The following is a 115343-nucleotide window of genomic DNA, read 5'->3' on the forward strand; positions in this document are numbered from 1 at the left end:
CCCCCAAGCAGATTATCTGTGCGGCGATGCGCAAGCTGCTGCACTTCGTTTACGGTGTGCTCAAGTCGGGCCAACCCTACGACCCGAAACTTGCGCTTGCCCGGTGAGGTTCAAGACGGTATCTACAGAGGGGGTTGGTTGCTTAACCTTGTCTGGCGGCTTTAAAACATTTCAAATCATTGAAATCCTTGCGCACCCCATCGATCTTTTTCAGCAATCGCTGCCGTTGCTCCGGCGTGCTCTCAGCCATCAAGTCCACGAACAGCGACCGCGCCTGGGCTTCGGTGTTGGCGTAGGCTTGGCGATAGGCGGGAGTCCACAACATCTCTCGATTGACCAGCAGCGTCTCGATGCGCTGTGGGAACTGCGGGCTTTGGCGCTGCGCAACCGCCGCACTGAATTGCTTTTGCCAATGGACGCGGTTGGCGATCCATTGCGTGTTCTGATCGCCCAAGGCAGTCGACCAGGCAACGACCCGTTGCTGCTGGGTCGGGCTGAGCGGGCCGAGCCAGTCGTTCAAGCGTTTTTCCATGCGCTCGCCACGCTCCTTGATTTGCTGGGCAAGGGACGGTTTGAGGTATTGCTCCTCGCGTTTGCGCTGGTCCTTGGCGAAGGCGTCATTCATTTCCGCGACTTGCTTGTCATTCAGCCCCTGCAACAACTCGATGGCCGACGGGGTGATTTCCCTGGCGGTCTGGGCGATGGCCTGTTTGGCTTCCCGAGTGCGGGCTTGCAGCGCAACATCGGTGACCTGGTTGCGCTCGACCATGTCCTGCAAGCGGTCCAGCCAGTCGAGGTAGCCCGGCAGTTGCGTGGTGCAGTGCCAGCTCAGGTGCTCTCGGAGGCGTTCGTTGAACCAGTCCTTCTGCTCGCCGTTCATGTTCAGGTAATCGCCGAGCGTCCACGGGATGATCACGTCGAGATTGCGATAGGCCAGGCCCATGCGGCTGCACGCGCCGAGGGCAAGACTGAGGGTGATAACAACGGTAAGACACGTAAGCCAGCGCGACATGGGCAAGTCCTTGCGAAAGCGTGGGTTCTCATGTGGACGCGGGATGAGCTCGCCAGTTCAGCCAGTCAGTAGAAGGCATGTTGAGCCTTCAGGGTGACCAGGCCATCGCACTGGCTGTTGTGCCCGGAATAGGCGGAGCAGTCGCTGCCACTGAGGCTGGAGTCGCTGTAGATCAGGTCCAGGTCGATGCCCATGAATGGCCGGGAGAGCTTCACTGACCAATCGGTGAAACTGCCGACATATCCACCCTCGACGGACACCGGCGCGTTGAGTTGGTGCGTGGTGTATTTCATGCTGACCCCGATGCCGAAGGGCTGATTGCCGCTCAGGTCGGCGAAGAGCGTGCTGTTGCGTTTGTCCGGATCGTTGCTGAACGCCGCGCCGAACCGACTGCCCAGCAGGGTCAGGCCACCGAACAGCTCCTGGCTGTCGAGCGTCTCCACGGTCGGGTAGCTGTAATGGATCATGCCTACTTCGTAGCCGAGGCTGTGGTCGAAGGGTTGTTTAAAACCCATGTAGGAATCGACTTCAAGGTTGTTGCCCGGACTCAAGCCCGCGCTCGGGGACCATTGGCCCACGTAAAATCCGCTATCGTGGCTCAGGTCGAGACCGCCGTGGAACGAGCCGGTGCTGGAAGGTTTGACCAGGCCCTGGGCCATGCTGCGACTGGGGCTGGTGCCCAGCTTGAGATCGAAATCGCCCAGCTCACGCTGGAAGATTTGCGCATTGGCGACCGAACACGCCAGCAGGCTGGCGAGCAGGAAAAGAGAGGGTTTGAGCATGCGTCACTCCATGAACAGCGAGGAGCAGGAGAAAAACCTGCTGAAACGCTTGATCTAGACGTGTGCAAGGATACCGGCGAATGCTCGGCATTGATGGCCGTTCGTCGATTTTTGATGGATGGGTGTTGGGCGGGATGTTGCAGGAGGGTTCCAGTCCAAGCGCTTCAAAGCTCAAAGCGCTTAGGGACCAGTTATCGCGGAGAAATCTTGTAAAGTTACTTTTTGCCCAAGGTGATCTGCTTGGACGGGCCGAACGTCTGGCCGCTGACGCCTTTGGCAATTTGCTGGATCTCGCCGCCGGACTTGAGGAACGCAGCAATCTGGTTATTGATCGATTCGCTGGTTTCAACGGCTGGAGCTGGCTTTGCTTTGCTGTTGGATGCTTTTACACGCATGGCGGCCATTAACCTGTAGAAATTAACTTGGCCAGGCATAGTACAGGAAATACTTGACAATTGCTTGGTAAATATCCTCCCAAAATACAGATCGCAGGCGAGTGAGGGATCGCAAGTTAATATTTGGAAAAAGCCCCTAAGCTACTGTTTTAACTAAAAAGAACAGTGAGCAATCAGCGGTTTTTGCCTGGCTGACAGGCGCGAGCAGCGTCCGCGTGGCCTGACGAGTGGCCAGGCATGCGGGATAAAAATCAGGAAAATTAAGGGCTTCAGAGGATTTTCCTGCGCCATCGGGCTGGCCGCCAAACGCGACCCGCAAAACCGGGTAGAATGCCGCCCACGCAATGAGGGTATTGGACATGGCTTTAGTCGGGCGTTACAACAGTTTGCAAGTGGTTAAACACACTAACTTCGGTTTATATCTGGACGGTGGCGCGGATGGCGAAATCCTCCTGCCCAATCGTTATATTCCCAAAGATATTCCCAGCGAAGATGAAGACTGGCTCAACGTTTTTATTTATCTGGACAGCGATGACAAACTCATCGCAACTACCGAAAAACCGAAAGTGCAGGTCGGTGAATTCGCCAGTTTGAAAGTCGTTGAAGTCAACAGCATCGGGGTTTTCCTGGATTGGGGCTTGCCGAAGGATCTGTTGCTGCCGTACTCCGAAGAAAAGCGTCAGATGACCGCTGGCGAGTATGTGGTGGTGCACGTCTACCTCGACAAACACACCCGCCGCATCACGGCGACGGCGCGTCTGGACCGCTACCTGGACAAGACCCCGGCCACCTACACCCCGGGCCAGGAAGTTGACCTGCTGGTTGCCGAAGCTACCGACATGGGGTTCAAGGCGATCATCAACAACAAGCACTGGGGCCTGATCCACAAGAACGAAATCTTCAAGTTCATGCGCGCCGGTAAAGAAGAAAAGGGCTTTATCAAAGAAGTCCGGGCCGATGGCAAGATCAGCCTCAGCCTGCAACCGGTCGGTGAAGAAGCTGCCACCAGCCTCAACTCGAAGATCCTCGCCAGGTTGCGCGACAACAACGGCACATTGCCGGTGAGCGACAAGAGCGATCCGACGGTGATCACCAGCATGTTTGGCGTCAGCAAGGGCAACTTCAAAAAGGCGATTGGTGCGTTGTACAAGAACGGCCAGATCGTCATTCATGCAGACCGCATTGAGCTGAGCTGAGCTGGTACACCGCCCCCTGTAGGAGCGAGCTTGCTCGCGATGGACTTCAAGTCGCCGCGTTTAACCAGAAAACCCGCGTCATCGTTGACGACCATCGCGAGCAAGCTCGCTCCTACAGGGGGGGCGAGTATGCAGGACGGCGCGGCACCTCCAGGTGATCGTCGGCCCCCGCAATGACTTTCAGAAAATGACGCAACCAGGAATCCCAAGGTCTCTGGCAGGCGGCATTTTCTGGCCATCTGGTTAATAATCGGCAGCACAATTTTTCGCCCCGGCGCTTTCCCGGCAAAAAAACCGGGGCTTTGCTTTTACTGTCGAGTCACTGCCATGGATTGTGTTGTCGAGGTGTTCCGGTGAGCGCCACCCGGCGTAGCGCCGACGGGTTTGCCCTGCAAGTGATGATGGGGCTGTGCCTGATCTGGGGCGTCCAGCAAGTGATGATCAAATGGGCGGCACCCGACATTGCCCCGGTCATGCAAGCGGCAGGGCGGTCGGGCATTTCCGCATTGCTGGTAGGATTGTTGCTGTGCTGGAAGGGTGGCTGGGATCAGGTCGGCAGTACCTGGCGCGGCGGTTTGCTGGCCGGATCATTGTTCGGTCTGGAGTTTTTCTTCATTTCCGAAGGCCTGCAACTGACCACGGCGGCACACATGTCGGTGTTCCTCTACACCGCGCCGATCTTTACCGCGTTGGGTGTCAACTGGCTATTGCCGAGCGAACGTTTAAGACCTGTCCAGTGGCTGGGCATTTTTCTGGCGTTCGTCGGGATTGCCGTCGCATTTGCCGGTGGCGTGTCTTGGGATAATCTCGATCGGCGCATGCTGCTGGGCGATGCATTGGGCGTGCTGGCCGGCGCGTCATGGGGCGCGACGACCGTGGTGGTGCGCGCTTCGCGCCTGTCGGAAGCGCCGGTGACCCTGACCCTGTTTTATCAACTGATCGTCGGTTTCGTCGGCCTGCTGCTGATCGCAATCCTCAGCGGCCAGGTCAGCCACGTCAGCTTGACCACTGTAGCGGTGGCCAGCGTGCTGTTCCAGGGACTGGTCGTGTCGTTCTTCAGTTACCTGACCTGGTTCTGGCTGCTGCGCCGTTATCTGGCAGCGAACCTGGCGGTATTTTCCTTCATGACACCATTGTTTGGCGTCACGTTCGGCGTAGTGCTGCTGGGTGAAGAGTTGAGTCTCAACTTCGTCGTCGGCGCGGTGCTGGTGCTGTTGGGCATCACCTTTGTCAGTGCCGAACAGTGGGTGCGCCGCCGTCTACGCCAAGCCTTGGGGCAGCACTGAGGGTATCGGGCAGCAAAGCCCCCGGGCCCACCGAATGCGTGGTTCAAGTGGCGACAGACGGTCTATCCGGGGCCCCGGCTCGCGTTCAGCTGACGGCTTGAACTAACGGTCAGGTATTTGGATCAATTCAGTAACAGATCATTGCGACTTTTGGCGAGCATTGTGCAGGACTTCGGACTATTATCAGTGCGAAGGGGCTACAGAATTTTCAGCCGCTCGGCACTACCCTGAAGGGGGCACCATGAAAGAGAAAATCCAAAACTGGCTGCATGACCTGGGTGTCGCACTCGGTTTGATCGAACCGCCTCTGCAACCTGTACCTATTCGTACTGACGACGAACAGCGCCGACGCCAGCAGCGTCGCCGGTAATGCGTCAAGGTCTGAAAAGCTCGCAGCCTTCAGCAGCTCCTGCAGGGGAATAGTGCAAAGGTTGCGATTGCGAGTGTTCCTGTAGGCGCTACCGAAGGGTCGGGCCGCGTTCGGACGAACTTGGCGATCTACAGGTTCCATCAATAGGGCGGTATTCAATGCCGCCCGATCTCCAGCAAAAACCGGCTCAAGTCATTCACCGTCCTGGCAGTCTTGAGCATGTGATCTTCTTCGGCGGTAAACGCCGTCAAACCCAGCTCATCTTCCAAATGGAAGATCAGTTCTTCGATATCCTCCCTATCCAGTCCCAACTGCGCCAGGCTGGTGTTGTCGTTGAAGTCATCCTGACCCTCCAGCAGACGACTGATCAAGCGATGCACGGCGGCACGAACGGCGGCTTTTTTCATGGTTGTCTTCGAGGGCGTTATCGTTGTTGTCCCTGCGCTTGAGTACAGCAGGCTTCAGCTGTGCGAGCGCTGCCACTCGTCAATCATCCTGCGTAAATGTTCCCCGGAAAAGCTGCCGAAATGCCCGCCGTGCACCGTGCGGATCGACAACGCACGCAAGCGTTGCAGACTGTGGGCGTAGTCGTCGAGGTTGGAATGGTAAGCGTCCTCGATCAGCGGACCGTCGTAGATGATGTCGCCACTGAACAGTGTCTCGGTCGCCGCCTCGTATAGGCTGATGCCGCCCGGTGAGTGCCCCGGTGTGTGCAGCACCTGCAGGACCCGATCGCCCAGGTCCAGCACGTCGCCTTCTTCAATCATTCCCGTGGCCGGTGCGGCCTTGACCCGGTATTCGGCGTAGCACAGCGGGCAGTCGGGATGAGCCTCGAACATGTCATCCCCGACGAACGCCGTGCTCAGTGTATTTTCACCATCGGGAGCAGCGAGGATCTGCGCTTCAGCCGGGTGCACCAGGCGTTCGGGGAATTCGTGATGGCCGGCGATGTGGTCGAAATGGCAATGGCTCGCGACGACTACCAACGGCCGCTCGGTGATCCACGGCAATTGCTCGCGCAAGCTCACCAGCCCGGACCCGCTGTCCAGCAGCAGGTCCTTGTCGCGGCCCTGGATGTGCCAGAGGTTGCAGCGATAGAAGGGGCGGATGTACGGCTCGTGAATCAGGCGGATGCCGTCACTGAGCGGCTTCACCTCGAACCACTGATCACGGCTGACGATCTTCATAAGCTGATTCCTTCAGACGAAAAAAAACGAGTGTGGCAACCGACGCCACACTCGTCGAAGAAAAAAGTTAATCCATTCTTTTCAGCTTAGATGGCGCTCGCTGCCGAAGCCGATACCGATGCCGGGCGGCGGGACAGCAAGCTGACCACGACGAAACTCACCAGGCCGACGCCGAGGCTGTAGTAGATCGGGGTGTTGGCGTCCATGCCGTCCTTGATCATGAACACCAGCGCGGTGGCAAAACCCAGGCCCATGCTGGCGATGGCGCCGGCGGTGGTGGCGCGTTTCCAGAAAATCGCACCGATCAGCGGGATCAGCATGCCGCCCACCAACAGGTTGTAGGCCAGGGTCAGGGCGCTGATCACGTCATTGACCACCAGGGCGATACCCAACACGACGAGACCGGTGAGCAGGGTGAACAGACGGTTGATACCCAGGCTCGACTGTTTGCCACCGCGCAGTTTCGGCAGCAGGTCTTCGGTCAGGGTGGTGGACGCAGCCAGCAGGCCGGCGCTGGCGGTGGACATCATGGCAGCCAGTGCAGCAGCGATCACCAGTCCACGGATACCGTCTGGCAGCGACAGTTTGACGATGGCGGCGAAGGCGTTGTTGACGTTGTCCAGGTCCGGAATCAGCACATGAGCGGCCATGCCGATCAGGGCGCAGGCCAGGCCGTAGAAGATGCAGTAGATACCGGCGAACGTACCGGCATACTGCGCGATTTTGGCGGTCCGGACGGTGAACACCCGCTGCCAGATGTCCTGGCCGATCAGGATCCCGAAGAAGTAGATCATGAAGTAGGTGATGATGGTGTCCCAGCCGATGGTGCTGAAGTTGAAGGCTGCTTCCGGCAGTTTCAACACCAACTCATCCCAGCCGCCGACACGGTACAGGCAGATCGGCAGCAGGATGAACATCAGGCCGACGGTCTTGATCACGAACTGGACGATGTCGGTGAGGGTCAGGGACCACATGCCGCCGATGGCCGAGTAGACCACCACCACACCACCGCCGAGCAATACCGAGACCCAGAATGGCAGGCCGAACAACACTTGCAGCACGGTGCCGATCGCCAGGATCGAGGTCACGCCGATCATCAGCGCGTACGCCAGCATGATCGCCGCGCTCGCCGAGCGGGCCATCGGGTTGTAGCGTTTTTCCAGGACCTGGGTAACGGTATAGATTTTCAGTTTCAGCAGCGGTTTGGCGAGGAACAGGTTCAGCGCCACGATCCCGCAACCCAGTGCGGCGCAGAGCCAGAAACCGGAAATGCCATGGACGTAGCCCAGGCGCACGGTGCCGACGGTGGACGCGCCACCCAGGACGGTTGCGGCCATGGTGCCCATGTAAAGGGTCGGGCCGAGGTTACGACCGGCGACCAAGTAGTCTTCGTTGGTCTTGGCCTTGCGCATGCCAAAGTAGCCGAGCACCAGCATCGCGGCGGCGTAAATGAGAACGACGAATAAATCCAAAGCCATGATGGCGTGTCTCCGATTGTCTTTTTTATTGTGAGGCGAAAATCAATCCCTTGTGGGAGCGGCGGTGCGACGATTCGACTTGCTCGCGAATCAGGCGCTGCGGTCTTTCAGAAACACCGCGTTATCGTTCTTCGCGAACAAGCCCGCTCCCATACAGGTAATGTGTCGATCAGGCGGCTTGTACCTGATCGCGTTGGTTCATGACCGATCCTCAGCGGTGGGTCACGCCCGGCAGTACGCAGAGCATTTCGTACAGCAGATTGGCGGCCAGCAGCGAGGTATTGCCGGTGGTGTCGTAGGCGGGCGAGACTTCTACCAGATCGCAGCCGATCAGGTCGAGGCCTTGGCAGCCGCGCACGATCTCAATCGCCTGAATGGTCGTCAGACCGCCGATTTCCGGGGTGCCGGTACCTGGTGCCCAGGCCGGGTCGATGCCGTCGATGTCGAAACTCAGGTACACCGGACCGCCGCCGACTTTCTCGCGGACTTCGGCCATCAAGGGGGCCAGGGATTTGTGCCAGCACTCTTCGGCCTGAACCACGCGGAAGCCTTGTTTACGGCTCCAGTTGAAGTCTTCGGAGGTATAGCCCTGGGCGCGCAGACCGATCTGTACCACGCGATCGCAGTCGATCAGGCCTTCTTCGGCAGCACGACGGAAGGTGGTGCCGTGGGCGATTTTCTCGCCGAACATGTGATCGTTGACATCGGCGTGGGCGTCGATGTGCACCAGGCCGACCTTGCCGTGCTTCTTGTGGATGGCACGCAGGATCGGCAGGGTGATGGTGTGGTCGCCGCCCAGGGTCAGCGGGATCACGTTGTGTTCGAGGATGGCGTCGTAGGACTCTTCGATGATCCGTACGGCGTCCAGCAGGTTGAACGTGTTGATCGCCACGTCACCGATGTCGGCCACCGACAGCGAGTCGAACGGGGCAGCACCGGTGGCCATGTTGTACGGGCGGATCATCACCGATTCGGCACGGATTTCACGTGGCCCGAAGCGGGTGCCGGGACGCAGGGAGGTGCCAATGTCCAGCGGCACGCCAACGAAGGCGGCGTCGAGGCCGACAGCGGTAGGCACATGGGGGAGTCGCATCATGGTGGCGATGCCGCCGAAGCGCGGCATTTCGTTGCCGCCCAGTGGTTGGTGAAGAATCTTGTCCACGGGTAAGGCCTCATCGTCGTTGTTTTATTTATGCAGGTAAGCCGCTCGGGGAGAGGCGGGCACCGCTGTGGGCCGATTCTGCGAAATGTAGTGGCCGGGAAGAATCGCTACGGGCAAATACTTAGTTCAGAATTTTCTAAACTAATGGCGATGGCGGAGATAGACTCTTAAGCGTGATCGTTCCCACGCTCTGCGTGGGAATGCATCCACGGACGCTCCGCGTCCAGCTGTTTCCTTCATGTGACGCAGAGCGTCACGGGCGGCATTCCCACGCAGAGCGTGGGAACGATCTATCCTGCAACCGGAGCCCCCCATGGCCAACGCTTTACCCGACCTGAAACTGTTGCGCATCTTCGTCAGCGTGGTCCGCCATCAAGGATTCGCCAACGCGCAGCAGGAGCTCAACCTCTCGACCTCGGCCATCAGCACTTACATGAGCCAGCTCGAAGCCGCCCTGGGCCTGGTGCTGTGCCATCGCGGTCGCGGCGGTTTCAGCCTGACCAGCAAGGGCGAGTTGTTCCATCAGGAAACGTTGCGTCTGCTCGGCGAACTCGAAGGTTTCGAGCAATACGCCGCCGCCCTCAAGGGCGAACTGCGCGGTACGCTGAACCTTGGGGTGATCGATTCCACCGTCAGCGACAAGGCCTTGCCCTTTGCCGAAGCCATCGGCGCCTACACCCAGGAGCACCCGGCCGTGCATTTGCACTTGTCGGTCATGAGCCCCTACGAATTGCAGCTCGGCGTGCAGGACAATCGCCTCGACCTGGCCATCGGCGCGTTCTCCACGCGCATGAGCGGGCTGGTCTACATGCCGCTGTACCGTGAGCAGCACTGGTTGTATTGCAGCAGTCGACATCCGCTGTTCGCCGAACGGCGTATCCCCGAGCAGGTCATCACCCAGCAGCGCATGGTCGGCCGAGGTTACTGGAGCCAAGCGGAACTGGCGCGCCATGGTTTCAAGCACAGCGCTGCGACGGTGGAAAGTATGGAGGCGCAGCTGATTCTGGTGCTGTCTGGCGCTTATATCGGTTACCTGCCGGAACACTACGCCCAGGCCTGGGCCGACAAGGGCGACTTGCGCGTGCTGCTGCCAGCGACCTTCGGTTATCAGGCGCCGTTTTCCATGATCGTGCGCCGTGGGCGCAGTCGCGAGCCGCTGATCCAGACTTTTCGCGACTTGCTCAAAGCGCAACTGAATCAGGCTTGAGAAGATGTCCAGAATCCAATGCCCGCGCTGCCTGCGCCCACACAGTCATTGCCTGTGCCCGCTGATCCCGAGCCTCGATAGCCGCACTCGGGTGTTGCTGCTTCAGCATCCGAGCGAAGTGAACCATGCGCTGAACACTGCGCGCCTGGCGGCGTTGGGCTTGAACAATGCCGAGCTGATCGTGGGCGAGGTGTTCGAGGATTTGCCGGCGTTGGTGAATCAACCGGGCTATCGGGCACGGCTGTTGTTTCCTGCCGATGATGCGCAGCCGTTGCAGGCATACACCGAAGCCGAGGAGCCGCTGCTGCTGGTGGTTCCGGATGGCACCTGGCGCAAGGCGCGCAAGATGCTGCACCTCAATCCGTTGCTGGCGGCGCTGCCCAGAGTAACCCTGGCGGAGGGTGGCGTGTCCCGGTATCGGCTGCGCAAGGCACCGGGGCCGGGGGCGTTGTCGACGGTGGAGGCGATAGTGCAGGCGTTGCAGACGCTGGAAGCGCCCATCAGTTTTGAACCGTTGTTAAAGCCGTTCGAAGCATTGATCGAGGGGCAGATTGCGGCGATGGGGGAGGAGACCTACCAAAAGAATCACATGCCGAAATGACCGTTGGTTTTGAGGGCCTCTTCGGGGGCAAGCCCGCGAAGAGGCCCGCACAATCACCTAAAATCCCGGCCAGAAACTACCGCTCCCGCATCGCCTCGGTCCGCGCCTTCAGCACCGGCTTCAGCAGATAATCCAGCACACTCTTCTGCCCGGTAATGATATCCACCGTCGCCACCATCCCCGGAATGATCAGCAGCGGCTTCACATCCCCGCCCAAATGATTTTTATCGGTCCTTACCTGAATCAGATAAAAACTGTTGCCTTTGTCATCGGTAATCGTGTCCGCCCCGATCAACTCCAGCTTCGCGCTCAACCCCCCATAAATCGTGTAGTCGTAGGCACTGAACTTGACCATGGCTTTCTGCCCCGGATGCAGGAACGCCACGTCCTGGGGCCGTACCTTGGCTTCGATCAGCAGGTTATCTTCCAGCGGCACGATTTCCACCATGTCGCTGCCCGGCTGAACCACGCCGCCGATGGTGTTGACCTTCAGCATCTTGATAATCCCATGCACCGGCGACACCACCGTGGTACGGGTCACGCGGTCGTCGATGGCGATGCTCGACGCGGTGATTTTCGACAGGTCGGTGCGCTTCTCGTTCAGCTCCTTGGCCGCGTCCGAGCGGAAGGATTGCTCCGACTCATCGATCTTGCTCTTGATCTCGTTGATCGCCGACTCGGCCCGGGGAATCGCCAGGGTCGTGGCGTTCAGCGAGCCGCGAATCTCTACCGCGCTGCGTTTGAGCCGCAGGATCTCCACAGGCGAAACCGCCCCGGTGCCCACCAGCGGTGCGGACATGTTCATCTCTTGTTGCAGCAGTGCCAGGCTGGAACTGTATTGCCCCTGTTTCGAGCGGAACTCCGCCAGTTCCTGGGTTTTCTGCCGAAGTTGTTCCGACAGGGTGCGTTGTTCGCTGGCCAGCCGCCGTAGCCGTTGTTCGTGTAGCGAACGCTCGTCCTCGGCCACTTGCGGCGCCTTGGCGATGACCTCCGGCGACAGTTTGAACGGCCGTCCTTCCGCTTCCGCCGAAAGCCGTTCGACCTGCGCGGTCAGCGCATAGCGATCGGCCTCGCTTTCGCCCTTGTTCGACAGGAAACGCGTGTCATCCAGGCGCAGCAAAGTATCGCCCTTGTTCACCATTTGCCCTTCGCGGACGAAGATTTCGGTGACGATGCCACCCTCCAGGTTCTGGATCACCTGAATCTTGCTCGACGGAATCGCCTTGCCTTCGCCCATGGTGACTTCCTGCAACACGGCGAACTTGGCCCAGACCAGGGCGGTGATAATCAGCGCGGCGGTCAGCCACACCGTAATCCGCGACCAGCGCGGGGAATCCTGCAACGCAGCGCTGGCGGTTTCCGGCATGAACTCGCTTTCGGCGCTTTTGCTGAAACTGCCGAAGTAGCCGCGCGACTCCGAATCGGAGGGCGACGCGTCGGAGGATGAACGGGCCATGGCAAGCTCCTAGACAGCCGCAGAGCCGACGCGGCCCTTGCGCAGTGCATCGATCACCGCCTCTTTCGGACCGTCGGCGACGATCCGCCCGTTGTCCAGCACCACCAGCCGATCCACCAGGCTGAGCATCGAGGTGCGGTGGGTGACCAGCAGCAGGGTCTTGCCCTGGACCCAGCCGTGGAGTTTTTGCCGCAGGACGTCTTCGCTGCTGTTGTCCATGGCGCTGGTGGGCTCGTCGAGCAGCATGATCGGCGGGTCGAGCAACAAGGCGCGCGCCAGCAATACCGCCTGGCGCTGGCCGCCGGACAGCAGTTGCCCACGTTCGCCTACAGGCCGGTCGAACCCTTGCGGATGTTGGCGCGCCAGCTCGGTGACGCCGGTGAGTTCCGCCACTTCGAGCATCCGCGCATCGCTGATGTAGCGTGCGCCCAGGGTCAGGTTGTCGCGCAGGCTGCCGGCCAGCAGGGGCAGGTCATGGGCGACATAACCGATCTGTTGGCGCAGGTCGGCGACGTCCAGCTGCCGCAGGTCCAGGCCGTCCAGCAGCAGTTGGCCTTCTGCAGGTGCGTAGAACCCCATCACCAGCCGCGCCAGGGTGCTTTTGCCCGAACCGCTGCGACCGATGATGCCGATCCGCTCCCCGGGTTTCACGCTGAAGCTGACATTGGCCAGCGCCGGCGCGCCCTGGCCGGTGTAGTGGAAGGTCACACCGATGACATCCAGCGCTCCCTGCAGTTGCGTGCGTTCCAGCGGTCGTTGTCTGGCGTCGCGTTCCTGGGGCAGGGACATCAGCGCGTCGGTGCTTTTCATGGTCAGTTGCGCTTGCTGGTAGCGGGTGATCAACCCGGCGATCTGGCCCAGCGGCGCCAGCACCCGGCTGCCGAGCATGTAGGTCGCCACCAGCGCACCGACGCTGAGGTTGCCGGCGATGATGCTGTAGACCCCGGCGACAATGGTCGCCATGCCGGAAAACTGCTGGATGAACAAGGTGCCGTTGGTGGCCAGGGCCGAAAGATTGCGCGCATGGCTGTCGAGGCGGGTGAGGGCGCCGTGGGTGCTTTCCCACTGGTGCTGGCGTTCGCTTTCGGCGCTGCAGGCCTTGAGCGTTTCCAGGCCGCCGAGGGTTTCGATCAGCAGGGCCTGGCGTTCGGCCCCCAGGGTCAGGCTTTTTTGCACGGTGTCGCGCAGGCGGGCCTGAATCACTATGGCGAACATGATCGTGACCGGAAACGCACACAGTGGAATCACCACCAGCCAGCCGCCGAGCAGACCGATCACCACCAGCATCAGTACGGCGAAGGGCAGGTCGATCAGGCTGGTCAGGGTCACGGCGGTGAGGAATTCCCGCAGGCCCTGGAAGTCATGGATGCTTTGGGCGAAACCGCCGATGGTCGCCGGCCGCGCTTTCATGGCCATGCCGGTAATGCGCTCGAACAGCGTGGCCGACAGGATCACGTCGGTTTTCTTGCCGGCGGTGTCCAGCAAGTGTGCGCGCACCACCCGCAGCACCAGTTCGAAACCGGTGCCGATCAGCAGGCCGATGGACAGCACCCACAAGGTCGATGTCGCCTGGTTCGGCACCACGCGGTCATAGGTCTGCATCACGAACAGCGGCACCATCAACCCCAGCAGGTTGATCAGGAAGCTCGCGAGGATCGCATCGCCGTACAGCCATTTCGACAGCTTCAACGTATCGCGAAACCAGGCTTCGACGCGTGGCACCAGGGGCGAGCGCAAGTCTTCGAGTTCATGGCGCGGTCGGGCGAACAAGGCCTGGCCGCTGTAGTGCTCGGCCAGCTCTTCGCGGCTGACCCATTGCTCACCGCCGTCGGCTTCGCTCGGCAGAATCAGCGACCGGCCGTCATCGCCCCAGCGCCGTAGAATCGCGGTGCGGCCGTTGTTGAGGATCAGCATCACGGGGAGGTTGAGGGCGGAAATATCCGCCAGTTCACGGCGCAGCACCCGCGCCTGCAAACTGGCCCGGGCTGCTGCGCGCGGCAGCAGGTCCAGGCTCAGGCGCTGGTGCGCCAAAGGCAGCCCGGCACTCAGGCTGGCGCGACTGACCGTCGCGCCGTGGAGTTTGCAGAGGATCAACAGACCGTCCAGAAGCGGGTCATCGAAGCTCAGCCGCGGATCGACACCGATGTTGCCCGATTCCATGCTGGTCACAGTGACGCTCCCGTTGCGCTATCTCAGTTCAGGCAGGCGAGCTTCGTTTTTCACTTCGGCCTGGGCGATCGCATCGGCGGGCAGCACCACACGCTGTTTGCTCAGCAACTGGCCCATGTTCGCCAGCACGCGGTACATCGAGTACTCCTCGACGTAGCGCACTTCGGTGTAGCGCCGGTTGGCGTTGTACAGCTCGTTTTCACTGTCGAGCACATCGAGCAAGGTCCGTTGGCCGAGGCCGAACTGGTCCTGATACGCAGCCCGAACCCGGGTGGTGGTCTCGGCGTATTCGCGGGCGGTCGGGGTTTGTTTCTTCGCGTTGACCATGGCGTTCCACGCCAGGTGGATGTTCTCGTTGAGCTGGCGCAGGGCGTTGTTGCGGATGTCCATCGCCTGATTGATCCGGTGCGCGTTGCCGGCCAGGCGGGCCTTGTCGCTGCCGCCGCGGAACAGGTTGTAGTTCATCACGATCCCGACGCGCCATTCGTTGTCGTGACCTTCCTCGCCTTGCACGTTGTTGTTCGCGCCCACCGCGGCTTCGGCATCGAAGCGCGGGTAGAACGGCGACTTGGAGACTTCGTACTGGCTCTCGGCCGATTGCACATCGGCCTGGGCCGATTTCAGGTACGGGTTGTTATCCACCATGCTCTGCTGGGCGTCCGACAGGCTGGCGGGCAATTCACCGCGAATCGACGGCAGCGTTTCCAGCTCATCGGGCATGCGCCCCACGACGGCGAAGAAGTTCGATTCGGCATCGGCCAGATCGACCTCGGCGGTGTCGAGGTTGTTCTCCGCCAGCGCCCGGCGGGCCGTGGACTGATCGGCGTCGGCGTTGCTGCCGATACCGCGCTGGGTGCGCAGGCCGATCTGGTCGTTGACCCGCAGGTGGGCTTGCAGGTTGTTCTTGGCCAGGGTCACCAGTTCGCGGCGCTTGAGCACTTCGAGGTAGACCTCGATGGTGCGCAGGGCCAGGTCCTGGGCGGTGCCCTGAGCGTAATAGGCCCGGGAGTTGACTACGCCTTTGGTGCGCTCGACTTCATTGGCGGTATTGAAACCGTCGAAGAGCATCTGGCGCAGACGCAGTTCCGACTGGGTATAGGTGAGGATTTCCTTGTGATGATTGCCGAACGCCCGGGTGTTGGTGTTATCGCTGTAGCCGCGCCCGTAGGCGGCGTTCAGATCAACCGATGGATAAAAGCCCCCTCTGGCGACTTTCACGTCTTCATCGGCCGAAAGGCGACTGTCCACCCGGGACGCCAGCTCCGGGTGAGTCGCAATGGTGCTCTGGATCGCTTCGGTCAATGACATCGCCTGCGCCTGGCTTGTACAAACCATGGCCAGAAGAATCGCGCTGCAAAGAGGGGTCAAAACGCGCATGGAGCATCTCCCTGAAGTCCTTGATGGTGCTTATCAATCGCCAATTATTTGACGATTTTTCTAGTCAAACCGTTTCATGCTTGTAACAACAGAGCTAAGAACATTCTGGCGCCAACCTGAGAAGTATTTCTCATAAGGCTTATGCCAAAAAAAACTTATGCACTCTGAAAAATCCAGCACATTGTTCTCTACGAAAGCCCTTGATTCAGGAGCTTTAGGGAGCTTCTCAGGGCTTGAGGAAAGTTCATTCCATTTATCGACATAGGGCGGGAAAGTGCTGGAGGGGAGGGAAACGTGACGGTTTTAGGGTGACGGTTTTTTGTCACTCTGCTGCTTCACCACCGTTACGCATCACTCGCAGGCAACCTGTTGCGCAAGTGGACCCCGATGCCGTTGATTGCACAGGGTTTATCCCGACCGCACAGGTAGCTCGCGAGTGGCACGCATGGCGAGTCTGTCGCCAGGGCAGCGGCTTACTTCAGGTAAGCCCTGCCCAGTGACGATCCGACCTGCGACCTGCTTGAGCCATGAGCACGTTCTTCGCAACCACAGAGTTCCGACAATGGTTGGCAGCGGAGGAAATGCACATGGCTAAGCTCATCGGTATCGTCAGTCAGGTCATCGGCCAGGTGTTTGCGGTCTCGAGCGACGGCTTCCGACGCGCCCTGATCGAGGGCGATCGGCTGTTCGCCGGCGAGCTACTGTTCACCGGTACCGAGGGGGCGGTGGCGGTGCATCTGCAGAATGGCCGGGAACTGACGCTCGGCCGTGGCAGCAGTTTGCAAATGGACGCCCAGCTACTCGCTCACCAGGTGCCCCATATGGACACCACGGAGGTGATGACGCCGAGTCAGGCGCAACTGACCGACGTCGAGCAATTGCTGAAAGCGATCGCGGCGGGGGCCGACCCGACGCAGACCGGCGAAGCCACGGCGGCCGGCCCCGGTAATGGTGATGCCGGCAAAGCGTTGGGCGGCGGCCACAGTTTTGTGATGCTGCAAGAAGTGGCGGGCCGGGTCGATCCCACGCTTGGTTTCGCCACGGCGGGCTTCAATCGCATCGTGGAGTTGCCCCGTGAGCATGTGGTCGATGGTCCGGGCAATGTCGACGGCGGGGCGGTCGGTGCAGGCGGTACAGGTGTGGTTCCGGTGGTGCCGGTGCCGGTGATTCCGGTGATTCCGGTGGTTCCGGACGTTGTGGATAATCCGGTTATCATCAAAGGCCTGGACATCGAGTGTGGCGAGCTGACGGTCTATGAGAAAAACCTCTGCGACGGCTCTTGTCCCGATGCGGACGCCCTGACCCAAAGCGGCAGCTTCTGCGTCACCGCGCTGGACGGTCTGTATACCCTCACCGTGGGCGGTATCGCCGTCATGATCGGCGGGGTCGCCGCCGGCTTCCCGCAATCGATCGTGACTGCCTTGGGCAACACCCTGACCATCACCGGCTACGACCCGGCCACCGGCGTCGTCAGCTACAGCTACACCCTGCTGGATAACGAAACCCATCCGAACGCCACCGGTGCCAACAGCATCAGCGAAGACTTCAATGTGGTCGCCACCGACACGGATGGCAGCTCCGCCTCGGGGCAGATCAACGTCAACATCGTCGACGACCTGCCCCAGGCCGTGGACGACAGCCATGCCCGCACGGCCTCGGAAGCCCGGCTGAACCTCCACGGCAACGTGCTGAACAACGACGAGCAAGGCGCCGACCATGTGCCGACCGGTCACGGCAGCGGCCCGATTACCCCAGGCACGTTCAACGGTACCTACGGCACCCTGGTGCTCAATGCCGACGGCACCTACACCTACACCCTCAATCCCCGCGATGCCGACTTCAAGGCCCTGCACGGTGGCGGCGACGGCACGGAAACCTTTACCTATACCCTCACCGATGCCGATGGCGACACCAGCACCGCCAACCTGGTGCTGAACGTCCACAACAACAATGACCCGGTCATCATCAAGGGCCTGGACATCGATTGCGGGGAGCTGACGGTCTATGAGCAAAACCTCTGCGACGGCTCCTGTCCCGATGAATCGGCCCTGACCCAGAGCGGCACCTTCACCGTCATCGCATTGGACGGTCTGCAAACCCTGACCGTGGGCGGTATCGCCGTGGTGACCGGCGGCGTGGCCGCAGGGTTTCCACAATCGATCGTGACTGGCTTGGGCAACACCCTGACCATCACCGGTTACAACCCGGCCACCGGCGTGGTCCATTACAGCTACACCCTGGTGGATAACGAAACCCACCCGAATGCCCGCGGCGCCAACAGCATCACCGAGAACTTCAATGTGGTGGCTACCGATAGCGACGGCAGCAGGGCGTGGGGCCAGATCAACGTCAACATCGTCGATGACGTGCCCAAAGCCGTCGCCGCCGAACATTCGGTCGTCGCCGCGGACGTCGACACCAACCTGCTGCTGGTGATCGACGTGTCCGGCAGCATGGCCGACGCTTCCGGCGTCAATGGCCTGTCGCGGCTGGCGCTGGCCAAGCAGGCGATCTGCGCCTTGCTCGACAAGTACGACGACCTGGGCGACGTGAAAGTGCAGATTGTCACCTTCAGCAGCAACGCCTCGGACAAGACCTCGGTGTGGGTGGATGTGGCGACGGCCAAGTCGATCATCGCGGGCCTGAGGGCGGGCGGGGACACCAACTACGACGCGGCCGTGGCCGTGGCGAAAACCGCGTTCGACACCGAAGGCAAACTGACGGGGGCGCAGAACATCGGTTACTTCTTCTCCGACGGCAAACCCAACGAAGGGTCTATCGGCAGGTCGGATGAAGCGGCCTGGAAAGCTTTCCTTGAAGACAATGACATCAAGAACTACGCGATCGGCCTGGGCAAGGGCGTCAGCAATGACAGCCTCGATCCACTGGCCTATGACGGCAGTACCGGCACCAACACCAATGCCGTGATCGTCAAAGACCTCGGTCAACTCAACTCGGTACTGTCGGGCACTGTGGTCGGCGTACCGGTCACCGGCTCGCTGCTGGGCGAAGGCGGATCATTCGGCGCCGATGGCGGTTTCATCAAATCCATCACGGTGGATGGCACGACGTACACCTATAACCCCAAAGGCAACGGCCACCAGGGTTCGCTGAACTTCAGCGGTGGCGCCAATCACGGCACCTTCAACACCGCCAACAACACCCTGAGCATCGTCACCGACAACAAAGGCACGCTGCTGGTGAACCTCGACACCGGCGAGTACAGCTACACCTCGCAGAAAACCACGGCGGTGGTGCTCACCGAAAACATCGGCTTCACCCTCAGCGACAACGACGGCGACCTGGCCAGCTCGACGCTGGTGGTCAAGGTCATTCCAAACGGGGCACCGGTGGCGGTCGACGACCACGTCATTACCAACGTGCTGTCGGGCAGCGTCGTGCTGCCGGGTGAATTACTGCTGGCCAACGATACCGATCCCGATGGTGATCCGCTGACGGCAGCACCGACCACCTTCAATACCGGTTGGATTGCCAAGGGTGCGGATTTCAGCGGCACCGGGGCGATCAACTTCACCGGCGGCCAGAATTGCGCGCCGAACCAGACGTTGGCGAACGTACGCAGCGCCTTTACCGCGAATGCGGCCACCATGACCGCGGTGCTCGTCGTCAGCGGTTACCTGGGCAAAGTCACCCACGCCAATGCCAACGATGAGGACCGCATCACCGTCGACCTCAAACAGGGTGAAACCCTGAACCTGGACCACAACCTGGCGGCCGGCCAAATCGCCATGGAGTACTCCGTCAACGGTGGCGCCTTCATTGCCATCGCCGATGGCCAGACCATTACCGCCACTTCGGATGCCACTTACCGGATCCACATCACCAATATTCCCGACGGCCCGGGACACGGTGGCAACGGTTCGGAACACTACACGTTGACCATGACCGTCAATTACTCCGGCGCCCATGACGTCACCCCGGATTACCACGGCACCTACACCGCCAGTGACAGCCATGGCGCCAGCGACAGCGCGGCCGTGACCATCAGTTATCAGGAGGGCCACACGCTTGTCGGCACCGCGGGCGATGACGTGTTGGTGGCGGGCGCCGGTGACAACCTGATCAATGCCGGCGACGGCAATGATGTGCTGACCGTCCGCAGCGGCAACAACACCTTGCATGGCGAGGCCGGCAATGACCGGTTGTTCGGCGGATCGGGCAACGACATCCTCAACGGCGGGGATGGCGATGACTTCCTGGTCGGCGGCTTGGGCAACAACACCCTCACCGGCGGCGCCGGCGCGGACACCTTCCAGTGGCTCAAGGGCAACAGCGGCCACGACGTGGTCACCGACTTCACGCCAGGCACCGACAAGCTTGATCTGTCGCAACTGCTGCAAGGGGAAAACGGCACCGCGGCCTCGCTGGATGACTACCTGCACTTCAAAATCAGCGGTAGCGGCGACTCGCTGGTCACCCGCATCGACGTCAGCGCCATGGCCGGCGCCACGCCGAACCAGACCATCGACCTGGCAGGGGTCGACCTGGCCAGCCATTACGGCGTCACGCCAGGGGCGGGCGGGGTGGTTGCGGGGGGGCACGATACGGCGACCATTATCAACGGGATGTTGAACGATCATTCGTTGAAGGTGGATACGGTCTGATCTGAAACGAAAAAACCGCCATCTCCGGTTAAAGGGGTGGCGGTTTTTTGTTGTCTGGTGGGAGGTGGGTTGGCCTCACATCGGCTCCGGCGGCCCGATCAACCGTCCCATTACACCAAACACCCCCAACGCCCTGATCACTTCCAGCTCGCCCTTGCTCTCGACCATTTCCGCAATCAGCGGCAAATCGATGCTGTTCGTCGCCCGATAAATCGCCTCGATGAACAGCCGCTTGTCTTGCTGCTCATCGATGCCCCGAATGTAGGCCCCATCGATCTTCAGGTAAGCCAGCCCCAGTTGCGTGAGGTTGCCGATCTGGCTGAAGCTGCCACCAAAATGCTGCAGGCCGATGCGGTAGCCGGTGTTGAGCAAACCATGGCTCAGACGCTGCAATTGCTCTGGAGGAGGCAGTTGGCGTTCGTCGATTTCCAGGGTCAGCAGCGGGGCGAGTTCAGGCAGTGACTCGAGCATTTCCAGGATCTTGTGCAGGTGCGCCTGATCGCGCAGGGTACTGCCGGACAGGCTCAACGCCAGGGGCCAACGGTTGACCAGCAGGTAGTCGAGGGTGGCTTCGAGCATGGCCAGGTCGAACCGCGCCGACCAGCCGAGACGTTCGATCCACGGCAGGAAATGGCCGGCGGCAATCGCCTCGCCCCGGGGATCAAGCAGGCGCGCGAGGACTTTGTGATGCAGCACTTCACTGGTGTCGGCGCATTGCACTACCGGTTGAAAATACAGCTGCATCTTGCCTTCGGTCAGGGCATCGTCGATCCAGGTTCGCCAGTCGTGATCAGTCTGGTTTGGCCCAATGTCGCTGTGGCTCAGCAGTCTCCACGGCCGCTCGGGGTGGTGCCGGGCTTCAGTCAGCGCCTGATCCAGCCGCAGCAGCACGTCCCTGGCCGATTCGCCGGGCTGGAAGGCGACCATTCCCAAATGCGCCACCGGCGTGCAATCGCTGGCACCGGTCAGGCGCAGGTTTTCCAGGGTCGCGCTGATTTCGGCAGCCAGGCGGCCGGCATCCTGACTGTCCAGGCCCGGTGCCAGCAGGCTGAATTCGCCACCGCGATTACGCGCCGCCAGCCAGGTACGGCGCTCGGGTACCTGAGTCAGATGCGTCAGCAATTCACCGACGGTGCTGATCAAGGCGTCAGTGCGCTGGCCACCGAGGCGCTGGTTGAGGCCGACCAGATCGTTGATCCGCAGCATCAGCAAATGGCCGTCGCTGCTCTGCTCGCCGACCAGCAAATGGTCGGCCAACTGTTCATCCAGCAAGCGCCGGTTGGCCAGGCCGGTCAGACTGTCCTGATAGGACTGCGCCCGCAGTTTTTCACTGCGGGTGGCCTCTTCGGTGAACAGCGCCTTGAGTTTCTCGACCATCTGGTTCATGGCCAGCACCACGCGTTTCAGTTCAGGTGTACGCGGCAGTCTCGGCAGGCTGAGGAACTCGCGTTTACTGATGGCTTCGGCCTGTCTGACCATGGCCTCGAGCGGGCGAAATTGCCGCCGCAACAACCAGCCACCGAACACGGCGCTGAGCAATCCGCACACCAACAGCCAGATCAGGCTGCCCAGTGTGCTGTCCCAGAGCCTGCCCAGGGCGAACTGCGGATTGCTCAGCACTTCAACGCGCGCCACCTGTTCCCAGCCGCGCATGATCAGGGCGTCGCCGCCCTGTGGATGCAGCTTGACCAGACTGACAAACCAGCCGGGAACGTCCTCGGCCAAGGCCGCTGCGCTGCGTTCGACCAGCACCTGCTCATTCTCGATGTCGATGATCCGGATGCTGCTGAAATAGCCGCTGTCGAAAATCGAACTGACCATCAACTGGGTCATCGCCGGGTCGTTGATTTGCGCGGTCAGCGATAACCCCAGCGCCGTGGCGGTGTCCTGGGCGTGGGAGCGCAACTGGCCGAGCATGTGTTCCCGGGAGCTTTCCAGGCTGACAAAAAAACTGCCGCTGAACGCCACCAGCAGGAACAGGCAAATGGCGAGAAACAATTGTTTGCGCAGTGACATGAACACGCTCCTTGCTGTGGCGACTAGCCGCCGCCCATGGCGAACCCTTCGGCTTGCATCTTTTTCAGCACATCTTGCCAGCGCGACAGGCTTTTCGGGTCGCGGCTGGGTTTGCCGCCGCTGGCTCCCGGCAAGTACAGGCCTTCGGCATTGAAAGCGTATACCGGCAACAGGTCCTGGCGTTGGGAGGCGGGGCGGATTTCGCCAATCAGGTTGTCCAGGACCAGTGGATCGGCCGTGGGGCTGCTGTAGAAGGTCAGCACCATGTGCGCTTGATTCCGGCTCAGGGCTTTGACATAGGTTATACGCAGTTTTTCGCTGGGAATGCCCAGGTGACGCAGGCTGAAATACTTCGCCAGGGCATAGTCCTCGCAGTCGGCGGCACCCTTGATCAGGGATTCGACGGGCGAGGCCCAGTAATCGGCCTGGTGCCAGATGCGCGTATCGTTCTGAAAGCTCAGTTGCTGGTTGAAAAAGTGATTGACCGCGTTCAGTTGCTCGCGCACGGGTGCGTCGCGTTCGCCGTGCAGCATCTGGCTCCAGGCCTCGATCCGCCCCTGAGCCGGGCCGAGTGGCCCGTAGCGTTTTTCGGCGGTTTGCAGGATCAGCGCAAAATCGCGATCGGCCCGGATGCTGCCCGGTCCGGCCAACAGAAAACTGCCCAGCAGCAACCATCCGCCGAGCCGAAGCCGGAACCTTGACCATCCTGGACTACGCCGGCGACGAGGCATGTCGGGCTGCTCGTGTGCAGATGGGAGAAGTCTAGGTGGTGTTTTCGGCGCAGGCGGGCAGATCGTCGGTGTGGAGCGCAAAGATCGCTTGAGGCTCAAGACTTGTGCAAGGTTTTCTGCCGGAGGATATACACCGTCACCAGCACCGCACTGGTCAGCATGAACGCGCGAGCCCAAGGCAGGGGCACCAGGTAGCAGGAGAGCAGGATGCTCGCCCACATCAATCCGATGGCATATACCTTGCCCTTGAGCGGGATGCCATTGCCGTCGAGGTAGTTGCGAATCCAGGGCCCAAGCCGCGGGTGCTCCACCAGCCAATGGTAGAAGCGCGGGGAACTGCGGGCGAAACAGGCCGCCGCCAGCAGCAGGAAGGGCGTGGTGGGCAATACCGGCAGGAAAATCCCGATCACCCCCAGCGCTACGCTCAGCCAGCCGATGGCCAGCAGCACGTAACGCAACATCAAGGAGCGGTTGCCTATGGGGTTGTCCATAGGCAGAACCTTAGTGGTGACGTGGCTTGAGGATCGCCGGTTTTTCGTCTGGCGCCTGGCACAGCAGGTACAGCGCGGTCAGGGCTTCCGGGATCTGCACGATCATGTCGTCCATCAGGTTGGCGTCTTTGGCGATGTCTTCGAACTCAGGCTGTTCGTCGAACAGACCCGAACCGACCATGATCGGCAGCAGCATTTCGCTGACTTCGTCTTCGGCGGTTTCGAACCAGGCCGCTTCGCGCAGGAACACGCCTTCCATGAAACCGATGCACCAGCCGCGCAGGTCGGAATCATCCGGCTCTTCGCCCAGGTCCAGGTCGCAGGGCAGCTCGAACTCTTCATCGGACGCCAGTTGGCGAGCGATGTGAGCCTTGAGGGCCAGCAGGGTGGTTTCGATCGCTTCACGCTCGGTGTCGTCGGCGTAATGCGGCTCTTCGGCGAAGAGCGCGTCGATCCATTCACGGTCGGGAACGCTTTCGGAACAGATCGACAGCGCAGTGAGGTAGCCGTGGGCGGCCACGTAGTCCAGCGCCTCGTCATGCAGTTCGTCGGCGTCGAGGAAGACTTGCAGGCGGGTTAGTTGCTCAGCGAAGGACATTAAAGGGCTACCTTGGGGAATTAAACAGATGCGGGAATTCTAGGCCTTCTTGAGCAGTCAGGCCAGCCGCGCGGCATATTTGCCCCCCGACACACTGCTCCTGCAGGGTGGAAAACGCCGAACCCTGTGTACCGATGGGTTGTGGAACGCCGAACCCTGTAGGAGCTGGCTTGCCAGCGAAGGCGTTTTCATGAGCACTGCAAGACTCGAGGCCGCCTTCGCTGGCAAGCCAGCTCCTACAGGAGATCGGCATTGGCTTGCGTGTGTCTTCTCAGCGGCACCCTGTGGCGGACGGGCGTCGGGTATACTCGCGCGTTTTGTGATGCCCTGCTGGCGCCACGGCTGAGATGTGAAGCGTCATGCAATGCGCACTTACTATTCGTCAGTGCAGCCTGCGTGGTTCTGAACCAGTCTTGCAGGGATGTTTTTGGTGATTTCTGGAGTTTTTATGCTCGAACAGGCTCAACGCGTCCTCAAGGACATCTTCGGCTACGACAGTTTCCGTGGCCGCCAGGGTGCAATCATTGAGCGCGTGGCCAGCGGCGGCGACGCCCTGGTGCTGATGCCTACCGGCGGCGGCAAGTCCCTGTGCTTCCAGGTGCCGGCACTGCTGCGCGAAGGCCTGGCGGTGGTGGTCTCGCCGCTGATCGCACTGATGGACGATCAGGTCGCGACCCTTGAAGAACTGGGTGTCGCCGCGGCTGCACTCAATTCCACACTGAGCGCCGAGCAGCAACGGGACCTGGCTGCCCGGATCAAGCGCGGTGAAGTGAAGATGCTGTATCTGGCACCCGAGCGCCTGGTTCAGCCGCGCATGCTGGCGTTCCTGCAAAGCCTTGAAATCGCCCTGTTCGCCATCGATGAAGCGCATTGCGTGTCCCAGTGGGGCCACGACTTCCGCCGTGAATACCTGCAACTGGGCCAGCTGGCGGAGCTGTTTCCGCATGTCCCGCGCATCGCCCTGACCGCGACCGCCGACAAGCGCACCCGGGAAGAAATCGTCGATCGCCTGCATCTGCAGGACGCCGAGCGTTTCCTCTCGAGTTTCGATCGCCCGAACATTTTCTACCGTATCGTGCCCAAGGAGCAGCCGCGCAAGCAATTGCTCGCGTTCCTGGCCGAACGGCGCAGCGATGCCGGCATCGTCTATTGCCTGTCGCGCAAGAAGGTCGACGAAGTCGCGGTGTTCCTCAGCGAACAAGGGTTCCCGGCGCTGCCCTATCACGCCGGCCTGCCCAACGATACCCGGGCCCACCACCAGAAACGCTTCCTCAACGAGGAAGGCCTGATCATGGTCGCCACCGTGGCATTCGGCATGGGCATCGATAAACCCAACGTGCGCTTCGTCGCTCACCTCGATTTGCCCAAATCCCTTGAAGCGTATTACCAGGAAACCGGTCGCGGCGGCCGTGACGGACTGCCGGCGGATGCCTGGATGGCCTACGGCCTGCAAGACGTGGTGATGCTCAAGCAGATGTTGCAGAACTCCGAGGGCGACGAACGCCACAAACGTCTTGAGCAGCACAAGCTCGACGCGATGCTCTCGCTCTGCGAAGAAACCCGCTGCCGCCGCCAGACGCTGCTGGCTTATTTCGACGAAGACATGCCCGAACCCTGCGGCCATTGCGACAACTGCGTCGACGGCGTGCAGACCTGGGACGCCACCGAGCCGGCCCGCCAGGCGCTCTCGGCGATCTACCGCACCGGCCAGCGCTATGGCGTCGGGCACCTGGTGGACGTACTGCTGGGCAAGGACAACGAAAAGATCCGCAGCATCGGTCATCAGCACCTGTCGGTCTACGGTGTCGGCAAGGCGATGGCCGAAGGTGAATGGCGCTCCCTGTTCCGCCAGCTGGTTGCCCGCGGCCTGGCCGACATCGACCTCGAAGGCTACGGCGGCTTGCGCCTGAGTGACAGCTGCCGGCCATTGCTCAAGGGTGAAGTGACCCTGGAACTGCGCCGCGACCTCAAGCCGCAAACCACTGCCAAAAGCAGCAAGAGCCAGGCGAGCCAGCTGGTTCGCGGCGAAGAACGCGAACAGTGGGAAGCCTTGCGCGCCCTGCGTCGCAAACTCGCCGAAGAGCATGGTGTGCCGCCGTACGTCATCTTCCCCGATTCGACGCTGCTGGAAATGCTGCGCAGCCAGCCCACGTCGCTGGCGGAGATGGCCACGGTCAGTGGCGTCGGCGCACGCAAACTGGAGCGTTATGGCCAGTCCTTCCTAGAAGTGCTTGGCGGCCAGGTCGAGGCGCCGAAAGTGGTGGCCGACGTGCGCCATGAGCTGATCACCCTGGCGCGGGCCGGCATGACTCCGCTGCAGATTGCCGGTCAACTGCAATGCTCGGAAAAGAATGTCTACACCATGCTCGCCGAAGCGATTGGCAAGCAACAGTTGTCGCTGGAGCAGGCGCTGGATCTGCCAGAAGACTTGATGGGTGAAGTCCAGGACGCGTTCCTTGACGGCGAAGGTGAATTGCCACCCGTGTCGGAGATTGCCGCGCTGTTCGCCGGGCGAGTGCCGGAAGGTGTCTTGTACTGCGTTCGTGCCGCTCTGCAGTCGGAATTTGAAATCTGAATGACTTGGTATACAGATGTAACGATTCACTAAATGGCAACCCTTGCCTATAGCCAAAGGTCATGCTTAGCTGACTAATTATTAGTATTTCTCTATTTCAGCCTAATCATGAGTGTTTTATGCCGTTCACCGATCAACACCGTTTTGGCATGCAACTGGCGCAGATGTCCCGCGGCTGGCGTGCCGAACTGGACCGCCGCCTGGCCGGCCTCGGACTGTCCCAGGCACGCTGGCTGGTACTGCTGCACCTGGCACGTTTCGACGATGCACCCACCCAGCGCGAACTGGCGCAAAGCGTCGGCGTAGAAGGGCCGACCCTGGCCCGGTTGCTCGACAGCCTGGAAAGCCAGGGGCTGGTGCAACGTCAATCGGTGCTGGAAGACCGTCGGGCAAAGAAAATCGTCCTCTGTGCCCCGGCCCGGCCCCTGATCGAACAAATTGAAACAATTGCCACCCAGTTGCGTCACGAGCTGTTCGAAGGCGTTGATGAAGCGGATCTGAAAATCTGCATGCGGGTCCACGGACACATACTGGCCAACCTGGAAAAGTCTTGAGGCATCACCGCGTGCCGGACTTTTGAGATACCCCGTTGGGCAGACTATAAAGAACTAGTCGGCAATATCGTGTTCGTACCGGATGTGCGAACACGTACAAGGTTGGTTCCGGTTATCCAAGGGATGCTCATGCTCGAGAGTTTGCACGTGGTATTGCGGTGTTGCGCCAGGCTGCTGCTGGTCGGTGGTGCTGTTTCCTGGTCGGCATTGGCGCCCGCGCTGGGCTTGGGCGAAATCACCCTGCATTCGGCGCTGAATCAGCCGCTGCGTGCCGACATCGCCCTGATGGACGCCGCGGACCTTGCGGAGGGCGAGTTGTCGGTCGGCCTGGCGACGGCAGAAGAATTCAATCGTGCCGGCGTGGATCGGGTGTTCTTCCTCAACGATCTGAGGTTCACGCCGATCCTGCGTGGCGACCGCCGGCTGATCCGGGTGAGCTCCAACAAGCCGGTCAATGAGCCCTTCCTCAATTTCCTTGTGCAGCTCAATCAGCCCAACGGACGCGTGCTGCGCGAATACACGGTATTGATCGACCCGCCGGGCTCGCCGGGGATTGTGCCGGTGGCTGACGAACCGGTTGCCAGCACGTCATCGTCCGCCTTCCCCAGCGTCGAGCCGGCCGTTGCAGTGCCACCTGCGGTGAAGAGCAAAAAGCCAACCACCCCGCCCGTCGAGCAACCTGCTGCTGCGCCTGTCACTGATCCTGTTGCCGAGCAACTGGCCATCAGCGTCCTGAAGAACCAGGCGTTGCAAACCACGATCGATGAGCTGAATGCAAAATTGCAGGCTCAGAACGAGCACATTGCCGGCCAGAAAAAACAGGTCACCGAGTTGCAGACTCAACTGGCGCAAGTCACACAGGCCTCGGTGGCGCCAGTTGCACCAGACGTCGCGGCGCCAGCGCCGGTTGTTGTTGAAAAAATCGAGATGACTCACTGGCCGCTCATCTACGGAGTGCTGTTGCTGGTGGCCCTGACGTTGCTCGGATTGTTCGTTCGCCGTCGGCGACAGCAGGTTCAGGCCGTCCCTGAGCCGTTAGCCGTTGTGCCGTCGCAGCATGAGCCGGTGCTGAACCGGGAAGCGCAAGCGCCTGCTCCGGCCTCCGGCCAGGGCGAAGAGTCGTCGGCGGGCGATGTGCTCGAAGGGGTCGGCATTTATCTGGCCTATGGCCGTTTTTCCGAAGCGGCCGGCTTGTTGCGAGAGGCGTTGTTCAAGGAACCGAATCGCACCGATCTGGCCGTGCAGCTGCTGGAAGTTCTGGGCAGGCAGGGTGACGTGTCCGCCTATGAAGCCCAGGAAAACAGCCTGCGTGACGCAGGTTTCGACCCGCAGAAGCTTCAGGAGATTCGTGAGCGTTATCCGAAACTGGGCACTGTCGCCGCCTCGACCATTGCACCCACCATCACACCGCCCGCGGTTGCGCAGCCCCCGGCAGCCGCCGCCAGCGATGAGTTCCAGTTGAACCTGGATGACCTGTCGATGGATTCGAACTGGGACCTGATCAGCCCCTTCGACCATGCACCGCTCCCCGCCGATTCCCCGAAGGAGGCGTCACGCACCCACGAGCCGGAATTCACCTCGAATCTGCACGTCATGCCCGATGTGTTCGAAATGCCTGACCAGTCGGCGCTGGACGAACACGCGTTCGAGTGGGTGGCCGAACCTGATGCGCAGCCTCTGGATGACGACTTTCTCGACGAATTCGCCGATGCCGGCTTGTCGTTGGAGCTTGAACCGTTGAGTGCCGAGGATCTTGATCCATCCGGACCGAGCCATGCAGGCAAACTGGAACAGGCCCAGACCTGCATCGATGACGGCGACCTGGACAGCGCCATCGAACTGCTCAACGAGCTGCTCAAGGACGGCGACGAGCCACTCAAACAGACCGCCCGGAGTTTGTTGGCCGGCATCCGTTGAAGATCAAACGAAAAAGCCGGCTATGATAGCGACGCCCCCTGGCTCAGGAATCCTGCCCATCATGACCGCGCTAAAACCGGAAATCGTCATCACCTATTGCACGCAATGCCAATGGCTGTTGCGTGCGGCCTGGCTGGCGCAGGAACTGCTCAGTACCTTTGGCGACGACCTGGGCAAAGTGTCCCTGGTGCCCGGCACCGGCGGGGTCTTTCACATTTTTTGTGACGAGGTGCAAATCTGGGAGCGCAAGACCGACGGCGGTTTCCCCGAGGCCAAGGTGCTCAAGCAGCGGGTCCGCGACCGGATCGATCCGGACCGCGACCTGGGGCACAACGACCGGACTCAGTGAGACGGGGCTTGTGCCGCAACGGTCTTTTTGCTTGAACCGCCAGCGAGCCGGCTGGACACCACAATCGCAACGATGATCAACGCACCGCCGAACAGCATGCGCAGCGTCGGGTTTTCATCGAACAGCAGCCAGGCCATGGTGATCCCGTAAACCGGCTCCAGGGCGAACACCACCGCGGCGGTTCGCGCCTTGATCACTGCCAGGCTGGCGACGAACAAGCTGTGAGCGACGCCGGTGCAGAACACTCCGAGCAGACCGATCCACAGCCAGTCGAGGGCGCGCACTTCACTCAACTGCGGTGCCGCCGCCGGCAACAGACACAGCGCGACCACCACGTTCTGACACAACGCCGCCTGCACCGGCGGGATGCGTGCGGAGCTGGCGCGGTTGGTCAACGACAGCAGGGCGAACAGCAAGCCGGAAGCCACCGCCCACAGCAGGCCGGTGGTGGCGCCACTGGCCAGGTCGAAGTCCGGCGTGACCAGCACCAACCCGACACTCACCAGCACCACCAGCAGGATTTCGTTGGCGCGAATTCGCTCGCGGAAGAACAGCCCTTCGAGGATCACGGTAAACGCCGGGAAACTGGCAAAGCCCAGGGTGGCGATCGCCACGCCGGCGACCTTCACTGCAATGAAAAAGCTGACCCAATGCCCGGCGAGCAGCAAGCCGCTGAGCAACAACCGGCGCCAGTCCACGGCCTCGAGCTTCTGCCAGCGCGTAGGGCTGGCGAACCGCGCAAAAAACGCCAACGCCAGCACGGCAAATGCGGCACGCCCGAAAACGATGACGGCGGGGGAGGCGGCGGCGAGTTTGCCGAACACACCGGTCAGGCCAAACATCAGTGCGCCGATATGCAGGGCGCCAAGGGCGGTACGGGGAGTCATTGCAATCCTTGATGAACGTATCGAGCCCCATTTAAGCGTGTGAAGGCCGCCGTGTCTGTCGGCAAACTATCGTGTTTTGTCGCCAGCCTCGCGCCGCAATTTGCCCGGCGAGGCGCCAAATTCGCGCAGCACCGCGGCCGCGAAGGCACTTTGGGAGCTGTAGCCGACCCGACTGGCAATCTCGCCGATGGGCAACGCCGAATCCCGCAGCATGCCCACGGCCATGTGCAATCGCCGGCTGCGGATATAGTCCATCGGGGTCTGCCCGCATTCGGCAACGAACCGCGCATGCAGCCGGGCGCTGGACAATCCGGCGATACGCGCCAGGTCGGCGACTTGCAGCGGGTAGGCAGCATACTGATCAATGTGTGCATTCAGCGCTGCATAGGGCAGACGCCGACCGCCCACGACCTGCGGCTGGGCATTGTTCAGGCTGGCCAGCAACAGCACGGCACCCTGTTGCGCGATCACTGGGTCACTGACCTGGCTGGCCGCCAGCCAGTTCACCAGTTGGCTTTGCCCGGCATCCAGCGGCAGGCGCCCGGCGTTGTCGAGCAAACGCCGGCTGGCTTGCGCGTGATCGCCCAGTGACTGCACGACCCACTCGTCGCCTGGCACATCCAGCACCAGGCAACGGCTGCCATTGGCGCTGCCACAGGCATGGTGAAAACCGGACGGCACCACCACGAAACTCTGCCGGACCACCTGGCTGCCATGCCCGTCGACCTCGAAATCCAGCGCGCCGGACAGCCCGAACACCAGTTGCGCGTGGTCGTGGCTGTGGACGATCAGCTCGTCGCTGTACTGGCGTAGCGTGAGGATCGGTCTCATCGCAGGTCTCCCGAATAAGGCTGCCAGTCTACACCGAGGGCGTACGCGAGCGTTGTCACGGGACTGACTTGTCACTGTCATGGGCCATTAATCCGGCCGGCGCAAGCTTGCCCAATCAATCGCAGAGGGTTGCCCATGACCAGCGCCGAGTTCGCCAAACCCAGTCGCAAGCAACGTGTGCGGACCTTGTGGATTTCCTATGTGCACCTGGGCACCCGGGATTGCCAGGCCGAACACCTGTCGCAGTTTCTCAAGGGCTACCATGCGGACAAGGTCTACCTGGTCGGCGACATCATCGACGGCTGGAAACTGCGTGGCGGCATGTATTGGCCCCAGGCGCACACCAATGTGATTCGCCGGTTGTTGACCATGAGCAAGCGCGGCACCGAAGTGATCTACGTCACCGGCAACCATGACGAGTTCCTGCGCCGTTACTCGAAGCTGATCCTGGGCAACATCCAGTTGGTGGACGAAGCCGTGCACGTCACTGCCGACGGCCGTCATTTGCTGGTGATCCATGGCGACCAGTTCGACGTGATCACCCGGTACCACCGCTGGCTGGCCTTTCTCGGCGACTCGGCCTACGAATTCACCCTGACCCTCAACCGCTGGCTCAATCATTGGCGCGCCCGTTATGGCTATGGCTACTGGTCGTTGTCGGCATATCTCAAGCACAAGGTGAAGACCGCGGTCAGCTTCATCAGCGATTTCGAAGAAGCCATTGCCCACGAATGCGTCAAACGCGGACTGCATGGCGTGGTGTGCGGGCACATTCACCATGCCGAGATTCGCAAGGTGGGCGAGGTGGATTACCTCAATTGCGGGGACTGGGTGGAGTCGTGTACGGCATTGATCGAGCATTGGGATGGCTCGATCGAGTTGTATCGGTTGGCGGATGCCCAGGCGCGGGAGGCGAAATTGAAGGTTTTGAAAGTCGCGGAGCCTGCATAGGTTCGGCTTTTGTGGCGATCTTTCAGGCCGGCGAACGCTCTGCCATCGCCGCCTTGTAAATCGAATTCTTCGGCTGCGCAAACAACCGCTCCATCATCGGTTGGAAAAAACTCAACGGCAGCGTGTCGTACGCCGGATCGAACGCCGCCGCATCATATCTGGCGCAGAATTCGATCGTCGCCTGATACTGCGGATGCCCGCTGAACTGCTCGCGCAAATGCCGATCCATGCCCAGGTGATGGAAGAAGTAATACCCCTGGAAAATCCCGTGTTTCTCCACCATCCACAGATTCTCGGCGCTGACGAATGGCTTGAGGATCGCCGCGGCGATGTCCGGGTGGTTGTAGGAACCCAGGGTGTCGCCGATGTCGTGAAGCAGGGCACAGACCACGTACTCTTCGTCGCGACCATCGCGCCAGGCGCGGGTGGCGGTTTGCAGGGAGTGGGTCAGGCGATCCACCGGGAAGCCGCCGAAATCACCCTCCAGCAATGTCAGGTGCGCCGCAATCCGCGTCGGCAGTTGTCGGGCGTAGGCACTGAAGTCGGCGGCGATGATCGCCCAGTCTTCCTGCGTGCCGTCCTTCATGTGGGTGAAACGGGCATTGGCATTCATCGACTGTCCTCTGTTGACCGATTGTCCCTAGAACGGCACGCGACCCAGGATCATATCCCGGTACATGACGAAGTCGCCGAGCAGGCTGTAAAGCGGGTGCTGGAAGGTCGCAGGGCGGTTTTTTTCGAAGAAGAAATGCCCGATCCAGGCGAAGCTGTAACCCGCCAGCGGCAAGGCCGGCAACATCAGCCAGGTGCCTTTGACGAGGGTCAGGGCCAGGATGAAGATCACCAGCGTCGTGCCGATAAAGTGCAGTCGTCGGCAGGTCCTGTTGCTGTGTTCGCTGAGGTAATACGGGTAAAACTCAGCGAAACTGTTGAATCGTCGGACGTTTTCCACGACTGCGATCTCGGTGGTTATTGTTCTGACTGCAAGTTGTGCTGCGGGTAGCTTATTTAAGTCTAGAGTGAACAATGGCATCAGCCACTGACAATGGGCGCCACTTTAGTATCCTTCGAAAACCGGTCGCCGTAGCATGCGGCTCATCATTTAAGAAAACGCCATGAGCGAAAGAACGACATCTGCAAGCTGGGCAATGGGAATTGTCAAGGCACTGGAAATGGACGGCCTGGATTGCCGGGTGCTGTTCAAACAACTGGGACTCGACTACGCGGCGCTGGATGATCCGGACGCGCGCTTCCCGCAAGATTCCATGACACGCCTGTGGCAGCGTGCGGTCGAGATGTCCGGCAACCCGGCGATTGGCCTGAACATGGGCAAGGTGGTGCGGCCGGCCTCCTTTCATGTGGCGGGCTATGCGCTGATGTCCAGCCAGACCCTGGCCGAAGGTTTTCGGCGGCTGGTGCGTTATCAGCGGATCATCGCCGAAAGCGCCGACCTGAGTTTCCGGTTGCTGGATGAGGGGTACGCGCTGATTCTGACGGTCCATGGCGACCATCTGCCACCCACCCGGCAGAGCGCCGAAGCTTCATTGGCCTGTGCCCTGGCGCTGTGTGGCTGGTTGACCGGGCGAGTCCTGCAGCCGCGCAAGGTGCTGTTGCAGGGCAATGAGCCCATCGATCTCGCACCCTATAAACAGGCCTTCCACGCGCCGATGGAGTTCAGCGCGCCCTATGACGCCTTGATCTTCGAGCGCGCCGATATGGAAGCGCCTCTGCCGACCGCCAACGAGGCGATGGCGCTGCTGCATGACCGGTTTGCCGGCGAATACCTGGCGCGGTTCTCGGAAAGCCGGGTGACCCACAAGGCGCGGCAGGTGTTATGCCGGTTGCTGCCCCAGGGCGAACCCAAGCGCGATACCGTGGCGCAGACGCTGCACCTGTCCCAACGGACCTTGCAGCGCCGCCTGCAGGAAGAGGGCACGAGTTTTCAGACGCTGTTGGACGACACCCGGCGCGAACTGGCGGAGCAGTATCTGGCGCAACCGGGCATGACCCTGCTGGAGATTGCCTACCTGTTGGGGTTCGCCGATCCGAGCAACTTCTTCCGCGCTTTTCGACGCTGGTTCGATGCCACCCCCGGCGAGTACCGGGTGCGGCTGATGGAAACGCCGACCCCGGTCAATGACGCCAGAACGCCGGTATGCACAGGACAAATACCGTAATGATCTCCAGTCGGCCAAGCAACATGCCGACCGACAGAATCCATTTGGCGGCGTCCGGCAGGGAGGCGAAGTTACCTGCCGGGCCGATGGTCTCGCCCAGCCCCGGACCGACACCGGACACGGTACTGGCCGCGCCGGTGAGGGCGGTCATCCAGTCCACGCCGAGCAGCGACAGCAGCAGGGCGATCACGCAGATGGTGATGGCGAAGAAGAACGAAAAGGTCAGGATCGAGCGCACGATCTCTTCGTCGAGGCGGTGACCGTTGTACTTCTGCTTGATCACCGCACGCGGGTGAATCAATTGGTTAAGGTTGGCCTTGAGCAGGATATAGGCGACCTGGAAACGGAAAATCTTGATCCCGCCAGCGGTCGAACCCGAGCAGCCACCGACAAAGCCCAAATAGAAGAACAGCATCAGCGAGAAATTTCCCCACAGGCTGTAGTCCCCAAGCGCGAAGCCTGTCGTCGTCACCACCGAGGTCACGTTCAGCGCCACATGCCGCAGCGCATCGAGCCAATGCAGCTGGGTGGTCCACCAGTACCAGGTGCCGAGCACCAGCCAGGTCACCAGCAACATGCCGAGCAAGCCTTGCACCTGCTGATCCCTGATCAGGGCCTGGCGATTACCGCGCAAGGTCGCCACGTACAGGGTGAACGGCAGGCTGCCGAGAATCATGATGACGATGGCTACCCAATGCACCGCCGGTTGCGTCCATTTGGCCAGGGACTGGTCGGAGGTGGAGAATCCGCCGGTGGAAATCGCCGACATCGCGTGGTTGATCGCATCGAACGGGCTCATCCCGGCCCACCAGAACGCCAGGCTGCCGAAAATGGTGATGCCGACGTAGGCCGCTACGATCAGGCGCGCCACCATGTGCGAGCGGGGCATGACCTTCTCGGAACGGTCCGACGACTCGGTCTGGAACAGGCGCATGCCACCGATGCGCAGCAGTGGCAGGATCGCTACCGCCATGCCGATAAACCCGATGCCGCCGATCCAGTGCAGCAACGAGCGCCACATCAGGATACCGGGGGACATGTCATCCAGGCGGTTGAGCACCGTCGCTCCGGTGGCGGTAATGCCGGACATGCTTTCGAAGAACGAGTCGGTGTAGCTGATATGTTGCGTCAGCAGAAACGGCAGCGCGGCGAAAATGCACACCACCAGCCAGCTGCTGACAGTCAGCAGGTACATGTCCCGGGGGCGCAGGTGCACATGTTCGGGACGCCCGGGGATGACCAGGGCCAGACCTGCGACAAAGGTGATCATGCTCGCCCAGAGGAACGACGGCAGGTCGCCGGTGCGCTCGAAGATCAGCAGCGTGGCCATGGGCACGACCATGGCAACGGCCAGCGTGATCAGGAAGATGCCGATGATGAAACCAATGGTCCGTAAGGTCGGCAACGCCATGAAGTCCGCTCGGGCTGAAATAGGGAAGGGCGCCATTCTACCTGCGGCGCAGGGCATGTAAACCGGCAGGGTCTGCGCACTTGCAGCTAGAATAGCCAAACATTTTTTCAGGAGGTGGCCGATGCAGGCTCTCGACGCGTTGCTCAACCGTGTTTCCGTTCCACGACTGCTTGAACCGGCACCCACCACGGAGCAGCGTGAAGTGCTGTTTGCCGCTGCGATGCGGGCACCGGACCATGGCCACCTGCAGCCTTGGCGTTTCCTGACCGTCGAAGGCGCCGCGCGCGAGCAGATGGGCGAGTTGCTGGCCGAGGCGGCGAGGCTGCAGGACAGCGAAGTGTCCGAAGCTGCGCTGGACAAGGCGCGCAACGGCCCGCTGCGTGCGCCGCTGGTGGTCGTGGTGATCGCCCGTTTGCAGGACCACGTCAAATATCCGAAGTCCGAACAGTTGCTCGCGGCGGGTTGCGCGGCGCACGGGATTTTGCTGGCGGCCTATGCGCAAGGGATTGGCGCGGTATGGCGCACCGGTGAGCTGGCGTATGCGCCGCATGTGGCCAAAGGGTTGGGCCTGGCGGAAGGGGAAGAGGTGATAGCGTTTCTTTACCTGGGCACCCCGCAGAAAGAGCCGCGGGTGGCGGAGAAGGTCGATCTGGCCGAATTTGTCAGCGCCTGGCCGGGCAAGTCCTGACCACACCGATCAACTGTGGGAGCGAGCCTGCTCGCGAAGGCGATTTAATGTTCAATGGATATGTTGACTGAACCGGAGCTTTCGCGAGCAGGCTCGCTCCCACAGGGATTACGGCTGGACTACGGCGCCGGGCACCAACGGCAAATCGAGGCTGGCGATAAACCCACCCTGCGGATGATTGGCCAGCACCAGGCTCCCGCCATGGCGTTCTGCCGCACGACGGGCAATCGCCAGCCCCAGGCCATGCCCCGCCGCAGTCTGTCCCGGTGCCCGATAGAAGGGTTCACCCAACTGGCTCAAATGCTCGGCCTCCACACCGGGCCCATGGTCGCGCACACTGACGACAATTCGCTCACCCTGGCGTGACGCCAGCATTTCGATCGATTGCCCTACGGGGTTGAAGCGCTGGGCGTTGCGCAGCAGGTTGTCCACCGCGCGCTCGATCATGGTCGGCCAACCTTTGAGGTTCAGTTGCGGCTCGGCCTCAAGGCGCACGTTCTGTTCCGGCGAACCGAGCTGGGCATCTTTTTGCAGGGTGCTGAGCAGGGCATTGAGGTCCACCTCTTCGGCGCTGGCGTTGTCGGCATCGACCCGCGCCAGCACCAGGATTTCGCTGATCAGCGCTTCCAGCCGGTCGCATTCACGGGTCAGGCGTGGCCAGAGTTTTTCCCGTTCCTCGGGGTTGGCCCTTTCGGCCAGCGCCAGCGCAATGCGCAGTCGGGCGAGGGGCGAACGCAGCTCGTGGGACACATCGCGCAACAGTTGCCGCTGACTGCCGATCAGACTTTGCAGGCGGGCGCCCATGCGGTTGAAATCGTTGGCGAGCACGCCGAACTCATCGCGCCGGTTGGCCAGTTTTACCAGGCTGTTCTGTTGATAGGTGGTTTGCCCCAGGTCATGCACGGCACCGCGCAGGCGGCTGAGCGGCCGAGTGATAGAGAAGGTCACCAGCAGACTGAACAGGGTCAGCACCACCAGCGCAATACCTAATGCACTCAACGGCCAGAGCAGGCTTTCGCGGTGCCAGGCGTCCAATTCCGGGTGCGGGATCCGATAGATCAGCAGGTAGGTGTCACCGGTTTTTTCACTGGTGTATTCAGCGGTCAGACGGCGCCACGGCAGGCGGCGATCGTCGTTGTTCTGCCGCGCTTCAAAGGCTGCCGCACGGCGGGGGAAGGTGCCGCGCACCACCGGATCGCCGCTCTCGTTGAGCACCTGAACGTCGATGTGATACTGGCGCTTGCGCTGTTCCAGAATATCCTGGGCCGCTTCCTCTCCCTGGGCTTCGTAGGTGTGCGTCCACTGTTCGGGCAGGGTGTTGAGACCCGGATGGCGGCTGAGAATCCACGCGTCCTGATTAAGCATGTGCCCGAGCAGAATGGACAGCCCCGCCACCAGGGCGATGGCCAGCCAGAAGCTGGCCAGGATACGCCAGAACAATGAGCGCACAGAAAATCCTCGAACAAACACAAAGCCAATGTAGGAGCTGGCTTGCCAGCGAAGGCGGCGTAACAGCTAATACATGTATCTACTGACACACCGCTTTCGCTGGCAAGCCAGCTCCTACAATTAAACCGAGTAGCACCAGACCCAACGGTGTTTAGCCGTTGGGTCCGGGGTCAGCGCATTATTGCGCTTTTTGCGGTTGTTGCGCTTTCCAGGCCTTGAACTCGGCCCATTCCGCGCGGCGCTCGGCCTTTTTCTTCTGGATCTCGTCGAATTGCTTCTGTTGATCCGGTTTCAGCAGGGCACGCACGTCGGCTTCGGCTTTCTTGTGGTTGGCGGCCATTTCGTCTTTCATGGCTTTCTGGTCGGCTGGCGACAGTTTTTCCAGGTACTTGTCGACCACTTGCTTACGCTCGTGCATCTGCTCGCCCATGATCTTGCGGATCTGCTCGCGCTGTTCGCGACTCAGGTCCAGCTGGCTGTAGGGGCCTTTGCCGTGCATGCCGTGCATCTGGCCGCCGTGGCGCGAGCCGTCCATCGGGCCCATCGGGCCGGCGCCTTCAGGCATGGCCATGGCAACGGTCGGCAGGGCGGCAGCGAACATCAGAGCGATAAGAGTCTTGCGCATGGTGAATCTCCTTGTCTCGTTCCCGGTACGTTCCGGATGTGTGCAGATTACGCAGATCAAGGTCAGCGGCGGTCAGCGGAGCGTAAAGCTTGGGTAAAGACGATTTCGTGCCGTCCTGACAAACGCCCCTCCGGCAGACGCCGGCTTGCCGGCGAACCAGGCGACGCGGTCTGTAGGAGCCAGGCTTGCCGGCGAACCAGGCGACGCGGTCTGTAGGAGCCAGGCTTGCCGGCGAACCAGGCGACGCGGTCTGTAGGAGCCAGGCTTGCCGGCGAACCAGACGACGCGGTCTGTAGGAGCCAGGCTTGCCGGCGAACCAGGCGACGCGGTCTGTAGGAGCCAGGCTTGCCGGCGAACCAGACGACGCGGTATTAGTTACACCGCCTTCGCCCCTGTAGGAGCTGGCTTGCCAGCGAAGAACGCATAGACCACGCGTTCTTCCAGTGAGCACGCGTCATCGTTAACGACCATCGCTGCGGTGCGACGATTCGACAAGCCAGCTCCTACAGGGGGCTCCTGCACCGGGGATCGCGTCTGTTTCAGAGACTTCTGATTCAGAGGCTGTAGTAATAACCACGGCTGCGCAGGGCAACAATACGCGGTCGGCCATCGGGGTGCGGGCCGATTTTTTTGCGCAGGTTGCTGATGTGCATGTCCAGGCTGCGGTCGTACAGGGTCAGTTTGCGGCCGAGGGCGATCTGCGCCAGATCCTGTTTGTCCAGCGGTTCACCGGGTTGCTTGAGCAGCGCTTCGAGCAGGCGGCTTTCGGAAACGGTGAGGGTGAATTCCTGGCCATCGATGCTGACCACGCCGCGCACCGGGCTGAAACACAGGTCGCCCAGTTCAAGCTGGCTGGACACCGCCGTCGGATGACTGCGGCGCAATACGGCGCGCAAACGCGCTGTCAGTTCCCGTGGATCGCAGGGTTTGGCCAGGTAATCGTCGGCGCCGAGTTCCAGGCCGAGGATACGATCCAGGGGCTCGCCCCGGGCCGAGAGCATCAGCACCGGCAAATCCGGATGATCGCTGCGCAGTTGCTTGAGCAGTTCCAGGCCGCTGCCGTCCGGCAGCATCACGTCCAGTACCACCGCTGCCGGCGAAGTTTCAGCCAGCGCGCGACGTGCGCTGCGGCCATCGTGGCAGGCGCGGACGTGGAAGCCTTCCTGGCTCAGCCAACTGCTCAAGAGCTCACACAGCTCCTGATCATCATCAATTAATAACAACTCGCTCATGAATCACTCAATTTAGCCATTGCCGACGTTCTGCTTGTACCACTGGCGAAGATACCGCAGAGCAGGGCCAACCGCACCGATGACGAACCATTGTTGCCGGTCAGTCAATGGACGCGGCAGCGCACTGGGGGGCTGACATGACCAGCATCAGACACAACGGCCCTTTGCGTATCGCGACCCCTGGTTCCAATACGGGTACTGGGCAGGTTGTCGGCCGGTGAAAGAGAATAATGAGCGTTGAGAGCGCGATGAACCGGGAAGGTTCATCGCGCGGGGGATATTACGGGAGGACTTGCTTGAACGGCTTGACCGAAACGTTGGCGTAGACGCCGGCGGCGATATACGGATCGGCGTCGGCCCAGGCCTGGGCGGCGCTGAGGGAATCGAATTCGGCGACGATCAGGCTGCCGGTGAAACCCGCGGCCCCCGGATCATTGCTGTCGACGGCCGGGTGCGGGCCGGCCAGTACGATGCGGCCTTCGCCTTTGAGCACTTGCAGGCGCTCAAGGTGGGCAGGCCGTGCGGCCAGGCGGGCTTCCAGGGAGTTGGCGACGTCTGTGGCAATGATTGCGTAAAGCATGTCAGTCCTCGGTTTTTGGCGTTGTGGTATCGGCGTCGTGCAAATGGCGGGACAGGTAGATGCCCTGTGCGACCAGGAACAGCAAGGTCATGCCCAGGCTGCCGAAGACCTTGAAGTCGACCCAGTAGCTCTGGAAGGTGAACGCGACAAACAGGTTGGCGGCGCCACAAAACAGGAAAAACCCGATCCAGGCGATGTTCAGGCGGGTCCAGACCGGCTCCGGCAGGGTCAGTGCGTGGCCCATGATGCGCTTGATCAACAATTGATCACCAACGAAGTGGCTGCCGATGAACGCCAGGGCAAACAGCCAGTTGACCACGGGGGCTTTCCATTTCAGGAAGGTCTCGCTATGGAACGCCAGGGTCAGGCTGCCGAAGACCAGGCAGGCGATGAGGGTCAGCCATTGGCTCTTTTCCAGCTTGCGCTGCTTGATATAGAGCGCGCCGTAGACCACCAGGGAACTGACGATCAGCATCGCGGTGGCGCTGTAGATACCGCCGACGGTCAGTTGATGACCGGCGATGTCGACGACCCGTGGATCGATTTTGAACACAATGAAGAACAGCAGGAGCGGGATGAAATCGATGAATTGTTTCACAGTGGCAGCCAGAAGCAGGATGTGGCGGCATAATAACAAACATATGGGCGCGCGATAGCGCCAGCTGATTTGAGGTAACACATCCCCGTGAATGTTGATTTGCACTGCCACAGCACGGCCTCCGATGGCGCCCTGGCGCCTGCGGTCCTGGTTGCGCGTGCGTTCGAGAAAGGCGTGCGAGTCCTGGCCTTGACCGATCACGATACCCTCGAAGGCCTTGCCGAGGCCCGCAGCGCGGCGTCCGCGCTGGGCATGCAACTGGTCAATGGCGTCGAATTGTCCTGCACCTGGGGCGGCGCGACCATCCATGTGTTGGGCTACGGATTTGATGTGAATGCACCACCGTTGGTCGAGGCGATTGCCAGATTGCACGATGGCCGCTGGCTGCGGTCCGAAGAAATAAGCCGCAAGTTGGCGTTGAAAGGCATGCCGGGAGCGCTGGAAGGTGCCCGGGCCATTCAGCAGGAACTGGGCGACAGCGGCAACGCGCCGGCCCGTCCGCATTTCGCCGACTGGATGGTGCGCGAGGGCTACGTCAAGGATCGCGCCGAAGCGTTCCGCAAATGGCTGGGCGCCGGCAAGCTGGGGGACGTCAAGCAACACTGGCCGACCCTGGAAGATACCGTCGAAACCCTGCGCGCGGCGAAAGCCTGGGTCAGCCTGGCGCATCCCTGGCATTACGATTTCACTCGCAGCAAACGTCGCCGGCTGATTGCCGACTATATTCAAGCAGGGGGCCACGCCATCGAAGTGGTCAATGGCCATCAGCCCGCCGAGCAAGTGGGCAGCCTGGCGATTCTTGCTCGCGAGTTCGGTCTGCTGGTCAGCGCCGGCAGTGATTTTCATGGCCCTGGAGGCTGGTCCGAGATCGGCGAATATCGCCCGCTTCCGGAGGATCTGCCGCCATTGTGGTGTCGATTCAAACATGACCCAATTATTGCCGCCGTCTGAACAGGTAGAGAATGTGAGTCAATTTTTCCAGATTCATCCGGAAAACCCGCAAGCGCGCCTGATCAAACAGGCTGTCGAGATCATCCGCAGCGGCGGGGTGGTGATTTATCCCACAGACTCCTCCTACGCCATTGGTTGCCAGATCGGTGACAAGAACGCCGTGGAGCGCGTGCGCCGCTTGCGTCAACTGGACGAGAAGCACAACTTTGCGCTGATTTGCAGCGACCTGTCGCAACTGGGCTTGTTCGCCAAGATCGACACCGGCACCTTCCGCCTGCTCAAGGCGCATCTGCCGGGCCCCTATACCTTCATCCTCAACGCCACCCGCGAAGTCCCGCGCCTGCTGTTGCATCCGAAAAAACGCACCATCGGCCTGCGCGTGCCGGCCCATCCGATTGCCCTGGCGCTGCTGGAACAGCTGGGCGAGCCGTTGATGAGCGTGACCCTGATCATGCCCGGCGACACCGACCCGATGAGCGATCCTTACGAAATGCGCCAGTTGCTCGAGCACCAGGTCGACCTGATCATCGACGGCGGTTTCGGCGGGATCAAGGCGTCCACCGTGATCAACCTCGCTGACGGCGAGCCCGAAGTGATCCGCGTCGGTTGCGGCGATCCCACGCCATTCATGGCCGAGGCCTAGATGTCCGTAGTGGAACCCGTCGACGATCAGGCCGGAGCCCAGCAAGAGCTGCCCTTCGCGATGGTCTATGGCCAGGCGGTCATGGAAATGCCGCTGGACCTGTATATCCCGCCGGACGCGCTCGAAGTTTTTCTCGAGGCCTTCGAAGGCCCCCTCGACCTGTTGCTGTATCTGATCCGCAAACAGAACATCAACATCCTCGACATCCCGGTGGCGGAAATAACCCGCCAGTACATGGGGTATGTCGAACTGATGCAGTCGGTGCGCCTGGAGCTGGCCGCGGAATACCTGGTGATGGCCGCGATGCTGGCCGAAATCAAGTCGCGGATGTTGCTGCCCCGTGCCGAAACCATCGAAGCCGAAGAAGACGATCCGCGCGCCGAGTTGATCCGGCGTTTGCAGCAGTACGAACGCTTCAAGGCGGCCGCCGAAGGCATCGATGGCTTGAGTCGCGTCGGCCGTGACGTGGTGGTGCCCAAGCTCGACGCCCCAGAGGCCCGGGCGCGCAAGCTGTTGCCGGATGTGAGTCTGGAAGAATTGCTGATGTCCATGGCCGAGGTCCTGCGCCGGGGCGACATGTTCGAAAGCCACCAGGTCAGCCGCGAGGCATTGTCCACCCGCGAACGCATGAGCGATGTGCTGGAACGGCTCAAGGGCGGCGGTTTCGTGCCCTTTGTCGAGCTGTTCACCGCGGAAGAAGGACGCCTGGGGGTGGTGGTGACCTTTATGGCGATCCTCGAACTGGTCAAGGAATCCCTGGTCGAGCTGGTGCAGAATGAGCCGTTCGCGGCGATCCACGTCCGGGCCCGAGCCGAATAACGAGTTGAATCATGAACCTGAGTGAACCCCGCGAGCTGGCGCCACTGCTTGAGGCCTTTCTGTTGGCCTCGGGAAAACCGCAATCGCTTGAACGCCTGTTCGAACTCTTCGAAGAGGCCGAACGACCGGAGCCGCCGGTTTTCAAGAAAGCGCTGACGATTCTGGCCAAGTCCTGCGACGGCCGCGCCTTCGAGCTGAAGGAAGTGGCTTCCGGGTATCGCCTGCAGATCCGCGAAAAGTTCTCGCCGTGGGTAGGACGTCTGTGGGAAGAGCGGCCGCAACGCTATTCCCGCGCCATGCTCGAAACCATGGCCCTGATCGCCTATCGCCAGCCGATTACCCGGGGCGAGATCGAAGACGTACGGGGTGTGGCGGTCAACACTCACATCGTCAAGACCCTGCTGGAACGCGAGTGGATCCGCATCGTCGGCTACCGCGACGTGCCTGGTAAACCGGCGATGTTCGCCACCACCAAAGTTTTTCTCGATCACTTCAACCTGAAGAACCTCGACGATCTGCCGCCGCTGGCCGAGCTGCGCGAGCTTGAACCTGATCCGGTGCTGGATTTCGACGACGCACCGGTGCCTGCCGGGTTGCAGGAGCTGGCGGACGCCAGTGCCGAGCCGGAGGAGCCGAAGGAGGAAACCAGTTTCCATACGTTGTTGCAGGAGCTGGACACGATGGAGGAGGGGCTCAAGACTGATTTCGACGACATCCTGCGCGATGGGGCGGTGACTGAGACTGAAGAAGTCCTGGAACAGTTCGAGCCTGGGGCTCAGATCGAAGTTGAACTTCAGGTCGAGCCTGAAGCCACAGTCGAAGAAGAGCTTGAAGATGACGTGCTCGGTGTTGCCGAAGCTCGAGAGAAGCTTCTGGCCGCCGTTGCCGCGCTCGAACAGTCCAAACCCGAGCCCGCGTTGACCGACGAAGAAGCCGAAGCCCGGGCCCTGGCCGAAGCGATCGAGGCCGAACGCCGCGAATTCGACGACTGACCACACATTCTGTGGACACTGAGATTCCCTGTAGGAGCCGGCTTGCTGGCGATGGCGGTGACACATTCAACACATGTGCTGGCTGTCAGGACGCCATCGCCAGCAAGCCGGCTCCTACAAGGGTTTGTGTTGACTGGAGTATTCGATGAGCTCAACCAAAGACCCCTGCATCAGCGTCTGCAAGTTCACCGATGACATCTGCATCGGCTGCGGTCGCAGCAAGCGCGAGATCAAGGTCTGGAAGAAACTCGACAAGGTCGACAAGCGCACGGTGCTGGCCGAAGCGGCGCTGCGGTTGATCAAGCTCGGTGCCACCGGTCGGCGGAAAAGCAAATAACCTGGCCTCCATCGACTAGTCTCTGATGCGCGAACGCCCGCATGAGCGTATGATTCGCGACCCTCCGGCGATCCCTTCGCCCGAGTGCCCAGCTTTCAACGCTTCAGGCCCCTCACCTCAGAGCTGCCTGAACAGACCACACCGGGAGGTGCCCAGATGAGTATCAAAGACCAGAAAGACGACCAGGAAATCGGCCCAGCAGGCGAAAAACTGCAGAAAGTCCTCGCCCGTATCGGCGTCGGCTCGCGCCGTGACGTAGAAGCCTGGATCAGTCACGGCCGCATCAAGGTCAATGGCAAAGACGCCACCCTCGGCCTGCGCGTCGACCTGCACGACGCCATCACCATTGATGGCAAGGTGATCAAGCGCGAAGAAGCCGCCGAGTCGGTACGCCGCGTGATCATGTACAACAAGCCCGACGGCGAAATCTGCACCCGCCTCGACCCGGAAGGCCGTCCAACCGTTTTCGACAAGATGCCGCGCCCGAAAGAAGGTCGCTGGATCAACATCGGCCGCCTGGACATCAACACCACCGGTCTGCTGATGTTCACCACCGACGGTGAACTGGCCAACCGCCTGATGCACCCGTCCTACGAAATGGACCGTGAATACGCAGTCCGTGTGCGTGGCGAAGTCGATGACGAAATGATCGAGCGCCTGAAGGCGGGCGTCGTCCTCGAAGACGGCCCGGCCAAGTTCACCGACATCAAGCAAGCTCCGGGTGGCGAAGGTTTCAACCACTGGTACCACTGCGTGGTCATGGAAGGTCGCAACCGCGAAGTCCGTCGTCTGTGGGAATCCCAGGGCCTGGTGGTCAGCCGTCTGAAGCGCGTGCGTTTCGGCCCGGTGTTCCTCAACTCCGACCTGCCGATGGGTCGCTGGCGCGAAATGAGCCAGTACGAAGTCGACATTCTGAGTGCTGAAGTGGGCCTGACGCCGGTGGCCATGCCGCAGATGAACGCCAAGAGCAAAGACAAGCTCGATCGCATGCAGCGTAAATCGTCGCGTCCGATGGGCAAGACCGAGCGCGTGCGTTCGTTGCGTCCAGCCATCGGTAACCAGACCGCTGCTACGCCGCGTGACTCCCGTGAACCGCAAATCGAAGGCGAGCGTCCAGCCCGCAAGCCAGCAGCACCTCGTGCTGACGGCGAGCGCGGTCCACGCACGCCACGTCCGGCCAACGGTCGCACCGAACGCGGTGAAGGCCGTGGTGCGCCAAGCGGTGGTCGCAGCGATCGCGGTGCGCCTGCAGGTCGTGGCGAATCTCGTGGTGATGCGAGTCGCGGTACGCCAGTGGCGGACCGTCCGTCCGACACCAAGCGCCCGGCCAAGCCTGCGCCGAAGAAACGCCCGGGCATCGTCCTGGTCGACAAGGACGCGCCATCGGGCAAACGCCGCGGTGCGCCAGCCGGCTCCGGCCAGCGTCCTGGCTTTGGTCGTCGCAAGCCTGAGTAAGCGGTAAGCGCTTGATAAAAAACGCCAGCCTTCGGGTTGGCGTTTTTTTTTGCTGCTTTCACTTGATGAGGTGGTGCCTGTACTGACGCCTTCGCGAGCAGGCTCGCTCCCACAGGAAATCGGGTGCTACTGGCTGAATGCGACCCATTGTGGGAGCGAGCCTGCTCGCGAAAGCACCAGTGGCAACTCCACTGAACTCGAAATGGAAAACCAGCGTTACGCCCTGTAACGAATATCTGACGGAATCTACTGATGGGTCCTTTCGATTCGAGGTTTTCCAGACACTGTAAGGAAATACTTCCATCTTGCGGTAGTCACGAACCCTTCCCAGCCTTCTGCCCCGCTTGTTTCAAAGCCTCATCAAGGATCAGATGCGCCCCATGCCTGTCGTGCAGGTGCATAACAAGAAGGAGGCGCAATGTACGCCATGACTCATCTTTATCTCTTCCCGTGGGGCGATTTTTCTGCCGTCCCTGTCCAGGACCTGCATAGGTCTGACTCTTTTTTTGCAGCCGCCCGAGACACTCGGGGCGGACACAGGCAATCCCGGCAAACGACACGTTGATCCAACGGTGTCTGGCAGCAGGGGGTTACAGGTGTACAATGCGCCGCGTTTTAACTGTGACCTCCTGCGCATCTGCGCAAACCTCAAGGTTATCCGCCTTGTTCACTCCGCCACGTCACGAGCGTGTCGGGTCCGATTTCGTCACAGATAAAAACAAACAGGTGACGCATGACCGTTGTAAAAACGCTGGACTCCCGGTGCCTGCGCTGGGGTTTGATCGGCGCTGCTTGAAGCCGTAACCGAGCAGCAACGTCTAACGAACATCATCAAACCTTGCGTGAGACCCTTTTCATGAGTGGACAAAACTCGCATTCAGGCGAGCTGCAGCGCGGCCTGAAAAATCGCCATATTCAACTGATCGCCCTCGGTGGCGCGATCGGTACCGGACTGTTCCTCGGCTCGGCCGGCGTACTCAAATCCGCTGGCCCGTCGATGATCCTCGGCTACGCCATCTGCGGCTTCATTGCTTTCATGATCATGCGCCAGCTCGGCGAAATGATTGTCGAAGAGCCGGTGGCCGGTTCCTTCAGTCACTTCGCGCACAAGTACTGGGGCGGTTTCGCCGGCTTCCTGTCGGGCTGGAACTGCTGGATCCTGTACATCCTGGTGGGCATGTCGGAGCTGACCGCGGTCGGCAAATACATCCACTACTGGGCGCCGGACATCCCGACCTGGGTCTCGGCCGCGGGGTTCTTCGTCCTGATCAACCTGATCAACCTGGCCAACGTCAAAGTCTTCGGCGAGGCCGAGTTCTGGTTTGCGATCATCAAGGTCGTGGCCATCGTCGGCATGATTGCCCTCGGCAGCTACCTGCTGGTCAGCGGCAACGGCGGACCGCAAGCGTCGGTGAGCAACCTGTGGTCCCACGGCGGCTTCTTCCCGAACGGTATCAGCGGTCTGGTAATGGCCATGGCGATTATCATGTTCTCCTTCGGCGGCCTGGAAATGCTCGGTTTCACCGCGGCAGAAGCCGACCAGCCGAGAACCGTGATCCCCAAGGCCATCAACCAGGTGATCTACCGCATCCTGATTTTCTACATCGGTGCGCTGGTCATCCTGCTGTCGCTGACCCCGTGGGACAGCCTGCTGGCAACCCTGAACGCCTCTGGCGATTCCTATAGCGGCAGCCCGTTCGTGCAAGTGTTCTCGATGCTCGGCAGCGATACCGCCGCGCACATCCTCAACTTCGTGGTCCTGACCGCGGCATTGTCGGTGTACAACAGCGGCACCTACTGCAACAGCCGCATGCTGCTGGGCATGGCGGAGCAGGGCGATGCGCCCAAAGCCCTGGCGAAGATCGACAAGCGCGGTGTGCCTGTGCGTTCGATCCTGGCGTCGGCGGCAGTGACGCTGATCGCCGTGTTGCTGAACTACCTGATTCCCCATAGCGCCCTGGAGCTGTTGATGTCGCTGGTGGTCGCGACCCTGGTGATCAACTGGGCAATGATCAGCTTCTCGCACTTCAAGTTCCGCCAGCACATGGACAAAACCAAACAGACGCCGCTGTTCAAGGCCCTGTGGTACCCCTACGGGAATTACATCTGCCTGGCGTTCGTGGTGTTCATTCTGGGTGTGATGCTGTTGATCCCGGGGATCCAGATCTCGGTGTACGCGATACCGGTGTGGGTCGCATTCATGTGGGTCTGCTACGGCATCAAGAACAAGCGCAGCGCGCAGCAGGTAACCAATACTGCTCCTGCCGTGAAGTAGATAAACCTCGCGAAACAATAAACCCGGCGTTGGCCGGGTTTATTGTTTGTAGGATTTATCAATATTGTCTGTAGGAGTTAATTACACTTATCCGCTATCGATATCGTTGCTGAATCTCGGTTGCCGGGGTGGTCGATAAAAGGTGTGTAACTGGGTGCCCCCTGTTTCAACTGGCCGTGCTCGTCCCAATCGGTGGGCGAATTAAATCGAAGTACTGCTGCTTGATCAATATCGGCACAGAACGAACTGTAGCGCCGCAGTTCCTCGTTCAAGTCACGTCCCGATGCCGTACAGTCTGCCCAGATGCCGTGTACCAGATACGACTGCAGCACATCGAAACCAACATAACGAAAGGCGTACTGGATCGGCCACAACAGCAGGTGGGTGTTGCCCTCTCGACCGTTCGGCGCGCATTCGTGCGCCGACGAGCCAGTCGTTACACACAGAAGCACTTTCTTTCCCCAACACACGCCTTGTTCGAAGCGCCGTTCACTGGAGTAAAGTCCGCCGTACACCAGTACCCGATCCATCCACCCCTTGAGCATCGCGGGGGCGCCGAACCACCACAGCGGCGGAATCAGCCGCGATGGGATGTCGCGTGCTGTATCCTGAGGGACCTGAACCCGGACCTTTTTCCATGCTGGTGATTTCCAACAACGTGCATCTGCCGGATGCCGAGATCGAATTGACGGCCATTCGTGCCCAGGGGGCGGGTGGGCAGAACGTCAACAAGGTCTCCAGCGCGGTGCACCTGCGCTTCGACATTCCGGCCTCGTCCTTGCCCGAGTTCTACAAGGAACGGCTGCTGGCGCTGCGGGACAGCCGGATCACCAGCGAAGGCGTGTTGATCATCAAGGCCCAACAATACCGCACCCAGGAAGCCAATCGCGCCGATGCACTGGAGCGCCTGATCGAGTTGATCCTCAGCGCCACCAAGGTCGAAAAGAAACGCCGTCCGACCAAGCCGACCCTCGGTTCGAAAAAGCGCCGGCTCGAATCCAAGACCAAGCGCGGCAGCATCAAGGCCGGGCGGGGCAAGGTCGACTTCTAGCGCGCGTCCCGTTCTTCGCGGTGCTTCTCACTGAGGTGTTTTGGCGCCTGTCGGTACAGGTAAACGCTCAGTGCCAGGCCGCTCAGGGCGGCGAGGGCGGCGAACAGGAAGATCGAGGCAAAACCGAAACCTGCCGCAATCGCACCGGCCAGCGGACCGGTAATCCCCAGCGACAAATCGATGAACAACGAATAAGCCCCGACCGCCGCGCCACGGCTGGAGGCCGGCACCAGGTTGACCGCTTCCACCCCCAGTGCCGGGAACACCAGCGAGAAGCCAAAACCGCTCAATGCCGCGCCGGCCAGCGCCCAATTCGCGTCCGGTGCCAGCCACAGTAACAGCAGGCCCAGGGTTTCCACCGATAGGCAGGCAATCGCCACGCGAAAGCCGCCGAGGCGGTTGATCAGGTTGCCGAACAGCAACCGGGCGCCGATGAAGCTGGCGCCGAACAGGCTCAGGCACAGCACCGCGTTATCCCAGTGTTGCGTGGCGTAATACAGGGTGATGAAGGTCGCGATAGTGCCAAAACCGATGGAGCCCAGCGCCAGTCCGCAGCCATGGGGCAGTACGCGCCCCAGCACATGCATGAACGGCAGGCGTTCACCGACCACGATCGGCGCCGCGGTTTTTGGCCAGGCCAGCGCCAGTCCGAGGACGGCCAGCAGCACGATACTCACGCCCATGCTCCACAAGCCCAATCGACTGACCAGCCACACCCCCAGTGGTGCACCGATGGCCAGGGCGCCATAACTGGCGATGCCGTTCCAGGAGATGACCTTGGCGGTGTTCGCCGCGCCGACCCGGCCGATGCCCCAGCCGATCGAGCCCGAACCGACCAGGCTTTCCGCACTGCCGAGCACCAGCCGGCCGATCAACAGGCTGATCAGGCTCAAGGTCGGCAGGCTCTGGGTCCAGGCCGACAGCAGCATGAACACGCCGCTCAAGCCGCAACCGGCGAGGCCGTACATCACCGCGAGTTTGCTGCCCTTGTTGTCGATGATCTTCCCGGCATAGGGCCGGCTGAGCAGGGTGGCCAGGTATTGCACGCTGATCACCAGGCCGGCGATCACGGCGCCGAAACCCAGGTCGCTGTGGACGTAGCCCGGCAATACGGCCAGGGGAATGCCGATGTTGAGATAGCCGATGAAGGTAAACAGGACGATGGAGACGACTTGCAGCGTGACCGCCAGGGGGCGCTGGTTTTCAGACATGAGGTATAGGTCCACGGGGCAGCGGGATAGATAGGCTGCTTATGATAGCGGCGCGAGCGGCCGCGGGTCGTGGAAAAAGTAAAACTATTTGCCGGAAGGGGTTATTCAGGGTTCTGCGGGGCGACCAGCTGCGTCGTGACCAGGGCGGCCAGGGCGTTTTCTTCGCTGCCGAAACGGGCGAGCAAGGCGGCTTGTTTCTCGGGGGACAGGCGATTCCAGATCTCGATCATCTTCTCGGCGGTGCCGATCAGGAGGCTGGCCTGGCTCTCGTTGAATTCATTGGTCATGGGGCGGGGCTCTGGGGTTCAGGCGGTGTGGAAAGCGCATGTTAGCGCTTTCCACACGGTCTGGCATTGCAGGTGTATCAGTCTTCGCTGTCGGCCTGGCGGCGTTCAGTTGCTTCTTCCTTCTCGGGCTGTTGGGCACCGGCTTGTTGCGTGGTCGTCTGCTCAGTTTCGTGCAGGCTTGGGAAGGGGAGATTAGGAATCTCGTGCATATCGCGCTCCTCGCAAAGTCTGTTGATAGATCTGGGTAGATCCGCGCTTTTAAAAAGCCTGGGAAGGATACAGCAGTAGAAAAGACAAATAGACTTTTATATCCATTTGTTTCGACGGATGGGGTTGTATAGACAGGCTGGTTGCTGTTGCGCGGCTGGGCAATATATAAATCGACTGATACACCGCCCCCCTTGTAGGAGCTGGCTTGCCAGCGAAGACGGTGTATCAGCCAATACATGTATCGACTGACACACCGCTTTCGCTGGCAAGCCAGCTCCTACAGGGGGGGGCGGTGTGTCAGCCTGTTTGTGTGTCGACTGACACGCCGCCTTCGCTGGCAAGCCAGCTCCTACAGGGGGTGGCGGTGTGTCAGCCTGTTTGTGTGTCGACTGCCACGCCGCCTTCGCTGGCAAGCCAGCTCCTACAGGGGGTGGCGGTGTGTCAGCCTGTTTGTGTGTCGACTGACACGCCGCCTTCGCTGGCAAGCCAGCTCCTACAGGGGGTGGCGGTGTGTCAGCCTGTTTGTGTGTCGACTGACACACCGCTTTCGCTGGCAAGCCAGCTCCTACAGGGGGTGGCGGTGTGTCAGCCTGTTTGTGTGTCGACTGACACGCCGCCTTCGCTGGCAAGCCAGCTCCTACAGGGGGTGGCAGAGGGTTACTTGCAGACCTCGGCGATCGCCTCGGCCAGCAGGGCCAGGCGCGTCGCATCAATCCCCGCCACGTTGGCCCGGCCAGTGCCGACCATGTACACGCTGTGCTGATCACGCAGTTTTTTAACCTGCTCCGGCGTCAACCCGGTGTAGGAAAACATTCCGCGCTGCACGCCAATATGCGCAAAACGTTCGCGCAACCCGTGCGGCTCAAGGGCTTCCACCAGGCCGCTGCGCAGTTGGGCGATACGCAAGCGCATCGTCTCCACTTCATCGGCCCAGAGACTTTTCAGCTGCGGATCGCCAAGGATGGTCGCCACCACGGCGGCGCCGTGATCCGGCGGCGTCGACCACAGGTTGCGGGCGATGTTGGCCAGTTGACTGCGGATGTCCACCAGCTTGTCAGCGGTTTTCGCGCAGACAATCAACGCGCCGGTACGGTCGCGATACAGGCCGAAGTTCTTCGAGCAGGAACTGGTGATCAGTACTTCCGGCAACTCGGCGGCGAACAGCCGGGTCGACCAGGCATCCTGTTCCAGGCCATCGCCGAAGCCCTGGTAGGCAAAATCAATCAGGGGCAACAGGTCGCGGCTTCGCACCACCTTCAACAACCGGCGCCAGTCGTCATGGGACAGGTCGAACCCGGTCGGGTTGTGGCAGCAAGCGTGCAGCAGTACGACATCACCCTTGGGCGCTGCTTCGAGTGCGGCCAGCATGGCGTCGACGTCGAGACGGTTGTCGCTGCCCACGTAAGGGTAGTGACTGACCTTGACGCCCGCCGCGGCGAAGATGGTTTCGTGGATCGGCCAGGTCGGACTGCTCAACCACACGCCACGGCCCGGCAGGCACTGGGCGATGAAATCCGCGCTCAAGCGCAACGCCCCGGTGCCGCCCGGCGTCTGCGTCACGCCGGCCCGTTGTTCGGCGATCAGCGCAGAGTCGGCACCCAATACCAGCTCATTGATGACTTTGCCGAACGCCGGTTCGCCATGGCCGCCGATGTAGGTCTTGGTGGCCTGGCGGTCCACCAGTCGCGCCTCGGCGAGTTTCACTGCCTGAGGGATCGAGGTCAGGCCCTGGGCATCTTTATAGACGCCCACGCCGAGGTCGAATTTGCGCGGGTTCGGGTCCAGCGCATAGGCCTCCATCAGGCCGAGGATCGGGTCGCCGGGTACTCGACCTATGGCGTCGAAATGCATTATTTGCGGCCCTCGGCGTCCTTGGCCACTTCGTCGGTGCGCGCGGCCATGATGAAGTCGTTGCGGTGCAGGCCCTTGATGGAATGGCTCCACCAGGTCACGGTGACTTTGCCCCACTCGGTCAGCAGGCCCGGGTGGTGACCTTCGGCCTCGGAGATTTCACCGACGGCGTTGGTGAACGCCAGGGCGTGCTTGAAATTCTTGAACAGGAAAATCTTTTCCAGCTGCATCACGCCGTCGCGAACTTCGATGTTCCAGTCAGGGATCTGCTTGATCAGTACCGGCAGTTCTTCGTCGCTGACTTGTGGGGCATCGGCGCGGCAGGCTTCGCAGTGGGCTTGGTTCAATGTGGACATGATGGGTTCCTGAAATCGAATTATTGGAAATCGGCCGTCAGTTCCACCACGCTAAACCAAAGCGTGGGTTCCGGACAGGCTCACTTGATTCTAAAAGCTGCGGATCACGCGGCTTTTGGCGGAAATTTCGGGGTGTGCAAGCCCAGCTGCATGCCTTGCTTGACCATGCTCATGATGTCTTCATGGGCCACATCGAACAGGCGCTTGAGGTTCGGCAGGACAAAGTACAGCGGCTGCAGGATGTCGATGCGATACGGCGTGCGCATGCATTCCAGCGGATCGAACGTGTGATGCTTAGGTTCGTCCGACAGGCAGTACACGGTTTCTTTAGGCGAGGAGAGAATGCCGCCGCCGTAGATGCGCATGCCCTGCGGCGTATCGACCAGGCCAAACTCGATGGTCATCCAGTACAGGCGCGCCAGGTACACGCGCTCTTCCTTGGTCGCCTGCAGGCCGAGTTTGCCGTAGGTGTGGGTGAATTCGGCAAACCAGGGGTTGGTCAGCAGCGGGCAGTGACCGAAAATCTCGTGGAAAATATCCGGCTCTTGCAGGTAATCCAGCTCTTCGCGGGTACGAATAAAGGTCGCCACCGGAAACTGCTTGCTGGCCAGCAATTCGAAAAAGGTCTGGAAGGGAATCAATGCAGGCACCCGGGCGACTTGCCAGCCGGTGGTTTCACCGAGGACCTTGTTGATCTCGCCCAGTTGCGGAATGCGGTCGTGGGGCAGACCGAGTTTTTCGATACCGTCCAGGTATTCCTGGCACGCACGCCCTTCGATCACTTTCAGTTGGCGAGTGATCAGCGTGTTCCACACCGCGTGTTCTTCGGCGGGGTAGTCGATAAAACCTTGCGCATCGGGCTCGCGAGCCACGTAGTGCGTCTGCTTCATGCTGCTCTCCTGCTAGGGGATTTCGTTCTTGTTATGTCCTGCTATGGACTTAGAAATACCCCAAGGCGTTTGACGTTGCAGCAGGTGGTTTGAGTCGGGCGCAGGAAAAAACCACGATTTTCGTAAAGTATTCGTTACGGATTGCCGGTTGCCGCGCAAGTATTGAGATCTGCGGGTTTGAAATGGCGTCCAGGTGTCACATAATCTTGACGACTATCTGAGCTCCGCAGCAGAAAAACACGCTCAAAGGCATTGGCACATCTGTAGGAGCTGGCTTGCCAGGGAAAGCGGTGTGTCATTCGATACATGTATTGGCTGACACACCGCCTTCGCTGGCAAGCCAGCTCCTACAGGTGTGCATCCGGCATCAATCTCAATCACCGCTTTTTCAGGTCTTTATATGCGTATCAAAGTCCATTGCCAGAACCGCATCGGCATCCTGCGCGACATTCTCAACCTGCTGGTGGAGTACGGGATCAACGTCGCTCGCGGCGAGGTCGGCGGTGAGCATGGCAACGCCATCTACCTGCATTGCCCGAACCTGATCAACATCCAGTTCCAGGCGTTGCGGCCGAAATTCGAATCGATTGCCGGGGTCTTCGGGGTCAAGCGTGTCGGGCTGATGCCCAGCGAACGGCGGCACATGGAGCTCAATGCCTTGCTCGGCGCGCTGGAGTTTCCGGTGCTGTCGATCGACATGGGCGGCTCGATCGTCGCCGCCAACCGCGCGGCGGCGCAGTTGCTCGGGGTGCGCGTCGACGAGGTGCCGGGGATCCCGTTGTCGCGGTATGCCGAGGATTTCGACTTGCCGGAACTGGTGCGCGCCAACAAGTCGCGGATCAATGGGCTGCGGGTCAAGGTCAAGGGCGACGTGTTTCTCGCCGACATTGCGCCGTTGCAATCGGAGCATGACGACAGCGAAGCCATGGCCGGCGCGGTACTGACCCTGCATCGCGCGGATCGGGTGGGTGAGCGCATTTATAACGTGCGCAAGCAGGAACTGCGCGGGTTCGACAGCATCTTCCAGAGCTCGAAAGTGATGGCCGCCGTGGTGCGTGAAGCCCGGCGCATGGCGCCACTGGATGCGCCGCTATTGATCGAAGGCGAAACCGGCACCGGCAAGGAGTTGCTGGCGCGCGCCTGCCACCTGGCGAGCCCCCGTGGCCAGTCACCGCTGATGGCGCTCAACTGCGCCGGCCTGCCGGAGTCCATGGCCGAGACCGAGTTGTTCGGGTACGGCCCCGGGGCCTTCGAAGGGGCGCGGGCCGAAGGCAAGCTCGGGCTGCTGGAGCTGACGGCGGGCGGTACGCTGTTTCTCGATGGCGTCGGGGAAATGAGCCCGCGCCTGCAGGTGAAATTGCTGCGCTTCCTGCAGGACGGTTGCTTCCGTCGTGTCGGCAGCGATGAAGAGGTTTATCTGGATGTGCGCGTGATCTGCGCGACCCAGGTCGACCTGTCCGAGTTGTGCGCGCGCGGGGAGTTTCGCCAGGACCTGTATCACCGCCTGAACGTGCTGTCGTTGCATATCCCGCCCTTGCGCGAGTGTCTCGACGGGTTGACGCCGCTGGTGGAACACTTCCTCGATCAGGCCAGCCGGCAGATCGGTTGCCCGCTGCCGAAGCTCGCGCCGGCGGCGATGGAGCGGCTCAGCCACTACCACTGGCCGGGCAATGTCCGGCAACTGGAGAACGTGTTGTTCCAGGCGGTTTCGTTGTGCGAGGGCGGGACGGTGAAGGCCGAGCACATTCGATTGCCGGACTACGGGGTGCGTCAGCCCCTTGGCGATTTTTCGCTGGAGGGCGGGCTGGACGAGATTGTCGGGCGCTTCGAGAAGGCGGTGCTGGAGCGGCTGTATTCCGAGCATCCGAGCAGTCGGCAACTGGGCAAGCGGTTGGGGGTTTCGCATACCACCATTGCCAATAAGTTGCGTGAGTACGAAGTTGGTAAAGAACCCGGCGCCTGACAGATCGTACCCACGCTCCGCGTGGGAATGCCTCAACGGACGCTCTGCGTCCGCTCTTGGGACGTGGCGTCCCGGGCTGCATTCCCACGCAAAGCGTGGGAACGATCAGGCGGCAGAAACCGTGATTGCCGCCTAGCGGCATGACACCGCCGGTTTTTCGTCTCCAACCCATTCCCCCAATCCCCTCGGAACCCCTCAACACCCTTGTTTCCCGGTCCCCCGCGCCGTCAGAAAAAAGTTGGTCTGCAAATTGCTTATCGCTCAGCAACACAGCACTGGGCGGCAAACGTCCGGCAGGCAGAGGAAAGAGTGTGGACAAGTACCTTTATGTGGCAATGACCGGCGCCAGCCAGAATGCACTGGCGCAAAAGGCTCATGCGAACAACCTGGCGAACATCTCCACCAACGGCTTCCAGAAAGACCTGGAGCAGGCGCGTTCGATGCCGGTGTTCGGTGACGGCTTTGCGGCGCGTGCGTTTGCCTTGTCCGAGCGTCCGGCCACCGACTTTTCCCCTGGCGCGCTGGTAGAGACCGGCCGCGACCTCGATGTCGCCGTGCAGGGCAACGGCTGGATTGCGGTGCAGAACCCCGACGGCGGCGAAAGCTACGTGCGCACCGGCAGCCTGAACGTCGACGCCCTCGGCGTGTTGCGGGCCGGCAACGGGATGCCGGTGCTCGGCAATGGCGGGCCGATTGCCGTGCCGCCCGAGCAGCAGATCGAGGTGGGCGAGGACGGCAGCATCAGCATTCGCGCGATGGGCGAGGGCCCGCGGGTGATGGCGCAAGTCGACCGCATCAAGCTGGTCAACCCAGACTTCAGGAACATGACCAAAGGCCTGGACGGTTCGATCCACACCAAGGACGGCCAGCCGGCGCAGGCCGATGCCAACGTCAAGCTGGTGTCCGGCTTCCTCGAGTCGAGCAACGTCAATGCCGTGGAAGAGATGACCTCGGTGCTGGCCCTGGCCAAGCAGTTCGAACTGCACGTCAAGATGATGAACACCGCCAAAGAAGACGACCAGGCCATGGCTCGGGTCTTGCAGATCTAATAATCATCAGAACGTCGCGCCGTAAAACAGGCGCACGAGGAGAATCGAATGCTTCCGGCTCTATGGGTTGCCAAAACAGGCCTGTCCGCCCAGGACACCAACCTGACGACCATTTCCAACAACCTGGCCAACGTCTCGACCACGGGTTTCAAACGTGACCGCGCCGAGTTCCAGGACTTGCTCTACCAGATCAAGCGCCAGCCGGGCGCCCAGTCGACCCAGGACAGCGAACTGCCGTCGGGACTGCAAGTGGGTACCGGTGTGCGCATCGTCGGCACCCAGAAAAACTTCACCGCCGGCAGCCTGCAGACCACCGAGCAACCGTTGGACATGGCCATCGACGGCCGAGGTTTCTTCCAGATCCTGCAGCCGGACGGCACCACGTCCTACACCCGTGACGGCACCTTCCACCTCGACTCCAACGGCCAGATCGTCAACGCCAGCGGCTTCGCCCTGGAACCGGCGATTGTCATCCCCAACGACGCCCAGACCTTCACGGTCGGTCGCGACGGCACCGTGTCCATCACCGTGGCCGGCAACCCGGCCGCCCAGGTGATCGGCAACTTGCAAACCGCCGACTTCATCAACCCGGCCGGCCTGCAGGCCGTGGGCAACAACCTGTTCCTGGAAACCGCCGCCAGCGGCGCGCCGCAAGTCGGCACCCCGGGCCTGGCCGGTTTCGGCACCACGCTGCAGAACACCCTGGAAACCTCCAACGTCAGCACCGTTGAAGAGATGGTCAACATGATCACCACTCAACGCGCCTACGAGATGAACTCCAAGGTGATTTCCACCGCCGACCAGATGCTCTCGTTCGTCACGCAGAATCTGTAATCAAGTCCATGGGGCGGCCACGAGGTCGCCGGCAACACCGTGAGGTAGGGTCATGAATCGCTTTGTATCTGTCCTGGCACTGAGTGGGATCACCGCGCTCGCGGGTTGTGTCGCCCCTCCGCCCAAGCCCAATGACCCTTACTACGCCCCGGTGTTGCCGCGCACGCCGCTGCCGGCGGCGGCCAACAACGGCTCGATCTACCAGGCCGGTTTCGAGCAGAACCTGTACAGCGACCGCAAGGCGTTCCGGGTCGGCGACATCATCACCATCACCCTGAACGAGCGCACCCAGGCCAGCAAGAACGCCAATTCGCAAACCGCCAAGAACAGCAAGACCGACATCGGCCTGAGCTCGTTTTTCGGCGGCGGCCTGAGCACCAACGACCCGGTGGGCAGCGGTAACCTGAGCCTCGACGTCGGTTACGCCGGTGATCGCGCAACCAAGGGAGACAGCAAGTCCGGCCAGAGCAACAGCCTGACCGGTTCGATCACGGTGACCGTCGCCGACGTCTTGCCCAACGGCATCATCGCCGTGCGCGGCGAGAAGTGGCTGACCCTCAACACCGGCGACGAGCTGGTGCGGATTGCCGGCCTGGTGCGCGCCGATGACATCGCCACTGACAACACCGTGTCCTCGACCCGGGTCGCCGACGCGCGCATCACCTACTCGGGCACCGGTGCCTTTGCCGATGCGAGTCAGCCAGGCTGGTTCGACCGGTTCTTCCTCAGCCCGCTGTTCCCTTTCTAGGTGGCCACGTTGAATTTGAGAAGCCTCATCGTTGCGGCCTTGATGGTGTGTGCAGCGTCCAGCGCCCAGGCCGAGCGGCTGAAAGACATCGCCAGCATTTCCGGGGTGCGTTCCAACCAATTGATCGGCTACGGCCTGGTGGTCGGGCTTAACGGTACCGGCGACCAGACGACCCAGACCCCGTTCACCCTGCAGACCTTCAACAACATGCTCTCGCAGTTCGGCATCAAGGTGCCGCCGGGTTCGGGCAACGTGCAATTGAAAAACGTCGCGGCCGTGTCCATCAGTGCCGACTTGCCGGCGTTCGCCAAGCCGGGCCAGCAGATCGACATTACCGTGTCCTCCATCGGCAACTCCAAGAGCCTGCGCGGCGGCACCTTGCTGCTGACCCCGCTCAAGGGCATCGACGGCAACGTCTACGCGATCGCCCAGGGCAACCTGGTGGTCGGCGGCTTCGATGCCGAAGGTCGCGACGGTTCCAAGATCACCGTCAACGTGCCCTCGGCCGGGCGCATCCCCGGTGGGGCCTCGGTCGAGCGTTCGGTGCCGAGCGGGTTCAACCAGGGCAACAGCCTGACCCTGAACCTCAACCGTTCGGACTTCACCACCGCCAAGCGCATCGTCGACAAGATCAACGACCTGCTCGGCCCCGGCGTCGCCCAGGCCATCGACGGCGGCTCGATCCGGGTCAGCGCGCCGCTCGATCCAAGCCAGCGCGTCGACTACCTGTCGATCCTCGAGAACCTCGAAGTCGACCCGGGCCAGGCGGTGGCGAAAGTCATCATCAACTCCCGCACCGGCACCATCGTGATCGGCCAGAACGTCAGGGTGTCCCCGGCCGCCGTGACCCACGGCAGCCTGACCGTGACCATCACCGAAGACCCGATCGTCAGCCAGCCCGGCCCCCTGTCCAACGGGCAGACGGCGGTCGTGCCGCGCTCGCGGGTCAACGCCCAGCAGGAAGCCAAGCCAATGTTCAAGTTCGGTCCGGGCACCACCCTCGACGAAATCGTCCGGGCAGTGAACCAGGTCGGCGCCGCGCCGGGTGACCTGATGGCCATCCTCGAAGCGCTGAAACAGGCCGGCGCCTTGCAAGCCGACTTGATCGTGATCTGAGGATGACGACCATGGACATGCGCAAGGGATTGGGCGTCAGCAGCAGCGACTCGGGGTCCTATTCCGACCTCAATCGCCTGAACCAGCTCAAGGTCGGCGACAAGAACAACGACGGCAACCTGCGCAAGGTCGCGCAGGAATTCGAGTCGCTGTTCCTCGGGGAAATGCTCAAATCCATGCGCTCGGCCACCGACGCGCTGGGCCAGGACAACCCGCTCAACACCCCGGCGGCCAAGCAGTACCAGGAAATGTATGACCAGCAACTGGCCGTATCCATGTCCCGCGAAGGCGGCGGCATCGGCCTGGCGGACGTGCTGATGCGGCAGATGGCGAAGAACAAACCGCTGGCGCCGGGCGAGGCGGCTGCCGCGTCCGCCGCCAAGCAGGCTGCCGCCAAAGCCGCGGTGGAAACACCGATCGCCGCCGGCACGACCGCCACTCACGGGCCACTGTCGCGCCTCAATGGCGAGCGGCCGCTGTGGGCGTCGCGCTCGGTACAGTCGGCATCGAGCGCGGGCGAGGGCGCGCATCACAACGACATGGCCCTGATCAACCAGCGGCGCCTGGCCCTGCCACCGAAACTGGCCGACCGCTTGCTCGCCGGGCTGGTGCCATCAGCGTCGACCAAGACGTCGACCACCGCGCCGTCCGCTACCACCGCGCTGCACAAGATCCAGGCGCCGCCAGGCACCCCAACCGGCGCCGGCCCCCTGTACAACGGCGACTGGCTGACCGCACAAACCGATAGCACCGCCAGCGGGCGCCTGCAGGTCCATGGCCGTGCCATGGCGCAAATCCCCCTCGCGCCGGCGAAAAAGGCCTTCAGCTCCGCCGACGACTTCGTCAACACCATGCTGCCCATGGCCAAGGAAGCCGCCGACCGCATTGGCGTCGATCCCCGTTACCTGGTGGCCCAGGCCGCCCTGGAAACCGGCTGGGGCAAATCGGTCATGCGCGCCCAGGACGGCAGCAGCAGCCACAACCTGTTCGGCATCAAGGCCGGCAGCAGCTGGCAGGGCGACTCGGCGCGGGCGATCACCAGCGAATTCAGAAATGGCGAAATGGTCAAGGAAACGGCGCAATTCCGTTCCTACGCCTCCTACAAGGACAGCTTCCATGACCTGGTGACCTTGCTGCAATCGAACAATCGTTATCAAGACGTCGTGAAATCCGCCGATAACCCGGAACAATTTGTGCGCGAGTTGCAGAAGGCCGGTTACGCCACCGACCCGGACTACGCCAGCAAGATTTCGCAGATAGCCAGGCAGATGACCCGTTACCAGAACTACGCTGCGGCGGGCGTTTCCACCACGCCTTTATAGGCATAAGGGTCTGAATCATGAGTTTGCTCAATATCGGGATGTCGGGTCTGAACGCCAGCCAGGTGTCGTTGGCGACCGTCGGCAACAACATTGCCAACGCCAACACCGCCGGCTATTCACGCCAGCAAACCATTCAGAGCAGTAATACTTCGCACCTCAATGGCGGGGTGTTTATCGGCAGCGGTACGACCCTGGCCGATGTGCGTCGGGTCTATAACGCTTACCTCGACAGCCAGCTGCAAACCTCCACCTCGCTGAGTAACGATGCCAACGCCTACCTCGAGCAGGTAAGCCCGCTGGACAAGCTGTTCTCCGACAAGACCACGGGGATCAGTGCGGTACTGAGCAGCTTCTTTGCCTCGGTGCAGACCTCTGCCGGTGCACCGAGCGACAACGCTGCGCGGCAGTTGCTGCTGACCAATGCGCAAACGCTGAGCAACCGCTTCAACGCCCTGGCGTCGCAGATGCAGCAGCAGAACGAAGGCATCAACAGTCAGTTGACCACCATGACCGACAAGGTCAACCAACTGACGTCGTCGATCGCCGCGTTGAACCAGCAAATTTCCCAGGCCAGCAACTCGACCGGCAGTGGTCCCAGCAACTTGCTCGATGCGCGCAATGAAGCTGTGCGCACACTCAATGAATTGGTCGGTGTCAATGTCCAGGAGTACAACGGCAGCTACAACGTTTCCCTGGGAACGGGGCAGTCGCTGGTGATGGGCAACACGGCCAATACACTCTCGACCGTCAGAAGCGGGATCGACAAGAATCAGCTGAATATCCAGGTCAACTCGCCGTCGTCGGTCAGTGACGTGACGTCGGTGATCAGCGGCGGCAAGATCGGTGGGTTGTTGCGCTATCGCAGTGACGTGTTGATCCCGGCACAGAACGAGTTGGGTCGAGTCGCGCTGGTGGCAGCAGATAGCATCAACTCGCAACTGGGGCAGGGCCTGGATGCCAATGGCCAGTTCGGCGCGTCGCTGTTTTCCAGCATCAACAGTGCAGCCGCGATCAGTCAGCGCAGCCTGGCTTCGTCAGGCAACGACCCCAAGTCCGGCAACCTTGATGTGACCATCGTCACCAGCGGCAACCTGACGATCTACGACTATCAGGTTACCTTTACGAGCGATAAAGCCTACAACGTGGTGCGCTCCGATGGAACAGCAATGGGCAGCTTCAGTCTTGACGATGACCCGGCCAAGGAAATCGACGGATTTTTGCTAAACCTGCACGTACCCATCGACGCAAATGAACCCGTTAAAGGCGTGGCCAAGGGCGATAGCTTCAGGATCATCCCGACACGCAACGCCGCCAGCGTCATTACCACGACCATGACTGATGCCAACAGGCTGGCCTTTGCTGGCGCGATCACGGCCACCACTGGCACCGGCAACAAGGGCACGGGCGCCATCGCCCAGCCGACGCTGAGCAGCACCCTGGATATCTACGATACCGGTCTGGCAGAAAGCCAGTCGTTCATCAAGGACGCTTTGCCCGTCAGGCTGGTGTTTGGAGCGGTCACTAATGGCACCCAGACTTACACCGTGTATGACGCCAGTGGCAAAGATATCGGCAGCAGCGGCAGTTTCGTGCCCGGCCAATCAAAAGAACTGGCCATTAACGTGAAAATGCTCGATGAGAAGGGCGACCCGATTCTCGACGCGAACGGCGACCCCAAGCATTTCGAATTCAAAACCACCGTGTCCGGCTCTCCTGCCAATGGCGACAGCTTCACCGTGGCGTTCAACGTCGATGGCAAGTCGGATAATCGCAACGCTCAATCGCTGCTGGAGCTGCAGACCAAGGCCACGGTCGGTGTCAGTGACGGCAACGCCGGCATGAGCATGGGCACCGCTTACAGCAAACTGGTGGGACAGGTCGGCGCCAAGGCCAGCCAGGCCCTGGGCGACAGCACGGCGAGCGGTGCGATTCTGGCCCGGGCCAAGTCCGAAGTCGCCTCGGTGTCCCAGGTCAACCTCGACGATGAGGCCGCCGACCTGGTCAAGTTCCAGCAGTACTACACCGCGTCGTCGCAGATTATCAAGGCCGCGCAAGAAATCTTCAGCACGCTGATCAACAGTCTTTAAGGGAGTATTCGACGATGCGAATTTCTACAGCCCAGTACTTTGAGACGAGTGCGGCCAAGTACCAGAATAACTTCTCCTCGATCGTCAAGACTCAGGAGCAGATCACCTCGGGTGTGCGCATTCAAAGTGCCGGGGATGATCCTGTGGGCGCGTCGCAGTTGCTGATGTTGCAACAGCAGAAGGCGATGCTGGGGCAGTACAGCAGCAACATGGGCAGTATCAAGAGTTCGCTGGCCACCCAGGAAAGTGTGCTGGATAGCGTCAACACCGCGCTGCAGCGTGCGCGCGAGTTGGCGCTCCAGGCGGGTAATGGTGGCTACAGCGATGCCGATCGAAAAACCATTGCCAACGAGATAGGCGAGATTGAAGCGCAAGTATTGGGCTTGCTCAACAGCAAGGACGCGTCGGGCAACTACATGTTCGCCGGCTCGAAAACCTCGACACCGCCTTATGTGCGCAACAACGACGGCACCTACGCCTATCAGGGTGATGACACCCGGTTGAACCTTCAGGTGTCGGACACTTTGTCCATTGCCACCAGCGATACGGGTAAAAACATCCTCGAGTCGGCGACCAACTCGGGGCGCACCCAGGCGATTGCTGATCCGTCGAAGCCTAATGACGGTACCGTTTCAGTGTCCGCTGGGTTGATGAAATCGAATGCGGCCTACACCAACGAGTTTGCGGCTGGAGAACCCTACAAACTGACGTTTGTAGATAGCACTCATTACACTATCTTGGACAAGGATGATAACGATGTGACGTCCAAGGTGACGGATAATGGCGTATTCGATTCGAAAAAAGAAGGTGGCTCGACCATCAGCCTGTTGGGAGTAGAGTTCGACATCACCTTGCGACTCAAGGCGCCTGTCGATCCTGCGACCGCCCTGCCAATGACGCCTGACCAAGAGGTCAAGGGTTACACTTTCTCGTTGGGTACCAAACCTGACAGCTTCAACGCATCACGGACACCGAGCAACGATTCGACGGCTCAGATCACCAAGTCCGGCGTTCTGGACCAAGCACAAGCACGCGACGACTACGTCAAAGGATTTCCCAACAGTGGTGTGGTCATCAAGTTCACCGATGCCACCAACTACAAAGTCTATGCCCAGCCTATGGGGGCAGACAGCAAGCCGATTGGCGAGGGTGGCCTGACTGCCGGCTCGCTCACGTTCGCGGGCGTGAAGTTTGATTTTACCGGCGACCCGCAAGCGCAGGATCAGTTTGTGGTGGGGGCCAGCAACCACCAGACGCAAAGTGCACTGGATACCTTGAGTCAGTTACGCCAGGCGCTGGAAACACCGTCCGATGGCAACGTTCAGGCACAGATCAAGCTGAAGGACACGATAGCGGCGTCAATCAGCAACCTGTCCAATGCCAGTGAGCAGGTCGATAACGTTCGAGGCTCGATCGGTGCGCGCTTGAACGCCATTGATATCCAGAGCGCCGAGAATGTCAGCCAGGGCTTGAGCAACACCAGCACCCAGGCGGCGATCGGTGATACGGATGTCGCCACGGCGTCCATCGAACTGGCCTTCCAGCAATCGCTGCTGCAGGCATCGCAGCTGGCGTTCGTGAAAATCGCCCAGTTGAGTCTGTTCAACAAGCTTTGATCCATGCCCGGTAGCCGGCACGCTCTCGCGGGGGGGGGGGCGCGCTTCCCGCTTCTTTCTGTAGGAGCAAGCTTGCTCGCGATGGTCTCAAAGGCGACGCGTTTATCCAGGATAAACGCGTTATCGTTAACGACCATCGTCGGAACGCCGCCCGGAGCAAGCTCGCTCCTACAACGGCAATCTCGCTGGCCCTTTTTTCCATTCGTCGCTGGTTTCTGCCCTCCGCTCGGCAGCTGATCGCCTGTTTCCGCCTGGATGTTTGGCACAAGGCACGCATAATGCGTGACCTGCGAGTCATAATGAGCATCTTCACTGTATTGTGTCAGAAAGGATGGGCAGGGGGCTGACCCTTGTCGGACGTGTTTTCAGGGTTCCTGAAGCGTCTGCACCGTATTTTTTCCCTCGGTGAAATCCAGTATTTTCAGTACCTCTCGGTCTGCGAGCGGTGATCTCCAGCTATTTAGTATTGGGAAGCCACAATGATTGGCATAAAAAGCATTGCCAGCTACGTGCCAGCGAGTGGGCTGGATAATTATGCTCAGGGCGCGAAATTCGAGAAGGATGAAGAGTTCATCCTGGGGAAAATCGGGTCGGCGTTCCTGCCGCGCAAGGACGCTGCGCAGGAAACCTCCGACCTGTGTGTCGAGGCAGCCAATGCCTTGTTCGCGAATAATCCGCAACTCGATCGTCAATCCATCGACGTGCTGATCGTCGTCACCCAGAACGGCGACGAAGAAGGCCTGCCCCACACCTCCGCCATCGTCCAGGACAAGCTGGGCCTGTCGACCAACGTCGCGGCCTTCGACATCTCCCTGGGCTGCTCCGGCTACGTCTACGGCATCTACGCCATCAAGGGCTTCATGGAAGCCGCCGGCCTGAAGAACGGCCTGCTGATCACCGCCGACCCGTATTCGAAGATCGTCGACCCGGAAGACCGCAACACCACCATGCTGTTCGGCGACGCCGCCACCGCCACCTGGATGAGTGAAGACGCGGTCTGGCAGCTGGGCAAGGCCAAGTTCGGCACCGACGGCTCCGGCGCGCCTCACTTGAAGGTGACGGACGGGGTGTTCTATATGAACGGGCGGCAGGTGTTCAACTTTGCCTTGCTCAAGGTGCCGGCGCATTTGCACGAGTTGCTCAACGAGTCGGGCCTGACCTCCCAGGACGTTGATGCGTTCTGCATTCACCAGGGCAGTGCGGCGATTGTCGATGCCGTGGCGCGGCGTTTTGAAAGTGAGCCGGAGAAGTTCATCAAGGACATGGTCGAGACCGGCAACACCGTGTCTTCGAGTATTCCGCTGCTGCTGGAAAAACACATGTTCGATTCCAGCTGGAAGCGGGTGGCGATCAGTGGTTTTGGTGTGGGCCTCTCCTGGGGTTCGGCGATTATCCACCGCCCTTGATCCGCGAATAACGGCTACAACGAAACGCCCATGACCGAAAGGTCATGGGCGTTTTTGCGTTTGGGGCAGGGTGATGTAAGGCATTGAATCTAAAGAAGTGGCACGGTGCTAGTAAATATTTCGAAAAAAGCCCTCAAGCAAATTGCGTTCACGACGATAACCCTTACGAAGGTTCTCTAGGCCACACCCGGCGGTTGCCAGGGCCGGAAGCCGCAGCATCCAACCAATGAGGATTTCGTAATGTCCATGTCAGTAAATACCAACCTCACCTCCCTGACCGTCCAAAAGAACCTGAACAATGCCGGCGATAAGCTGAGCAACTCGATGACCCGTCTGTCTTCCGGCCTGAAAATCAACAGCGCCAAAGACGATGCGGCTGGCATGCAGATCGCCAACCGTCTGACCTCCCAGGTTAAAGGCATGAGCGTGGCGATCGCCAACGCCAACAACGGCACCTCGATTGCACAGACCGCTGAAGGCGCGATGCAAGAGTCGACCAACATTCTGCAACGTCTGCGTGAACTGGCCCTGCAGTCCGCGAACAGTGACAAAAGCGACGCTGACCGTTCCGCCCTGCAGCAAGAATTTACAGCGAAAACCGGTGAATTGACCCGTATCGCCCAAACAACTACTTTCGGTGGCCGTAACCTGCTGGACGGCTCGTTCCAAAATCAGGCGTTCCAGATCGGCTCTGATGCCAACCAGACGATCTCGTTTGGCATGAGCGATATCAGCGCTACGGGTTTGAAGGGTTCTTTCAGTGAAGCCTCTGTGGGTGGGGCGGCGATGAAAAACCTGGAAGCCACTTCCGTGGGGGCTGTGCTGACAAATGCAAGTAGTGTCACGACCACCTCGACCTTCGCTACTACAACGGGTACAGCTGTTGGTACTCTAACGACTGGTGGCGGGGCCTCGGTGATGACTGCAGCAGATGCCATTACTATTAATGGTCAACCCGTTGCTGTCACAGCTGCGATGAAGGGTACTGCGCTTGCTGCTGCTATCACTGCTGCCGATTCTACGGTTACGGCAAGCTTTAATGATGCGACCGGTGAAATGACGCTTACGTCAGCGTCAGATATCGTCATCGCTGGTGCTGACGTCGCTAAAGCAGGTCTGAGCGCGACTACAATTACAGCTTCAGCTACAGCTACAGGCGCAGCTGTTTCTACTCTAACGACCGGTGGTACTGCCTCTACCCTAACTGCAGCAGACGAAATTACCATCAACGGTAACAAAGTTGCTGTGACAGCGGGTATGAAAGGTGCTGCTCTTGCCGCGGCGATCACTGCTGCGGACACGTCCGTGACAGCTGCATTTAACAACACCACTGGCGTCATGACGCTTACTTCGTCGGCAGCGATCGCCGTTGGCGGTGCTGACGCAGCTAAAGCAGGTCTTATCGATACAGGGCTTCAAGCTACGACTGCTGCTTCAGGCACCCCCAAAAATGGCACCTCCTTTATGGGAGGGGACGGGTCCATTTCCATTAATGGTAAGGCTGTTGCCTGGACTGCGGACGAGACTGTCGATCAGGTGTTGGGGAAAATGAGCGCTGTAGACGGGATTAAGTCTGCGACCATCAGTGCTGAAGGACGTGTTGAGCTTAAGTCTACAGACGGTAACGACGTTAAGTTGGCCAATGCTGCTGGCGGCTCGCTGGCTAAGCTGGGTCTGTCGGCAGGTACTTCTCAGGCCAAGCTGACTGCTGATACATCGATCGAATTGAACGGCGTTGAAGTCAAGTTCAAGAAGGGTGACACCGCCGATTCCATCGTATCGTCGATCAACAGCGCCAGCACCGGTGTAACAGCCAGCAAAAACGGTGACGGCACTTTGAAATTGTTCTCTAACAAGGACATCACCATCAAGGACGGCAGCGCGGGTACAGGTTTAGAGGCTTTGGGTCTGACGCCGGCAACTGGCAGTACTGGCACAACTGCAGCAACCACTGTAGAAACCACCGTTTCCGACCTGAGCGTTCTAACTGCCGCTGACTCCCAGCGTACCGTCCAGGCTCTGGCCGACGCGATCCAACAGATCGACACCCAACGTTCCGCTCTGGGTGCCGTTCAAAACCGTTTGACCAGCACCGTGGCCAACCTGCAAAGCATCACCGAGAACTCCACTGCTGCACTGGGTCGGGTTCAGGATACTGACTTCGCTTCCGAAGCCGCTGAACTGACCAAGCAACAAACCCTGCAACAGGCATCCACTGCGATCCTGTCCCAGGCTAACCAGCTGCCATCCGCTGTGATGAAACTGCTTCAGTAATTTCAGCGCTTGGTTGAGAACAGAAGGGCGCGTTTACGTGCCCTTTTGTTTTTCCGGCTTTCAGCGTTTGAAGGTGGCACGGATTGTGATGCTGTCTGCCGCATCGGCCTTGCTCGCCAATAAAGCAGCAGCCACCGGCTAAGGAGAATTACAGATGGCCAGTTCAACCATTACGGGTGTCGGTTCAGGTTTCGATACCGTCGGGATTGTGACTGCCTTGGTGAATGCTGAAAAAGCACCCAAGCAAAGCCAGATTACCAAACTGCAAACCAGTACCACGACTCAGTTGTCGGCGGTGGGTACGGTAAAAGTCGCGCTCGAAAGCTATCGTACGGCGATTGCAAAACTTAACAGCGAGTCCAGCTTTAACGGTTTGGCCGCTTCGACTTCTGACGAAAAAATTTCTAAAGTCACAATTGATGACAAGGCTTCCAGCGGCAAGTACGCGCTGGACGTCACTCAATTGGCGACGTCTTCCAAAATCACCAGCAAGGTGTTTGAAGGTAGCTCGGCGGTTGTTAACTCGAGCGAAAAAGACGCGACCCTGACCATCTCGCAGTCCGATAACGACTACAACGTCGCGATCCCGGCGGGTGCGACCATGCAGCAGACCCGTGACGCGATCAACACGCAGCTGCAATCCAAAGGCATCAGTGCCAACGTCCTGACCGACGCCAATGGCTCACGCCTGGTGATCAGCTCGCAGACCACGGGCAAGGGCACCGACATTACCATCAGCGGTGACTCTGAGTTGTCGACCGGGTATAGCGCCGGTAAACCGCCGGTTAATGCCGAATACACCATCGATGGCATCGCCATGGAATCGTCGAGCAACAAAGTCACGTCGGCCATCAGTGGCGTGAGCCTTGAGTTGATTGACACCAAGGCCTCGACCATCACCGTGGCCTCCAACACCGGCACCCTGAAAACCTCGGTTCAGTCGTTTGTGACGGCGTACAACGCGCTGCTGACCTCGATCAACACCCAGACCAAAGTCACGGCGACGGGTGATGCGGCGACTACCACCTCGGGCGCGCTGACCGGCGATGCTTCCATGCGCCAGTTGGTCAACGGTATTCGCAACGAACTGCTGCAAAACACCAGTGGGTCGAGCATCGGCAACTTGTCGCAAATGGGCATCAGCACCGACCAGAAAACCGGGTTGCTGACCCTGGATGACAAAAAATGGGACGCCGCGGTGGCGACACCTAACGGTGCACTTGAGATTTCCAAGGTGTTTACCGGTGACGCCGGTCTGGTGGCGCGCATGACCAAAGCCACGGCTGCCTACGTTGGCACCTCGGGCCTGCTGGCATCGCGTGCCTCGGACTTGAACGCCAAGCTGACCGACCTGACCACTGAGCAGGGCGACCTGGATCGCCGTATGGAATCCTTGAAAAGCACCCTGAGCGCCAAATACACGGCGATGGACACCTTGATCGCGCAGATGAATGCCAGCAGCTCCAGCATCATGACCACGCTCAACTCTTTGAATAACCCTAAAGACGACTGATTTGGCTCAATCTCGTGGCTAAAGTTTTTCGCGCCACCGTCGACATAGAGAGCATGTCCCAGTCATTTTGCCTGTCATCTGTAATGAGGTAGAAACATGAACCCGATGCGCGCCCTTCGCCAGTATCAGAAGGTTAACTCCCACGCTCAGATCTCTGAAGCCAGCCCCCATCGCCTGATTCAAATGCTGATGGAAGGCGGTCTGGATCGCATGGCGCAGGCCAAAGGTGCGATCAGTCGTGGTGATCTCGCGCAGAAGGCACTGTTGATTACCAAGGCTATCGACATCATCACCGGCTTGCGTCAGGGCCTGGATGAAGAAAAGACTGAAGACAAGGCCGCCTTGCAGCAGCTGGACAGCCTGTACGAATACATGACTGTGCGTTTGACCCTGGCCAACGCGCAAAACGACCCTGAAATCATCGACGAAGTGGCCCGCCTGCTGATCACGGTTAAAAGCGGCTGGGATGCAATTGCGGATCAACAAGTCGGCTAGTTTGAGGATGACGCCATGAGTCAAGCACTGCAACGGATTGAACAAACCCGCGAAGCCCTGATCGATGCGCTGGCCGAGCGTAATTGGGATGCGATCGGCGAGCTGGATATGGCGTGTCGTGCATGCGTCGACGAGGTGCTCACCGAAGCGCCAATCGACGAAGCGGCGGTGCGGACCAACCTTGAAAGCCTGCTGGCGGTCTACAAGGATTTATTGACGGTGACGATGGGCGAACGCCAGTCGATAGTCGACGAAATGTCCCAGATGACCCAAGCGAAGAACGCGGCAAAGGTTTACCATCTGTTCGGTTGAAAAACCGACTAGTCCAAATTGTACTGCGCCATAAATTTGACTGTGTACGGTTTTTTGACTTAACTAGTGGCTGTTTCCAGATTTCAGGCGACTACAGGCTTTTCGGTCTGCGAGCGTCTGGCTTGCCCACTCATTTCGGGCACCGGGTTGACTAGGGAAGTAGCTATTGCATGTGGCGTGAAACCAAAATTCTGCTGATCGATGACGATAGCGTTCGCCGCCGGGATCTGGCGGTGATTTTGAATTTTCTTGGCGAAGAAAATCTACCCTGCGGCAGCCATGACTGGCAGCAGGCGGTCGGCTCGTTGTCGTCAAGTCGAGAAGTCATCTGTGTCCTCATCGGCACGGTCAGTGCGCCTGGCGCACTTCTGGGCTTGTTAAAGACACTCTCGACCTGGGATGAGTTCCTTCCGGTGTTGTTGATGGGCGATAATTTTTCCGGTGACCTGCCGGAAGACTTGCGTCGTCGCGTGTTGTCGACCCTGGAAATGCCCCCCAGCTACAGCAAATTGCTCGACTCGTTGCACCGTGCCCAGGTCTATCGCGAGATGTATGACCAGGCGCGCGAGCGCGGTCGTCATCGCGAGCCCAATCTTTTTCGCAGTCTGGTCGGCACCAGCCGGGCGATTCAGCACGTGCGGCAGATGATGCAGCAGGTTGCCGACACCGATGCCAGCGTGCTGATTCTTGGTGAATCCGGCACCGGCAAGGAAGTGGTCGCGCGCAACCTGCACTACCACTCCAAGCGCCGTGACGCGCCGTTCGTGCCGGTCAATTGCGGGGCGATTCCGGCCGAGTTGCTGGAAAGCGAATTGTTCGGGCATGAGAAGGGCGCCTTTACCGGGGCGATCACCAGTCGGGCCGGGCGTTTTGAACTGGCCAACGGCGGCACGCTGTTCCTTGATGAAATCGGTGACATGCCGCTGCCGATGCAGGTCAAGCTGTTGCGGGTGTTGCAGGAGCGCACCTTCGAGCGCGTGGGCAGCAACAAGACTCAGAGCGTCGATGTACGCATTATCGCGGCGACCCACAAGAATCTCGAAAGCATGATCGAGATCGGCTCGTTCCGTGAAGATTTGTATTACCGCCTGAACGTGTTCCCGATTGAAATGGCGCCGCTGCGCGAGCGTGTCGAGGACATTCCGCTGCTGATGAACGAGTTGATCTCGCGCATGGAGCATGAGAAGCGCGGTTCGATCCGTTTCAATTCCGCGGCGATCATGTCGCTGTGCCGACATGGTTGGCCGGGTAACGTCCGTGAGCTGGCCAACTTGGTGGAGCGCATGGCGATCATGCATCCGTACGGGGTGATCGGCGTGGTCGAGTTGCCGAAGAAATTCCGCTACGTGGACGATGAAGACGAGCAACTGGTCGACAGCCTGCGCAGTGATCTTGAAGAGCGGGTGGCCATCAACGGGCATACCCCGGACTTCAGCGCCAGCGCCCTGCTGCCGCCGGAAGGCCTGGACCTGAAGGACTACCTGGGTGGCCTGGAACAGGGGCTGATTCAGCAGGCGCTGGATGATGCCAATGGCATCGTCGCGCGCGCCGCGGAACGCCTGCGTATTCGTCGCACCACCCTGGTGGAGAAGATGCGCAAGTACGGCATGAGCCGGCGTGAGGGTGATGAACAGGCGGAGGATTGACGCCTGTTTTGCCCCCCTGTAGGAGCTGGCTTGCCAGCGAAAGCGGTATGTCAGTCAACACATGTATTGGCCGATAAACCGCTTTCGCTGGCAAGCCAGCTCCTACACGTGCGCGATGCAGCCGCCGGTTTATGTATCGCCTGACACGCCGCCTTCGCAGCGGTGCGGCGATCGGACAAGCCAGCTCCTACAGTTTCCTTAACTGTTTTCAGGCACGGGTATTGCTACAGCCCTCGCAACGTTCCGTTTATCTGACGGTCGAGCCCAGCGAGTGAGCACACGATGCCCCAAGCCGCCCAGATGTCTCCTGTCCCTGACGCTTCGGGGCTCCCGTCCGTAGAGCAGGCAAGCCGGCTTGGCCTTGAGCAGTCGTTTGCACTGTTTAACCAGATGTCGAGCCAATTGACCGACTCCTACAGCATGCTCGAAGCCCGGGTCACCGAGCTCAAGGGTGAGCTGGAAGTGGTCAGCGCCCAGCGCCTGCAGGAACTGGCGGAAAAAGAACGCCTGGCCAACCGCCTGCAAAACCTCCTCGACCTGTTGCCCGGCGGCGTCATCGTGATCGATGCCCAGGGCATCGTGCGCGAAGCCAACCCGGCGGCCTGTGAGCTGCTGGGGCTGCCCCTCGAAGGCGAGTTGTGGCGGCATGTGATTGCCCGGTGCTTCGCGCCCCGGGAGGACGATGGCCATGAAGTGTCCCTCAAGGATGGCCGGCGCCTGTCGATCGCCACGCGCTCGCTGGATGCCGAGCCGGGGCAGTTGGTGTTGCTCAACGACCTGACTGAAACCCGGCACCTGCAGGATCAACTGGCGCGCCATGAGCGGCTGTCGTCCCTGGGGCGCATGGTCGCCTCGCTGGCCCATCAGATTCGCACGCCGTTGTCCGCGGCCTTGCTCTATGCCAGTCATTTGACTGAGCAAACGCTGCCGGTCGAGACCCAGCAACGGTTTGCCGGGCGCCTCAAGGAGCGTTTGCATGAACTCGAGCACCAGGTGCGCGACATGCTGGTGTTCGCCCGCGGCGAGCTGCCGCTGACCGATCGCATCACGCCGAAGATGCTGTTGCAGGCGCTGCAGGCGGCGGCGCTGACCCAGGTGCAGGGTTTGCCGATCCGCTGGCAGTGCGACAGCCATGCGGGCGAGCTGCTGTGCAATCGCGACACCCTGGTGGGCGCGCTGCTGAATCTGATCGAGAACGCGATTCAGGCCAGTGCCGGTGATGTGCGTTTGAAGGTCCATTTCTATACCCGCGATGACAGCTTGCGCGTCGTGGTCAGTGACAGCGGCAGTGGCATCGACAGCCAGGTGCTGGCCCGTCTGGGTGAACCGTTTTTTACTACCAAAACCACCGGTACCGGTCTCGGCCTGACCGTGGTCAAGGCGGTGGCGCGGGCTCATCAGGGCGAATTGCAGCTGCGCTCGCGGCTGGGTCGTGGAACCTGCGCGTTGGTGAGCCTGCCGCTGTTTTCGGCTGACAAGCCGGGCGTGCGGGGAGCGCAATGACCAACATGGCGATCAAGGTGTTGCTGGTCGAGGACGACCGCGCGTTGCGCGAAGCCTTGGCGGATACGCTGATGCTCGGCGGTCACGCTTACACCGCGGTGGGTTCGGCGGAGGAGGCGCTGGCTGCCGTCAGTGTCGAGGCGTTCAATCTGGTGCTCAGCGACGTCAACATGCCGGGCATGGATGGCCATCAATTGCTCGGCTTGCTGCGGGCGCGTCAGCCGCAATTGCCGGTGTTGTTGATGACGGCCCACGGCGCGGTAGAGCGGGCGGTCGATGCGATGCGTCAGGGCGCGGCGGATTACCTGGTCAAGCCGTTCGAACCCAGGACCTTGCTCGATCTGGTGGCGCGGCATGCGCTTGGCAGTCTCGGTGCGAGCGAGGGCGAAGGGCCGATCGCGTTCGAGCCGGCCAGTGCGCAATTGCTGGAATTGGCCGCGCGGGTCGCGCGCAGTGATTCCACGGTGCTGATCTCCGGTGAGTCCGGGACCGGCAAGGAAGTGCTGGCGCGGTACATCCACCAGCACTCCCGGCGTGCCAGTCAGCCGTTTATTGCGATCAACTGTGCAGCGATTCCGGACAATATGCTCGAGGCCACGCTGTTCGGTCATGAGAAGGGCGCGTTCACCGGTGCCATCGCGGCGCAGGCCGGCAAGTTCGAGCAGGCGGATGGCGGGACCATCCTGCTCGACGAAATTTCCGAAATGCCCCTGGGTCTGCAGGCCAAGCTGTTGCGGGTGTTGCAGGAGCGGGAGGTGGAGCGGGTGGGTGCGCGCAAGCCGATCATTCTGGATATTCGGGTGCTCGCCACCACCAACCGTGACCTGGCCGCTGAAGTGGCGGCGGGGCGGTTCCGTGAGGACCTGTACTATCGGTTGTCAGTGTTTCCGCTGGCCTGGCGTCCGTTGCGCGAACGCACTGCGGATATCCTGCCGCTGGCCGAGCGTTTGCTGGCCAAGCACGTGCACAAGATGAAGCATGCCGCGGCACGCCTGTCGCCCGAGGCGCAGGCGTGCCTGATCGGTTATCCATGGCCCGGCAATGTGCGCGAGCTGGATAACGCGATTCAGCGGGCGCTGATTTTGCAGCAGGGCGGTTTGATTCAACCTCAGGATTTCTGCCTGACCGGGCCGGTGGCCTGTGCGCCGTTGCCGGCCCTGGCGCCTGCTGCGGTGCGTGTGGTTGAGGTTGAAGCCGAATCTGCCGGGGCTTTGGGCGATGATCTGCGGCGCCGTGAGTTCCAGATGATCATCGACACCCTGCGCGCCGAGCGTGGGCGGCGCAAAGAGGCGGCGGAACGCTTGGGGATCAGCCCGCGGACCTTGCGTTACAAGCTGGCGCAGATGCGCGATGCGGGGATGGATGTGGAAGCCTGCCTGTTCGCGACCTGATCCAGCAGGTCGCAACACGACCCCCTGTAGGAGCTGGCTTGCCAGCGAAGACGGTCTATCAGCCAATACATGTGTCGCCTGACACGCCGCCTTCGCTGGCAAGCCAGCTCCTACAGGGGTGGCGGTGTGTCAGCCTGTTTGTGTGTCGCCTGACACGCCGCCTTCGCTGGCAAGCCAGCTCCTACAGGGGTGGCGGTGTGTCAGCCTGTTTGTGTGTCGCCTGACACGCCGCCTTCGCTGCGGTGCGGCGATCCGACAAGCCAGCTCCCACAATGGTTTTTGCAGTGAGCCCACAAGGGCTTTTGTTTTTCAGGGCCATGGAGCTGGCACCCTTGTTGCTAACACCTGACTACCCGCCGAGTGAGCGTCAAAAAATTGCGGGTCGCCAGAGAGAGTAGACGATGAGCCAAGGTATTGAATTCAATCGGTTGATGCTGGACATGCGGGCCATGCAAATGGATGCCATGTCTGCGCCGAAACCGACGGCTGCCGTCCCGCAACTGCCGGGCAGCAGCTTTGCCGACATGCTCGGTCAGGCCGTCAATAAAGTGAACGAAACCCAGCAGGCTTCCAGCCAGTTGTCCACGGCGTTCGAGATCGGCAAAAGCGGTGTCGATCTGACCGACGTGATGATTGCCAAGGAAAAAGCCGGTGTGTCGTTCCAGGCGATCACCCAAGTCCGTAACAAGCTGGTCCAGGCTTATCAAGACATCATGCAGATGCCGGTTTAAGGACGGTATCGAGTCATGGCAGATGCAGGCGCTGATCACGTTCCGGCCAAGGCCACGCCGATAGGCGGCAAACCGCCGCTGTTCGGCTTGTCCTTCCTGGAAAATCTCTCCGAGATGACCATGCTGCGTCAGGTAGGCCTGTTGGTCGGTCTGGCGGCGAGCGTGGCGATTGGCTTCGCGGTGGTGTTGTGGTCCCAGCAACCGGACTACCGGCCCCTGTACGGCAGCCTCGCCGGGATGGACGCCAAGCAGGTCATGGATACCCTGGCGGCCGCCGATATCGCCTACTCCGTCGAGCCCAATTCCGGCGCCTTGCTGGTCAAGGCCGAAGACCTGTCCCGCGCGCGCCTCAAGCTCGCGGGCGCTGGTGTCACTCCCAGCGACGGCAATATCGGTTTTGAAATCCTCGACAAGGACCAGGGCCTGGGCACCAGCCAGTTCATGGAAGCGACCCGCTATCGGCGCGGCCTGGAAGGCGAACTGGCACGGACCATCTCCAGCCTGAACAACGTCAAGGGTGCCCGCGTGCACCTGGCCATTCCGAAAAGCTCGGTGTTCGTGCGCGATGAGCGCAAGCCCAGCGCGTCGGTGCTGATCGAGCTGTATGCCGGCCGTTCCCTGGAACCTGGCCAGGTGCTGGCGATCATCAATCTGGTCGCCAGCAGTGTGCCGGAGCTGAGCAAATCCCAGGTCACCGTGGTCGATCAGAAGGGCAACCTGCTGTCGGATCAGGCGGAAAACTCCGAGCTGACCATGGCCGGCAAGCAATTCGACTACAGCCGCCGCATGGAAAGCATGCTCACCCAGCGCGTGCATAACATCCTGCAACCGGTGCTGGGCAACGATCGCTACAAAGCCGAAGTTTCGGCCGATGTGGATTTCAGTGCCGTCGAGTCGACCTCCGAGCAGTTCAACCCGGACCAGCCGGCGTTGCGCAGCGAACAATCGGTGAACGAACAACGCACCACCAGCAATGGCCCGCAAGGCGTGCCGGGTGCCCTGAGCAACCAGCCGCCCTCGCCGGCGTCCGCGCCTGCAACCACCGGTGGCGGCACCGCGTCGGCCGGCATGGTCCAGCCTGGCCAGCCGTTGCTGGACGCCAACGGTCAGCAAATCATGGACCCGGCCACCGGCCAGCCGATGCTCGCCCCGTACCCGGCGGACAAACGTTCCCAGTCCACTAAAAACTTTGAGCTCGACCGCTCCATCAGCCATACCAGGCAGCAGCAGGGTCGGTTGAATCGCCTGTCGGTGTCGGTGGTGGTGGACGATCAGGTCAGGATCAACCCGGCCAACGGTGAAACCACCCGTGCGCCATGGACCGCCGATGAGTTGTCGCGCTTCACCCGCCTGGTGCAGGACGCCGTCGGGTTCGACGCCAGCCGTGGCGACAGCGTCAGCGTGATCAACATGCCTTTTTCCACCGAGCGCGGTGAAGTGATCGCCGATGCGCCGTTCTACTCCCAGCCGTGGTTCTGGGATGTGATCAAGCAAGGGCTGGGCATCCTGTTCATCCTGGTGCTGGTGTTCGGTGTGCTGCGTCCGGTGCTCAACAACATCACCACTGGCGGCAAAGGCAAGCGTCTCGCCACTATCGGCAACGATGTCGAGCTGGGGGTCATGGGCGGCCTGGATGGCGAGCTGGCCAACGATCGCGTCAGCCTTGGCGGCCCGACCAGCATCCTGTTGCCGAGCCCGAGCGAAGGCTATGACGCCCAGTTGAATGCAATCAAGAGCCTGGTGGCAGAAGACCCGGGTCGTGTGGCCCAGGTCGTGAAAGAGTGGATTAACGCCGATGAATGATAGAGCCGCTGCCGCCAAACTGTCCAAGGTCGACAAAGCCGCGATCCTGCTGCTGTCCCTGGGCTCCACCGACGCCGCCCAGGTGTTGCGCCACATGGGCCCGAAAGAGGTGCAGCGGGTGGGCGTGGCCATGGCGCAGATGGGCAACGTGCACCGCGAGCAGGTCGAGCAGGTGATGAGCGAGTTCGTCGACATCGTCGGCGACCAGACCGGCCTGGGCGTCGGCTCCGACGACTATGTGCGCAAAATGCTGACCCAGGCCCTGGGCGAAGAAAAGGCCAACGGCCTGATCGACCGCATCCTGCTGGGCGGCAACACCAGCGGCCTCGACAGCCTGAAGTGGATGGAACCGCGCGCCGTCGCCGACGTGATCCGTTATGAGCACCCGCAGATCCAGGCGATCGTGGTCGCCTATCTCGACCCGGACCAGGCCGGTGAGGTGCTGGGCAACTTCGACCACAAGGTGCGCCTCGACATTATCTTGCGGGTGTCCGCGCTCAACACCGTGCAACCCGCCGCCCTGAAAGAACTCAACCAGATTCTCGAGAAGCAGTTCTCCGGCGCCTCGAACGCCTCGCGTACCAACCTGGGGGGCATCAAGCGCGCGGCCGACATCATGAACTTCCTCGACAGCTCGGTCGAAGGCCAGTTGATGGACTCGATCCGCGAAGTCGACGAAGACCTGTCCGGGCGGATCGAAGACCTGATGTTCGTGTTCAACAACCTGGCCGATGTCGACGACCGCGGGATTCAGGCGCTGCTGCGCGAAGTGTCCTCCGATGTGCTGGTGCTGGCCCTTAAGGGGGCGGACGAAAACGTCAAGGAAAAGATCTTCAAGAACATGTCCAAGCGCGCGGCCGAACTGTTGCGCGACGACCTCGAGGCCAAGGGCCCGGTGCGCGTCAGCGACGTGGAAACCGCGCAGAAAGAAGTCCTCACCATTGCCCGCCGTATGGCCGAAGCCGGAGAAATCGTTCTCGGCGGGAAGGGCGGCGAAGAGATGATCTGACCTCGCTATGGCAACCGAACATGATGAGTCCCAGTCCGACCTGATCCGAGCCAAGGACGTCAAGGGCGTCGATATCTGGTCGTTGCCCAGTTTCGATCCCTACGTCCCCGAACCCGAGCCGGAGCCGGAACCCGAGCCGCCGCCCATGCAGGAAGTGCCGCTGGAAGAAGTCCAGCCGCTGACCCTCGAAGAGCTCGAAAGCATTCGCCAGGAAGCCTACAACGAAGGCTTTGCCACCGGCGAACGGGAGGGCTTTCACAGCACCACGCTCAAGGTCCGCCAGGAAGCCGAAGCGGCGCTGACGGCGAAGCTTGCCGCGCTGGAAAAGCTGATGGGCCACCTGCTGGAACCCATTGCCGAGCAGGACATCGAGATCGAGCAGTCCCTGGTCCACCTCGTGCAGCACATCACCCGCCAGGTGATCCAGCGCGAACTGGCCATCGACTCGACACAGCTCGAACACGTCATGCGCGATGCCCTCAAGCTGTTGCCGTTGGGCGTGGGCAACGTGCGCCTGTACATCAACCCGCAGGATTTCGCCCAGGTCAAAGCTCTGCGTGAGCGTCATGAAGAAACCTGGCGCATCGTCGAGGACGAGGCATTGTTGCCGGGAGGGTGCCGGGTCGAGACCGAGCACAGTCGCATTGACGCTTCGATTGAAACCCGGGTTGCGCAGGTGATGGACAAGCTGTTCGATCAACTGCACGAACAGGCGCGGCACCCGGCTGCGCCGGACCTGAGCCTGGAACTGCCGATGGGCAATACAGCGCCAACCGCCCCCGTACCGGATGTGCCCGATGCGCCTTGACCGCACCAGCTTCGCCAAGCGCCTGGGCAGTTACGCCGAGGCCACCACGCTGGCCGGCGCGCCGATCCTCGAAGGCCGCCTGCTGCGTATGGTCGGCCTGACCCTCGAAGCCGAAGGCTTGCGCGCCGCCATGGGCAGCCGCTGCATGGTGATCAACGACGACAGTTACCACCCGGTGCAGGTCGAAGCCGAAGTCATGGGCTTCTCTGGCAACAAAGTCTTTCTGATGCCGGTCGGCAGCGTCGCCGGGATCGCCCCCGGTGCGCGCGTGGTGCCGCTGGCGGATACCGGGCGCCTGCCGATGGGCATGAGCATGCTCGGGCGGGTGCTCGACGGCGCCGGTCGGGCGCTGGACGGCAAGGGCGGGATGAAGGCCGAAGACTGGGTGCCGATGGACGGCCCGACCATCAACCCGCTCAAGCGCCACCCGATCAGCGAGCCGCTGGACGTGGGTATTCGGTGCATCAACGGCTTGCTGACGGTCGGTCGCGGCCAGCGCCTCGGGTTGTTCGCCGGTACGGGCGTGGGCAAGAGTGTGCTGCTGGGCATGATGACCCGCTTCACCGAGGCCGACATCATCGTGGTCGGGCTGATCGGCGAGCGCGGTCGTGAGGTCAAGGAGTTCATCGAGCACATCCTCGGGGAAGAAGGCCTCAAGCGTTCGGTGGTGGTGGCATCGCCCGCGGACGACGCGCCGCTGATGCGTCTGCGCGCGGCCATGTACTGCACGCGCATCGCCGAATATTTCCGCGACAAGGGCAAGAACGTGCTGTTGCTCATGGATTCCCTGACCCGATTCGCCCAGGCCCAGCGGGAAATCGCCCTGGCCATCGGCGAACCGCCCGCGACCAAGGGGTATCCGCCGTCGGTGTTCGCCAAGTTACCGAAACTGGTGGAGCGGGCCGGCAATGCCGAGAAGGGCGGCGGTTCGATCACCGCGTTCTACACCGTGTTGTCCGAAGGCGACGACCAGCAGGACCCGATAGCCGACTCGGCCCGGGGCGTGCTCGACGGGCACATCGTGCTGTCCCGGCGCCTGGCGGAGGAAGGTCACTACCCGGCAATCGATATCGAAGCCTCCATCAGCCGGGTCATGCCGTCGGTGGTGTCAAAGGAACACATGGCTCGGGCCCAGTACTTCAAGCAATTGTGGTCGCGTTATCAGCAAAGTCGCGACCTGATCAGCGTCGGCGCCTACGTCGCCGGCGGTGACCGGGAAACCGACCTGGCGATTGCCCTGCAGCCGCAGTTGGTCAAATACCAGCGCCAGGGCCTGAACGACAGCATCAGCCTGGGTGAAAGCGAAGCCTACCTGGGTACGATCTTCGCCCCCGCGGCCGGCGGCTAACCGGCCATGGCCCAGAGTCGCGCAGCCCGCCTGGCCCCGGTGGTGGACATGGCCGAAAAGGTCGAGAAAGCCGCGGTCCAGCGCCTGGGACATTTTCAGGGGCAGGTCCGTCTGGCCGAAAGCAAACTCGCCGACCTCGAAGCGTTTCGGCTCGACTATCAGGAGCAATGGATCGTGCGCGGCAGCAACGGCGTTACCGGCCAATGGTTGCTGGGGTATCAAGGCTTCCTGGCGCAACTGGGCACGGCCATCGATCAGCAACGACAGAGCCTGGCCTGGCATCAGAACAATCTGAACAAGGCACGGGAAACCTGGCAGCAGGCGTATGCCCGGGTCGAAGGGTTGCGCAAGCTGGTTCAGCGCTACAGGGATGAGGCGCTGCGGCTGGAAGACAAGCGCGAGCAGAAGCTGCTGGATGAATTGTCCCAGCGGTTGCCGCGGCAGGATCCGTATTGAATCAGTGAGACCGCGTTATCGTTCTTCGTGGGCAAGCCTCGCTCCTACAGGTTTAGCGTTGCTCACGGGAATTACGAACGACGCTGCACCTGTAGGAGCGAGGCTTGCCCGCGAAGGCGTCCTGGGTCCCACCGCAAATGCCAGCCTTGCCCCCATCCCCGGCAAGTGCTAAACCTTCTACACGTACGTTCCCCAATGACAAGGAAGCCGTTCATGTCAGTTTCATCAGAAGTATCCCAAGATGGGCAAAAGCTGACGATTTCGATCAAGGGGCGATTCGATTTCGCCAAGCATCAGGAGTTTCGTGAGTCCTACGAGGACAGGAAACTCTCCGCAGTCGTCGTCGACTTGAAAGAAGCCACCTACCTCGACAGTTCGGCACTGGGCATGTTGCTCCTGCTGCGCGATCACGCCGGTGGCGACAATTCCGACATTCGCGTGGTCAACAGCAGTTCCGACGTGAAGAAGATCCTCGCCATCTCCAATTTCGACAAACTGTTCGATATCAGTTGAACGGCATGCAGTCGCCGCTCGAATCACTGACGATCCTGATCGCCGAAGACAGCGCGGCCGATCGCATGCTGCTGTCGAGCATCGTCCGGCGCCAGGGCCATGACGTGCTGACGGCCGCCAACGGTGCCGAGGCGGTCGAAGCCTTTCGTCAGCAACGCCCGCAACTGGTGCTGATGGACGCGATGATGCCGGTGATGGATGGCTTCGAGGCGGCGCGGCAGATCAAGGCGTTGGCCGGGGAAACCCTGGTGCCGATCATCTTCCTGACCTCGCTCACCGAAAGCGAAGCCCTGGCCCGCTGTCTGGAGGCCGGGGGCGACGACTTTCTGGCAAAACCCTACAACCAGGTGATCCTCGCCGCCAAAATCAAGGCGATGGACCGTTTGCGCCGGTTGCAGGCCACCGTGTTGCAGCAGCGAGACCAGATCGCCAGGCACCACCAGCACCTGCTCAACGAGCAGCGGGTGGCCAAGTCCGTATTCGATAAGGTGGCCCATTCCGGTTGCCTGAATGCCCTGAATATCCACTACCTGCAATCGCCCTACGCGCTGTTCAACGGCGATCTGTTACTGGCCGCGTATACGCCTGCCGGCGACATGCACCTATTGCTCGGGGACTTCACGGGCCATGGTTTACCGGCGGCTGTCGGGGCCATGCCCCTGGCTGAAGTCTTCTATGGCATGACGGCCAAGGGTTACGGCATGGCCGAAACCCTGCGCGAGATGAATGCCAAGCTCAAGCGCATCCTGCCGGTGGGCATGTTCTGCTGTGCCACCCTGCTGCGCCTGAGTTTTCAGCGGTGTTCGGTGGAGGTGTGGAACGGCGGGATGCCGGACGGTTACCTGCACAGCATCGCCAAGGGTGAGCGCACGCCGCTGCAGGCTCGGCACTTGCCGCTGGGCGTGCTGAGCCCGCAAGCCTTTGACGATCGCACCGAAGTGTTTCCGATGGCGGTCGGCGATCGGGTGTTTCTGTTATCCGACGGTGTGGTCGATACCTGCGATGCCAACGAACAACTGTTTGGTGTCGAGCGGCTGCAGCGGGTGTTTGCCGCCAATCGTCAGCCTGATGAGTTGTTCGCAGAGATAGAGCAGGCGCTGCGGGACTTTCGCAGTGAAGCCCGTGATGACGTCAGCATGGTCGAGGTCAGCTTTCTGGAGGGGGAGCAGGTGAGCCCGCCGGCGTTGATATATTCCGACAGTGGCCAGTCCTGCCCGCTGGACTGGTCAGTGAGTTTCGAGTTTCGCGCGGCCACGCTCAAGCGCTTCAACCCGCTGCCTTATCTGTTGCAGTTGCTGCTGGAGGTTCATGGGTTGCGGGCGCAAAGCGCGGCGCTCTACACGGTGCTGGCGGAACTGTACTCCAACGCCCTGGAGCATGGCGTCCTGGGCCTGGATTCCAGCCTCAAACGGGATGCCTCGGGTTTTACCCGTTACTATCAACAGCGCAGTACACGCCTGGATGAATTGCAGGATGGCTTCATCCGGGTACATATGCAGGTGACACCGAATGGCGAGGGCGGTTGCCTGGCGGTTCGCGTCGAAGACAGTGGCAATGGGTTTGATGTCGATCGGGTGCTGCAGCGGCCCGCTGATGGGGCCCGGCTGTCGGGACGAGGCCTCGGTCTGATCCGTCAATTGAGCCGTAATGCCAGCTGGTCAGACGATGGTCGAAGTGCCCGCGTGGAATTTTTCTGGGAGGCTCTGGCATAATCCACACATTCTTGATCAAGGAGTGAGCAAGTGGCTGACACACATCTGGACCGCGACGTGCTGAGCGCGTTGCAAGAAGTCATGGAGGATGGGTATCCGGAGTTGCTGGATACCTTTCTTGCCGACGCCGAAGAGCGTTTATGCATCTTGCGACAGGCTGAAGATGCCGCGCAACTCATGAATGCTGCCCATAGTTTCAAGGGCAGCAGCAGCAACATGGGCGCCATTCGCCTGGCTGAGTTGTGCCATGAACTGGAGCAGCGTGCCAAGAATAAAAACCTCTCGGGTGTGGAAAAACTGGTCGGTGAAATCGACGGTGAATTCGCCATAGTCCGACCGCTGTATGAAGCCGAGCGTCAGCGCACTTTGTCGACCACCACGAGCGTCCAACGCTTTTAGCGCCTGACACTAAACCTGGCGCGACCCTTGCTTCCATCTCCGTCACCTGTACTTACAATCCCAGTGCGGCGGAGACTGTTCCATGCCCGTAACCCCCAACATTCTTCTCCAGGCCACCGCCCGGTCCAAGGCCAAAGCGGCTAGCGCCAATCCTCCGGTGCCGGTCGCCGAGCCCGGGGAAAAGGCATCCGGCTTCGCTCATGTCTACGCCAATCAGGCTCGCAATACCCCTTCTGCGGTGAACGAAAGACCGGTCAAGCCAATGCGCGACAACGTAGCGCAGGGGCCGGTCAAACAGGACGTCAGCCGCGACAAGGCTGCCGCCGCGAAACCGGCCGTTGCCGATAGCGGCAAATGCTTGCCCGCTGATAAACCGGCGGCCGATGACAAGATTGCCAGCGAAGGTTCAGATGCCGCTGGCACTTCTGTCACCGAGGCGGCGGTCGACCCGACCACCGATCCTGCAGAGCCCGCACTCGTTGCGCAAACTCCGCCAGGGATAGATGCCGTGCCACCCCAAGGCGAACAGCCGATTGTTGTGGCAATGGCCGCGGCCGCCGTCACCGCTGATGCCGGATTCGATCCCCAAGCCGACCCCCTCGATGCCCTGCCAGCCTTGCGCATGGCCATGGAGCAGAGCGGGCATGTTTCCGCTTCCAGCCAGGCTCAGCCACAAGCGCTGCCGACCTCGGTCGAGGCCGATGGCGACGGCGAGTCGGCTTCGGCGCAAAACCTGGGCGCCGGCCTGGCGCGCATGCTTGACGTGCAGCCCGAAAAGGACAGCGCCGAGGGCGGGGACAAGGCCTTCAGCGGCCTGCTCGATGACGGCTTGAAGGACTTGAAGACCGCCAGCAGCGACACCCGGGTCGATGATTTTGCCAACCGCCTGGCGGCGCTGACCCAGGCGGCCACGCCGAAAACCGCGAATGCGTTGCCGGTGAACCAGCCGATCGCCCTGCATCAAAGTGGCTGGACCGAGGAAGTGGTGAACCGGGTCATGTACCTGTCCAGCGCCAACCTCAAGGCGGCCGACATCCAGTTGCAACCGGCCGAACTCGGGCGCCTCGACATTCGGGTGAACATGGTGCCGGACCAGCAGACCCAGGTCACCTTCATGAGCGCGCATCCAGGTGTTCGCGAAGCGCTGGACGGGCAGATGCATCGCTTGCGTGAAATGTTTGCGCAGCAGGGCATGGGGCAGGTTGATGTCAACGTGTCCGACCAGTCCCGTGGTTCGCAAGGACAGGACCAGGCACAGCAACGTCACGGCGGGCGGACCAGCGCCAGCGGTGATCGCCTCGATTCCATGGATGACGAGCGTGCGCCAACAGTCACCGAAGTGGCGGCCAGCACGACCAGCATCATCGGCTCCAGCGCCGTCGATTACTACGCCTGATCAAACGCCCCCCTGTAGGAGCTGGCTTGCCAGCGAAGACGGCGTATCAGCCAACACATGAATCGACTGACACACCACCTTCGCTGGCACCCCCCCTGTAGGAGCTGGCTTGCCAGCGAAGACGGCGTATCAGCCAACACATGAATCGACTGACACACCACCTTCGCTGGCACCCCCCCCTGTAGGAGCTGGCTTGCCAGCGAAGACGGTCTACCGGCCAATACATCCATCGACTGACACACCGCCTTCGCTGGCAAGCCAGCTCCTACAGGGGGAGCGCGGTGTGTCAGCTAATGCTCGTATCGACTGACACACCGCCTTCGCTGGCAAGCCAGCTCCTACAGGGGGAGCGCGGTGTGTCAGCTAATGCTCGTATCGACTGACATGCCGCCTTCGCTGGCAAGCCAGCTCCTACATGGCATAACACTTGCTCTTGCCAAGCCTGCAACGGTGAAACCCCGATTAGTGACGGATTATTGGCATGGCGATGAGCGAAGACGCGGTTAAAGACCCCGCAACCAAACGCAAGATCAAGCTGATCATTGCGACAGTGGGCGGCCTGCTGCTGGCGATCGGCTTGTCCGTGGGGGCCACCTGGTACTTCATGCACAGCCCCCGGAGCACGCCAGTCGACGCATCGGAAACCGCGGTCGTCGGCAAGCAGCCGGCGATGTTCGTGCCCCTGCTTCCGGCGTTCATTGCCAACTACAACCAGAACGGCCGCCAGCGCTACATGCAGGTGAGCATCACCCTGCAGGGGCGCGACCAGGCCGATCTGGACGCGCTCAAGGCGCACATGCCGGTGATCCGCAATAACCTGGTCATGCTGTTCTCCGGGCAGGACTTCGCCACCCTGGCCTCGCCGGTCGGCCAGGAAATGTTGCGACAGAAAGCCACGGCCAGCGTCCAGGAAGTGGCGCAAAAAGAACTCGGCAAAGTGGTCATCGAACAATTGCTTTTCACTAATTTCGTACTGCAGTAGGAACACGACATGGCCGTGCAGGACCTGCTGTCCCAGGATGAGATCGACGCGCTGTTGCACGGCGTCGACGATGGTCTGGTACAGACCGATATCGCTGCCGAACCCGGCACCGTCAAAAGCTATGACCTGACCAGCCAGGATCGCATCGTCCGGGGACGCATGCCGACCCTGGAGATGATCAACGAACGATTCGCCCGCTACACCCGCATTAGCATGTTCAACCTGCTGCGCCGTTCGGCGGACGTGGCCGTGGGTGGGGTGCAGGTGATGAAGTTCGGCGAATACGTGCACTCGCTGTACGTGCCGACCAGCCTCAACCTGGTCAAGATCAAACCCTTGCGCGGCACCGCGCTGTTCATCCTCGATGCCAAGCTGGTGTTCAAGCTGGTGGACAACTTCTTCGGCGGCGACGGCCGTCACGCCAAGATCGAAGGGCGTGAATTCACCCCGACCGAACTGCGTGTCGTGCGCATGGTGCTCGAGCAGGCCTTTGTCGATCTGAAGGAAGCCTGGCAGGCGATCATGGAAGTCAACTTCGAGTACATCAACTCGGAAGTGAACCCGGCCATGGCCAACATCGTCGGCCCGAGCGAGGCCGTTGTGGTGTCGACCTTCCACATCGAACTCGATGGCGGTGGCGGCGACCTGCACGTGACCATGCCCTATTCGATGATCGAGCCGGTGCGCGAAATGCTCGACGCCGGCTTCCAGTCGGACCTCGACGACCAGGACGAGCGCTGGGTCAACGCCCTGCGCCAGGACGTGCTGGATGTCGACGTGCCGATCGGCGCCACGGTTGCCCGTCGCCAGTTGCGCCTGCGGGACATCCTGAACATGCAGCCGGGGGACATTATCCCGGTCGACATGCCGGAAGAAATGATCATGCGCGCCAATGGCGTGCCTGCGTTCAAGGTCAAGATGGGCTCGCACAAAGGCAACCTCGCGTTGCAGGTGATCGAGCCGATCGAGCGCCGTTGACCGGCGCGTTGCACATTCGCTTTTAACTGACGGCTCCCCTGTGCAAGGGGTGCCCGCCGAGGACACACGATGGCTAACAATATGCATACCCAGGACGACCAGGCACTGGCTGATGAATGGGCTGCGGCCCTGGAAGAAGCCGGTGACGGGCAGGCCGACATCGATGCCCTGCTGGCTGCCGATGCAGCCAGCTCGTCGTCCAACCGTCTGCGGATGGAAGAGTTCGGCGGCCTGCCGAAAAACAACAACCCGGTCACCCTCGACGGCCCGAACCTGGACGTGATCCTCGACATCCCCGTGTCGATCTCCATGGAAGTCGGCAGCACCGAGATCAATATCCGCAACCTGCTGCAACTCAACCAGGGCTCGGTGATCGAGCTCGATCGCCTGGCCGGCGAGCCGCTGGACGTACTGGTCAACGGCACGCTCATCGCCCACGGCGAAGTGGTGGTGGTCAACGAGAAGTTCGGCATCCGCCTGACCGACGTGATCAGCCCAAGCGAACGCATCAAGAAGCTGCGCTAAGTGAAAAAGGTTCTGAAGGCTTTACCAGGGTTGGCGCTGGCCTTGCCGTTCAACGTGCTGGCGGCCGAGCCGCTGGCGACGGCCGCCACGGCGGCGGCACCGGCGGTCAGCAGCGGAGTGGCCGGGCAATTGACCCAGCTGGTGTTCGGCTTGCTGCTGGTGCTGGGGTTGATTTTCTTCCTTGCCTGGCTGCTGCGCCGGGTGCAGCAGGCCGGGCCGGCCGGCAAGGGGCAGGTGATCGAACTGATCGGTTCCCGCGCGCTCGGTCCCCGTGACCGGCTGATGCTGGTGCAGGTCGGCAACGAGCAGATTCTGCTCGGCCTCAGCCCCGGCAGCATCACCGCCCTGCATGTGCTCAAGGAGCCGGTGCAGGTGCCGAGCACCGAGAAGACCACCCCCGAATTTGCCCTGCGCCTGATGGAGCTGATGGGCAAGGATCACAAGGATAAGAAGTGATGGCTGCGTTACGCATCGTCTTGACGCTGGCCCTGATGCTGGCCGCGCCGCTGGCGTACGCCGCCGACCCGTTGTCGATCCCGGCGATCACCCTGGGCACCAATGCCGAGGGCGCCCAGGAATACTCGGTCAGCCTGCAGATCCTGCTGATCATGACCGCGCTGAGTTTCATCCCGGCGTTCGTCATGCTGATGACCAGTTTCACCCGGATCATCATCGTCTTCTCGATCCTGCGCCAGGCCCTGGGCCTGCAGCAGACGCCGTCGAACCAGATCCTCACGGGCATGGCGCTGTTCCTGACCCTGTTCATCATGGCGCCGGTGTTCGACCGGGTGAATCAGGACGCCTTGCAGCCCTATCTGGCGGAAAAACTCACGGCCCAGGATGCCGTGGCCAAGGCCCAGGTGCCGATCAAGGACTTCATGCTGGCCCAGACCCGCAGCAGCGACCTGGAGCTGTTCATGCGCCTGTCCAAGCGCACCGACATCGCCTCGCCGGACCAGGCGCCGCTGACCATCCTGGTACCGGCCTTTGTCACCTCCGAGCTGAAAACCGCGTTCCAGATCGGCTTCATGATCTTCATTCCCTTCCTGATCATCGACCTGGTCGTCGCCAGTGTGCTGATGGCCATGGGCATGATGATGCTGTCGCCGCTGATCATTTCCCTGCCGTTCAAGATCATGCTGTTCGTGCTGGTGGATGGCTGGGCGTTGATCATCGGCACCTTGGCCAGCAGCTTCGGCGGTGTGTCGCCATGACCCCGGAAGTGGCGGTCGACATCTTCCGCGAAGCGCTGTGGCTGACCACCATGATGGTGGCTGTGCTGGTGATCCCGAGCCTGCTGGTGGGGCTGCTGGTGGCGATGTTCCAGGCCGCGACCCAGATCAACGAACAGACCCTGAGCTTCCTGCCGCGCCTGCTGGTGATGCTGGTGACGCTGATCGTGGCCGGCCCGTGGCTGGTGCAGACCTTCATGGAATACATCCTGCAGTTGTACGGCAGTATTCCCCAGGTCATCGGCTAGACCATGTCGCTGTTGCAGCTGACCGATACCCAGATCAGCACCTGGGTCGCGACGTTCATGTTGCCGCTGTTTCGTGTGGGGGCATTGCTGATGGTGATGCCGATCGTGGGCACGACCCTGGTGCCCGTGCGCGTGCGCCTGTATTTCGCACTGGCCATCACGGTGGTGATCGTCCCGGGCCTGCCGCCGATGCCGCCGGTCAACGCGCTGGACTTGAGCGGGCTGCTGCTGATTGCCGAGCAGATCCTCATCGGCGCGGTGCTTGGGTTCGCCTTGCAGCTGTTCTTCCAGGCCTTCGTGATCGCCGGGCAGATCGTCTCCATTCAGATGGGCATGGGCTTCGCCTCGATGGTCGACCCCACCAACGGCGTCTCGGTGGCGGTGATCGGGCAATTCTTCACCATGCTGGTCACGTTGCTGTTCCTGTCCATGAACGGCCACCTGGTGGTGTTCGAAATCCTCACTGAAAGCTTCACCACCTTGCCGGTCGGCAGCGGGTTGGTGGTCAATCATTTCTGGGAGCTGGCCGGCAAGCTCGGCTGGGTCCTGGGCGCTGCACTGCTGCTGGTGCTGCCGGCGATCACCGCGTTGCTGGTGGTCAACATCGCGTTTGGCGTGATGACCCGGGCCGCCCCGCAGCTGAACATCTTCTCCATCGGCTTCCCGCTGACCCTGGTGCTCGGGCTGTTCATTGTCTGGGTCGGGCTGGCGGACATCATCAACCAGTATCAACCGCTGGCCTCCGAGGCCTTGCAGTGGTTACGCGAACTGGCACGGGCGCGCTGAGTCATGGCAGAGAGCGAAAGCGGTCAGGACAAAACAGAAGACCCCACGGAGAAAAAGAAAAAGGACGCCCGGGAGAAGGGCGAGATTGCCCGCTCCAAGGAACTCAACACCCTGGCGATCATGCTCGCCGGTGCCGGTGCGCTGCTGATCTTCGGCGGCGCGCTGGCCCAGGACCTGATGGAGCTGATGCGGATGAACTTCTCGTTGTCGCGGGAAGTGATCCTGGACCAGCGCGCCATGGGCACCTACCTGCTGCACTCGGGGCAGATTGCCCTGTTGGCGATCCAGCCGGTGATGATCACCTTGTTGCTGGCTGCGGTGATCGGCCCGATCTCCCTGGGCGGCTGGCTGTTCTCCGCCGGCACCATGGCCCCCAAATTCAGCCGGATGAACCCCGGCGCCGGTCTCAAGCGCATGTTCTCGGCCAAGGCCGTGGTGGAACTGCTCAAGGCCCTGGCGAAGTTTTTCATCATCCTGTTCGTGGCGCTGGCCGTGTTGTCCTCGGACATCGACGACCTGCTGCGCATCGCCCATGAACCGCTGGACATGGCGATCATCCACAGCCTGCAAGTGGTCGGCTGGAGCACCTTATGGATGGCCTGCGGCCTGATCATCATCGCCGCGGTGGACGTGCCGGTGCAGCTGTGGGAAACCGCCAAGAAACTGAAGATGACCAAGCAGGAAATTCGCGACGAGCACAAGGACCAGGAAGGGCGGCCGGAGGTCAAGCAACGGATCCGTCAACTGCAGCGCGAGATGTCCCAGCGGCGGATGATGGCCGCCATACCGGACGCCGACGTGGTCATCACCAACCCGACCCACTACGCCGTGGCGCTCAAGTACGACCCGGACAAGGGCGGGGCACCGATGCTGGTGGCCAAGGGCAGCGACTTCCTCGCGTTGAAGATGCGCGAGATTGCGGTGGCCAACGAAGTTATGTTGCTCGAATCCCCGGCGCTGGCGCGGTCGATCTACTACTCCACCGAACTGGAGCAGGAGATCCCGGGCGGCCTCTATCTGGCCGTTGCGCAGGTATTGGCCTACGTCTACCAGATCCGCCAGCACAGGGCAGGCAAGGGCAAGCGACCGGATCCGCTCAAGGATGACCTGCCGATCCCACCGGATCTACGCCGCGATTCCTGACAAGTCCAACCCCGTCAGCCAACCCACACAAAACCTGTAGGAGCGGGCTTGCCCGCAAAGAGGCCATCCCAGCCATTAGAGATCTTGACTGACACACTGCCTTCGCGAGCAGGCTCGCTTGAATCTTTAACTAGCCCTGCGGATCAATGTTATCCAGCGCCCGATTCACCGCCAGTTCTCCCAGCATGATGACCTGCTGAATCGCCAACATCGTATTGCGCTGCGACCCCTCCAGACCTCCCGCGAAATCACTGGCCAACACACTCGCCGAAGCCAGCGACTCACAGGCATGGGCCAACAGGCTCTCGGTATCAATGCCGGGTGCAACGACGAACATCGTGCTGGGCTTTCGCGCGGTGGCGTTTATTTGAGCGGACAGGTTGATGTACTCATCGAGGGCACGGTCGGCGGCTTCCTGGAGTTTTTGCGGATCGATTGAGGTGTCTGGGGGAACGTCTTCGGTTTCAGGCGGGTTGGGCGTTACTTTGAACATAGATGGAACTCCATATGTAATTGGAAGAGCCATCACCTTCGCTACCAAACGAGAGGTGGCGGCCATACGCAGGTTGGTAGACCGGCCCACATGGAAAAACCGGCGCGCCCGAGGGCACCCTGCGCACAGCCACCATAAAGCAGATGCCGATAAGCACCTGGACAAGGTGACGCTGTGCGCCATGTGTGAGCGGCGGGCTACCAAACCCGATCGCTGTTTTCAGCGACCGGGAAACGATAGAGCCCGGCCCTCAGGCGCACAAGCCGGCGGATTCTGATGCAGACGTAGGCTGCGGCGCAAGGATGTGTAGGCTCTGTAAGTATCCCGAGATGTCGATTAAACATAGATGTTTAAAATCAAAACTTCGCAGCCCGGCAGTTCAACAGATCGCATACATCCTGTAGGAGCTGTCAAGTGAAACGAGGCTGCGATCTTTTGATCTTGAAGCGGTTGGCTGGTTGTCACCGCCTAAGTGTGTAATAACCGGGTCGTCTGCCAAGTGAGCTCGCAAGGACTGGGCGTGTGTCGTGCACAAGCCACAGTTCTGTGACACGTTATGAACACATTGGCGGCACCAACGTTTCTCTGGGGCAGTTCGCTTCCAGGGCGGCGCATGCAGTATCGCGACCGTTTTATCCATAGGTGTCAGGCACGACTCGGTCGTAGCCAATGGCGACAAAACAGGTACGACAGTTTCAACCAGCAGGTTGAGAGAGGGGATAACCCTGCAGTTAAAAACTGCAGGGAGAGTTGGCTTTTAGCCTTGACGCGAGACCGGCTAAGAGGTGTTTCCTTTTTTACTTGTTTTTAATGTCAATCGCTGAAATCGCTATCCACAAATTCGTCTAATCGTGTTTTGTAGTCGCCAATACTTTCCAGATACTGTTCTCTTTCATGTCGGATGTCCCTTGTCAAGCGCTCAGGCTTTTCATTGTAATACGCGTAACTCGCAATCCGCCGTTGCCGATTCGATTCCGTCGCTACATCACGAGCAATCGAGGAGGGTAGTATTTGTTCCGGGTTTACTCCACGCGCAAGCGAGGGCGGTAGTATCTGTTTCGGGTTTACTGCACTGCGAGCGACGGCTGATCTGCTTAACTGATAAAGAGTTTTTGGTTGGTGCTTTCGTGGATCCAAAGCGAGGGCGGTTTCCTCAAATGATAGAAGTGGTGATGCTTGCCGTGGTGCCAAAGTCGTCGTTCGAGATGAGAATGTTCCCGAGCGTGGTATCGCATTGAAAAAATCATCTGCGAAATCAAACACTCCGAAAATAAGAGCATGTCCGGTAGGGTCGCGACTATTGATAGGATCCCCCGAACAATACCCATACGCATTGAGCCCACCTTCATCAAACGGGCTCAAATTGTCTGGACTGTTAAATCGCATCAACACCGGATTAAAAGCACGATACCCATTCCCCAGCATATAATAGCCAGTCACTGGGTCCGGCCGTTCGCCGTTGAATCCGAGCAAGCTGAGTAATCCGTTTTCAATAGAGCGATGACCATAGGGCGAATAAGCGATAGGTGTACGCGGATGATCGGCTTTGAGCGTCTGCGACACCGAACGCTGCGGATCCGTGGCCAGCAGCGTGGTATCGGTTACATCACCCTCACTTCGCTGTTGCGCCAACAACTGATCACCATGCTGAACGATTGAATAGCGCATCGCCCCCTGTATCTCGGTAGCCAGCCTGCTCTTGCAGTAAAAGCGCTGGCGCTCGGGGCTATCTGGCAGCGCATGACTGATCAGTCGGTCAAGAGGATCGTAGCGGTATTGGCAGAGTACGGTCTCGCCCGGCGATGTCATGGGAGGTTGCTCCGAAGGTCCGAAGTGCAGGAGCTCAGTATTGGCGGTTTTGCGAGGGTTGGGTACTAGCAGAACTGATAGGTTCGAGTGAGTTAATCTGTTCAATTTGTGAAGTTCGCAGCCCGTCCTGAGAGGTGCAGCTGCAATGCCGGCCCCATCGCGGGCAAGCCCGGCTCCCACAGGTTTTGTGTTGGTCGTGAATTGGGCAGCAGCAGTGCGGGCGAAATCGGGGACGGGCGAAATCGGGGACGGCGAAATCGGGGACGGATTTATTTCGCGAAATCGGGGACGGATTTATTTCGGGAAATCGGGGACGGATTTATTTGCATTGAAGACAGTCGGGATTTTTACTTTTCCTTTCATCGGCTTTGCGATCTTTTGCGGGCCTGCCTGGCTCTCGATTTATTATTCGACGCCCTGTGATGTGTTCTATCTCGTCTACAACACAACGGGGACAGATTTATTTGCCTATCAAGTCGGAGGCGGGTTTTTACCCTTCCTTTCATTCTCTCTGAGATTTTTTTTTGCGGGCCTGCCTTGCTTTCGACTTATTATTCGACGCCCGGTGATGTGTTCTATCTCGTCTACAAAGCGGCAAGTTCCTGTCAACTGCCCGCGTTGAAGAGCGCCTCTTATGAGCTCCAGCTCTCCATTCGGCGTTACCTGCTCGACGAAGTCTCTATAGCGATTGCGGCGGAGCAGTTCTGATGCGCCAAGGGCTTTAAAGCATGGGTCAATATCCAGCCAGTTGTTTTCTGAGGGCTCCAATAGGCGAAGACGATAGCTTGACCATGGGTAGTCCTCTGCGCGTAACGCTATACGAGCTCTGACGGGGTTCAGCTCAATGTACCTGCTACACGCGAGAAGATATGTATCAGACACAACGGGGACAGATTTATTTGCCTATCAAGTCGGAAGCGGGTTTTTACCCTTCCTTTCATTCTCTCTGAGATTTTTTTTTGCGGGCCTGCCTTGCTTTCGACTTATTATTCGACGCCCGGTGATGTGTTCTATCTCGTCTACAAAGCGGCAAGTTCCTGTCAACTGCCCGCGTTGAAGAGCGCCTCTTATGAGCTCCAGCTCTCCATTCGGCGTTACCTGCTCGACGAAGTCTCTATAGCGATTGCGGCGGAGCAGTTCTGATGCGCCAAGGGCTTTAAAGCATGGGTCAATATCCAGCCAGTTGTTTTCTGAGGGCTCCAATAGGCGAAGACGATAGCTTGACCATGGGTAGTCCTCTGCGCGTAACGCTATACGAGCTCTGACGGGGTTCAGCTCAATGTACCTGCTACACGCGAGAAGATATGTATCAGATTGAACAACACTGGATTTGTAGCGACTCTCCCATAACGTGCCTGAGCGACCTTCAAGCTTGTTTCGATAGCGAGTCATGCGAGCTGCCAGGGTTTTCATCAGTTGCCCGAGGGTTGATGGGATGTCACCAGGTGCGAGCAGTAGATGGACATGATTGGTCATCAAACAATAGGCGTAAACCTTTACGCCAAAGGCTTCTTTTAGCTCGCGCAGGTCTGAGAGGTAGCGCTTGAAATCAACGGCGTCAGCAAAAACGACCTGCCGATTGTGGCCTCGCTGTACGACATGGTGAGGGTAGTTTGGCAGTACAACACGTCCTGTTCTGGGCATACATGGTCCTACGTCCTTGTAGTGAAGAGGGAAGCGTAGTTGAGGCGAGTGATTTCGCTGGTGGTTTGTTGTAAATAAATCTGTCTTTTGTTTTTTTTAATAATCCCCCTTCTTGTCCTTAATAAATCCGTCCCCGTTTTTGTTAATAAATCCGTCCCCGTTTTTGGTCCTGATGGTTCCAGCAGGCGAAGACGATAGCTTGACCACGGGTAGTCCTCTGCGCGTAATGCAATACGAGCTCTGACGGGGTTCAGCTCTATGTATCTGCTGCACGCAAGAAGATAGGTATCCGATTGAACAACGCTGGATTTGTAGCGGCTCTCCCATAAAGTGCCTGAGCGACCTTCAAGTTTATTTCGATAGCGAGTCATGCGAGCTGCCAAGGTTTTCATCAATTGCCCGAGGGCTGACGGGATGTCACCAGGTGCGAGCAGTAAATGGACATGATTCGTCATCAAGCAATAGGCGTATATCTTTACGCCAAAGGCTTCCTTTAGCTCGCGCAGGTCTGAGAGGTAGCGCTTGAAATCATCTGTGTCAGCAAAAACGACCTGCCGATTATGGCCTCGCTGTACGACATGGTGAGGGTAGTTTGGCAGTACAACACGTCCTGTTCTGGGCATACATGCTCCTACGTCCTTGTAGTGAAGAGGAAAGCATAGTTCAGGCGCGTGATTTCGCTGATGGTTTGTTGTAAATAAATCTATCTTTCGTTCTTTTTAATAAATCCGTCCCCGTTTTGCGAATCCGTCCCCGTTTTGCGCGTTTTAATAAATCCGTCCCCGTTTTGCGTCCCCGTTTTGCCGTTTCTTTAGCAGATTGAGAGAGGGGGGAACCCTGCAGTTAAAAACTGCAGGGAGAGTTGGCTTTTAGCCTTGAGTCGAGACTGGCTAATGGGTGTTCCCTTTTTGTCCTACGCCCGCCGGAAAAAATCTGAATTTGTAAGTATATCATCTCCATTTTTGCCTCTGATATAACGTATTTTATTAGCAAGTCTTGCGCGACCCTCAGGTGATTTATTGGTTCGATGAAGTGCTCTAAGAATTTTCACATAAGCGTTATTCGTCGACTCACCTAGAACGAAGGTGGAGAGCTGGCCAGTATGTTGCTCTTGACGAGTATATGAGGTGGATGAAGTAGATGAAATACTATCGAGCGAAGGCCGCCTTCCGTCGGCAGCGGGAAAGCTTGAGGGGGAATCACTGTTTATTGATGCTAGTGAAGATTTTGGCGATTCAGAATGCCTTGGCTCAAACATGTCCGAATTCAGTTTGGCTCGTGGGGTTTTGTACTCCATTGGATGATCCCTCTGAGAGCTACTGCTACTACTGTTGCTGTTGCTGTTGCTGTTGCTGTTGCTACTGAATTTGCGAGCAGTATTTGACGATGCTGGAGCGTTTGCGAGATCGGCAGTTCTCTGTGCGGCAGCGGGAGTCGATGTGCTAAGTTTACGAGGTGTTCTACCAAATAAACTTTTTAACCCCTTCCAAACGCTAGCAATTGTCCAGTGTCCTGTAGGATCGCTCCCAAGTACTGGCTCTCCCGCGCAGTAGGCGTATGCATTCAACCCACCCCTTCCAAACGGACTCAAACTATCCGGGCTATTAAATCGCATCAACGCTGGATTAAACGCCCGATAGCCATTTCCCAACAAATAACACCCGGTCACCGGATCCGGCCGTTCACCGTTGAAACCAAGCAGGCTGAGTAACCCGCTTTCAACGGGGCGGTGGCCATAGGGCGAATAGCCGATGGGCTGCGGTGGATGATTGGCCTTGAGCGCCTGCAACACCGAACGCTGCTGATCGATGGCCAGCATCGTGCTATCGGATGTATCACCCTCACCTCGCTGTTGCGCCAACAGCTGATCGCCATGCTGAACGATCGAAAAGCGCATCAACCCCTGTATCTCCGTGGCCAGCCTGCTCTTGCAGTAAAAGCGCTGGCGCTCGGGGGTATTTGTCAGTGCGTGGCTGGTCAATCGATCAAGGGGGTCGTAGTGGTATTGGCAGAGTACGTTCTCGCGCGGCGATGTCATGGGAGGTTGCTCCGAAGGTCCGAAGTGCGGGAGCTCAGTATTGGCGGTTTAGCGAGGGTTGGGTACTAGCAGAACTGATAGGTTCGAGTGAGTTAATCTGTTCAATTTGTGAAGTTCGCAGCCCGTCCTGAGAAGTGCGGCGGCAATGCCGGCCCCATCGCGGGCAAGCCCGGCTCCCACAGGTTTTGTGTTGGTCGTGAATTGGGCAGCAGCAGGGGCTGCCTCTTCGCGAGCAGGCTCGCTCCCACAGTTTGATCTCTGTTGTACGCAGGATATGTGATCTGCACCGGTCCCCTGTGGAAGCGAAACCGGCTTGCCGGCGAAAGCGCCAGTCCTGCCGCCACAAACTCCCGTTAAAACACCCCCCGGCCCCAAAACCCCGCAAAAGTTGGAAGGTTTCTTGCAGTACCCCCTCTACGCCGGCACCCGGCGTCAAAAGTTTGCTTTAAAGGCACGGGGAAAAACCGGTGGATCGCTCTCAGCTACTCAACACTGCTCGCACCAACGTTGCCGACTTGAGTCGGGGCAATCTGGGCGTGCCGTTGTTGTTGCTGGTCATGCTGGCGATGATGATGTTGCCGATGCCGCCGTTCCTGCTGGACGTGTTTTTCACCTTCAACATCGCCTTGTCCATCGTAGTCCTGCTGGTCTGCGTCTACGCCTTGCGCCCCCTGGATTTCGCGGTGTTCCCGACCATCCTGCTGGTGGCGACGCTGCTGCGGCTGGCATTGAACGTGGCCTCCACACGGGTGGTGATGCTCCACGGTCAGGACGGTCATGCCGCCGCCGGCAAGGTGATCCAGGCCTTCGGCGAGGTAGTGATCGGCGGTAACTACGTGGTCGGTATCGTGGTCTTCGCGATTTTGATGATCATCAACTTCGTGGTGGTGACCAAGGGTGCCGGGCGGATTTCCGAGGTGAGCGCGCGTTTCACCCTCGATGCCATGCCCGGCAAACAAATGGCGATCGACGCCGACTTGAACGCCGGTTTGATCGACCAGAACCAGGCCAAGGCCCGACGCTCCGAAGTCGCCCAGGAAGCCGAGTTCTACGGTTCCATGGACGGTGCCAGCAAGTTCGTGCGCGGTGACGCCATTGCCGGTCTGTTGATTCTGTTCATCAACCTGATCGGCGGCATGGCGGTCGGGATCTTCCAGCACGGCATGACCTTCGGCGACGCCGGCAAGGTGTACGCGCTGTTGACCATCGGTGACGGTTTGGTGGCGCAATTGCCATCACTGTTGTTATCGACAGCCGCCGCGATCATGGTGACCCGTGCTTCCGGTTCCGAAGACATGGGCAAGCAGATCAATCGCCAGATGTTCGCCTCGCCGAAAGCACTGGCGGTCGCGGCCGGTTTGATGGCGGTGATGGGGCTGGTGCCGGGCATGCCGCACTTCTCCTTTCTCAGTATGGCGGCCCTGGCGGCCGGCGGCGCGTATCTGTTCTGGAAGAAGCAGAACAGCGTCAAGGTCCAGGCCTTGCAAGAGGTCCAGCGTCAACAGGAGCTGCTGCCGTCGCCGGCCCGCGCCCAGGAAACCAAGGAGCTGGGCTGGGATGACGTCACGCCGATCGATATGATCGGCCTGGAAGTCGGCTACCGCCTGATTCCGCTGGTGGATCGCAACCAGGGGGGGCAGTTGCTGGCGCGGATCAAGGGCGTGCGCAAGAAGCTGTCCCAGGACCTGGGCTTCCTGATGCCGACCGTGCATATCCGTGACAACCTCGACCTGGCGCCGAGCGCCTACCGGCTGACCCTGATGGGGGTGATCCTGGCCGAAGCGGAGATTTACCCGGACCGGGAGCTGGCGATCAACCCGGGGCAGGTCTACGGTACGTTGAACGGCATAAACGCCAAAGATCCGGCTTTCGGTCTGGAAGCGGTGTGGATCGAAGTCAGCCAGCGGGCCCAGGCGCAATCCCTCGGTTACACCGTGGTCGATGCCAGTACCGTAGTGGCAACCCACTTGAACCAGATTCTGTACAAGCACTCCAGTGAGCTGATCGGCCACGAAGAAGTGCAGCAACTCATGCAATTGCTGGGCAAAAGCTCGCCAAAACTGGCGGAAGAGCTGGTGCCGGGCGTGGTCTCGCTGTCGCAGCTGCTCAAGGTGTTGCAGGCATTGCTGGCCGAACAGGTGCCGGTGCGGGACATTCGCAGCATTGCCGAGGCGATCGCGAACAACGCGGCCAAGAGTCAAGATACCGCCGCGCTGGTGGCCGCCGTACGGGTTGGCGTCTCCCGCGCAATCGTCCAAAGCATTGTAGGCACTGACTCCGAGCTGCCAGTGATCACACTGGAGCCAAGGTTGGAACAAATATTGCTCAATAGTCTGCAGAAGGCGGGACAAGGCTCGGAAGAGGGCGTTCTGCTGGAGCCAAGCATGGCTGAAAAGCTGCAGCGTTCGTTGATCGAGGCGGCGCAGCGCCAGGAAATGCAAGGTCAACCGGTGATTCTGCTGGTAGCCGGTCCGGTTCGCGCGATGCTGTCGCGATTTGGCCGGCTCGCGGTCCCGGGTTTGCATGTGTTGGCGTACCAGGAAATCCCTGACAACAAGCAAGTGACCATCGTTGCGACAGTAGGGCCCAACGGCTGAGGTAAGGGTTCATGCAAGTTAAGCGTTTTTTCGCCGCCGATATGCGTCAGGCCATGAAGCTGGTTCGTGATGAGCTGGGCGCTGATGCCGCCATCATCGGCAACCGCCGGATCGCCGGTGGTGTCGAGCTGACGGCTGCCCTGGATTACAAGCTGTCGGCGCTGGCGCCGCGTGTGCCGAACATGGAGCTCGAGGACGAACTGCGCAAGACCCAGTCGCGGATCGTCACCGCCCAGGCCGAATTGAGCCTGCGCAGCGAAGGCGAGAGCGACAAGGGCACCAATCGCCAGCTGTTCGCCGGCCTGCCGTTGACCGCCGCCGAACCGCTGGTCGAGCCGACCTATACCGAGCCTGCGCGTCCTCAACCGGTGCCTGCCGCGGCGGCAACCGGGGGCGTCGACCCGCGCGCCTTCGACTCGATGCGTTTCGAACTCAACAGCCTGCGCGAACTGATGGAAGTGCAGCTGGGTTCTTTGGCCTGGAATCAGCTGCAAGGCAGCCGTCCGGCCCAGGCCAACCTGTGGCGGCGCATGCAACGCATCGGCCTGTCCGGCCCGCTGTCCCGGGATTTGCTGGCAATGATTCCCGACATTGAAGAGCCTCGCCAGGCCTGGCGCATGTTGCTGGCGCACCTGGCGCGGATGATCTCCACGCCGGACATCGAACCCTTGGAAGAGGGCGGCGTGATTGCCATGGTCGGCCCCGCGGGCATGGGCAAGACCACCACCCTGGCCAAGCTCGCGGCCCGTTACGTGCTCAAGTACGGCGCGCAGCATATCGCGCTGGTGAGCATGGACAGCTACCGGATCGGTGCCCAGGAACAGCTCAAGACCCTCGGCCGCATCCTCAATGTGCCGGTGACGCACGTCGACCCGGGGCAATCGTTGGTGCAGGCGCTCGATCCCTTGCTGCGCAAGCGGGTGGTGCTGATCGATACCGCCGGCCTGCAGGCCAGCGATCCGGCGCTGCGCATGCAGCTCGAAAGCCTGGCCGTGCGTGGCATCAAGTCAAAGAATTATCTGGTCCTGGCCACCACCAGCCAGAAACAGGTGCTGTCGGCCGCTTATCACAGTTACAAACGCTGCGGGCTCGCCGGGTGCATCCTGACTAAACTGGATGAAACCGCCAGTCTGGGCGAGGTGTTGAGCCTGGCCATCAGCCAGGATTTGCCGGTGGCTTACCTGACCGATGGCCCGCGGATTCCGGATGATTTGCATCTGCCGCGTCGTCATCAGCTGGTCAGCCGTGCAATCAGTGTGCAAATGCAGGAAGAACCCAGCGAAGAAGCCATGGCTGATATGTTCGCTGATATTTATCACAGCCCGACCAAACAAGTCGGCTGAGGTATTAATGAATAGTTTTTGTACCTACATCGATGGCCTGCCATGCATTGTTCAGTTGGTGAACGCGCAGCCAGTAATGTGGCCTCCGTCTATGCAAGACAAGGTAAAGAAATAACATGGGCAGCATGCATCCCGTACAGGTGATCGCGGTGACCGGCGGCAAAGGTGGCGTCGGGAAAACTAACGTGTCAGTGAACTTGTCCCTGGCTCTCGCTGAGCTCGGCCGGCGCGTCATGCTGCTGGACGCCGATCTGGGGCTGGCGAACGTCGACGTCCTGCTGGGACTGACACCCAAACGGACCCTGGCCGACGTGATCGAAGGCCGCTGCGAGCTGCGCGACGTTCTGTTGCAAGGCCCCGGCGGCATTCGTATCGTCCCGGCCGCGTCCGGCACGCAGAGCATGGTGCATCTGAGCCCGGCGCAGCATGCCGGCCTGATCCAGGCGTTCAGCGATATCGGCGATAACCTCGACGTATTGGTGATCGACACCGCGGCGGGCATCGGTGAATCGGTGGTCAGTTTCGTTCGCGCCGCCCAGGAAGTGTTGCTGGTGGTCTGCGACGAACCGACCTCGATCACGGACGCCTACGCCCTGATCAAGTTGCTTAACCGCGATTACGGCATGAACCGCTTCCGCGTCCTGGCCAACATGGCCCAGAGCCCGCAGGAAGGGCGCAACCTGTTCGCCAAGTTGACCAAGGTCACCGATCGCTTCCTCGACGTCGCCTTGCAATACGTCGGCGCCGTGCCGTACGACGAAAGCGTACGCAAGGCCGTGCAGAAGCAGCGCGCCGTCTATGAGGCCTTTCCGCGATCCAAGTGCTCCCTGGCCTTCAAGGCGATTGCACAGAAGGTCGATACCTGGCCGCTGCCGGCCAACCCCCGCGGGCATCTGGAGTTTTTTGTCGAACGCCTGGTGCAACAAACCGCAGGACCGGTGCTATGACAGCCAGTGGCTACAAATTTTACAAGCAGTCGGCGCGTGACGCGCAGTACGAGCTGATCGAGCGTTACGCGCCACTGGTCAAACGCATTGCTTACCACTTGCTGGCGCGTCTGCCGGCCAGTGTCCAGGTCGAAGACCTGATCCAGGCCGGGATGATCGGCCTGCTGGAAGTGTCGACCAAATATGACGCCGGCAAAGGCGCCAGCTTCGAGACGTACGCGGGCATTCGAATCCGCGGCGCGATGCTCGATGAAGTACGCAAGGGAGACTGGGCGCCCCGTTCGGTCCACCGCAATACCCGCATGGTCAGCGACGCGATTCGCTCGATTGAAGCTAAAACCGGTCGCGACGCTAAAGATCACGAAGTTGCGGCCGAACTCCAATTGAGTCTCGACGATTATTACGGGATTTTGAACGACACCCTGGGCAGCCGGCTGTTCAGTTTCGACGATCTGTTGCAGGACGGCGAACACGAAGGGCTGCACGAGGATGGCGCGAGTGCGCATCCGGAGCCGTCTCGCGATCTGGAAGATGAACGCTTCCAGGCGGCGCTGGCGGACGCGATTGCCAATTTGCCCGAGCGTGAGCGCCTGGTGTTGGCGCTGTACTACGACGAAGAGCTGAATCTCAAGGAAATCGGCGAGGTCCTGGGGGTCAGCGAATCCCGGGTCAGCCAGTTACACAGCCAGTGCGCGGCCCGTTTGCGGGCGCGTTTGGGGGAGTGGCGAGCGCGCTGAAGGCAGTGGGGGGACACTGCGAACGTGGCTGGCGTGGGGGTGAACCGCGCCGGTCTCGATCTGTTGTGCTCCAGACAGTCATCGAGTGCATCGCCGGATTGATTGAAATGGCGCGTCCAGGTGCTGGGCGCGTTTAAGACTGCTTGGAGGTCGAATTGGACAAGAACATGAAGATCCTCATCGTTGATGACTTCTCAACGATGCGGCGGATCATAAAAAACCTGTTGCGTGACCTTGGGTTCACCAACACGGTCGAGGCGGATGACGGCACCACGGCCATTCCGATGCTCAACAGCGGCAGCATCGACTTTCTGGTCACCGACTGGAACATGCCTGGCATGACCGGCATCGACCTGCTGCGCCACGTGCGCGCCAATGAAAAGCTCAAGCACCTGCCGGTGCTGATGGTGACCGCTGAAGCCAAGCGCGAGCAGATCATCGAAGCGGCCCAGGCCGGCGTTAACGGCTATGTGGTCAAACCCTTCACGGCCCAGGCGTTGAAAGAAAAAATCGAGAAGATTTTCGAACGCATTGGTTGAGCAACGGCGCCACGGGGGAGCTATGGAGCAAAGAGAATCTTCACAGGGCGATTTCGAGTCGACCCTGAAAAAACACGCGGTCGAACTGGTCGCAAGCCTTGAAAAAGGCAAGTTCGGCGACGCGGTGCAACTGATCCATGAGCTCAACCAGACCCGTGACCGCGGCCTGTATCAGGAAGTGGGCAAGCTCACTCGCGAGTTGCACAGCGCGATCGTCAATTTCCAGATTGACCCGCACATGCCGCAAGCCGAGGAGGTGTCCCAGATCACGGACGCCACCGAGCGCCTGGGCTATGTGGTCAGGCTGACCGAGGCCGCGGCCAACCGCACCATGGACCTGGTAGAGAACGCCACGCCGCTGGTCAACGGCCTGAGCGACGAAGCCCAGGCGCTGAGCACGGACTGGGGGCGGTTCATGCGTCGCGAAGTCGGAGCTGAAGAGTTCCGCGAACTGGCGCGGCGGGTCGACGGTTTCCTGACACGCAGCAGCGTCGACAACCGCATCGTGTCGAGCAACCTCAACGATATATTGCTCGCTCAGGATTATCAGGACCTGACCGGTCAAGTGATCAAGCGGGTGACCCAATTGGTTACCGAAGTTGAAAGCAACCTGCTCAAACTCGTGCTGATGGCCAGTCAGGTGGACCGCTTTGCGGGCATCGAACATGACCGTGAAGCGATGCGGGCAGAAAAAGATCCGCAAAAAACGCGCTCTCAGGGTGAAGGTCCGCAGATTCATGCCGATAAGAGAGAAGACGTTGTGTCCGGTCAGGACGATGTGGACGATTTGCTTTCCAGCCTTGGATTTTAAGACCTGTTAGGAGCACCCCCCTTAATGAGCTTCGGCGCCGATGAAGAGATCCTTCAGGATTTCCTGGTTGAGGCCGGCGAGATTCTAGAGCAACTGTCCGAACAGCTGGTCGAGCTGGAAAGCCGACCGGATGATGCGGACTTGCTCAATGCAATTTTTCGCGGTTTTCACACTGTAAAAGGGGGCGCCGGCTTCCTCCAGCTCAACGAGCTGGTGGAGTGCTGTCACATCGCCGAGAACGTGTTCGACATCCTGCGCAAGGGTGAGCGTCGCGTCGACTCGGAACTGATGGACGTGGTTCTCGAAGCGCTGGACGCGGTGAACGGCATGTTCACCGAAGTCCGTGAACGCAACCCGGTCACCGCCGCCACGCCTGCATTGCTGGCGGCCCTGGCGCGGCTGGCCGAGCCGCAATCGGCGGACGAAGCGGCACCGGTAGCCGCCGTGGCGCCTGTGGCTGACAGCGCGCCGGAGGACATCACCGACAATGAATTCGAACAACTGCTGGACTCGCTGAACGCGATCAAGGCGCAGGCCGAGGCGGCGCCTTCCGCGCCGGCGCCGGTCAGCCCTGATACGGCGGCCAGCGACGACATCACCGATGCCGAGTTCGAGTCGTTGCTCGACCAGTTGCACGGCAAAGGCCGGTTCGCCGTCGACGCCGTGGTTGCGCCAGCAGTACCAGCAGCGCCCGCCGCACCGGCCGCGCCGAAAGCGGCAGGCGACAGCTGCGACATCACCGACGAAGAATTCGAAGCGCTGCTCGATCAACTGCATGGCAAGGGCAACTTCGCGGTCGAAGCGCTGGAGTCGGCGATTGCTTCGGCTCCGGTCCCGGCCGCGCCAACGGCCGCAGCGGTGGGCAGCGACCTGATCTCCGATCACGAGTTCGAAGCGCTGCTCGACGAATTGCACGGCAAAGGCAAGTTTTCTGACATCGGCACCGCGACCGGCGCCAGTGCGTCGGTGGCCACACCGGTCGCCAAGGCTGCAGCGCCCAAACCGGTCGCCAAAGCCCCCGCGCCACAAGTCGAAGCCGCGAAGGCCAGCCCGGCGCCTGCGCGTGCACCCGTGGCGCCACCGCCTGAGAAACCCACCGGCGGCGAAGCCGAGACCACCGTACGGGTCGACACCGCTCGGCTCGACGAAATCATGAACATGGTCGGCGAGCTGGTGCTGGTGCGTAACCGCCTGGTGCGCCTGGGTGCCAACAGTGCCGATGAGGCCATGTCCAAGGCCGTGTCGAACCTCGACGTGGTCACGGCCGACCTGCAGACCGCGGTCATGAAGACCCGGATGCAACCGATCAAGAAGGTCTTCGGACGTTTCCCGCGCCTGGTTCGCGACCTGGCGCGCCAGCTCAAGAAAGAGATCAACCTGGAGCTGGTCGGCGAAGAAACCGACCTCGACAAGAACCTGGTCGAGGCGCTGGCCGATCCGCTGGTCCACTTGGTGCGCAACGCCGTCGACCACGGCATCGAATCGCCGCAAGAGCGCGAAGCCGCAGGCAAGTCCCGCGGCGGCAAGGTGATTCTCGCGGCCGAGCAGGAAGGCGACCACATCCTGCTGTCGATTTCCGATGACGGCAAAGGCATGGACCCGAACGTCCTGCGCGCCATCGCGGTAAAACGCGGGGTGATGGACAAGGACGCGGCCGAGCGCCTGAGCGACACCGAGTGCTACAACCTGATCTTCGCCCCGGGGTTCTCGACCAAGACCGAGATCTCCGACGTGTCGGGTCGTGGCGTGGGCATGGATGTGGTGAAAACCAAGATTTCCCAGCTCAACGGTTCGATCAACATCTACTCGGCCAAGGGCCAGGGCTCGAAGATCGTCATCAAGGTGCCGCTGACCCTGGCGATCATGCCGACGCTGATGGTCATGCTCGCCAACCAGGCGTTCGCCTTCCCGCTGGTGAACGTCAACGAGATCTTCCACCTCGACCTGTCGCGCACCAACGTGGTTGACGGCCAGGAAGTGGTGATCGTGCGCGACAAGGCGCTGCCACTGTTCTACCTCAAGCGCTGGCTGGTCCGTTCCGCCGCTCACGAAGAGCAGCGTGAAGGCCATGTGGTGATCGTTTCGGTGGGCATCCAGCGGATCGGCTTCGTCGTCGATCAACTGGTGGGCCAGGAAGAAGTGGTCATCAAGCCATTGGGCAAGATGCTCCAGGGAACCCCGGGCATGTCGGGCGCCACCATCACCGGTGACGGCCGCATCGCGCTGATTCTCGATGTTCCGAGCATGCTCAAGCGTTACGCCACGCGGCGTATTTGATTCTGGGGCGGCGGGGCGACAAAGGCCCCGCTGCGCCTAATGGAGTGTTTATGGCAGTCAAAGTCCTGGTGGTGGACGATTCGGGGTTTTTCCGCCGCCGCGTCTCGGAAATTCTTGCAGCCGATCCGAACATCCAGGTCGTCGGCACGGCGACCAACGGCAAAGAGGCGATCGATCAGGCGCTGGCCCTCAAGCCGGACGTGATCACCATGGACTACGAGATGCCGATGATGGATGGCATCACCGCCGTGCGGCACATCATGCAACGCTGCCCGACCCCGGTGTTGATGTTCTCCTCGCTGACCCATGAAGGCGCCCGGGTCACCCTGGATGCACTGGACGCCGGCGCGGTGGATTTCCTGCCGAAGAATTTCGAAGACATCTCGCGCAACCCGGAGAAGGTCAAGCAACTGCTGTGCGAGAAGATTCTGAGCATCTCGCGCAGTAACCGTCGTGTCAGCGCCTACAGCGCTCCGGCTCCGGTCCCGGTCGCCGCGCCTGTGCCTACGCCTGCGCCTTCGAGCGTCAGCAATTATGGCAGCAGCGCGCCTGCACGTCCGGTACCCGCTCCGGCGCCGATTCCAGCGCGTACGCACGCCCCGGCATCGTCGTCGCCAGCACCCAGGCGTAAAGCCTACAAACTGGTCGCCATCGGCACCTCCACCGGCGGCCCGGTTGCCCTGCAGCGGGTGCTGACCCTGTTGCCGGCCAACTTCCCGGCACCGATCGTGTTGATCCAGCACATGCCGGCGGCCTTCACCAAGGCATTCGCCGAGCGGCTGGACAAGCTCTGCCGCATCCACGTCAAGGAAGCCGAGGATGGCGACATCCTGCGTCCGGGCCTCGCGCTGCTGGCTCCGGGGGGCAAGCAGATGATGATCGACGGCCGTGGCGCGGTGAAAATCCTCCCGGGTGACGAGCGCCTGAACTACCGGCCGTGCGTGGACATCACCTTCGGCTCGGCGGCCAGGTCCTACGGTGACAAAGTTCTGGCGGTGGTGTTGACCGGCATGGGCGCCGACGGTCGCGAAGGTGCGCGCCTGCTCAAGCAGAGCGGCAGCTCGATCTGGGCTCAGGATGAAGCGAGCTGCGTGATCTACGGCATGCCGATGGCCATCGTCAAAGCCGAACTGGCCGACGCGGTGTATGGCCTGGACGAGATTGGCAGGCACCTGGTCGAGGCGTGTGTCTGATGGATGTTCTGAGCCTGATCGGGATCATCATGGCATTTGTCGCGATCATCGGCGGCAACTACCTTGAAGGCGGTCACCTCGGTGCACTGGCCAACGGCCCGGCGGCATTGATTGTCATCGGCGGGACCGTCGGCGCGGTACTGCTGCAGTCGCCGATGAGCGCCTTCAAGCGCGCCCTGCAGATTCTGGTGTGGATTTTGTTCCCGCCGCGGGTGGACCTGGCCGGCGGTATCGATCGCGTGGTGGGCTGGAGCCTGACCGCGCGCAAGGAAGGTCTGCTCGGCCTGGAAGGGGTGGCCGACGCCGAACCCGACAACTACTCGCGCAAAGGCCTGCAACTGCTGGTGGACGGGGCCGAGCCGGAATCGATCCGCAGCATTCTGGAGGTGGATTTCTACACCCGGGAAAGCCGCGACATCGAGGCCGCCAAAGTCTTCGAAAGCATGGGCGGCTACGCGCCGACCATCGGTATCATCGGTGCGGTAATGGGCCTGATCCACGTCATGGGCAACCTGGCCGATCCGTCACAATTGGGCAGCGGCATTGCCGTGGCCTTCGTCGCCACCATTTACGGCGTGGCCAGTGCCAACCTGGTCCTGCTGCCGATTGCCGCCAAGCTCAAGTCTGTCGCCCTGCGCCAGTCGCGTTACCGCGAGATGTTGCTGGAAGGCATCCTGTCGATCGCCGAAGGTGAAAACCCTCGCTCTATCGAGTTGAAGCTTCAAGGCTTCATGGATTGATGGAGGTCATGGACGATGGCTCGTCGCCGGCAACCTGAAGAAACCGTCAATCGCGAACGCTGGCTGGTGTCCTATGCGGACTTCATCACCTTGCTGTTCGCCTTTTTCGTGGTGATGTACTCGATCTCTTCGGTCAACGAAGGCAAGTACAAAGTGATTTCCGAAGCGTTGATCGGCGTCTTTACCGACGCCGACCGCGCGCTCCTGCCGATTCCCATCGGCGACGAACGACCGAAGACCGTGACCCCGGCCAAGCCGCTGGTCAAGGACAGCGAGCAGATCGACGCGGGCATCGCCCAGGCCGCCAACGATCCGCTGAACAGCATCGCCGATGACATCAGCGCGGCGTTCGGCGACCTGATCAGCGCCAACCAGATGACCGTGCGCGGCAATGAGTTGTGGGTCGAGATCGAGCTCAATTCCAGCCTGTTGTTCGGCAGCGGCGACGCCATGCCCAGCGACATCGCGTTCAACATCATCGACAAGGTCGCCGCGATCCTGAAGCCGTTCGACAACCCGATCCATGTCGAAGGTTTCACCGACGATCGTCCGATCCGCACCGCGCAGTACCCGACCAACTGGGAGCTGTCCTCGGCCCGGTCGGCGAGCATCGTGCGCATGCTGGCGATGCAGGGGGTGAACCCCGGCCGTCTGGCGTCGGTGGGTTACGGCGAGTTCCAACCGGTGGCCAACAACGCGACCGCCGAGGGCCGGGCGCGCAACCGTCGCGTGGTGCTGGTGGTGTCGCGAAACCTGGATGTGCGTCGCAGCCTGACCGGCACCGGAACCGCCCATGCCAAGCCGGATGCAGCCTTGAAGCGTGCTGGCACACAAACTGCACCGACCCTGGTCAAGTCGCCGGGACGAGAGAGCGCCGTCAATTCTCCGTCACCTGCATTAATACGCTGAGCTATTTCTCGGTCGTATCTGTCGACCGGGAGGAACAATCCAATGAGAGTCTGGGCAGTCGCCAATCAAAAGGGTGGTGTCGGTAAAACCACTTCCTCCATCGCTCTAGCCGGGTTACTGGCCGAGGCGGGCAAGCGCGTGGTCGTGGTCGATCTCGACCCCCACGGCTCCATGACCAGTTACTTCGGTTATGACCCCGATAAACTGGAACACAGCGTCTACGACCTGTTCCTGCACAAGGGTAGCGTGCCCGCGGATTTGCCCGGCCAGCTGTTGTTGTCCACCAGCCATGAACATATCTCGCTGTTGCCGTCGAGTACCGCGCTGGCGACCCTCGAGCGCCAGTCGCCGGGCCAGAGCGGCCTGGGCCTGGTGATTGCCAAGACGCTGGCGCAGTTGTGGCAGGACTTCGATTACGCCGTGATCGACAGCCCGCCGTTGCTCGGCGTGCTGATGGTCAATGCCTTGGCGGCGAGCCAGCAGCTGGTTATTCCAGTGCAGACCGAGCACCTGGCGGTCAAGGGCCTGGAACGCATGGTCAGCACCCTGACGATGATCAACCGCTCGCGCAAGCAAGCGCTGCCGTTCAGCATCGTGCCGACCTTGTTCGATCGCCGCACCCAGGCCTCCCTCGGGACGTTGCGGGTGTTGCGCGAAAGGTACCCGGAGGAGATCTGGCAGGGCCACATCCCGGTCGACACCCGCTTGCGGGACGCCAGCCTTGCTGGCATGACGCCTTCGCAATTCGACAGCAAGAGCCGCGGCGTCCTCGCCTACCGCGCCCTGCTCAAGCACCTGCTGGCGGCACAACTCGTTCCGCAGGTGGCCTGAGATGTGCCTGCCCCCGGTAGGAGCAAGCTTGCTCGCGATGGTCGTCAACGATAACGCTAAAAACCTGACACCCCACGGCGCTCTCGTGTTTTTCGCTGTAGGAGCAAGCTTGCTCGCGATGGTCGTCAACGATAACGCTAAAAACCTGACACCCCACGGCGCTCTCAGGTTTTTCGCTGTAGGAGCAAGCTTGCTCGCGATGGTCGTCAACGATAACGCTAAAAACCTGACACCCCGCGGCGCTCTCGTGTTTTTCGCGAGCAAGCTCGCTCCTACAATGGGTGGGCGTCAGTGAACAGGCCGGCAAAGATCACTTCACGCCCGCAACTGGCGCTGCAGTCCTATCTGGACAACTTGCTGATGGACGCGACCGACGAGTTCACGGCGGACGTCCCCGAGGTGGTCGAAGACGACAGTGCGCTGGATGAATTCCAGGCGGCGGTGCTTGAAGAGCAAGCCCGTGATGCGCAGATCGTGCCGGTGCCATTGGCGAAGATCCCGGTGACCGTGGTCGACGCGCCAGCACCGGTTCCGGCACCCGTTCCCACCGTCTCTGCGCCGTTGCAAACCCTGGTACCGCCGTTAGTCGAAGTCCATCAAGCTCCCGCCGCAACACCACCAATGATTGAAACAAACGGTCGTCCTTCATGGGCCGCCGAGCCATTCGAATGCCTGTTGTTCGACGTCGCCGGGTTGACCCTGGCGGTGCCGCTGGTGTGCCTGGGTTCGATCTATTCGTTGGCCGGTCACGAACTGACACCGCTGTTCGGTCAGCCGGACTGGTTCCTCGGGATCCTGCCGAGCCAGGCCGGCAACCTGAAGGTGCTGGATACCGCGCGCTGGGTCATGCCCGATCGTTACCGCGACGATTTCCGCCAGGGCCTGCAATACGTCATTTCGGTGCAGGGCCACGAGTGGGGGCTGGCGGTGCATCAGGTCAGCCGTTCGTTGCGCCTGGACCCGAACGAAATCAAGTGGCGTAGCCACCGCGGTCAGCGGCCATGGCTGGCGGGCACGGTGATTGAACACATGTGTGCATTGCTCGACGTTACCGAACTGGCCGAGCTGATCGCCAGCGGCGGGGCAAAGCACATGGGCGGCAGCAAAGCCGGCCCGTCAAACGACATAGAAGCTACATGACAATCAGGGGGCGGCACTCCATGTCGCCGCACAGAACACACACCGCCAGGGCGGTTTATCGAAGGATCAGGGTATGAATGATAAGGCGTCGTCTGCAAAAGGTTCCGAAGATCCGATCCTGCAATGGGTAACCTTCAAGCTGGACAATGAGACCTACGGCATCAACGTGATGCGCGTTCAGGAAGTCCTGCGCTACACCGAAATCGCCCCGGTCCCGGGTGCCCCGAGTTACGTGTTGGGCATTATCAACCTGCGCGGCAACGTGGTCACCGTGATCGACACCCGTCAGCGCTTCGGCCTGATGAACGCCGAGATCAGCGACAACACCCGTATCGTCATCATCGAGGCCGACAAGCAAGTGGTCGGGATCATGGTCGACAGCGTGGCCGAAGTGGTTTACTTGCGTCAGTCGGAAATCGAAACCGCGCCGAACGTCGGTAGCGACGAGTCCGCCAAGTTCATCCAGGGCGTGTGCAACAAGAACAACGAATTGCTGATCCTGGTCGAACTGGACAAGATGATGAGCGAAGAAGAATGGTCGGACCTGGAGAACATCTGATTGATGCTTGAGGTGGCGGTCGTTGTCCTGTTCCTTTTATGGGCAGGCATGCTGGCGATGTTCCTGGCCTACGTTCGCGCGCAAAAGCTGATCGCCGCGCAACAAGCCCGGGGCGATGCGCTGCGCGATCAGCGCATCAAGGACCTGGCCAGGCGCCTCGACGATTACCAGAACAGCAGCGTGCGCATGGGGCAGGAGCTGCAAGAATTGCGCGCGGTGGTCGGGCCGTTGCCGGACAAGCTGATCCAGCTGGAACAGCGCGACCCGTCGAGCCTGTCGTTCGCCCAGGCGGCTCGCCTGGTGGGCATGGGCGCGAGCGTCAACGAACTGACTCAGTCCTGCGGCTTGACCCAGGCTGAGGCAGAGTTAATGAGCAAGCTGCACAAAACCTGAAAGACTGTTCACGATCCCCTGTAGGAGCTGGCTTGCCAGCGAAGGCGGCCTCAAGCCATGCAGCGCTCATGCGAACGCCTTCGCCGGCAAGCCGGCTCCTACACGAGTTGGCGTTGCCAATTCATCGATACACAGCTGATCCCTGTTGCAAACTCGCTCCTACAAGGTGGCGTCCTCGACATCTCAGTAGTCATCCCCGCGATCGGTGATGTCCTTCTCGACCGCAGGCCCATCCGGATCCTGTCCCTGGGGAAACTTACCCTTCAAATTCCACGCAAACGCAATAATCTCGGCAATCGTGCGATACAACTCCTCCGGAATACTTTCCCCCAATTCCATCCGCGCCAGCAACTTCACCAGTTCGGCGTTCTCGTAAATCGGTACTTCATAATCGCGGGCAATCTTCAAAATGGCTTCGGCCAGGGCATCGTCACCTTTCGCCGTGAGGGTAGGGGCGTGGCTGCCATCGTATTTGAGGGCGATGGCCTGGCGCGGGATGTCAGGGGTTTTCATGCGGTTTCGTCGACCCAGCGTTGTTCGAGATTGGTTTGGGCGCCTTGCGGCGGTGTGCCGAGGTGGCAATCGATGTCGCCGACGTTCAGGCCGCAGGACAGCAGGCGTTGGCGCAGACCGGCCAGATTGCTTTCGATCAGGCGGGCGGTGCAGGGGCGCTCGGCCCATAGCTGGCTGGAGAGGCTGCCACTGATCAACTGCGCTTGAACCTGCAATGGCCCCAGTGGCTCCATGTCGAACGCCAACTCGACGCGCCAGAGGTGTTGCTTGGGCGGGCGTTCTTCGTGACGTTCTTTTGGCTGCTGCTGTTCGGGCGCTTCTTCGCGCTGGAACTTGACTTGCAATGGCACGATGTCCTGCAGATTGCGCATCGGTATTTCCAGCTGCCAGGTGCTCATCTGGCGCCCGTCACTGGTCACGCCGGTCTGTTCCAGGCTCGACAGCTGATGATTTTGCAAGCGTGACACCGCTGCCGCGGCCAGGCGCAGCAGGTGTTCGAGATCGTCCTCGCCATCCGCGCTTTGCAACAGGCGCTCGGGCAGGGGGAAGCTGGTCGGCGACGGTTTGGCGCTGACCTGCCCCAGCATGCCGAGGGCGCTGCGCACGAAACCCGGCATGGCCTGGGCCAGGGTATTGGCGGCTATGATCGCATTCAGATTGGTGTTGGCCGCCAACCCCGGGGTCAATTGTGCGATCAGCCTGAGCAGGTCGCCCTTCATGTCCGGCGCCAGCGTCGGGTTCTGCCCGCCGAGCAGTTTCGCTTCGAGGAACAGCCCGCTGCCGGCCAGTGCCTGGGCCAGGCCCTTGGGCGTACTGAGTTGATGCACGTCCGGCAGGCCGGCGAGCAGCTTGTCCACGGCAGCGCGCACTTCGCTGGATGTCTGATCGGCGGGCAGGTTTTGCAGCAGTTTCAACAGCCCGTCGATCGAACCCTGGCGACTCTGCTGGCTGACCAGTTGCTGGCTCACCGCCAGTTGTTCCTGGCGGCTGCTCAACGGCACGAACTTCAAGGTCTGGGCGTCCTGCACCCGCGCGCTCAACAAGGTGCCGATGGGCAGTGGCTGTGGGCTGTCGATGCTCAGTGTACTGCCGCTCAGCGCCGTATTGAGCAGGCTCACCATCGAACGAAAGACCGTTGCCTGACCCGGAACCTGGGGCATCACTTGCGAGGTCAGCACTTTGCCTTGCAGCAGGGTGCCGGCCGGCAGTTGTACGGTGTCGATGCGGGTGAGGGTGGCGATGCTGGAGGCGACGGCCTGTTGCACGCTGATCGCCAGGTTGCCTGCCGATGGCTGGGTGATCGCCAGGTGGGTGCCCTGGAGCAGCGGCTGGGTACTGGTGGCCTGGACCGTGGTCTGGCGGCCACTGTCGAGGGTGACCTTCAGCAGCAGTTGAAACGTCTGTTCCGCCTGCTTGAGCGACAGCACTTCGGCCTTGGCGCCCTGACCGGTGCCGATCAGGCCCTCCATCGGCGTCAGCAACTTGAGCAACTCACCGCCGACCGCCTGCGCACGTGGCGTCGCAGGCGCGGTTGGCGGTAGCGGAAGGATGTTCATTTCGCCTGTCATATGCGGTCACAACCTGAGGAAATTGCCCTCTTGAGAGTAGGGCATGGCATGTATAATGCGGCCCCGTTGTATCCGGGGCGCTGAAATCATTTGCAAATACTTGATCTGGCGCCTTAGACCGAGCCGCCAAAGCATTTATCCTGCATCTCTTTAGCGGCCGCACCGCTGCCGACTTGAACCCTAAAGGCCCGTGATCTCTTGACCAGTCCTGTCCTGCAAACCGTTGCCCTTGCCTGTGAGCGAGACCTTCGGCTGCTTTTCGAAAATCTCGAATTGAGACTGGCCAGTGGCGAAATGGTGCAAATCAGTGGCCCTAACGGCAGCGGCAAGACCAGCCTGCTGCGTCTGCTTTGCGGTCTGATGCAGCCGACCGCCGGCCAAGTATTGCTCAACGGCCAGCCGCTGAACGAGCAACGCAGTGAACTGGCACACAACCTGCTGTGGATCGGCCATGCCGCCGGGATCAAGGACCTGCTGACCCCGGAAGAAAATTTGAGCTGGCTCTGCGCCCTGCATCAACCGGCCTCCCACGAGGCAATCTGGCACGCGCTGGCCGCGGTCGGATTGCGCGGTTTCGAGGATGTTCCGTGCCATACCCTGTCCGCCGGCCAGCAGCGCCGCGTGGCA

109 protein-coding genes and 3 pseudogenes (1 of these 112 running past the window's edge) are annotated in these 115343 nt (G+C 60.7%); 73 read left to right on the top strand and 39 right to left on the bottom strand.

From position 1 onward, the window contains the following. Positions 1-107: pseudogene (locus F8N96_RS21080) on the top strand (IS110 family transposase); the annotation flags it as partial. Between the two features lie 35 nt (positions 108-142). Here F8N96_RS21080 and F8N96_RS21085 read toward each other — a convergent pair. The 4 genes from F8N96_RS21085 to F8N96_RS21100 all read right to left on the bottom strand — a co-directional run bounded on the left by F8N96_RS21085 (position 143) and on the right by F8N96_RS21100 (position 2550). Then, positions 143-1012, bottom strand: coding sequence for a DUF6279 family lipoprotein (locus tag F8N96_RS21085; protein ID WP_150799465.1), 870 nt, complete (start codon positions 1010-1012; stop codon positions 143-145). Positions 1013-1077: 65 nt separating this feature from the next. Beyond that, entirely contained in the window at positions 1078-1794 is a 717-nt protein-coding gene (locus F8N96_RS21090) for a TorF family putative porin (RefSeq protein WP_150799466.1), read from the bottom strand. 215 nt (positions 1795-2009) lie between these two features. Next, on the bottom strand, positions 2010-2198 hold the full coding sequence (locus F8N96_RS21095) for a hypothetical protein (protein WP_017337097.1): 189 nt from the start codon (positions 2196-2198) through the stop codon (positions 2010-2012). Positions 2199-2325: 127 nt separating this feature from the next. Next, entirely contained in the window at positions 2326-2550 is a 225-nt protein-coding gene (locus F8N96_RS21100; protein WP_150799467.1) for a hypothetical protein, read from the bottom strand. On the opposite strand from F8N96_RS21100, the gene F8N96_RS21105 reads away from it, so the two are divergent. The 3 genes from F8N96_RS21105 (at position 2549) to F8N96_RS35710 (ending at position 5041) form a co-directional block, all read left to right on the top strand. Continuing rightward, positions 2549-3385, top strand: a complete 837-nt coding sequence (locus tag F8N96_RS21105) for a S1 RNA-binding domain-containing protein (protein WP_150799468.1) — start codon at positions 2549-2551, stop codon at positions 3383-3385. The two genes, F8N96_RS21100 and F8N96_RS21105, sit on opposite strands and share 2 nt — an antisense overlap. A gap of 353 nt (positions 3386-3738) precedes the next feature. Then, on the top strand, positions 3739-4671 hold the full coding sequence (locus F8N96_RS21110) for a DMT family transporter (RefSeq protein WP_150799469.1): 933 nt from the start codon (positions 3739-3741) through the stop codon (positions 4669-4671). Between the two features lie 241 nt (positions 4672-4912). Next, positions 4913-5041 (top strand): PA1414 family protein, encoded by a 129-nt coding sequence (locus F8N96_RS35710; protein ID WP_007914492.1) that lies wholly within the window; start codon positions 4913-4915, stop codon positions 5039-5041. A 155-nt stretch (positions 5042-5196) separates the two neighbouring features. Here the strand turns inward: F8N96_RS35710 and F8N96_RS21115 are convergent, their stop codons facing one another. The 4 genes from F8N96_RS21115 to speB all read right to left on the bottom strand — a co-directional run bounded on the left by F8N96_RS21115 (position 5197) and on the right by speB (position 8868). Continuing rightward, a complete protein-coding gene (locus F8N96_RS21115; protein WP_150799470.1) occupies positions 5197-5448 on the bottom strand; it encodes an acyl carrier protein in 252 nt (83 codons plus the stop codon). Positions 5449-5502: 54 nt separating this feature from the next. Next, positions 5503-6228, bottom strand: a complete 726-nt coding sequence (locus tag F8N96_RS21120; RefSeq protein ID WP_150799471.1) for an MBL fold metallo-hydrolase — start codon at positions 6226-6228, stop codon at positions 5503-5505. Positions 6229-6314: 86 nt separating this feature from the next. After that, the gene (locus F8N96_RS21125; RefSeq protein ID WP_150799472.1) at positions 6315-7706 is read right to left on the bottom strand and encodes a sodium:solute symporter; all 1392 of its coding nucleotides are present in this window, start codon (positions 7704-7706) and stop codon (positions 6315-6317) included. A 211-nt stretch (positions 7707-7917) separates the two neighbouring features. Next, positions 7918-8868: an agmatinase gene (gene speB / locus F8N96_RS21130; protein WP_150799473.1), complete on the bottom strand. Its 951-nt coding sequence runs from the start codon at positions 8866-8868 to the stop codon at positions 7918-7920. Between the two features lie 313 nt (positions 8869-9181). Between speB and F8N96_RS21135 the strand changes: the two genes are divergently transcribed. Then, a complete protein-coding gene (locus F8N96_RS21135) occupies positions 9182-10075 on the top strand; it encodes a LysR family transcriptional regulator (RefSeq protein ID WP_150766618.1) in 894 nt (297 codons plus the stop codon). Positions 10076-10079: 4 nt separating this feature from the next. Beyond that, the gene (locus F8N96_RS21140) at positions 10080-10676 is read left to right on the top strand and encodes a tRNA-uridine aminocarboxypropyltransferase (RefSeq protein WP_150799474.1); all 597 of its coding nucleotides are present in this window, start codon (positions 10080-10082) and stop codon (positions 10674-10676) included. A gap of 76 nt (positions 10677-10752) precedes the next feature. Here the strand turns inward: F8N96_RS21140 and F8N96_RS21145 are convergent, their stop codons facing one another. From F8N96_RS21145 to F8N96_RS21155, 3 genes are read right to left on the bottom strand one after another with little or no spacing between them, the layout of a single operon-like run. Further along, the gene (locus tag F8N96_RS21145; RefSeq protein WP_150799475.1) at positions 10753-12132 is read right to left on the bottom strand and encodes an HlyD family type I secretion periplasmic adaptor subunit; all 1380 of its coding nucleotides are present in this window, start codon (positions 12130-12132) and stop codon (positions 10753-10755) included. A 9-nt stretch (positions 12133-12141) separates the two neighbouring features. Beyond that, the gene (locus F8N96_RS21150; RefSeq protein WP_150799476.1) at positions 12142-14301 is read right to left on the bottom strand and encodes a type I secretion system permease/ATPase; all 2160 of its coding nucleotides are present in this window, start codon (positions 14299-14301) and stop codon (positions 12142-12144) included. Between the two features lie 18 nt (positions 14302-14319). After that, positions 14320-15678, bottom strand: coding sequence for a TolC family outer membrane protein (locus F8N96_RS21155; RefSeq protein WP_150799477.1), 1359 nt, complete (start codon positions 15676-15678; stop codon positions 14320-14322). Between the two features lie 587 nt (positions 15679-16265). On the opposite strand from F8N96_RS21155, the gene F8N96_RS21160 reads away from it, so the two are divergent. After that, positions 16266-20303 carry a retention module-containing protein gene (locus tag F8N96_RS21160; RefSeq protein ID WP_150799478.1) on the top strand — a complete coding sequence of 1346 codons (4038 nt, stop codon included), beginning with the start codon at positions 16266-16268 and terminating at the stop codon, positions 20301-20303. Between the two features lie 75 nt (positions 20304-20378). On the opposite strand, the gene lapD is transcribed toward F8N96_RS21160, so the two are convergent. From lapD to F8N96_RS21180, 4 genes are all read right to left on the bottom strand, one after another. After that, a complete protein-coding gene (gene lapD, locus F8N96_RS21165; RefSeq protein WP_150799479.1) occupies positions 20379-22319 on the bottom strand; it encodes a cyclic di-GMP receptor LapD in 1941 nt (646 codons plus the stop codon). Positions 22320-22342: 23 nt separating this feature from the next. Continuing rightward, a complete protein-coding gene (gene lapG, locus F8N96_RS21170; RefSeq protein WP_150799480.1) occupies positions 22343-23050 on the bottom strand; it encodes a cysteine protease LapG in 708 nt (235 codons plus the stop codon). A gap of 95 nt (positions 23051-23145) precedes the next feature. Then, on the bottom strand, positions 23146-23541 hold the full coding sequence (locus F8N96_RS21175) for a YbaN family protein (RefSeq protein WP_150799481.1): 396 nt from the start codon (positions 23539-23541) through the stop codon (positions 23146-23148). Between the two features lie 10 nt (positions 23542-23551). Next, positions 23552-24139, bottom strand: a complete 588-nt coding sequence (locus F8N96_RS21180) for a YecA family protein (protein WP_150766609.1) — start codon at positions 24137-24139, stop codon at positions 23552-23554. Between the two features lie 448 nt (positions 24140-24587). Between F8N96_RS21180 and recQ the strand changes: the two genes are divergently transcribed. From recQ to F8N96_RS21200, 4 genes are all read left to right on the top strand, one after another. Beyond that, positions 24588-26714: a DNA helicase RecQ gene (gene recQ / locus F8N96_RS21185; RefSeq protein ID WP_150799482.1), complete on the top strand. Its 2127-nt coding sequence runs from the start codon at positions 24588-24590 to the stop codon at positions 26712-26714. A 119-nt stretch (positions 26715-26833) separates the two neighbouring features. Beyond that, positions 26834-27268 (top strand): MarR family transcriptional regulator, encoded by a 435-nt coding sequence (locus F8N96_RS21190; RefSeq protein ID WP_150799483.1) that lies wholly within the window; start codon positions 26834-26836, stop codon positions 27266-27268. A gap of 129 nt (positions 27269-27397) precedes the next feature. Then, positions 27398-29185 (top strand): FimV/HubP family polar landmark protein, encoded by a 1788-nt coding sequence (locus F8N96_RS21195; RefSeq protein WP_150799484.1) that lies wholly within the window; start codon positions 27398-27400, stop codon positions 29183-29185. A 61-nt stretch (positions 29186-29246) separates the two neighbouring features. After that, positions 29247-29534 (top strand): SelT/SelW/SelH family protein, encoded by a 288-nt coding sequence (locus F8N96_RS21200; protein WP_150799485.1) that lies wholly within the window; start codon positions 29247-29249, stop codon positions 29532-29534. On the opposite strand, the gene F8N96_RS21205 is transcribed toward F8N96_RS21200, so the two are convergent. Together F8N96_RS21205 and F8N96_RS21210 are read right to left on the bottom strand one after the other, a co-directional pair. Then, positions 29528-30421: a DMT family transporter gene (locus F8N96_RS21205; RefSeq protein WP_150799486.1), complete on the bottom strand. Its 894-nt coding sequence runs from the start codon at positions 30419-30421 to the stop codon at positions 29528-29530. The two genes, F8N96_RS21200 and F8N96_RS21205, sit on opposite strands and share 7 nt — an antisense overlap. Before the next feature lie 66 nt (positions 30422-30487). After that, entirely contained in the window at positions 30488-31252 is a 765-nt protein-coding gene (locus F8N96_RS21210) for a helix-turn-helix transcriptional regulator (RefSeq protein WP_150768062.1), read from the bottom strand. A 135-nt stretch (positions 31253-31387) separates the two neighbouring features. Between F8N96_RS21210 and F8N96_RS21215 the strand changes: the two genes are divergently transcribed. Continuing rightward, a complete protein-coding gene (locus F8N96_RS21215; protein WP_150799487.1) occupies positions 31388-32203 on the top strand; it encodes a UDP-2,3-diacylglucosamine diphosphatase in 816 nt (271 codons plus the stop codon). Between the two features lie 22 nt (positions 32204-32225). On the opposite strand, the gene F8N96_RS21220 is transcribed toward F8N96_RS21215, so the two are convergent. Further along, entirely contained in the window at positions 32226-32816 is a 591-nt protein-coding gene (locus F8N96_RS21220; protein WP_150799488.1) for an HD domain-containing protein, read from the bottom strand. A gap of 27 nt (positions 32817-32843) precedes the next feature. Further along, positions 32844-33155 (bottom strand): DUF962 domain-containing protein, encoded by a 312-nt coding sequence (locus F8N96_RS21225; RefSeq protein WP_150799489.1) that lies wholly within the window; start codon positions 33153-33155, stop codon positions 32844-32846. A 163-nt stretch (positions 33156-33318) separates the two neighbouring features. Here F8N96_RS21225 and F8N96_RS21230 point away from each other — a divergent pair, with 163 nt between their 5' ends. Further along, entirely contained in the window at positions 33319-34380 is a 1062-nt protein-coding gene (locus F8N96_RS21230) for an AraC family transcriptional regulator (RefSeq protein WP_150799490.1), read from the top strand. On the opposite strand, the gene F8N96_RS21235 is transcribed toward F8N96_RS21230, so the two are convergent. Then, positions 34337-35791 carry a TrkH family potassium uptake protein gene (locus F8N96_RS21235; protein WP_150799491.1) on the bottom strand — a complete coding sequence of 485 codons (1455 nt, stop codon included), beginning with the start codon at positions 35789-35791 and terminating at the stop codon, positions 34337-34339. The two genes, F8N96_RS21230 and F8N96_RS21235, sit on opposite strands and share 44 nt — an antisense overlap. A 121-nt stretch (positions 35792-35912) precedes the next feature. Here F8N96_RS21235 and F8N96_RS21240 point away from each other — a divergent pair, with 121 nt between their 5' ends. After that, on the top strand, positions 35913-36479 hold the full coding sequence (locus F8N96_RS21240; RefSeq protein WP_150799492.1) for an NAD(P)H nitroreductase: 567 nt from the start codon (positions 35913-35915) through the stop codon (positions 36477-36479). A 108-nt stretch (positions 36480-36587) separates the two neighbouring features. Here the strand turns inward: F8N96_RS21240 and F8N96_RS21245 are convergent, their stop codons facing one another. The 5 genes from F8N96_RS21245 to F8N96_RS21265 all read right to left on the bottom strand — a co-directional run bounded on the left by F8N96_RS21245 (position 36588) and on the right by F8N96_RS21265 (position 40963). Next, positions 36588-37928: a sensor histidine kinase gene (locus tag F8N96_RS21245; RefSeq protein WP_150799493.1), complete on the bottom strand. Its 1341-nt coding sequence runs from the start codon at positions 37926-37928 to the stop codon at positions 36588-36590. Positions 37929-38106: 178 nt separating this feature from the next. Further along, complete coding sequence (locus F8N96_RS21250) at positions 38107-38553, bottom strand: Spy/CpxP family protein refolding chaperone (protein ID WP_150749095.1); 447 nt, start codon at positions 38551-38553, stop codon at positions 38107-38109. A gap of 554 nt (positions 38554-39107) precedes the next feature. After that, positions 39108-39785, bottom strand: coding sequence for a response regulator transcription factor (locus F8N96_RS21255; protein WP_150799494.1), 678 nt, complete (start codon positions 39783-39785; stop codon positions 39108-39110). A gap of 280 nt (positions 39786-40065) precedes the next feature. Beyond that, a complete protein-coding gene (locus F8N96_RS21260; RefSeq protein WP_008156126.1) occupies positions 40066-40365 on the bottom strand; it encodes a YciI family protein in 300 nt (99 codons plus the stop codon). A 1-nt stretch (position 40366) separates the two neighbouring features. Then, positions 40367-40963, bottom strand: a complete 597-nt coding sequence (locus F8N96_RS21265; protein WP_150799495.1) for a septation protein A — start codon at positions 40961-40963, stop codon at positions 40367-40369. Positions 40964-41050: 87 nt separating this feature from the next. On the opposite strand from F8N96_RS21265, the gene F8N96_RS21270 reads away from it, so the two are divergent. The 7 genes from F8N96_RS21270 to F8N96_RS21300 all read left to right on the top strand — a co-directional run bounded on the left by F8N96_RS21270 (position 41051) and on the right by F8N96_RS21300 (position 48435). Beyond that, the gene (locus F8N96_RS21270) at positions 41051-41914 is read left to right on the top strand and encodes a PHP domain-containing protein (RefSeq protein ID WP_150799496.1); all 864 of its coding nucleotides are present in this window, start codon (positions 41051-41053) and stop codon (positions 41912-41914) included. 13 nt (positions 41915-41927) lie between these two features. Then, complete coding sequence (locus F8N96_RS21275) at positions 41928-42557, top strand: L-threonylcarbamoyladenylate synthase (RefSeq protein ID WP_150799497.1); 630 nt, start codon at positions 41928-41930, stop codon at positions 42555-42557. Positions 42558-42617: 60 nt separating this feature from the next. After that, positions 42618-43376 (top strand): segregation and condensation protein A, encoded by a 759-nt coding sequence (locus F8N96_RS21280; protein WP_191626226.1) that lies wholly within the window; start codon positions 42618-42620, stop codon positions 43374-43376. Positions 43377-43387: 11 nt separating this feature from the next. After that, positions 43388-44368: an SMC-Scp complex subunit ScpB gene (gene scpB, locus F8N96_RS21285; protein WP_150799499.1), complete on the top strand. Its 981-nt coding sequence runs from the start codon at positions 43388-43390 to the stop codon at positions 44366-44368. A 145-nt stretch (positions 44369-44513) separates the two neighbouring features. Further along, positions 44514-44705, top strand: a complete 192-nt coding sequence (locus F8N96_RS21290; protein ID WP_150799500.1) for a DUF1289 domain-containing protein — start codon at positions 44514-44516, stop codon at positions 44703-44705. Between the two features lie 156 nt (positions 44706-44861). Beyond that, the gene (rluB, locus tag F8N96_RS21295) at positions 44862-46160 is read left to right on the top strand and encodes a 23S rRNA pseudouridine(2605) synthase RluB (protein WP_150799501.1); all 1299 of its coding nucleotides are present in this window, start codon (positions 44862-44864) and stop codon (positions 46158-46160) included. Positions 46161-47016: 856 nt separating this feature from the next. After that, positions 47017-48435, top strand: coding sequence for an amino acid permease (locus F8N96_RS21300; RefSeq protein ID WP_150799502.1), 1419 nt, complete (start codon positions 47017-47019; stop codon positions 48433-48435). A gap of 77 nt (positions 48436-48512) precedes the next feature. Here F8N96_RS21300 and F8N96_RS21305 read toward each other — a convergent pair whose 3' ends face one another. Continuing rightward, positions 48513-49121, bottom strand: coding sequence for an NAD(P)H-dependent oxidoreductase (locus F8N96_RS21305; protein WP_318187384.1), 609 nt, complete (start codon positions 49119-49121; stop codon positions 48513-48515). On the opposite strand from F8N96_RS21305, the gene arfB reads away from it, so the two are divergent. Then, positions 49073-49486, top strand: a complete 414-nt coding sequence (gene arfB, locus F8N96_RS21310; protein ID WP_017337147.1) for an alternative ribosome rescue aminoacyl-tRNA hydrolase ArfB — start codon at positions 49073-49075, stop codon at positions 49484-49486. The genes F8N96_RS21305 and arfB overlap by 49 nt on opposite strands. Here arfB and F8N96_RS21315 read toward each other — a convergent pair. The 6 genes from F8N96_RS21315 to phhA form a co-directional block, all read right to left on the bottom strand. Next, on the bottom strand, positions 49483-50697 hold the full coding sequence (locus tag F8N96_RS21315) for an MFS transporter (RefSeq protein ID WP_150799504.1): 1215 nt from the start codon (positions 50695-50697) through the stop codon (positions 49483-49485). The two genes, arfB and F8N96_RS21315, sit on opposite strands and share 4 nt — an antisense overlap. A 101-nt stretch (positions 50698-50798) precedes the next feature. Further along, a complete protein-coding gene (locus F8N96_RS21320; protein ID WP_150799505.1) occupies positions 50799-50984 on the bottom strand; it encodes a hypothetical protein in 186 nt (61 codons plus the stop codon). 77 nt (positions 50985-51061) lie between these two features. Further along, positions 51062-51193, bottom strand: coding sequence for a hypothetical protein (locus F8N96_RS35715; RefSeq protein WP_257784578.1), 132 nt, complete (start codon positions 51191-51193; stop codon positions 51062-51064). A 658-nt stretch (positions 51194-51851) separates the two neighbouring features. Beyond that, on the bottom strand, positions 51852-53045 hold the full coding sequence (locus F8N96_RS21325; protein WP_150799506.1) for an amino acid aminotransferase: 1194 nt from the start codon (positions 53043-53045) through the stop codon (positions 51852-51854). Continuing rightward, positions 53045-53401, bottom strand: a complete 357-nt coding sequence (locus F8N96_RS21330; protein ID WP_064679132.1) for a 4a-hydroxytetrahydrobiopterin dehydratase — start codon at positions 53399-53401, stop codon at positions 53045-53047. Before F8N96_RS21330 ends, F8N96_RS21325 begins: the two co-directional genes overlap by 1 nt. A gap of 104 nt (positions 53402-53505) precedes the next feature. Beyond that, positions 53506-54291, bottom strand: a complete 786-nt coding sequence (gene phhA / locus F8N96_RS21335; RefSeq protein WP_150799507.1) for a phenylalanine 4-monooxygenase — start codon at positions 54289-54291, stop codon at positions 53506-53508. Between the two features lie 400 nt (positions 54292-54691). Between phhA and F8N96_RS21340 the strand changes: the two genes are divergently transcribed. The 34 genes from F8N96_RS21340 to flhB all read left to right on the top strand — a co-directional run bounded on the left by F8N96_RS21340 (position 54692) and on the right by flhB (position 91635). Continuing rightward, a complete protein-coding gene (locus tag F8N96_RS21340) occupies positions 54692-56254 on the top strand; it encodes a sigma-54-dependent phenylalanine hydroxylase transcriptional regulator PhhR (RefSeq protein WP_033055953.1) in 1563 nt (520 codons plus the stop codon). 311 nt (positions 56255-56565) lie between these two features. After that, positions 56566-57303, top strand: coding sequence for a flagellar basal body rod protein FlgF (locus F8N96_RS21345; protein ID WP_150799508.1), 738 nt, complete (start codon positions 56566-56568; stop codon positions 57301-57303). A gap of 48 nt (positions 57304-57351) precedes the next feature. After that, positions 57352-58137 carry a flagellar basal-body rod protein FlgG gene (gene flgG / locus F8N96_RS21350; protein WP_128871735.1) on the top strand — a complete coding sequence of 262 codons (786 nt, stop codon included), beginning with the start codon at positions 57352-57354 and terminating at the stop codon, positions 58135-58137. Positions 58138-58189: 52 nt separating this feature from the next. Further along, complete coding sequence (gene flgH, locus F8N96_RS21355) at positions 58190-58885, top strand: flagellar basal body L-ring protein FlgH (RefSeq protein WP_138968644.1); 696 nt, start codon at positions 58190-58192, stop codon at positions 58883-58885. Between the two features lie 42 nt (positions 58886-58927). Next, positions 58928-60001: a flagellar basal body P-ring protein FlgI gene (locus F8N96_RS21360; protein ID WP_191627522.1), complete on the top strand. Its 1074-nt coding sequence runs from the start codon at positions 58928-58930 to the stop codon at positions 59999-60001. Between the two features lie 11 nt (positions 60002-60012). Continuing rightward, complete coding sequence (flgJ, locus tag F8N96_RS21365) at positions 60013-61323, top strand: flagellar assembly peptidoglycan hydrolase FlgJ (protein ID WP_150799509.1); 1311 nt, start codon at positions 60013-60015, stop codon at positions 61321-61323. Between the two features lie 17 nt (positions 61324-61340). Then, entirely contained in the window at positions 61341-63410 is a 2070-nt protein-coding gene (gene flgK / locus F8N96_RS21370) for a flagellar hook-associated protein FlgK (protein ID WP_191635379.1), read from the top strand. A 14-nt stretch (positions 63411-63424) separates the two neighbouring features. Beyond that, positions 63425-65026, top strand: coding sequence for a flagellar hook-associated protein 3 (locus F8N96_RS21375; protein ID WP_150799511.1), 1602 nt, complete (start codon positions 63425-63427; stop codon positions 65024-65026). A gap of 479 nt (positions 65027-65505) precedes the next feature. Further along, positions 65506-66432 (top strand): ketoacyl-ACP synthase III, encoded by a 927-nt coding sequence (locus tag F8N96_RS21385; RefSeq protein ID WP_150799512.1) that lies wholly within the window; start codon positions 65506-65508, stop codon positions 66430-66432. Positions 66433-66672: 240 nt separating this feature from the next. Further along, positions 66673-68706, top strand: coding sequence for a flagellin (locus F8N96_RS21390; RefSeq protein ID WP_150799513.1), 2034 nt, complete (start codon positions 66673-66675; stop codon positions 68704-68706). Between the two features lie 154 nt (positions 68707-68860). Next, the gene (fliD, locus tag F8N96_RS21395; protein WP_150799514.1) at positions 68861-70219 is read left to right on the top strand and encodes a flagellar filament capping protein FliD; all 1359 of its coding nucleotides are present in this window, start codon (positions 68861-68863) and stop codon (positions 70217-70219) included. A 96-nt stretch (positions 70220-70315) separates the two neighbouring features. Beyond that, complete coding sequence (fliS, locus tag F8N96_RS21400) at positions 70316-70714, top strand: flagellar export chaperone FliS (protein WP_150799515.1); 399 nt, start codon at positions 70316-70318, stop codon at positions 70712-70714. Between the two features lie 15 nt (positions 70715-70729). Next, entirely contained in the window at positions 70730-71026 is a 297-nt protein-coding gene (gene fliT, locus F8N96_RS21405; protein WP_128871728.1) for a flagellar protein FliT, read from the top strand. Positions 71027-71196: 170 nt separating this feature from the next. Continuing rightward, the gene (locus F8N96_RS21410) at positions 71197-72672 is read left to right on the top strand and encodes a sigma-54 dependent transcriptional regulator (protein WP_150799516.1); all 1476 of its coding nucleotides are present in this window, start codon (positions 71197-71199) and stop codon (positions 72670-72672) included. Between the two features lie 300 nt (positions 72673-72972). Then, positions 72973-74175, top strand: a complete 1203-nt coding sequence (locus F8N96_RS21415) for a sensor histidine kinase (protein ID WP_191635381.1) — start codon at positions 72973-72975, stop codon at positions 74173-74175. A gap of 5 nt (positions 74176-74180) precedes the next feature. Next, positions 74181-75566, top strand: a complete 1386-nt coding sequence (gene fleR, locus F8N96_RS21420; RefSeq protein WP_150799664.1) for a sigma-54-dependent response regulator transcription factor FleR — start codon at positions 74181-74183, stop codon at positions 75564-75566. Positions 75567-75967: 401 nt separating this feature from the next. Continuing rightward, on the top strand, positions 75968-76297 hold the full coding sequence (gene fliE / locus F8N96_RS21425) for a flagellar hook-basal body complex protein FliE (RefSeq protein ID WP_064679115.1): 330 nt from the start codon (positions 75968-75970) through the stop codon (positions 76295-76297). A gap of 15 nt (positions 76298-76312) precedes the next feature. Next, positions 76313-78100 (top strand): flagellar basal-body MS-ring/collar protein FliF, encoded by a 1788-nt coding sequence (fliF, locus tag F8N96_RS21430; RefSeq protein WP_150799518.1) that lies wholly within the window; start codon positions 76313-76315, stop codon positions 78098-78100. Further along, entirely contained in the window at positions 78093-79109 is a 1017-nt protein-coding gene (gene fliG, locus F8N96_RS21435) for a flagellar motor switch protein FliG (protein WP_150799519.1), read from the top strand. The genes fliF and fliG overlap by 8 nt, the downstream gene beginning before the upstream one ends. 7 nt (positions 79110-79116) lie before the next feature. Beyond that, on the top strand, positions 79117-79917 hold the full coding sequence (fliH, locus tag F8N96_RS21440; protein ID WP_150799520.1) for a flagellar assembly protein FliH: 801 nt from the start codon (positions 79117-79119) through the stop codon (positions 79915-79917). Next, positions 79907-81265, top strand: a complete 1359-nt coding sequence (fliI, locus tag F8N96_RS21445) for a flagellar protein export ATPase FliI (RefSeq protein ID WP_150799521.1) — start codon at positions 79907-79909, stop codon at positions 81263-81265. Before fliH ends, fliI begins: the two co-directional genes overlap by 11 nt. Before the next feature lie 6 nt (positions 81266-81271). Continuing rightward, positions 81272-81721, top strand: coding sequence for a flagellar export protein FliJ (gene fliJ / locus F8N96_RS21450; RefSeq protein WP_150799522.1), 450 nt, complete (start codon positions 81272-81274; stop codon positions 81719-81721). Between the two features lie 213 nt (positions 81722-81934). After that, entirely contained in the window at positions 81935-82234 is a 300-nt protein-coding gene (locus F8N96_RS21455) for an STAS domain-containing protein (RefSeq protein ID WP_150799523.1), read from the top strand. Positions 82235-82239: 5 nt separating this feature from the next. Beyond that, complete coding sequence (locus F8N96_RS21460; protein ID WP_150799524.1) at positions 82240-83946, top strand: fused response regulator/phosphatase; 1707 nt, start codon at positions 82240-82242, stop codon at positions 83944-83946. A gap of 30 nt (positions 83947-83976) precedes the next feature. Then, entirely contained in the window at positions 83977-84345 is a 369-nt protein-coding gene (locus tag F8N96_RS21465; protein WP_150799525.1) for an Hpt domain-containing protein, read from the top strand. 82 nt (positions 84346-84427) lie between these two features. Beyond that, a complete protein-coding gene (locus F8N96_RS21470) occupies positions 84428-85741 on the top strand; it encodes a flagellar hook-length control protein FliK (protein ID WP_150799526.1) in 1314 nt (437 codons plus the stop codon). 481 nt (positions 85742-86222) lie between these two features. After that, positions 86223-86723 carry a flagellar basal body-associated protein FliL gene (gene fliL, locus F8N96_RS21475; RefSeq protein ID WP_150799527.1) on the top strand — a complete coding sequence of 167 codons (501 nt, stop codon included), beginning with the start codon at positions 86223-86225 and terminating at the stop codon, positions 86721-86723. Between the two features lie 9 nt (positions 86724-86732). After that, on the top strand, positions 86733-87701 hold the full coding sequence (fliM, locus tag F8N96_RS21480; protein WP_150764524.1) for a flagellar motor switch protein FliM: 969 nt from the start codon (positions 86733-86735) through the stop codon (positions 87699-87701). Between the two features lie 69 nt (positions 87702-87770). Further along, a complete protein-coding gene (gene fliN / locus F8N96_RS21485; protein WP_150799528.1) occupies positions 87771-88226 on the top strand; it encodes a flagellar motor switch protein FliN in 456 nt (151 codons plus the stop codon). Continuing rightward, complete coding sequence (gene fliO, locus F8N96_RS21490; RefSeq protein WP_150799529.1) at positions 88227-88682, top strand: flagellar biosynthetic protein FliO; 456 nt, start codon at positions 88227-88229, stop codon at positions 88680-88682. Further along, positions 88682-89440: a flagellar type III secretion system pore protein FliP gene (fliP, locus tag F8N96_RS21495; protein ID WP_064679101.1), complete on the top strand. Its 759-nt coding sequence runs from the start codon at positions 88682-88684 to the stop codon at positions 89438-89440. Before fliO ends, fliP begins: the two co-directional genes overlap by 1 nt. Continuing rightward, a complete protein-coding gene (fliQ, locus tag F8N96_RS21500; RefSeq protein ID WP_007948918.1) occupies positions 89437-89706 on the top strand; it encodes a flagellar biosynthesis protein FliQ in 270 nt (89 codons plus the stop codon). Before fliP ends, fliQ begins: the two co-directional genes overlap by 4 nt. Positions 89707-89709: 3 nt before the next feature. Beyond that, complete coding sequence (fliR, locus tag F8N96_RS21505) at positions 89710-90492, top strand: flagellar biosynthetic protein FliR (protein WP_064679100.1); 783 nt, start codon at positions 89710-89712, stop codon at positions 90490-90492. Between the two features lie 3 nt (positions 90493-90495). Beyond that, positions 90496-91635, top strand: coding sequence for a flagellar biosynthesis protein FlhB (gene flhB, locus F8N96_RS21510; protein ID WP_150799530.1), 1140 nt, complete (start codon positions 90496-90498; stop codon positions 91633-91635). A 130-nt stretch (positions 91636-91765) separates the two neighbouring features. Here flhB and F8N96_RS21515 read toward each other — a convergent pair whose 3' ends face one another. After that, positions 91766-92128 carry a DUF6124 family protein gene (locus tag F8N96_RS21515; protein ID WP_150799531.1) on the bottom strand — a complete coding sequence of 121 codons (363 nt, stop codon included), beginning with the start codon at positions 92126-92128 and terminating at the stop codon, positions 91766-91768. Positions 92129-92941: 813 nt separating this feature from the next. Then, entirely contained in the window at positions 92942-93937 is a 996-nt protein-coding gene (locus tag F8N96_RS21520; protein ID WP_150799532.1) for an RHS repeat-associated core domain-containing protein, read from the bottom strand. Positions 93938-94082: 145 nt separating this feature from the next. Here F8N96_RS21520 and F8N96_RS35105 point away from each other — a divergent pair, with 145 nt between their 5' ends. Continuing rightward, positions 94083-94559 carry a hypothetical protein gene (locus F8N96_RS35105; protein ID WP_191635380.1) on the top strand — a complete coding sequence of 159 codons (477 nt, stop codon included), beginning with the start codon at positions 94083-94085 and terminating at the stop codon, positions 94557-94559. Between the two features lie 284 nt (positions 94560-94843). On the opposite strand, the gene F8N96_RS21530 is transcribed toward F8N96_RS35105, so the two are convergent. The 3 genes and pseudogenes from F8N96_RS21530 to F8N96_RS21540 form a co-directional block, all read right to left on the bottom strand. After that, positions 94844-95581 (bottom strand): transposase, encoded by a 738-nt coding sequence (locus F8N96_RS21530; protein ID WP_150799533.1) that lies wholly within the window; start codon positions 95579-95581, stop codon positions 94844-94846. 170 nt (positions 95582-95751) lie between these two features. Further along, positions 95752-96204: pseudogene (locus F8N96_RS21535) on the bottom strand (transposase); the annotation flags it as partial. Between the two features lie 290 nt (positions 96205-96494). Further along, positions 96495-97619, bottom strand: coding sequence for an RHS repeat-associated core domain-containing protein (locus F8N96_RS21540; protein WP_150799534.1), 1125 nt, complete (start codon positions 97617-97619; stop codon positions 96495-96497). Positions 97620-98086: 467 nt separating this feature from the next. Here F8N96_RS21540 and flhA point away from each other — a divergent pair, with 467 nt between their 5' ends. The 15 genes and pseudogenes from flhA to F8N96_RS21615 all read left to right on the top strand — a co-directional run bounded on the left by flhA (position 98087) and on the right by F8N96_RS21615 (position 112635). Continuing rightward, positions 98087-100216 carry a flagellar biosynthesis protein FlhA gene (flhA, locus tag F8N96_RS21545; RefSeq protein WP_150799535.1) on the top strand — a complete coding sequence of 710 codons (2130 nt, stop codon included), beginning with the start codon at positions 98087-98089 and terminating at the stop codon, positions 100214-100216. An 11-nt stretch (positions 100217-100227) separates the two neighbouring features. Then, complete coding sequence (gene flhF / locus F8N96_RS21550) at positions 100228-101559, top strand: flagellar biosynthesis protein FlhF (protein WP_150799536.1); 1332 nt, start codon at positions 100228-100230, stop codon at positions 101557-101559. A 116-nt stretch (positions 101560-101675) separates the two neighbouring features. After that, positions 101676-102506 (top strand): flagellar synthesis regulator FleN, encoded by an 831-nt coding sequence (gene fleN, locus F8N96_RS21555; protein ID WP_007975361.1) that lies wholly within the window; start codon positions 101676-101678, stop codon positions 102504-102506. Further along, positions 102503-103243 carry an RNA polymerase sigma factor FliA gene (gene fliA / locus F8N96_RS21560; protein ID WP_150764515.1) on the top strand — a complete coding sequence of 247 codons (741 nt, stop codon included), beginning with the start codon at positions 102503-102505 and terminating at the stop codon, positions 103241-103243. The genes fleN and fliA overlap by 4 nt, the downstream gene beginning before the upstream one ends. 167 nt (positions 103244-103410) lie before the next feature. Further along, positions 103411-103782, top strand: coding sequence for a chemotaxis response regulator CheY (locus F8N96_RS21565; RefSeq protein ID WP_162530195.1), 372 nt, complete (start codon positions 103411-103413; stop codon positions 103780-103782). 22 nt (positions 103783-103804) lie between these two features. After that, on the top strand, positions 103805-104593 hold the full coding sequence (locus F8N96_RS21570; RefSeq protein WP_150799537.1) for a protein phosphatase CheZ: 789 nt from the start codon (positions 103805-103807) through the stop codon (positions 104591-104593). Positions 104594-104617: 24 nt separating this feature from the next. Further along, positions 104618-106870 (top strand): chemotaxis protein CheA, encoded by a 2253-nt coding sequence (locus F8N96_RS21575; RefSeq protein WP_150799538.1) that lies wholly within the window; start codon positions 104618-104620, stop codon positions 106868-106870. 50 nt (positions 106871-106920) lie between these two features. Beyond that, positions 106921-108063, top strand: coding sequence for a protein-glutamate methylesterase/protein-glutamine glutaminase (locus F8N96_RS21580; RefSeq protein WP_150799539.1), 1143 nt, complete (start codon positions 106921-106923; stop codon positions 108061-108063). After that, on the top strand, positions 108063-108803 hold the full coding sequence (locus F8N96_RS21585; protein ID WP_150799540.1) for a flagellar motor protein: 741 nt from the start codon (positions 108063-108065) through the stop codon (positions 108801-108803). Before F8N96_RS21580 ends, F8N96_RS21585 begins: the two co-directional genes overlap by 1 nt. A gap of 15 nt (positions 108804-108818) precedes the next feature. Continuing rightward, the gene (motD, locus tag F8N96_RS21590) at positions 108819-109712 is read left to right on the top strand and encodes a flagellar motor protein MotD (RefSeq protein WP_150799541.1); all 894 of its coding nucleotides are present in this window, start codon (positions 108819-108821) and stop codon (positions 109710-109712) included. A 42-nt stretch (positions 109713-109754) separates the two neighbouring features. Further along, on the top strand, positions 109755-110543 hold the full coding sequence (locus F8N96_RS21595; RefSeq protein ID WP_150799542.1) for a ParA family protein: 789 nt from the start codon (positions 109755-109757) through the stop codon (positions 110541-110543). A gap of 199 nt (positions 110544-110742) precedes the next feature. Beyond that, positions 110743-110823, top strand: a pseudogene (locus F8N96_RS35880) (outer membrane lipoprotein carrier protein LolA); the annotation flags it as partial. An 11-nt stretch (positions 110824-110834) separates the two neighbouring features. Next, complete coding sequence (locus tag F8N96_RS21605; RefSeq protein ID WP_150799543.1) at positions 110835-111683, top strand: CheW domain-containing protein; 849 nt, start codon at positions 110835-110837, stop codon at positions 111681-111683. A 73-nt stretch (positions 111684-111756) separates the two neighbouring features. Next, the gene (locus F8N96_RS21610) at positions 111757-112242 is read left to right on the top strand and encodes a chemotaxis protein CheW (RefSeq protein WP_150764505.1); all 486 of its coding nucleotides are present in this window, start codon (positions 111757-111759) and stop codon (positions 112240-112242) included. Further along, entirely contained in the window at positions 112243-112635 is a 393-nt protein-coding gene (locus F8N96_RS21615) for a DUF2802 domain-containing protein (RefSeq protein WP_150799544.1), read from the top strand. Between the two features lie 183 nt (positions 112636-112818). On the opposite strand, the gene F8N96_RS21620 is transcribed toward F8N96_RS21615, so the two are convergent. Further along, the gene (locus F8N96_RS21620) at positions 112819-113148 is read right to left on the bottom strand and encodes an EscU/YscU/HrcU family type III secretion system export apparatus switch protein (RefSeq protein ID WP_150799545.1); all 330 of its coding nucleotides are present in this window, start codon (positions 113146-113148) and stop codon (positions 112819-112821) included. Further along, positions 113145-114716, bottom strand: coding sequence for a flagellar hook-length control protein FliK (locus F8N96_RS21625; RefSeq protein ID WP_150799546.1), 1572 nt, complete (start codon positions 114714-114716; stop codon positions 113145-113147). Before F8N96_RS21625 ends, F8N96_RS21620 begins: the two co-directional genes overlap by 4 nt. Before the next feature lie 198 nt (positions 114717-114914). Here F8N96_RS21625 and ccmA point away from each other — a divergent pair, with 198 nt between their 5' ends. After that, positions 114915-115343, top strand: the 5' portion of a protein-coding gene (ccmA, locus tag F8N96_RS21630; protein WP_150799547.1) for a cytochrome c biogenesis heme-transporting ATPase CcmA. It continues 207 nt past the right edge of the window; only the first 429 of its 636 coding nucleotides appear in the window; its start codon is at positions 114915-114917; the stop codon falls past the right edge of the window.

Source organism: Pseudomonas fluorescens, assembly GCF_902497855.1.
Taxonomy (GTDB): domain Bacteria; phylum Pseudomonadota; class Gammaproteobacteria; order Pseudomonadales; family Pseudomonadaceae; genus Aquipseudomonas; species Aquipseudomonas fluorescens_BI.

What these genes read in the sequence shown, in the direction of transcription:
- F8N96_RS21210 (WP_150768062.1), bottom strand. Translation starts at nt 31,252, where the DNA reads ATGAGACCGATCCTCACGCTACGCCAGTACAGCGACGAGCTGATCGTC.
- F8N96_RS21315 (WP_150799504.1), bottom strand. Translation starts at nt 50,697, where the DNA reads ATGTCTGAAAACCAGCGCCCCCTGGCGGTCACGCTGCAAGTCGTCTCC.
- F8N96_RS21160 (WP_150799478.1), top strand. Translation starts at nt 16,266, where the DNA reads ATGGCTAAGCTCATCGGTATCGTCAGTCAGGTCATCGGCCAGGTGTTT.
- F8N96_RS21180 (WP_150766609.1), bottom strand. Translation starts at nt 24,139, where the DNA reads ATGTCCTTCGCTGAGCAACTAACCCGCCTGCAAGTCTTCCTCGACGCC.
- F8N96_RS21250 (WP_150749095.1), bottom strand. Translation starts at nt 38,553, where the DNA reads ATGCGCAAGACTCTTATCGCTCTGATGTTCGCTGCCGCCCTGCCGACC.
- recQ (WP_150799482.1), top strand. Translation starts at nt 24,588, where the DNA reads ATGCTCGAACAGGCTCAACGCGTCCTCAAGGACATCTTCGGCTACGAC.
- F8N96_RS21515 (WP_150799531.1), bottom strand. Translation starts at nt 92,128, where the DNA reads ATGTTCAAAGTAACGCCCAACCCGCCTGAAACCGAAGACGTTCCCCCA.
- F8N96_RS21100 (WP_150799467.1), bottom strand. Translation starts at nt 2,550, where the DNA reads ATGTCCAATACCCTCATTGCGTGGGCGGCATTCTACCCGGTTTTGCGG.
- F8N96_RS21195 (WP_150799484.1), top strand. Translation starts at nt 27,398, where the DNA reads ATGCTCGAGAGTTTGCACGTGGTATTGCGGTGTTGCGCCAGGCTGCTG.
- F8N96_RS21570 (WP_150799537.1), top strand. Translation starts at nt 103,805, where the DNA reads ATGGAGCAAAGAGAATCTTCACAGGGCGATTTCGAGTCGACCCTGAAA.
- F8N96_RS21090 (WP_150799466.1), bottom strand. Translation starts at nt 1,794, where the DNA reads ATGCTCAAACCCTCTCTTTTCCTGCTCGCCAGCCTGCTGGCGTGTTCG.
- fliD (WP_150799514.1), top strand. Translation starts at nt 68,861, where the DNA reads ATGGCCAGTTCAACCATTACGGGTGTCGGTTCAGGTTTCGATACCGTC.
- F8N96_RS21580 (WP_150799539.1), top strand. Translation starts at nt 106,921, where the DNA reads ATGGCAGTCAAAGTCCTGGTGGTGGACGATTCGGGGTTTTTCCGCCGC.
- F8N96_RS21375 (WP_150799511.1), top strand. Translation starts at nt 63,425, where the DNA reads ATGCGAATTTCTACAGCCCAGTACTTTGAGACGAGTGCGGCCAAGTAC.
- fliG (WP_150799519.1), top strand. Translation starts at nt 78,093, where the DNA reads ATGAATGATAGAGCCGCTGCCGCCAAACTGTCCAAGGTCGACAAAGCC.
- fliM (WP_150764524.1), top strand. Translation starts at nt 86,733, where the DNA reads ATGGCCGTGCAGGACCTGCTGTCCCAGGATGAGATCGACGCGCTGTTG.
- F8N96_RS21235 (WP_150799491.1), bottom strand. Translation starts at nt 35,791, where the DNA reads ATGGCGTTGCCGACCTTACGGACCATTGGTTTCATCATCGGCATCTTC.
- F8N96_RS35105 (WP_191635380.1), top strand. Translation starts at nt 94,083, where the DNA reads ATGCCGGCCCCATCGCGGGCAAGCCCGGCTCCCACAGGTTTTGTGTTG.
- F8N96_RS21260 (WP_008156126.1), bottom strand. Translation starts at nt 40,365, where the DNA reads ATGCTTTACGCAATCATTGCCACAGACGTCGCCAACTCCCTGGAAGCC.
- fleN (WP_007975361.1), top strand. Translation starts at nt 101,676, where the DNA reads ATGGGCAGCATGCATCCCGTACAGGTGATCGCGGTGACCGGCGGCAAA.
- fliN (WP_150799528.1), top strand. Translation starts at nt 87,771, where the DNA reads ATGGCTAACAATATGCATACCCAGGACGACCAGGCACTGGCTGATGAA.
- F8N96_RS21240 (WP_150799492.1), top strand. Translation starts at nt 35,913, where the DNA reads ATGCAGGCTCTCGACGCGTTGCTCAACCGTGTTTCCGTTCCACGACTG.
- F8N96_RS21620 (WP_150799545.1), bottom strand. Translation starts at nt 113,148, where the DNA reads ATGAAAACCCCTGACATCCCGCGCCAGGCCATCGCCCTCAAATACGAT.
- F8N96_RS21190 (WP_150799483.1), top strand. Translation starts at nt 26,834, where the DNA reads ATGCCGTTCACCGATCAACACCGTTTTGGCATGCAACTGGCGCAGATG.
- F8N96_RS21340 (WP_033055953.1), top strand. Translation starts at nt 54,692, where the DNA reads ATGCGTATCAAAGTCCATTGCCAGAACCGCATCGGCATCCTGCGCGAC.
- F8N96_RS21140 (WP_150799474.1), top strand. Translation starts at nt 10,080, where the DNA reads ATGTCCAGAATCCAATGCCCGCGCTGCCTGCGCCCACACAGTCATTGC.
- F8N96_RS21540 (WP_150799534.1), bottom strand. Translation starts at nt 97,619, where the DNA reads ATGACATCGCCGCGCGAGAACGTACTCTGCCAATACCACTACGACCCC.
- F8N96_RS21530 (WP_150799533.1), bottom strand. Translation starts at nt 95,581, where the DNA reads ATGCCCAGAACAGGACGTGTTGTACTGCCAAACTACCCTCACCATGTC.
- F8N96_RS35715 (WP_257784578.1), bottom strand. Translation starts at nt 51,193, where the DNA reads ATGCACGAGATTCCTAATCTCCCCTTCCCAAGCCTGCACGAAACTGAG.
- F8N96_RS21230 (WP_150799490.1), top strand. Translation starts at nt 33,319, where the DNA reads ATGAGCGAAAGAACGACATCTGCAAGCTGGGCAATGGGAATTGTCAAG.
- F8N96_RS21115 (WP_150799470.1), bottom strand. Translation starts at nt 5,448, where the DNA reads ATGAAAAAAGCCGCCGTTCGTGCCGCCGTGCATCGCTTGATCAGTCGT.
- fliR (WP_064679100.1), top strand. Translation starts at nt 89,710, where the DNA reads ATGTCGCTGTTGCAGCTGACCGATACCCAGATCAGCACCTGGGTCGCG.
- F8N96_RS21410 (WP_150799516.1), top strand. Translation starts at nt 71,197, where the DNA reads ATGTGGCGTGAAACCAAAATTCTGCTGATCGATGACGATAGCGTTCGC.
- flgJ (WP_150799509.1), top strand. Translation starts at nt 60,013, where the DNA reads ATGGACATGCGCAAGGGATTGGGCGTCAGCAGCAGCGACTCGGGGTCC.
- fleR (WP_150799664.1), top strand. Translation starts at nt 74,181, where the DNA reads ATGGCGATCAAGGTGTTGCTGGTCGAGGACGACCGCGCGTTGCGCGAA.
- F8N96_RS21360 (WP_191627522.1), top strand. Translation starts at nt 58,928, where the DNA reads ATGGTGTGTGCAGCGTCCAGCGCCCAGGCCGAGCGGCTGAAAGACATC.
- fliT (WP_128871728.1), top strand. Translation starts at nt 70,730, where the DNA reads ATGAGTCAAGCACTGCAACGGATTGAACAAACCCGCGAAGCCCTGATC.
- F8N96_RS21175 (WP_150799481.1), bottom strand. Translation starts at nt 23,541, where the DNA reads ATGGACAACCCCATAGGCAACCGCTCCTTGATGTTGCGTTACGTGCTG.
- fliF (WP_150799518.1), top strand. Translation starts at nt 76,313, where the DNA reads ATGGCAGATGCAGGCGCTGATCACGTTCCGGCCAAGGCCACGCCGATA.
- F8N96_RS21520 (WP_150799532.1), bottom strand. Translation starts at nt 93,937, where the DNA reads ATGACATCGCCGGGCGAGACCGTACTCTGCCAATACCGCTACGATCCT.
- F8N96_RS21610 (WP_150764505.1), top strand. Translation starts at nt 111,757, where the DNA reads ATGAATGATAAGGCGTCGTCTGCAAAAGGTTCCGAAGATCCGATCCTG.
- F8N96_RS21290 (WP_150799500.1), top strand. Translation starts at nt 44,514, where the DNA reads ATGAGCTCAACCAAAGACCCCTGCATCAGCGTCTGCAAGTTCACCGAT.
- flhF (WP_150799536.1), top strand. Translation starts at nt 100,228, where the DNA reads ATGCAAGTTAAGCGTTTTTTCGCCGCCGATATGCGTCAGGCCATGAAG.
- fliP (WP_064679101.1), top strand. Translation starts at nt 88,682, where the DNA reads ATGGCTGCGTTACGCATCGTCTTGACGCTGGCCCTGATGCTGGCCGCG.
- F8N96_RS21095 (WP_017337097.1), bottom strand. Translation starts at nt 2,198, where the DNA reads ATGGCCGCCATGCGTGTAAAAGCATCCAACAGCAAAGCAAAGCCAGCT.
- motD (WP_150799541.1), top strand. Translation starts at nt 108,819, where the DNA reads ATGGCTCGTCGCCGGCAACCTGAAGAAACCGTCAATCGCGAACGCTGG.
- F8N96_RS21455 (WP_150799523.1), top strand. Translation starts at nt 81,935, where the DNA reads ATGTCAGTTTCATCAGAAGTATCCCAAGATGGGCAAAAGCTGACGATT.
- F8N96_RS21565 (WP_162530195.1), top strand. Translation starts at nt 103,411, where the DNA reads ATGAAGATCCTCATCGTTGATGACTTCTCAACGATGCGGCGGATCATA.
- F8N96_RS21300 (WP_150799502.1), top strand. Translation starts at nt 47,017, where the DNA reads ATGAGTGGACAAAACTCGCATTCAGGCGAGCTGCAGCGCGGCCTGAAA.
- fliH (WP_150799520.1), top strand. Translation starts at nt 79,117, where the DNA reads ATGGCAACCGAACATGATGAGTCCCAGTCCGACCTGATCCGAGCCAAG.
- F8N96_RS21585 (WP_150799540.1), top strand. Translation starts at nt 108,063, where the DNA reads ATGGATGTTCTGAGCCTGATCGGGATCATCATGGCATTTGTCGCGATC.
- F8N96_RS21595 (WP_150799542.1), top strand. Translation starts at nt 109,755, where the DNA reads ATGAGAGTCTGGGCAGTCGCCAATCAAAAGGGTGGTGTCGGTAAAACC.
- fliS (WP_150799515.1), top strand. Translation starts at nt 70,316, where the DNA reads ATGAACCCGATGCGCGCCCTTCGCCAGTATCAGAAGGTTAACTCCCAC.
- scpB (WP_150799499.1), top strand. Translation starts at nt 43,388, where the DNA reads ATGAACCTGAGTGAACCCCGCGAGCTGGCGCCACTGCTTGAGGCCTTT.
- F8N96_RS21205 (WP_150799486.1), bottom strand. Translation starts at nt 30,421, where the DNA reads ATGACTCCCCGTACCGCCCTTGGCGCCCTGCATATCGGCGCACTGATG.
- F8N96_RS35710 (WP_007914492.1), top strand. Translation starts at nt 4,913, where the DNA reads ATGAAAGAGAAAATCCAAAACTGGCTGCATGACCTGGGTGTCGCACTC.
- flhB (WP_150799530.1), top strand. Translation starts at nt 90,496, where the DNA reads ATGGCAGAGAGCGAAAGCGGTCAGGACAAAACAGAAGACCCCACGGAG.
- F8N96_RS21325 (WP_150799506.1), bottom strand. Translation starts at nt 53,045, where the DNA reads ATGCATTTCGACGCCATAGGTCGAGTACCCGGCGACCCGATCCTCGGC.
- F8N96_RS21415 (WP_191635381.1), top strand. Translation starts at nt 72,973, where the DNA reads ATGTCTCCTGTCCCTGACGCTTCGGGGCTCCCGTCCGTAGAGCAGGCA.
- fliE (WP_064679115.1), top strand. Translation starts at nt 75,968, where the DNA reads ATGAGCCAAGGTATTGAATTCAATCGGTTGATGCTGGACATGCGGGCC.
- F8N96_RS21215 (WP_150799487.1), top strand. Translation starts at nt 31,388, where the DNA reads ATGACCAGCGCCGAGTTCGCCAAACCCAGTCGCAAGCAACGTGTGCGG.
- F8N96_RS21105 (WP_150799468.1), top strand. Translation starts at nt 2,549, where the DNA reads ATGGCTTTAGTCGGGCGTTACAACAGTTTGCAAGTGGTTAAACACACT.
- fliA (WP_150764515.1), top strand. Translation starts at nt 102,503, where the DNA reads ATGACAGCCAGTGGCTACAAATTTTACAAGCAGTCGGCGCGTGACGCG.
- fliL (WP_150799527.1), top strand. Translation starts at nt 86,223, where the DNA reads ATGGCGATGAGCGAAGACGCGGTTAAAGACCCCGCAACCAAACGCAAG.
- F8N96_RS21385 (WP_150799512.1), top strand. Translation starts at nt 65,506, where the DNA reads ATGATTGGCATAAAAAGCATTGCCAGCTACGTGCCAGCGAGTGGGCTG.
- F8N96_RS21575 (WP_150799538.1), top strand. Translation starts at nt 104,618, where the DNA reads ATGAGCTTCGGCGCCGATGAAGAGATCCTTCAGGATTTCCTGGTTGAG.
- F8N96_RS21220 (WP_150799488.1), bottom strand. Translation starts at nt 32,816, where the DNA reads ATGAATGCCAATGCCCGTTTCACCCACATGAAGGACGGCACGCAGGAA.
- F8N96_RS21085 (WP_150799465.1), bottom strand. Translation starts at nt 1,012, where the DNA reads ATGTCGCGCTGGCTTACGTGTCTTACCGTTGTTATCACCCTCAGTCTT.
- F8N96_RS21320 (WP_150799505.1), bottom strand. Translation starts at nt 50,984, where the DNA reads ATGACCAATGAATTCAACGAGAGCCAGGCCAGCCTCCTGATCGGCACC.
- F8N96_RS21280 (WP_191626226.1), top strand. Translation starts at nt 42,618, where the DNA reads ATGGTCTATGGCCAGGCGGTCATGGAAATGCCGCTGGACCTGTATATC.
- fliJ (WP_150799522.1), top strand. Translation starts at nt 81,272, where the DNA reads ATGGCCCAGAGTCGCGCAGCCCGCCTGGCCCCGGTGGTGGACATGGCC.
- rluB (WP_150799501.1), top strand. Translation starts at nt 44,862, where the DNA reads ATGAGTATCAAAGACCAGAAAGACGACCAGGAAATCGGCCCAGCAGGC.
- arfB (WP_017337147.1), top strand. Translation starts at nt 49,073, where the DNA reads ATGCTGGTGATTTCCAACAACGTGCATCTGCCGGATGCCGAGATCGAA.
- F8N96_RS21155 (WP_150799477.1), bottom strand. Translation starts at nt 15,678, where the DNA reads ATGCGCGTTTTGACCCCTCTTTGCAGCGCGATTCTTCTGGCCATGGTT.
- fliQ (WP_007948918.1), top strand. Translation starts at nt 89,437, where the DNA reads ATGACCCCGGAAGTGGCGGTCGACATCTTCCGCGAAGCGCTGTGGCTG.
- F8N96_RS21625 (WP_150799546.1), bottom strand. Translation starts at nt 114,716, where the DNA reads ATGACAGGCGAAATGAACATCCTTCCGCTACCGCCAACCGCGCCTGCG.
- phhA (WP_150799507.1), bottom strand. Translation starts at nt 54,291, where the DNA reads ATGAAGCAGACGCACTACGTGGCTCGCGAGCCCGATGCGCAAGGTTTT.
- F8N96_RS21125 (WP_150799472.1), bottom strand. Translation starts at nt 7,706, where the DNA reads ATGGCTTTGGATTTATTCGTCGTTCTCATTTACGCCGCCGCGATGCTG.
- lapD (WP_150799479.1), bottom strand. Translation starts at nt 22,319, where the DNA reads ATGTCACTGCGCAAACAATTGTTTCTCGCCATTTGCCTGTTCCTGCTG.
- fliI (WP_150799521.1), top strand. Translation starts at nt 79,907, where the DNA reads ATGCGCCTTGACCGCACCAGCTTCGCCAAGCGCCTGGGCAGTTACGCC.
- F8N96_RS21390 (WP_150799513.1), top strand. Translation starts at nt 66,673, where the DNA reads ATGTCCATGTCAGTAAATACCAACCTCACCTCCCTGACCGTCCAAAAG.
- F8N96_RS21255 (WP_150799494.1), bottom strand. Translation starts at nt 39,785, where the DNA reads ATGAGCGAGTTGTTATTAATTGATGATGATCAGGAGCTGTGTGAGCTC.
- lapG (WP_150799480.1), bottom strand. Translation starts at nt 23,050, where the DNA reads ATGCCTCGTCGCCGGCGTAGTCCAGGATGGTCAAGGTTCCGGCTTCGG.
- F8N96_RS21145 (WP_150799475.1), bottom strand. Translation starts at nt 12,132, where the DNA reads ATGGCCCGTTCATCCTCCGACGCGTCGCCCTCCGATTCGGAGTCGCGC.
- F8N96_RS21470 (WP_150799526.1), top strand. Translation starts at nt 84,428, where the DNA reads ATGCCCGTAACCCCCAACATTCTTCTCCAGGCCACCGCCCGGTCCAAG.
- flgG (WP_128871735.1), top strand. Translation starts at nt 57,352, where the DNA reads ATGCTTCCGGCTCTATGGGTTGCCAAAACAGGCCTGTCCGCCCAGGAC.
- F8N96_RS21120 (WP_150799471.1), bottom strand. Translation starts at nt 6,228, where the DNA reads ATGAAGATCGTCAGCCGTGATCAGTGGTTCGAGGTGAAGCCGCTCAGT.
- flgH (WP_138968644.1), top strand. Translation starts at nt 58,190, where the DNA reads ATGAATCGCTTTGTATCTGTCCTGGCACTGAGTGGGATCACCGCGCTC.
- flgK (WP_191635379.1), top strand. Translation starts at nt 61,341, where the DNA reads ATGAGTTTGCTCAATATCGGGATGTCGGGTCTGAACGCCAGCCAGGTG.
- F8N96_RS21330 (WP_064679132.1), bottom strand. Translation starts at nt 53,401, where the DNA reads ATGTCCACATTGAACCAAGCCCACTGCGAAGCCTGCCGCGCCGATGCC.
- F8N96_RS21135 (WP_150766618.1), top strand. Translation starts at nt 9,182, where the DNA reads ATGGCCAACGCTTTACCCGACCTGAAACTGTTGCGCATCTTCGTCAGC.
- F8N96_RS21460 (WP_150799524.1), top strand. Translation starts at nt 82,240, where the DNA reads ATGCAGTCGCCGCTCGAATCACTGACGATCCTGATCGCCGAAGACAGC.
- F8N96_RS21200 (WP_150799485.1), top strand. Translation starts at nt 29,247, where the DNA reads ATGACCGCGCTAAAACCGGAAATCGTCATCACCTATTGCACGCAATGC.